Origin of the sequence: Moraxella nasovis, assembly GCF_022701215.1 — a bacterium.
Taxonomy (GTDB): domain Bacteria; phylum Pseudomonadota; class Gammaproteobacteria; order Pseudomonadales; family Moraxellaceae; genus Moraxella; species Moraxella nasovis.
Genome location: NZ_CP089976.1, coordinates 1613795 through 1729137, shown reverse-complemented (window position 1 = coordinate 1729137; position 115343 = coordinate 1613795). Strand labels below are relative to the sequence as shown.

104 protein-coding genes and 3 tRNA genes (2 of these 107 running past the window's edge) are annotated in these 115343 nt (G+C 42.2%); 47 read left to right on the top strand and 60 right to left on the bottom strand.

All coding sequences use genetic code 11. The features are described 5' to 3' along the window. A protein-coding gene (locus LU293_RS08450; protein ID WP_242747294.1) for an extracellular solute-binding protein crosses the window boundary here: on the bottom strand, nucleotides 1-238 show its beginning. It extends 755 nt beyond the left edge of the window; the window shows 238 of its 993 coding nt (coding positions 1-238); it begins with the start codon at nucleotides 236-238; its stop codon lies beyond the left edge, outside the window. A gap of 228 nt (nucleotides 239-466) precedes the next feature. On the opposite strand from LU293_RS08450, the gene LU293_RS08445 reads away from it, so the two are divergent. Continuing rightward, complete coding sequence (locus tag LU293_RS08445) at nucleotides 467-2056, top strand: ABC transporter permease (RefSeq protein WP_242747292.1); 1590 nt, start codon at nucleotides 467-469, stop codon at nucleotides 2054-2056. Beyond that, a complete protein-coding gene (locus LU293_RS08440) occupies nucleotides 2053-3048 on the top strand; it encodes an ABC transporter ATP-binding protein (protein ID WP_242747290.1) in 996 nt (331 codons plus the stop codon). Before LU293_RS08445 ends, LU293_RS08440 begins: the two co-directional genes overlap by 4 nt. Nucleotides 3049-3131: 83 nt before the next feature. Here the strand turns inward: LU293_RS08440 and LU293_RS08435 are convergent, their stop codons facing one another. From LU293_RS08435 to LU293_RS08415, 5 genes are all read right to left on the bottom strand, one after another. Then, nucleotides 3132-4475, bottom strand: a complete 1344-nt coding sequence (locus tag LU293_RS08435; protein WP_242747288.1) for a glyceraldehyde-3-phosphate dehydrogenase — start codon at nucleotides 4473-4475, stop codon at nucleotides 3132-3134. Nucleotides 4476-4554: 79 nt separating this feature from the next. After that, on the bottom strand, nucleotides 4555-5085 hold the full coding sequence (gene hpt / locus LU293_RS08430) for a hypoxanthine phosphoribosyltransferase (protein WP_242747286.1): 531 nt from the start codon (nucleotides 5083-5085) through the stop codon (nucleotides 4555-4557). A 109-nt stretch (nucleotides 5086-5194) separates the two neighbouring features. Continuing rightward, nucleotides 5195-6454 carry a serine hydrolase domain-containing protein gene (locus LU293_RS08425; RefSeq protein ID WP_242747284.1) on the bottom strand — a complete coding sequence of 420 codons (1260 nt, stop codon included), beginning with the start codon at nucleotides 6452-6454 and terminating at the stop codon, nucleotides 5195-5197. 70 nt (nucleotides 6455-6524) lie between these two features. After that, nucleotides 6525-7394 carry a MaoC family dehydratase gene (locus LU293_RS08420; RefSeq protein ID WP_242747283.1) on the bottom strand — a complete coding sequence of 290 codons (870 nt, stop codon included), beginning with the start codon at nucleotides 7392-7394 and terminating at the stop codon, nucleotides 6525-6527. Between the two features lie 61 nt (nucleotides 7395-7455). Continuing rightward, a complete protein-coding gene (locus tag LU293_RS08415; RefSeq protein WP_242747281.1) occupies nucleotides 7456-8811 on the bottom strand; it encodes a 3-oxoacyl-ACP reductase in 1356 nt (451 codons plus the stop codon). A gap of 302 nt (nucleotides 8812-9113) precedes the next feature. Between LU293_RS08415 and LU293_RS08410 the strand changes: the two genes are divergently transcribed. Both LU293_RS08410 and LU293_RS08405 read left to right on the top strand, forming a co-directional pair. Then, the gene (locus tag LU293_RS08410; RefSeq protein WP_242747279.1) at nucleotides 9114-10400 is read left to right on the top strand and encodes an acetyl-CoA C-acetyltransferase; all 1287 of its coding nucleotides are present in this window, start codon (nucleotides 9114-9116) and stop codon (nucleotides 10398-10400) included. 297 nt (nucleotides 10401-10697) lie between these two features. Next, nucleotides 10698-12305, top strand: coding sequence for a carbon starvation CstA family protein (locus tag LU293_RS08405; RefSeq protein ID WP_242747276.1), 1608 nt, complete (start codon nucleotides 10698-10700; stop codon nucleotides 12303-12305). Between the two features lie 215 nt (nucleotides 12306-12520). On the opposite strand, the gene adk is transcribed toward LU293_RS08405, so the two are convergent. The 6 genes from adk to LU293_RS08375 all read right to left on the bottom strand — a co-directional run bounded on the left by adk (nucleotide 12521) and on the right by LU293_RS08375 (nucleotide 19456). Continuing rightward, on the bottom strand, nucleotides 12521-13177 hold the full coding sequence (adk, locus tag LU293_RS08400; protein ID WP_242747274.1) for an adenylate kinase: 657 nt from the start codon (nucleotides 13175-13177) through the stop codon (nucleotides 12521-12523). Nucleotides 13178-13429: 252 nt separating this feature from the next. Then, nucleotides 13430-14692 carry a c-type cytochrome biogenesis protein CcmI gene (ccmI, locus tag LU293_RS08395; protein WP_242747272.1) on the bottom strand — a complete coding sequence of 421 codons (1263 nt, stop codon included), beginning with the start codon at nucleotides 14690-14692 and terminating at the stop codon, nucleotides 13430-13432. Then, nucleotides 14689-15207: a cytochrome c-type biogenesis protein gene (locus LU293_RS08390; RefSeq protein WP_375540331.1), complete on the bottom strand. Its 519-nt coding sequence runs from the start codon at nucleotides 15205-15207 to the stop codon at nucleotides 14689-14691. Before LU293_RS08390 ends, ccmI begins: the two co-directional genes overlap by 4 nt. After that, a complete protein-coding gene (locus LU293_RS08385; RefSeq protein WP_375540330.1) occupies nucleotides 15208-15807 on the bottom strand; it encodes a DsbE family thiol:disulfide interchange protein in 600 nt (199 codons plus the stop codon). A gap of 17 nt (nucleotides 15808-15824) precedes the next feature. Next, the gene (locus tag LU293_RS08380; RefSeq protein ID WP_242747269.1) at nucleotides 15825-17786 is read right to left on the bottom strand and encodes a heme lyase CcmF/NrfE family subunit; all 1962 of its coding nucleotides are present in this window, start codon (nucleotides 17784-17786) and stop codon (nucleotides 15825-15827) included. A gap of 356 nt (nucleotides 17787-18142) precedes the next feature. Further along, nucleotides 18143-19456 (bottom strand): DUF445 domain-containing protein, encoded by a 1314-nt coding sequence (locus LU293_RS08375; protein ID WP_242749749.1) that lies wholly within the window; start codon nucleotides 19454-19456, stop codon nucleotides 18143-18145. Between the two features lie 223 nt (nucleotides 19457-19679). Between LU293_RS08375 and rsmD the strand changes: the two genes are divergently transcribed. The 10 genes from rsmD (at nucleotide 19680) to metG (ending at nucleotide 30050) form a co-directional block, all read left to right on the top strand. Beyond that, nucleotides 19680-20303, top strand: coding sequence for a 16S rRNA (guanine(966)-N(2))-methyltransferase RsmD (gene rsmD / locus LU293_RS08370; RefSeq protein ID WP_242747267.1), 624 nt, complete (start codon nucleotides 19680-19682; stop codon nucleotides 20301-20303). Between the two features lie 166 nt (nucleotides 20304-20469). After that, entirely contained in the window at nucleotides 20470-20901 is a 432-nt protein-coding gene (gene rplM / locus LU293_RS08365; protein WP_242747266.1) for a 50S ribosomal protein L13, read from the top strand. 10 nt (nucleotides 20902-20911) lie between these two features. Further along, nucleotides 20912-21298: a 30S ribosomal protein S9 gene (gene rpsI, locus LU293_RS08360; protein ID WP_242747265.1), complete on the top strand. Its 387-nt coding sequence runs from the start codon at nucleotides 20912-20914 to the stop codon at nucleotides 21296-21298. Nucleotides 21299-21801: 503 nt separating this feature from the next. Further along, nucleotides 21802-22386 (top strand): ubiquinol-cytochrome c reductase iron-sulfur subunit, encoded by a 585-nt coding sequence (gene petA, locus LU293_RS08355; RefSeq protein ID WP_242747264.1) that lies wholly within the window; start codon nucleotides 21802-21804, stop codon nucleotides 22384-22386. A 23-nt stretch (nucleotides 22387-22409) separates the two neighbouring features. Then, entirely contained in the window at nucleotides 22410-23627 is a 1218-nt protein-coding gene (locus tag LU293_RS08350) for a cytochrome b (RefSeq protein ID WP_242749747.1), read from the top strand. After that, the gene (locus LU293_RS08345) at nucleotides 23627-24346 is read left to right on the top strand and encodes a cytochrome c1 (protein ID WP_242747263.1); all 720 of its coding nucleotides are present in this window, start codon (nucleotides 23627-23629) and stop codon (nucleotides 24344-24346) included. The genes LU293_RS08350 and LU293_RS08345 overlap by 1 nt, the downstream gene beginning before the upstream one ends. Before the next feature lie 990 nt (nucleotides 24347-25336). After that, entirely contained in the window at nucleotides 25337-26470 is a 1134-nt protein-coding gene (locus LU293_RS08340; protein WP_242747262.1) for a YadA C-terminal domain-containing protein, read from the top strand. 136 nt (nucleotides 26471-26606) lie between these two features. After that, nucleotides 26607-27254, top strand: coding sequence for a glutathione S-transferase N-terminal domain-containing protein (locus LU293_RS08335; RefSeq protein WP_242747260.1), 648 nt, complete (start codon nucleotides 26607-26609; stop codon nucleotides 27252-27254). A 92-nt stretch (nucleotides 27255-27346) separates the two neighbouring features. Then, nucleotides 27347-27745 (top strand): ClpXP protease specificity-enhancing factor SspB, encoded by a 399-nt coding sequence (locus tag LU293_RS08330; protein ID WP_242747258.1) that lies wholly within the window; start codon nucleotides 27347-27349, stop codon nucleotides 27743-27745. Nucleotides 27746-27995: 250 nt separating this feature from the next. Continuing rightward, nucleotides 27996-30050: a methionine--tRNA ligase gene (gene metG, locus LU293_RS08325; protein ID WP_242747256.1), complete on the top strand. Its 2055-nt coding sequence runs from the start codon at nucleotides 27996-27998 to the stop codon at nucleotides 30048-30050. 562 nt (nucleotides 30051-30612) lie between these two features. Here the strand turns inward: metG and LU293_RS08320 are convergent. From LU293_RS08320 to LU293_RS08305, 4 genes are all read right to left on the bottom strand, one after another. Then, nucleotides 30613-30689 (bottom strand) — tRNA-Asp (locus LU293_RS08320). Nucleotides 30690-30716: 27 nt separating this feature from the next. Beyond that, nucleotides 30717-30792: transfer RNA gene (locus LU293_RS08315), tRNA-Val, on the bottom strand. Nucleotides 30793-30941: 149 nt separating this feature from the next. Next, nucleotides 30942-31655: a nucleotidyltransferase family protein gene (locus LU293_RS08310; protein ID WP_242747254.1), complete on the bottom strand. Its 714-nt coding sequence runs from the start codon at nucleotides 31653-31655 to the stop codon at nucleotides 30942-30944. Nucleotides 31656-31663: 8 nt separating this feature from the next. After that, entirely contained in the window at nucleotides 31664-32668 is a 1005-nt protein-coding gene (locus tag LU293_RS08305; RefSeq protein WP_242747252.1) for an aminoglycoside phosphotransferase family protein, read from the bottom strand. Nucleotides 32669-32837: 169 nt separating this feature from the next. Between LU293_RS08305 and LU293_RS08300 the strand changes: the two genes are divergently transcribed. Together LU293_RS08300 and LU293_RS08295 are read left to right on the top strand one after the other, a co-directional pair. Next, nucleotides 32838-35513 (top strand): LPS-assembly protein LptD, encoded by a 2676-nt coding sequence (locus tag LU293_RS08300; protein ID WP_242747250.1) that lies wholly within the window; start codon nucleotides 32838-32840, stop codon nucleotides 35511-35513. Between the two features lie 94 nt (nucleotides 35514-35607). Continuing rightward, nucleotides 35608-36606: a peptidylprolyl isomerase gene (locus LU293_RS08295; protein WP_242747248.1), complete on the top strand. Its 999-nt coding sequence runs from the start codon at nucleotides 35608-35610 to the stop codon at nucleotides 36604-36606. Between the two features lie 120 nt (nucleotides 36607-36726). Here LU293_RS08295 and LU293_RS08290 read toward each other — a convergent pair whose 3' ends face one another. The 11 genes from LU293_RS08290 to LU293_RS08240 all read right to left on the bottom strand — a co-directional run bounded on the left by LU293_RS08290 (nucleotide 36727) and on the right by LU293_RS08240 (nucleotide 48153). Continuing rightward, on the bottom strand, nucleotides 36727-37605 hold the full coding sequence (locus tag LU293_RS08290) for a M23 family metallopeptidase (protein WP_242747246.1): 879 nt from the start codon (nucleotides 37603-37605) through the stop codon (nucleotides 36727-36729). 79 nt (nucleotides 37606-37684) lie between these two features. Next, a complete protein-coding gene (locus LU293_RS08285) occupies nucleotides 37685-38044 on the bottom strand; it encodes a SirB2 family protein (RefSeq protein ID WP_242747244.1) in 360 nt (119 codons plus the stop codon). A gap of 11 nt (nucleotides 38045-38055) precedes the next feature. Next, the gene (gene greA / locus LU293_RS08280) at nucleotides 38056-38532 is read right to left on the bottom strand and encodes a transcription elongation factor GreA (protein WP_242747243.1); all 477 of its coding nucleotides are present in this window, start codon (nucleotides 38530-38532) and stop codon (nucleotides 38056-38058) included. A 441-nt stretch (nucleotides 38533-38973) separates the two neighbouring features. After that, complete coding sequence (gene carB / locus LU293_RS08275; RefSeq protein ID WP_242747242.1) at nucleotides 38974-42201, bottom strand: carbamoyl-phosphate synthase large subunit; 3228 nt, start codon at nucleotides 42199-42201, stop codon at nucleotides 38974-38976. Nucleotides 42202-42212: 11 nt separating this feature from the next. Beyond that, nucleotides 42213-43013, bottom strand: a complete 801-nt coding sequence (locus LU293_RS08270) for a toll/interleukin-1 receptor domain-containing protein (RefSeq protein ID WP_242747241.1) — start codon at nucleotides 43011-43013, stop codon at nucleotides 42213-42215. A gap of 11 nt (nucleotides 43014-43024) precedes the next feature. Beyond that, the gene (locus tag LU293_RS08265; protein WP_242747240.1) at nucleotides 43025-43696 is read right to left on the bottom strand and encodes a Fic family protein; all 672 of its coding nucleotides are present in this window, start codon (nucleotides 43694-43696) and stop codon (nucleotides 43025-43027) included. 13 nt (nucleotides 43697-43709) lie between these two features. Further along, on the bottom strand, nucleotides 43710-44639 hold the full coding sequence (locus LU293_RS08260) for a restriction endonuclease (RefSeq protein WP_242747239.1): 930 nt from the start codon (nucleotides 44637-44639) through the stop codon (nucleotides 43710-43712). Nucleotides 44640-44675: 36 nt separating this feature from the next. Then, nucleotides 44676-45872, bottom strand: coding sequence for a glutamine-hydrolyzing carbamoyl-phosphate synthase small subunit (gene carA / locus LU293_RS08255; RefSeq protein ID WP_242747238.1), 1197 nt, complete (start codon nucleotides 45870-45872; stop codon nucleotides 44676-44678). 285 nt (nucleotides 45873-46157) lie between these two features. Beyond that, on the bottom strand, nucleotides 46158-47237 hold the full coding sequence (locus tag LU293_RS08250; protein WP_242747236.1) for a DUF475 domain-containing protein: 1080 nt from the start codon (nucleotides 47235-47237) through the stop codon (nucleotides 46158-46160). A 92-nt stretch (nucleotides 47238-47329) separates the two neighbouring features. After that, nucleotides 47330-47414 (bottom strand) — tRNA-Leu (locus LU293_RS08245). 103 nt (nucleotides 47415-47517) lie between these two features. Beyond that, a complete protein-coding gene (locus LU293_RS08240; protein ID WP_242747235.1) occupies nucleotides 47518-48153 on the bottom strand; it encodes a nicotinamidase in 636 nt (211 codons plus the stop codon). A gap of 97 nt (nucleotides 48154-48250) precedes the next feature. Between LU293_RS08240 and LU293_RS08235 the strand changes: the two genes are divergently transcribed. Then, nucleotides 48251-49852, top strand: coding sequence for a phosphoethanolamine transferase (locus tag LU293_RS08235; RefSeq protein WP_242747233.1), 1602 nt, complete (start codon nucleotides 48251-48253; stop codon nucleotides 49850-49852). Here the strand turns inward: LU293_RS08235 and LU293_RS08230 are convergent. The 17 genes from LU293_RS08230 to ndhC all read right to left on the bottom strand — a co-directional run bounded on the left by LU293_RS08230 (nucleotide 49843) and on the right by ndhC (nucleotide 69337). Then, the gene (locus LU293_RS08230) at nucleotides 49843-50625 is read right to left on the bottom strand and encodes a ferredoxin--NADP reductase (protein WP_242747231.1); all 783 of its coding nucleotides are present in this window, start codon (nucleotides 50623-50625) and stop codon (nucleotides 49843-49845) included. The genes LU293_RS08235 and LU293_RS08230 overlap by 10 nt on opposite strands. Nucleotides 50626-50746: 121 nt before the next feature. Beyond that, nucleotides 50747-52222, bottom strand: coding sequence for an NADH-quinone oxidoreductase subunit N (locus tag LU293_RS08225; RefSeq protein ID WP_375540367.1), 1476 nt, complete (start codon nucleotides 52220-52222; stop codon nucleotides 50747-50749). Nucleotides 52223-52230: 8 nt separating this feature from the next. Continuing rightward, nucleotides 52231-53880, bottom strand: a complete 1650-nt coding sequence (gene nuoM, locus LU293_RS08220; protein ID WP_242747228.1) for an NADH-quinone oxidoreductase subunit M — start codon at nucleotides 53878-53880, stop codon at nucleotides 52231-52233. 1 nt (nucleotide 53881) lies between these two features. After that, complete coding sequence (gene nuoL, locus LU293_RS08215; RefSeq protein WP_375540329.1) at nucleotides 53882-55732, bottom strand: NADH-quinone oxidoreductase subunit L; 1851 nt, start codon at nucleotides 55730-55732, stop codon at nucleotides 53882-53884. 3 nt (nucleotides 55733-55735) lie between these two features. Further along, the gene (nuoK, locus tag LU293_RS08210) at nucleotides 55736-56026 is read right to left on the bottom strand and encodes an NADH-quinone oxidoreductase subunit NuoK (RefSeq protein ID WP_242749745.1); all 291 of its coding nucleotides are present in this window, start codon (nucleotides 56024-56026) and stop codon (nucleotides 55736-55738) included. Nucleotides 56027-56097: 71 nt separating this feature from the next. Then, nucleotides 56098-56700, bottom strand: a complete 603-nt coding sequence (gene nuoJ, locus LU293_RS08205) for an NADH-quinone oxidoreductase subunit J (protein ID WP_242747226.1) — start codon at nucleotides 56698-56700, stop codon at nucleotides 56098-56100. Continuing rightward, the gene (nuoI, locus tag LU293_RS08200; RefSeq protein ID WP_242747225.1) at nucleotides 56697-57245 is read right to left on the bottom strand and encodes an NADH-quinone oxidoreductase subunit NuoI; all 549 of its coding nucleotides are present in this window, start codon (nucleotides 57243-57245) and stop codon (nucleotides 56697-56699) included. The genes nuoJ and nuoI overlap by 4 nt, the downstream gene beginning before the upstream one ends. A gap of 145 nt (nucleotides 57246-57390) precedes the next feature. Beyond that, nucleotides 57391-58419, bottom strand: a complete 1029-nt coding sequence (gene nuoH / locus LU293_RS08195) for an NADH-quinone oxidoreductase subunit NuoH (protein WP_242747224.1) — start codon at nucleotides 58417-58419, stop codon at nucleotides 57391-57393. 3 nt (nucleotides 58420-58422) lie between these two features. Further along, nucleotides 58423-61506 (bottom strand): NADH-quinone oxidoreductase subunit NuoG, encoded by a 3084-nt coding sequence (gene nuoG, locus LU293_RS08190; protein ID WP_242747223.1) that lies wholly within the window; start codon nucleotides 61504-61506, stop codon nucleotides 58423-58425. Nucleotides 61507-61508: 2 nt separating this feature from the next. Further along, nucleotides 61509-62978, bottom strand: a complete 1470-nt coding sequence (nuoF, locus tag LU293_RS08185) for an NADH-quinone oxidoreductase subunit NuoF (RefSeq protein WP_242747221.1) — start codon at nucleotides 62976-62978, stop codon at nucleotides 61509-61511. Then, complete coding sequence (nuoE, locus tag LU293_RS08180; RefSeq protein WP_242747220.1) at nucleotides 62975-63484, bottom strand: NADH-quinone oxidoreductase subunit NuoE; 510 nt, start codon at nucleotides 63482-63484, stop codon at nucleotides 62975-62977. Before nuoE ends, nuoF begins: the two co-directional genes overlap by 4 nt. Before the next feature lie 318 nt (nucleotides 63485-63802). Continuing rightward, the gene (locus LU293_RS08175) at nucleotides 63803-64576 is read right to left on the bottom strand and encodes a sulfite exporter TauE/SafE family protein (protein ID WP_242747217.1); all 774 of its coding nucleotides are present in this window, start codon (nucleotides 64574-64576) and stop codon (nucleotides 63803-63805) included. A 538-nt stretch (nucleotides 64577-65114) separates the two neighbouring features. Beyond that, nucleotides 65115-66860 carry an NADH-quinone oxidoreductase subunit C/D gene (nuoC, locus tag LU293_RS08170; protein ID WP_242747215.1) on the bottom strand — a complete coding sequence of 582 codons (1746 nt, stop codon included), beginning with the start codon at nucleotides 66858-66860 and terminating at the stop codon, nucleotides 65115-65117. 32 nt (nucleotides 66861-66892) lie between these two features. Further along, nucleotides 66893-67297, bottom strand: coding sequence for a GFA family protein (locus LU293_RS08165; RefSeq protein ID WP_242747213.1), 405 nt, complete (start codon nucleotides 67295-67297; stop codon nucleotides 66893-66895). Nucleotides 67298-67365: 68 nt separating this feature from the next. Continuing rightward, nucleotides 67366-67797, bottom strand: coding sequence for a hypothetical protein (locus LU293_RS08160; RefSeq protein ID WP_242747211.1), 432 nt, complete (start codon nucleotides 67795-67797; stop codon nucleotides 67366-67368). Then, a complete protein-coding gene (locus tag LU293_RS08155; RefSeq protein WP_242747209.1) occupies nucleotides 67784-68464 on the bottom strand; it encodes an NADH-quinone oxidoreductase subunit B in 681 nt (226 codons plus the stop codon). The genes LU293_RS08160 and LU293_RS08155 overlap by 14 nt, the downstream gene beginning before the upstream one ends. Nucleotides 68465-68713: 249 nt before the next feature. Beyond that, complete coding sequence (gene ndhC, locus LU293_RS08150; protein WP_242747207.1) at nucleotides 68714-69337, bottom strand: NADH-quinone oxidoreductase subunit A; 624 nt, start codon at nucleotides 69335-69337, stop codon at nucleotides 68714-68716. A gap of 305 nt (nucleotides 69338-69642) precedes the next feature. Between ndhC and dusA the strand changes: the two genes are divergently transcribed. The 5 genes from dusA to LU293_RS08125 all read left to right on the top strand — a co-directional run bounded on the left by dusA (nucleotide 69643) and on the right by LU293_RS08125 (nucleotide 75426). Further along, the gene (gene dusA, locus LU293_RS08145) at nucleotides 69643-70605 is read left to right on the top strand and encodes a tRNA dihydrouridine(20/20a) synthase DusA (RefSeq protein WP_242749743.1); all 963 of its coding nucleotides are present in this window, start codon (nucleotides 69643-69645) and stop codon (nucleotides 70603-70605) included. 168 nt (nucleotides 70606-70773) lie between these two features. Further along, nucleotides 70774-72135, top strand: coding sequence for a phosphoglucosamine mutase (gene glmM / locus LU293_RS08140; RefSeq protein ID WP_242747205.1), 1362 nt, complete (start codon nucleotides 70774-70776; stop codon nucleotides 72133-72135). 227 nt (nucleotides 72136-72362) lie between these two features. Continuing rightward, nucleotides 72363-73025 carry an outer membrane lipoprotein periplasmic chaperone LolA gene (lolA, locus tag LU293_RS08135; RefSeq protein ID WP_242747204.1) on the top strand — a complete coding sequence of 221 codons (663 nt, stop codon included), beginning with the start codon at nucleotides 72363-72365 and terminating at the stop codon, nucleotides 73023-73025. 189 nt (nucleotides 73026-73214) lie between these two features. Beyond that, nucleotides 73215-74699 carry a cytochrome c oxidase accessory protein CcoG gene (ccoG, locus tag LU293_RS08130; protein ID WP_375540328.1) on the top strand — a complete coding sequence of 495 codons (1485 nt, stop codon included), beginning with the start codon at nucleotides 73215-73217 and terminating at the stop codon, nucleotides 74697-74699. 94 nt (nucleotides 74700-74793) lie between these two features. After that, nucleotides 74794-75426: a FixH family protein gene (locus LU293_RS08125; RefSeq protein WP_242747202.1), complete on the top strand. Its 633-nt coding sequence runs from the start codon at nucleotides 74794-74796 to the stop codon at nucleotides 75424-75426. Here LU293_RS08125 and LU293_RS08120 read toward each other — a convergent pair. Next, nucleotides 75423-76382 carry a LysR family transcriptional regulator gene (locus LU293_RS08120; protein ID WP_242747200.1) on the bottom strand — a complete coding sequence of 320 codons (960 nt, stop codon included), beginning with the start codon at nucleotides 76380-76382 and terminating at the stop codon, nucleotides 75423-75425. The genes LU293_RS08125 and LU293_RS08120 overlap by 4 nt on opposite strands. A 46-nt stretch (nucleotides 76383-76428) precedes the next feature. Next, on the bottom strand, nucleotides 76429-76938 hold the full coding sequence (locus tag LU293_RS08115) for a L,D-transpeptidase (RefSeq protein ID WP_242747198.1): 510 nt from the start codon (nucleotides 76936-76938) through the stop codon (nucleotides 76429-76431). Between the two features lie 276 nt (nucleotides 76939-77214). On the opposite strand from LU293_RS08115, the gene argG reads away from it, so the two are divergent. Then, nucleotides 77215-78552, top strand: coding sequence for an argininosuccinate synthase (argG, locus tag LU293_RS08110; RefSeq protein WP_242747196.1), 1338 nt, complete (start codon nucleotides 77215-77217; stop codon nucleotides 78550-78552). 96 nt (nucleotides 78553-78648) lie between these two features. Here the strand turns inward: argG and LU293_RS08105 are convergent, their stop codons facing one another. Continuing rightward, nucleotides 78649-79650, bottom strand: a complete 1002-nt coding sequence (locus LU293_RS08105) for an IS110 family RNA-guided transposase (protein ID WP_242747192.1) — start codon at nucleotides 79648-79650, stop codon at nucleotides 78649-78651. A 269-nt stretch (nucleotides 79651-79919) separates the two neighbouring features. Between LU293_RS08105 and LU293_RS08100 the strand changes: the two genes are divergently transcribed. From LU293_RS08100 to LU293_RS08055, 10 genes are all read left to right on the top strand, one after another. Next, nucleotides 79920-80081: a hypothetical protein gene (locus LU293_RS08100; RefSeq protein WP_242747194.1), complete on the top strand. Its 162-nt coding sequence runs from the start codon at nucleotides 79920-79922 to the stop codon at nucleotides 80079-80081. Nucleotides 80082-80182: 101 nt separating this feature from the next. Beyond that, nucleotides 80183-81184: an IS110 family RNA-guided transposase gene (locus tag LU293_RS08095; RefSeq protein ID WP_242747192.1), complete on the top strand. Its 1002-nt coding sequence runs from the start codon at nucleotides 80183-80185 to the stop codon at nucleotides 81182-81184. A gap of 358 nt (nucleotides 81185-81542) precedes the next feature. Further along, a complete protein-coding gene (locus LU293_RS08090; RefSeq protein WP_242747189.1) occupies nucleotides 81543-81845 on the top strand; it encodes a hypothetical protein in 303 nt (100 codons plus the stop codon). Next, nucleotides 81842-81985 (top strand): hypothetical protein, encoded by a 144-nt coding sequence (locus LU293_RS08085; protein WP_242747187.1) that lies wholly within the window; start codon nucleotides 81842-81844, stop codon nucleotides 81983-81985. Before LU293_RS08090 ends, LU293_RS08085 begins: the two co-directional genes overlap by 4 nt. 16 nt (nucleotides 81986-82001) lie before the next feature. Next, nucleotides 82002-82439: a DUF6978 family protein gene (locus LU293_RS08080; protein ID WP_242747185.1), complete on the top strand. Its 438-nt coding sequence runs from the start codon at nucleotides 82002-82004 to the stop codon at nucleotides 82437-82439. After that, on the top strand, nucleotides 82430-83200 hold the full coding sequence (locus tag LU293_RS08075; RefSeq protein ID WP_242747183.1) for a DUF1829 domain-containing protein: 771 nt from the start codon (nucleotides 82430-82432) through the stop codon (nucleotides 83198-83200). Before LU293_RS08080 ends, LU293_RS08075 begins: the two co-directional genes overlap by 10 nt. Before the next feature lie 437 nt (nucleotides 83201-83637). Next, nucleotides 83638-84693: a dihydroorotase gene (gene pyrC / locus LU293_RS08070; protein WP_242747181.1), complete on the top strand. Its 1056-nt coding sequence runs from the start codon at nucleotides 83638-83640 to the stop codon at nucleotides 84691-84693. Continuing rightward, nucleotides 84690-85358: a ribonuclease T gene (rnt, locus tag LU293_RS08065; protein ID WP_242747179.1), complete on the top strand. Its 669-nt coding sequence runs from the start codon at nucleotides 84690-84692 to the stop codon at nucleotides 85356-85358. The genes pyrC and rnt overlap by 4 nt, the downstream gene beginning before the upstream one ends. A gap of 189 nt (nucleotides 85359-85547) precedes the next feature. Then, nucleotides 85548-87302 carry an L-lactate permease gene (locus LU293_RS08060; RefSeq protein ID WP_242747177.1) on the top strand — a complete coding sequence of 585 codons (1755 nt, stop codon included), beginning with the start codon at nucleotides 85548-85550 and terminating at the stop codon, nucleotides 87300-87302. 259 nt (nucleotides 87303-87561) lie between these two features. Next, nucleotides 87562-88770, top strand: coding sequence for an alpha-hydroxy acid oxidase (locus LU293_RS08055; protein WP_242747176.1), 1209 nt, complete (start codon nucleotides 87562-87564; stop codon nucleotides 88768-88770). Nucleotides 88771-88916: 146 nt separating this feature from the next. Here the strand turns inward: LU293_RS08055 and LU293_RS08050 are convergent, their stop codons facing one another. Then, nucleotides 88917-90764 (bottom strand): SurA N-terminal domain-containing protein, encoded by a 1848-nt coding sequence (locus tag LU293_RS08050; protein WP_242747174.1) that lies wholly within the window; start codon nucleotides 90762-90764, stop codon nucleotides 88917-88919. Between the two features lie 162 nt (nucleotides 90765-90926). Beyond that, nucleotides 90927-91202 carry a non-specific DNA-binding protein Hbs gene (gene hbs / locus LU293_RS08045; protein WP_242747172.1) on the bottom strand — a complete coding sequence of 92 codons (276 nt, stop codon included), beginning with the start codon at nucleotides 91200-91202 and terminating at the stop codon, nucleotides 90927-90929. A gap of 275 nt (nucleotides 91203-91477) precedes the next feature. Here hbs and LU293_RS08040 point away from each other — a divergent pair, with 275 nt between their 5' ends. The 8 genes from LU293_RS08040 (at nucleotide 91478) to fdx (ending at nucleotide 98169) form a co-directional block, all read left to right on the top strand. Continuing rightward, nucleotides 91478-92173, top strand: coding sequence for a hypothetical protein (locus tag LU293_RS08040; protein ID WP_242747170.1), 696 nt, complete (start codon nucleotides 91478-91480; stop codon nucleotides 92171-92173). A 258-nt stretch (nucleotides 92174-92431) separates the two neighbouring features. Next, nucleotides 92432-92923: an Rrf2 family transcriptional regulator gene (locus tag LU293_RS08035; protein ID WP_242747167.1), complete on the top strand. Its 492-nt coding sequence runs from the start codon at nucleotides 92432-92434 to the stop codon at nucleotides 92921-92923. Nucleotides 92924-92928: 5 nt separating this feature from the next. Continuing rightward, nucleotides 92929-94146 carry an IscS subfamily cysteine desulfurase gene (locus tag LU293_RS08030; RefSeq protein ID WP_242747165.1) on the top strand — a complete coding sequence of 406 codons (1218 nt, stop codon included), beginning with the start codon at nucleotides 92929-92931 and terminating at the stop codon, nucleotides 94144-94146. A 124-nt stretch (nucleotides 94147-94270) separates the two neighbouring features. Next, nucleotides 94271-94654, top strand: coding sequence for a Fe-S cluster assembly scaffold IscU (iscU, locus tag LU293_RS08025; protein ID WP_242747163.1), 384 nt, complete (start codon nucleotides 94271-94273; stop codon nucleotides 94652-94654). 272 nt (nucleotides 94655-94926) lie between these two features. Next, the gene (gene iscA / locus LU293_RS08020; RefSeq protein ID WP_242747161.1) at nucleotides 94927-95247 is read left to right on the top strand and encodes an iron-sulfur cluster assembly protein IscA; all 321 of its coding nucleotides are present in this window, start codon (nucleotides 94927-94929) and stop codon (nucleotides 95245-95247) included. Between the two features lie 9 nt (nucleotides 95248-95256). Next, nucleotides 95257-95775 carry a Fe-S protein assembly co-chaperone HscB gene (gene hscB, locus LU293_RS08015; RefSeq protein WP_242747160.1) on the top strand — a complete coding sequence of 173 codons (519 nt, stop codon included), beginning with the start codon at nucleotides 95257-95259 and terminating at the stop codon, nucleotides 95773-95775. A gap of 94 nt (nucleotides 95776-95869) precedes the next feature. After that, entirely contained in the window at nucleotides 95870-97798 is a 1929-nt protein-coding gene (hscA, locus tag LU293_RS08010) for a Fe-S protein assembly chaperone HscA (RefSeq protein ID WP_242747159.1), read from the top strand. Between the two features lie 32 nt (nucleotides 97799-97830). After that, the gene (gene fdx, locus LU293_RS08005; protein WP_242747158.1) at nucleotides 97831-98169 is read left to right on the top strand and encodes an ISC system 2Fe-2S type ferredoxin; all 339 of its coding nucleotides are present in this window, start codon (nucleotides 97831-97833) and stop codon (nucleotides 98167-98169) included. A gap of 52 nt (nucleotides 98170-98221) precedes the next feature. Here the strand turns inward: fdx and purN are convergent, their stop codons facing one another. Further along, a complete protein-coding gene (gene purN, locus LU293_RS08000; RefSeq protein WP_242749739.1) occupies nucleotides 98222-98890 on the bottom strand; it encodes a phosphoribosylglycinamide formyltransferase in 669 nt (222 codons plus the stop codon). Nucleotides 98891-99361: 471 nt separating this feature from the next. Next, nucleotides 99362-100399 (bottom strand): phosphoribosylformylglycinamidine cyclo-ligase, encoded by a 1038-nt coding sequence (purM, locus tag LU293_RS07995; RefSeq protein ID WP_242747157.1) that lies wholly within the window; start codon nucleotides 100397-100399, stop codon nucleotides 99362-99364. Between the two features lie 187 nt (nucleotides 100400-100586). On the opposite strand from purM, the gene LU293_RS07990 reads away from it, so the two are divergent. The 4 genes from LU293_RS07990 (at nucleotide 100587) to LU293_RS07975 (ending at nucleotide 103862) form a co-directional block, all read left to right on the top strand. Beyond that, nucleotides 100587-101696 carry an AI-2E family transporter gene (locus tag LU293_RS07990; protein ID WP_242747156.1) on the top strand — a complete coding sequence of 370 codons (1110 nt, stop codon included), beginning with the start codon at nucleotides 100587-100589 and terminating at the stop codon, nucleotides 101694-101696. 112 nt (nucleotides 101697-101808) lie between these two features. Continuing rightward, on the top strand, nucleotides 101809-102570 hold the full coding sequence (locus LU293_RS07985) for a DnaA ATPase domain-containing protein (RefSeq protein ID WP_242747155.1): 762 nt from the start codon (nucleotides 101809-101811) through the stop codon (nucleotides 102568-102570). Nucleotides 102571-102600: 30 nt separating this feature from the next. Then, entirely contained in the window at nucleotides 102601-103233 is a 633-nt protein-coding gene (locus LU293_RS07980) for a DUF2057 family protein (RefSeq protein ID WP_242747153.1), read from the top strand. A 62-nt stretch (nucleotides 103234-103295) separates the two neighbouring features. Then, nucleotides 103296-103862, top strand: coding sequence for a GNAT family N-acetyltransferase (locus tag LU293_RS07975; RefSeq protein ID WP_242747151.1), 567 nt, complete (start codon nucleotides 103296-103298; stop codon nucleotides 103860-103862). A 477-nt stretch (nucleotides 103863-104339) separates the two neighbouring features. On the opposite strand, the gene zupT is transcribed toward LU293_RS07975, so the two are convergent. From zupT to LU293_RS07945, 6 genes are all read right to left on the bottom strand, one after another. Next, nucleotides 104340-105146 (bottom strand): zinc transporter ZupT, encoded by an 807-nt coding sequence (gene zupT / locus LU293_RS07970; protein ID WP_375540366.1) that lies wholly within the window; start codon nucleotides 105144-105146, stop codon nucleotides 104340-104342. Nucleotides 105147-105300: 154 nt separating this feature from the next. Then, nucleotides 105301-105558, bottom strand: coding sequence for a 50S ribosomal protein L27 (gene rpmA, locus LU293_RS07965; RefSeq protein ID WP_003659274.1), 258 nt, complete (start codon nucleotides 105556-105558; stop codon nucleotides 105301-105303). Nucleotides 105559-105617: 59 nt separating this feature from the next. Further along, the gene (gene rplU / locus LU293_RS07960; protein WP_242747147.1) at nucleotides 105618-105929 is read right to left on the bottom strand and encodes a 50S ribosomal protein L21; all 312 of its coding nucleotides are present in this window, start codon (nucleotides 105927-105929) and stop codon (nucleotides 105618-105620) included. Between the two features lie 144 nt (nucleotides 105930-106073). Beyond that, nucleotides 106074-106592: a TPM domain-containing protein gene (locus LU293_RS07955; RefSeq protein WP_242747145.1), complete on the bottom strand. Its 519-nt coding sequence runs from the start codon at nucleotides 106590-106592 to the stop codon at nucleotides 106074-106076. Nucleotides 106593-106643: 51 nt separating this feature from the next. Then, nucleotides 106644-107759: a TPM domain-containing protein gene (locus tag LU293_RS07950; protein ID WP_242747143.1), complete on the bottom strand. Its 1116-nt coding sequence runs from the start codon at nucleotides 107757-107759 to the stop codon at nucleotides 106644-106646. A 19-nt stretch (nucleotides 107760-107778) separates the two neighbouring features. After that, the gene (locus LU293_RS07945) at nucleotides 107779-108363 is read right to left on the bottom strand and encodes a LemA family protein (RefSeq protein WP_375540365.1); all 585 of its coding nucleotides are present in this window, start codon (nucleotides 108361-108363) and stop codon (nucleotides 107779-107781) included. Between the two features lie 380 nt (nucleotides 108364-108743). Here LU293_RS07945 and LU293_RS07940 point away from each other — a divergent pair, with 380 nt between their 5' ends. Beyond that, nucleotides 108744-110261 carry an alanine/glycine:cation symporter family protein gene (locus LU293_RS07940; RefSeq protein WP_242749737.1) on the top strand — a complete coding sequence of 506 codons (1518 nt, stop codon included), beginning with the start codon at nucleotides 108744-108746 and terminating at the stop codon, nucleotides 110259-110261. Nucleotides 110262-110498: 237 nt separating this feature from the next. Here the strand turns inward: LU293_RS07940 and LU293_RS07935 are convergent, their stop codons facing one another. From LU293_RS07935 to LU293_RS07925, 3 genes are all read right to left on the bottom strand, one after another. After that, nucleotides 110499-110675 carry a hypothetical protein gene (locus LU293_RS07935; protein ID WP_242747139.1) on the bottom strand — a complete coding sequence of 59 codons (177 nt, stop codon included), beginning with the start codon at nucleotides 110673-110675 and terminating at the stop codon, nucleotides 110499-110501. Between the two features lie 70 nt (nucleotides 110676-110745). Continuing rightward, entirely contained in the window at nucleotides 110746-112809 is a 2064-nt protein-coding gene (gene dsbD, locus LU293_RS07930; protein ID WP_242747137.1) for a protein-disulfide reductase DsbD, read from the bottom strand. A 265-nt stretch (nucleotides 112810-113074) separates the two neighbouring features. Continuing rightward, entirely contained in the window at nucleotides 113075-114145 is a 1071-nt protein-coding gene (locus LU293_RS07925; RefSeq protein WP_242747132.1) for a porin, read from the bottom strand. Between the two features lie 601 nt (nucleotides 114146-114746). Between LU293_RS07925 and LU293_RS07920 the strand changes: the two genes are divergently transcribed. Continuing rightward, a protein-coding gene (locus LU293_RS07920; protein WP_242747129.1) for a MiaE family protein crosses the window boundary here: on the top strand, nucleotides 114747-115343 show its 5' portion. The gene runs 87 nt beyond the window's last position; only the first 597 of its 684 coding nucleotides appear in the window; it begins with the start codon at nucleotides 114747-114749; the stop codon falls past the right edge of the window.

Genomic DNA, 115343 nt, shown 5'->3' with positions numbered 1-115343 from the left:
CATCTACCGTAATAAATACATCTGCCTTGGTGTTTTTACCTTCGTTTTTTAGACGCTCCATCAAAGGACCCGCTTTATCGTTGATAAGCGTTACTTTAGTACCTGTTTTTTGTTCGTATTTTTGAACGATAGGCTCAAGCAAGTTAGTCGCACGAGAAGAATAAACAGTCAATTCACTTGCCATCGCAGGGGCCACAGTGCCTAGAACAGCAACTGCCAATAAAGATTTCTTTAGCATAATCATTTCCTTAGCTTTAAAATGATGAATAAAATACAGCACACTTATCGGTTTTGGGCTACTCCCAACCATCAGTACAAGGATTATTGTACACACAATTACCACATTTATCAATAGTAATAATTATCATTTTATATCAAAAAATAATTATCATTAGATTTTTTAAGCCAAAATAACTTAACTATGCTAAAATATTGTATTTGCATTTAAAAAAAATGTGGAGCGTTTGTGAAAAATCCCCTACCTACCGCATGGCTACTATTTTGTGCCTGTCTTGTGCTCATACCACTGGCGACAATCATCGCAGGCTTTAGCGAGATTGATTACGAGATTTGGCAATTTTTAATGGATTATCAGCTGCCATTACTGTTCCAAAATACATTATTTTTATTAGTCACTGTGGGATTTGGTGTGTTTATGCTTGGCTCAACGACAGCTTGGCTGACGGCGATGTATCGCTTTCCTTGCCGATGGCTGTTCTCGTGGGCGATGATGTTGCCACTTGCCATGCCTGCTTATGTTCTTGCCTTTACTCAGCTTGGTATCTTTGACTATACAGGCGTGATTAACAGCTATTTTCGGGACACTTATGGTATTGAGACTTTCTTGCCTGACGTTAATAATAAGTGGGGTCTTGCCATAGTGCTTAGCTTAACGCTTTATCCTTATGTCTATCTACTGGCAAAAAGTGCCTTTATGAGTATGGGTCGCCGATCGCTTGAAGCAGGAGCTTCGCTTGGGCTATCGCCTTGGCGTGCGTTTTTTAAGGTCGCCCTACCGATGAGCCGACCTTGGCTAATGGGTGGTGTAGTGCTTGCCCTTATGGAAGTGCTGGCAGACTTTGGGGCGGTGTCTATTTTTGGTGTAGAAACATTCACCACCGCTATTTATGAAGCGTGGTTTGGCTTTTTCTCACTTGAGACAGCCAAGCAGCTAGCGTCTTTAATGATTAGCTTTGTCTTTATTTTACTTGCTTTAGAACAATACAGCCGTGGCAACCGTAAATTCCATCGTATGGATAAATCCAACCATCACACCCTAATCAACCTTAAGGGTATCTCTAAATGGCTTGCATTTGCCTACTGTGGCAGTATTTTAGTGATAGCTATCATCATTCCTATCGTGCAGCTTATCGCATGGGCGATACAGATGTATCCTAGCCAAGATGGTGAATTTGCCATCGCAGGTTGGCATTCTTTAATAATGAGCCTTGTTGGAGCAATCGTCGTGGCGGCGGTGGCATTTTTGGTGGCATTAGCAAGACGCATACGCCCAACCATGCTATCTAATGCGTTAGTGCGTATCGCAACGCTTGGCTATGCCATTCCTGGCACAGTTTTAGCAGTGGGTGTTTTTGCTCCAATTGCGTGGATTGATAACCAGCTGATTGAATTTGGCATGTTCACAGACAGTGATATCCTAAAAGGCACGCTATGGGTTATGCTCATCGCTTACATCATTCGCTTTTTAGCGTTAGGGCTATCTTCTGTCAGTTCAGGGTTTGAGCGTATTGGGCATAATCTTACCGAAGCGGCACAATCTGTTGGCGTATCACAATTTCAAACTGCCAGACAGATTTATCTACCACTACTAAAAGGACCTATGGGTGTGGCGATGATGATGATATTTGTGGATATTATGAAAGAGATGCCACTTACGCTTATGACTCGTCCTTATGACTGGCAAACACTCTCTACTATTATATTTACTTACACCACCGAAGGTCGATTTGACCAAGCTGCCTTACCTGCCTTGCTTATTATCGCTGCAGGTCTGATACCTATTATACTGTTCTCAAAATTACAGGAAAAATCATGATTCACGTTCATCATCTTGCCCTAAGTTTTGGTAAAACCAACGTTTTTAGCGAGCTGTCTTTTAGCTTAGAACAAGGCGAAATTGCTTGTTTACTTGGACAATCTGGCTCTGGAAAAACTACAGCATTACGCTGTATCGCAGGCTTTGAACGCCCACAGATGGGTAAAATCACGATGGCAGGTAAGACGCTTGTTGATGATAGCACCAATCTACCAGCCCACGAACGTAATATCGGCATGGTGTTTCAAGATTATGCCTTGTTTCCACACCTAACCATCGCCCAAAATATCGGCTTTGGTATCAGTCATCTACCAAAAGCTGAGCAAAAACAGCGAGTTGATGAGTTATTAACATTAGTCGGTCTGCCAAACTATCATAAGCGATACATTCATGAATTATCAGGTGGTCAGCAGCAACGAGTGGCAATCGCAAGAGCCTTGGCATGTAAGCCTAAACTCATTTTATTAGATGAGCCTTTCTCAAATCTGGACAATGAGCTAAGAACTCGTCTATCACATGAGATTCGCACACTCCTAAAAAACCAAAATGTCAGTGCCATCATGGTGACGCACGATCAGCATGAAGCCTTTATGTTTGCCGATAAAATCGGACTGTTGCACGGTGGCAAGCTCCACCAATGGGCAACGCCTGAAGATTTGTATCGCACGCCTGCGTCACTTGAAGTCGCTCAATTTATCGGCGATGGTGTACTACTGCCTGCCACCATCCAAGATGGCAAGTTAGATACAGCGTTTGGTTCTTTTGACTGCCAACATACCAACGCCACTTGTGTACTAATCCGACCAGAAAATGTAAAAATTACAGATGATACGCCCATCGCCACCATCACAGATCGACAATTTTTAGGCAGTCACTACCGCTATCAGATAGGTCTTAATGGTGAATCTGTATTCGCCTACGCCCCTTTGCGTCAGCATTATGAGATTGGTCAAATGGTGGGGATTGAGATTTTTGATGGCTGGGCGGTATAGCACCCGCCACGAGCCTATCAAAACCAGCAAATGACACCAACAAAAAAGACCGATAAACATCGGTCTTTTTTATCAAAATAAGCTTATTTTGCCATAGTTTCTGCCACACGGATAACCTGTGTGCTATAGCCCATCTCGTTATCATACCATAGGTACATAACCGCACGATTGTCGGTAGCTAACGTAGATTTGGCATCAAAGATTGCTACTTTGTGCGAACCCACAAAGTCAGTAGATACCGCTTCTGGGCTATCAGAATAAGCAATCTGAGCTTGCCACTGTTCGCTTTGACTTGCTTGTCTTATAAAAGCATTGAGTTCTTCTGCTGAGCCTACCGAATGCTTAAAGTTTAGATTTAAAATCGCAAGAGACACGTTTGGCGTTGGCACACGGATTGATGAGCCTGACAGCTTACCCTTAAGCTCTGGAATCGCCTTACTCACCGCCTTAGCTGCACCTGTGCTGGTCATCACCATATTTAAAGGAGCAGCACGACCACGGCGATCTGCTTTGTGATGGTTATCAACCAGATTTTGATCGTTCGTGAAGGCGTGAATGGTTTCCATATGTCCATTATCAATGCCGTATTTATCGTTTAAGATTTTTAGGGTTGGTGTGATGGCGTTAGTTGTACAAGACGCCGCCGATACGATGGTTTCATCACCAATCATGTCGTCATTTACACCCCAAACGATGTTCTTAATATCACCAGATGCTGGAGCGGTAAGCAGTACTTTTTTGACGCCTTTAGACTGTAAGTGCTTGCCAAGCCCCGCTTCATCTTTCCATTTGCCTGTATTATCAATCACGATGGCGTTATCAATGCCATGAGCGGTGTAGTCCACTTCGCTTGGGTCAGACGCATAGATTACCTTGATGAAACGACCATTCACCACGATACCGTTATTCTCATCATCAACGACAACCGAGCCATCAAACCAGCCGTGCACACTATCACGCTCAAGCAGACTTGCTCGTTTTGCTAAATCGCCATCACCAGCTGGACGTACAACGATGGCTTTTAGTTGTAAGCCTTTATCAGATACAGGACGGCTCATTAATAGGCGTGCCAAGATGCGACCAATGCGACCAAAGCCATAAAGCACAACATCCGTACTTGGGGTTTCACGGCCGTCTGTAAAATCGTCAGCGGTTTTACCTGCCTTAATCGCTTGGACTAGATCTACGGTTGTGTTCTTTAGGTTCTTATCTGCTAGGCTTTTAACAAATATCAAAGTATCTGCTACATCTAGACCATGCTTATCATGCACAGCGATTAATTTTGTTACATCAAGACCAATGCGATCGCCTAAGAATAAAGCCGTCACATTATTTTTAACCAATGAATTTAAAGCCACGAGTAGCTCGATTGCAATACTCTCTTGGTTTGTGCGTTTTGATAAATGAGAAGTGTAGAGATTTGACATAGCTTTTCCTAGTTTGACGAAAAATAAACACCCAAATTGTAAAACAAAATGGGTGTTTTGGCAATGCCAAACGGATAAATTACAGACCTATTTCACCAATGAATGGAATGTGGCGGTATTTTTGGTCATAGTCAAGCCCATAACCTACGATGAATCTATCTTCCACTTCAAAACCAATAAATTTTACATCAACGTCCACTTTACGACGTGATGGCTTACTAACTAGCGTACAGATTTCCACTGAATTTGGATTACGGGCTTTTAAAATTTCTAAAACTTTTGACAACGTTGTTCCTGAATCAATAATATCTTCAACAATCAGCACATCTTTGCCATGAATATCGCCATCTAAATCTTTTAGGATTTGCACCTCACCAGTTGATTGGGTGCCACTGCCATAGCTAGATGCTGTCATAAAATCAAGCTCATGCGGCTTGTCAATAGCACGGCATAAATCTGCCATAAAAATCACCGAACCACGCAAAAGCCCTACCAAGATAAGCTCTTTATCGCTGTCTTGATAGTAGGCGTTAATCTTCTTGCCAAGCTTAGCAACTTTTGCAGCGATTTCATCGGCACTGATCATTACGTTTAAGGTTGGTTCTGTCATGATATTCTCATCAAATTATAAAATCAAAAATGCTGTGCCAAACCCAAGAATCAAGAATAAGGCTAGATAAATTTGCTATTTTAAAGAAAAAGCAGTTATTTGGCAAGAATTAAGCCAAAGCGATTGCCATCTCACTAAGTGCAAACTGTCGCACGTCATTTAGCATAACCGTATCAAAGTTATGAATGAACGCAAAAGCAAGTTTACTATCAGGATCACAAAACGCAACTGAGCCATTATAGCCCATATGCCCATAGGCATTTGGAACGTTATGAATGCTAAATAAGCGATGAAATCCTGTTCTCCATTTCATATTTGCAGGCATGACGGCATCTAAGCCATCTACTTGTACACGTCGCAAATCATCGAGCACTTTTGCACTAATAATCGTCTGATTTTGCCATACACCCCCGTTGGCATGCATAGCATAGATGGTTGCCAAAGCATTTGCTGTGGATACGCCATTTGCCGCAGGAATACACGCCTGCATCACTTCTTGACTGTGATAAGATACGCCATCACGCCCATTTGGCATGAGTGCGTTTTTATAGTTCATCAGATTCATCTTAGAAGTATCAAAATACAGCTTGTTAATGCTTGCAGTGGATAACGGTGTATCACCTAAAGCGTCTTGCCATAAATAACTAATGGGGAGATGATTTAACACGTCGCTGATGGCTTTTGTGTCAGGTTTTAAGGTTGGTTTTCGGCGAACTGCTGTATCGGCGTTCTTATCAAAATAATAAACAGGTTTCGCCACTTGATCAAGCTTATCGCTTGGCACGCCAAAATACAACTCGCCCTTAATCCCAAGCGGCTCTGCCAAAAATGTATCTAATGCCGCTTGCAGGGTCAGCTGAGTTACCTTTTCTACCACATGACCTAAAATCCAGCCAGAAACAAGAGCGCTATAAGCACTGGCATAATGATGATTATCTTTTGGCTTTGGTGCTGATGGCGTCATATTTGCTATTTTTTCGCCCATCAATTGCCAGTTTAACAATACTTGGGGGTCATTTGTTACATCGGCGATATTAAATAGATTAGCAGTATGCGTTAAGATATGACGCAATGTGATGTCTTGCTTACCGTTGACGGCAAATTGTCCCCAAACATGAGCGATAGGCTTGTCATAACTAAGCAAACCCTTTGAAACTAAAGCGGCGATTAATGTTGCCATCACCCCTTTGCCGATAGAAAAATTCACCGACAGCGTATGTTCGTCCCACACGACATTTGGCAAAGCTTGCCCAACAGAAGTATTTACCACCACTTGATTGTCTTTAAAAATCACAAGCGAACCACCTGCAGGTGCATCATCAAACTGTAAAGATTTCAAAACATCAGAAAAGTCGTGCCACGTTGCCATCATCGTATCCAATTAAAAAGGCGGTATTGTAAATCAAAATGACCAAAAACACAAAACCGCCCCAACACGCTTATAAATAAGTCACTTGTCCAAGCAAATGTGGTCTGTCTTCTTTATCATAGACCCCAAAGGCAGTTTCATCGGTGTTTTTATTAACAACAAGCTCCACCTTAGAAGGTAAGAATATAGGTAGCTTAAAAGACACATCAATTCGATACGCTTTTGGCAAATCCGTCAAGGCAGACAGCACTCTTGCTTTTGACCACATACCATGAGCTATCGCCTTAGGAAAGCCAAACGCTCGGGCTGATAAGGGGTGCAGATGAATGAGATTAAAATCCCCTGACACGAAAGCATAGCGTCTACCAATGTCTTCTGGCACATCAATAATTTGGATAAAACCTTGACCTTGTGATAGCTTTGGTGTGATGGTGGGTGTCGCTCTTGTGATGGACTTATCTTTTGGCTTTTTTTGGCGTGATAGATAGGTTGATACACCCTGCCAAACCAGCTCTTTGCCAATATGAACGGTGGTTATAAAATCAAACTGCTGACCCTTATCATGTGGACGCAAATTATCCAACTTCACCGACATCGCAACCGTTTCGGTATCAAAGATAGGGCGATACTGTGTTACTGAATTTTCAACATGAACCAGCCCTAACATGGCAAACGGGAAGTCTTCTTTTGCCATCATGTTCATCTGTAGGTTTTGGGAAAGTACCGCAAAATAAGTGACTGGCACTCGCCCATCATCCATAAACCCACAAATTTTACGGTATTCTTTTAGATTGTTTTGGTCAATCGCAAGCTTAAGAATGCTATAAACCGCACCAGGCAATGACTTAGCTGTACTATCGCCATGGGGAATTAAGCTTTTAATGACGTTAGCATAAGTGGTGTGCAGCTTTGGCAATTCTTGAAAGATTTGGTCTGCCATAATTTTTCCTTAAATTTAATCAATCAGCATAACAAATGAACGTGCTTTTATAAATTACCAATCACGCACCTAATACCGATAAGCCGCAGACACGCACGACATTACCATTTAGCCCAGATGCCTTAGGCGATAACAGCCAAGCAATCGTTTCTGCAACATCTACAGGCTCTCCACCCTGACTCATCGCATTCATTCGGCGACCTGCTTCACGAATGGCAAAAGGTATCGCCCCTGTCATCTTAGTCTCAATAAAGCCCGGTGCAACAGCATTAATGGTGCGTGCTGTGCCATCGAACAATTTAGCAGTAGCATTCACAAGACCGATGACACCAGCCTTACTCGTTGCATAATTAGTCTGCCCCAAATTACCCGCTATCCCAGAGATACTAGATACACAGACCACCCGAGCATCATCGCTTAACCCATCATGATCCAATAGATACTGATTAATATCAGCGATGGCTTTAAGATTAACATTTAGCACAAGATCCCACTTCTCTTCACTCATGTTTGCCAATGTTTTATCTTGGGTGACGCCTGCATTATGCACCACGCCATCTAGCACGCCACATGCCTGAATAATCTGCTGTGCTGCGGTAGGGTCTGTAATATCAAGCGGTAAAGCTTTTGCACCCAAGTTGCCTGCTACTTTTTGTAAGTCGCTTAGATTGTTTGGCACATCAAGGCAGTATAACATCGCTCCATCTCTTGTGAGCACTTCTGCAATAGATTCACCAATACCACGACTTGCTCCTGTTACTAGGATTTTTTTGCCTTTTAAAGGTTGGCTGCTGTCAAAATGATCAAGCTGTGCATCCACGCCTTTTTTAAGAATGACGGGCTGACCTGACACATAAGCAGATTTTGCCGACATAAAAAAATGCAACGCATGTGGCAGATGGCTTTCTGCACCTTCTTGCACATAGATGGCATTTGCTGTAATGCCTTTTTTGAACTCTTTACCGATGGACTTTATAAAGCCAAGCACAGAACGCTGTGCTAACGCAAAACCAATATCCGTACCCGTACAACATTCTGGGCGAGCAATGACGATAATCCGACCAGACGGTTTTATTTTACGGGCAATTTTATGAAAAAAGTCATACACTGCCTTTAACCCATCAACATTTTTGATATTGGTTACATCAAAAATCGCTACTTTAAAGCGAGCATTCTCGTCAGTTAGTCGCTCATCAAGCGTGGCTTCGGTGGTAATTTTAGCATCTAAAGCTGTCAATACACCCCCCACCGTCTGTTTTACCACCCCATCACCAGCAGAACCAAAAGCCACCTCGCCACGCAAAATCGGCTGACCTTCTTCATAGCGGTCTAGCTTGATAGGCATCGGTAGCCCTAAGTTTTTGGCGACTTTACGACCCAAGGAAGATTGTACTAATTCACCATAACGATCACTCATAATGTCATCCTTCTTATCAATAAATCAGCGAACTGGTTAGATGTGCTATTTACACTTAATAAACGCATTCTAGCATAAAAATACATGGTTGCTAAAAAATGTCTTAAAATATAAATAAAAGTTATTCTATAAAATATTTTTACAAAAAATTTATTATTATTAAGAAAAAACCTACCTCTTTTAGGTTAATGATGGTAAGCTAGCTTTCATAATATACTTAGCTTTACTAGGAATATAGCTTTCTAGGAATTCTAACAAACTCACAGAAAATAAACAATCATTCATCACTGAAGGAAAAAATTATGACTGATATCAAAAAAGTCGCCATCATCGGTGGTAATCGCATCCCTTTTGCGCGCTCAAACGGAGCTTATGCGGACGCTAGCAACATTGACATGCTAAGTGCCGCCCTAAATGGTCTGGTTGCACGTTATGATTTGGCTAATAAGCCCATCGGAGAAGTAGTTGCAGGAACCGTGCTTAAGCACAGCCGTGACCTAAACTTAACACGTGAAAGTGCACTAAACACCCCACTAAGCCCACAAACACCAAGTTATGACATCTCGCAGGCGTGTGGCACAGGGCTACAGGCTGCTTTTGCTGTCGCTAATAAAATTGCCTTAGGTATTATTGATAGTGGGATTGCAGGTGGTACAGACACCACATCAGACGCACCGATTGCGTTAGGTGATGGCATTCGTAAGCCATTACTTGAGCTTAATAACGCCAAAGACATTAAGGCTAAATTAACCGCCCTAACGCATATCAACCCAAAAGATATACTTTCTTTTCCAGCTAATGGCGAGCCACGCACTCGTCTATCTATGGGCGAACACCAAGCCATCACTGCTTTAGAGTGGAACATTAGCCGCCAAGCTCAAGATGAATTGGCAATGAATAGTCATCACAATCTAGCAAAAGCCTATGAAAGTGGTTTTTTTGATGATCTCATCACCCCTTATAAAGGTCTTAGTCAAGACAATAACCTACGCTTTGACACCAGTCTTGACAAACTTGCTAAATTAAAGCCTGTATTTGGCAAAAAAAATGCCAACCCTACCATGACAGCAGGCAACTCCACCCCCCTAACGGACGGTGCAAGCTGCGTTCTACTGGCAAGTGATGAATGGGCAGCTAAGCATGGGTATGAGCCTTTAGCCTATCTGACACATCAGCAGACAACGGCGGTTGATTTTATTGGCAAAGATGGGCTTACTGAAGGCTTACTGCTTGCACCTGCCTATGCTGTGCCAAAAATGCTAAAAAAGGCAGGTTTAACTTTACAAGACTTTGATTTTTATGAGATTCATGAAGCTTTCGCCTCTCAAGTGTTAGCTACTTTAGCTGCTTGGGAAGATGAGACTTTCTGCAAGCACCGTCTAGGGCTTGACGCACCACTTGGCTCAATAGACCGTAGCAAGCTCAATGTCAATGGCTCAAGTCTTGCTGCAGGACACCCTTTTGCTGCCACAGGTGGGCGTATCTTAGCAACTGCTGCTAAGCTGCTTGCCCAAAAAAGCAAAGGTCGTGCCTTAATCTCTATTTGTGCAGCAGGTGGTCAAGGTGTTACTTGTATCTTAGAACGCTAACGCCATTGATTTATATTACATTTAATCGCACAGTTTTATGCTGTGCGATTTTTATGGTAAAGCGTAATCATAACGGTCACAAGCGATCTTGAGCAATGACACAAAAGTTACACAAGTTAAATACCACTTTACAATCAAGCAAAATTTTTATATCCTAACATCACCGTTTAGCACCATTTTTGCATTCACTTTAGTGAATGGCAGAACCCACCTTTATATTCATTGGAGCTGATTTGGCTAAGTTGTTTGTAAGCCCACATCATTGAACGGTGTACATCTATCTATGGGAATCTAACTATGTTGTGGTTTTTCTTTTGTATCGCCATTCTTATTATTGGCTACTTTGTATATGGCAAGGTTATCGAAAAAATCTTTGTCATAAACCCAAATAAAAATACGCCTGCCTATGCCATGACTGATGGCGTGGACTATGTCCCAATGTCTAAAGGGCGTATTTGGCTAATTCAGCTACTAAACATCGCAGGAACAGGTCCAATCTTTGGTCCAATTTTAGGGGCATTATATGGTCCTGTCGCCATGCTATGGATTGTCATCGGCTGTATTTTTGCTGGTGCTGTGCATGACTATATGTGTGGTATGCTATCGGTGCGTAACGGTGGTGCGTCTATGCCGTACCTGACTGGTAAATACCTAGGTCAACCAGTCAAGCACTTTATTAACTTGCTTGCTGTCGTGCTTTTATTACTGGTCGGAGTTGTATTCGTCGCCAGCCCAGCCCAGCTCATGAGTGCCATCACGATGGACGCCTTTGGCTCAAATGCTACAGGAGCGATCTCAGTTGATAACGCTGAAAGTGTAGCAGCTGCTGCCAGCTCATCAGTAAACACCTTCTTTGGCATGACCAAAGAAACCGTGCTGATTGCTTGGACGGCGATTATCTTTATCTACTACATCATAGCGACTTTGCTACCGATTGATAAGATTATTGGTAAGGTTTATCCATTTTTCGGTGGTTTATTGCTGTTCATGTCACTTGGTATGACTTATGGACTTCTTAAAAATGAGCTTGGCAGTTCTGATACCTATTTCTTTCATTCTATGGGCGGCTTAACAGTTGAAAGCTTCTTTCAAAACTTCCAACCAAAAAACGACCTACCAATCTGGCCTTTGTTATTCCTAACCATCACCTGTGGTGCATTGTCAGGATTTCACGCTACCCAAACCCCACTGATGGCTCGCTGTGCTGAACGCGAAGACGAAGGTCGTTTCATTTTTTATGGTGCGATGATTGCCGAAGGTGTGATTGCTCTGATTTGGTGCGTGGTCGGCATGTCGTTTTATCCTGATTTATCAGCACTTCAAGAAGCGATTGCTGCAGGCTCACCCTCTAAAGTGGTGTATGACAGCTCTATCTCTTATCTTGGCTTGATTGGTGGCATATTCGCTGTCCTTGGTGTGGTTATACTACCGATTACTTCTGGAGATACTGCGTTTCGTGCAGCTCGTCTCATCATTGCTGAGTTCTTAAATATGGAACAACGCACCCTAACCAAACGTCTACTCATTGCTATCCCGCTATTTGTGATAGGCTTTATCGTCTCTAAAGTGGACTTTCAAATCTTATGGCGTTACTTTAGCTGGGCAAACCAAACTGTCGCTGTGGTTATGCTTTGGACAGCGGCAGGTTATCTGTATCGCTATCGTAAGTTTCATTGGGTTTGTAGTATTCCTGCCATCTTTATGAGTGCAGCGTGCTATACATTCTTAGCGTATAATAAAATCGGCTTTGAGCTTGATTATCAGCTGTCAGTCTATATCGGCATTGGTTTGACTATCCTAACAACAGGGGCATTCTTCTTATTTGTCAAACGTGAACAAATCGCAGGCGATCCTGACGCTCTTATTGTAGAAGAAAAAATCACATCGACCGCTATTAAAGTTTAATAAGCTTAGGTCTATAGCACCTTCTAGGTTTAGGCTTAGAAGGTGTTTTTACTGTCCGCCCACACCACCTAAAGCACGCTTAAGCACATTGTCAATTTTTATGCCAAGCTTTAACAAATAGGTGACAAATAGCCCCATAAAGGTAGTCGCCATGTATCATACGCCCATAAAAAACCACCCAGTCGTTTTGGGTGGTTTTGTCAAGTAAGACAAACTTAGCCTTTTAATACTGTAAAAATCTCATCTTTTACTGTATTAATGTCTTTAGTACCATCAAACTGATGATAGCTTGGGGCATTGCCGCCTGCCTTAGCAAGGTTTTGGTAATAGTCCACTAAAGCAGATGTCTGACCATGATACACCGCCAAGCGATCGCGGATAACGTCTTCTTTATCATCATCACGCTGAACCAGTGGCTCGCCTGTCTCATCATCTATATTATCCACTTTAGGCGGATTATATACCATATGATACACACGTCCTGAAGCTGGGTGACTGCGTCTGCCTGATAAGCGATTAACAATCTCATCATCAGCAACACTAATTTCGATCACATAGTCAATATCAACATCTGCATTCTTAAGAGCTTCAGCTTGGGCAATCGTGCGTGGAAAACCATCAAAAATACAGCCATTAGCACAATCTGGCTGACTAATGCGTTCTTTAACCAGATTGATAATTAGCTCATCAGACACCAGCTGACCTTTATCCATCACTTCTTTGGCAGTCTTACCAAGTTGTGTGCCTGCCTTGATTGCCGAACGCAGCATATCACCTGTAGAGATCTGTGGAATGTTAAATTCTTTTGAAATAAACTGGGCTTGGGTACCCTTGCCCGCTCCTGGTGGTCCAAGTAAAATAATGCGTAACATGATATGATCTCCAAAGTGATAAAGTTAAAATGGCTTAATGCTAGAAAAGGAACGGTCTTAAAACCCATTCAATCACGCCAAATAATTAAGCCAACAAGCCAAAAAGACGCTTTTTGCTAAAATTGGGGTATCCCACCTATGACAAAAAATTAAATCATGAATAGGTTTGTAACGTTATAAAACCGATTTCTCACTATAAACCACAAGCCAAAAATGTTCAAGCATTTTATGCAATCTAATCGCTTACCTCACTTAAGGCACGATGCGTGCGATATGAATCTTAGCAGACTTTTGAGCTATTGTTAAAATGACAGGATTAGCAGATAAATCCCCAGATTTAGTGACCGCATCGCCACTGCTACTGATGTGGGCAGTCAGCTTAAGCTTAGCACCGTTTTGGCGAGCCAAGCTTAAGGTGCGTTCTGGCATCACCGCATCTAGATCACTTAGCGTAACCTGAGTCTCACCTTGCTGAAGTTCTGATATAGGCAATCGCTTTGCAGCATAGGGCGGACCTCCTGCCACTTCACTGATGGCAATAAACAGCACTGAGCCACTATTAAGCTTTGGCATCAGCTGCTCATCGACAGTAATAGACACTTCCACGCCTTGCTGGTCTTGGTGTTCTTGCTGATCAATATGAGCGAGCAAGCTGTCTAAGCTACTTAAAGCCTCACTTCTATCGCCTGATTTGGTGGCGATATTTTCACGCAACCGACCAATCCACTGCCTAGCGGCATCAAAATTTCTAGCGCGTGCCTCACCCATCGCCATCATCATCATCGCACCTTCATGAGCTGGCTGTTTTGCCAATACGCCTTGAACAGCATCAAAACCTTGGGCATCAAGCACACCATTTGCTGCAAAAAACCGTGTCTGAACATAACGCATGGCGATATCAATATTATCTGGCTGTAAACGATAAGCCCGTGAAACCGCCTCAACTGCTTGCGACTTGGCGTCAATCATACCAAATAGCTCTGACAGTCGTATCCAACGATCTGCGTCATAGGCATGGCGATGAACATTTGTCTGCATTGCACTAATCAATGCCATGCTATCTTTTGCCGCCCATTCAGGTGGCGTACTAATCTTACCTGTTAATAAATCATCAGCCACTTGCCCAACTGTGTCTTGAGCCTCCCATAACTTAAAAACACTCGTACGGTCAGCCACGAGCAAATAAGCCATAGCCGATAAAATCAGCACCCAAATAATCACGATAAGCCTGCCTTTTCTGCCGACAGGAGTGCTTATTTCGCTCTTAGTCTGTGCCTCTAATAGCTGGCGTTTTAGTTCAATGATCTGGGCTTGGTGCGTCTCATCGTTGATAAGCCCTGTCGCCTTATCGTCATTCAGCTCTGCAATACGCTGCTCAAATACAGCGACATTTACCGACATTAAGCGATTATCTGATGGTGCTCGAGTTCTCATCCATGGCAAAATGACAATGATTGAGATCACAAGACACAGCAGTACCGCTGCACTAAAAAATAATAACAAACTTGGGCTCATGGTCGCTCCCTATCTGCATTCTGATAGCTGTTATGATTATGCTGATGATGCTCTAAAATCTGAGCAATACGCATCTCTTCGTCAGCAGATAGTGCATTTACATCATCTGCCATGACTTGGCGAATGCCTTTGGCTTTATAAAACCAACCCAAAAGCAACATAATCAACAAAATCGGCGGAAAAAACCATAAAATCCAAGTCGAAGGTCTAATAGGTGGCTTATAGCTGATAAAATCGCCATACCGCTCAAACATAAAATCACGAATCTCACGATCACTACGACCATCTTTGATCATTTCGTAGGTTTTTTGTTTAAGGTCTTGGGCGATGGGAGCATCCGAACCTGCTAGATTCTGATTTTGGCAAGTCGGACATCGAAAATCTTCAATCAAAGCATTATAGCGTGCTTCTTGGACACTGTTGTCAAACTCTCGAATCTCAATCGCCCCAAGAGCAGGTAGCGTTAAAAAAGCCATCATGCTAAGGCTCATCAGTAGCTGTTTTATCGGTTTCATCTAACCTCCACATGCTTGGTTTTTGGCAGCTTCGTCTAGGCTATCATCTGCTAGAGCTATCATACAAGGCTTAATTTTATTGGCATAATTGTCAGCATGAATCTCACCCACGATGTGCAGTCTCACCACGCCATCTTGATCCACGATGAAACTTTCAGGTGCTCCTGTTAAGCCAAGATCTAAAGCCAAATCACCTGTATAATCTTGCACTGAGTATAAAAATGGGTCGCTATGCTCATTTAGGTATGTGAGTGCATCTTCTGGCTCATCTTTATAGTTTACGCCAATCATTAGCACGCCTTGGTCGTGCAGCTCCATTAAAAATGGGTGTTCCACTCGGCAAGTTAGACACCATGAACCCCATATATTTAGGATAAATGGCGTCTTAGGTAGATCGTTATTGGTCATCGTGCGTGATGGGTCAGACAGTAGTGGCAAACTAAAGCTTGGTAACTGACGATATGTAGATTTGGTATTGACGATATCACTTGTTCCTGCCTTTTGGACATTATCTTGGCGTAAGGACAGCATAGCGATTAGCCCTGCAAACACCACAAGCGGAATAATAAACAGCCATTTTTGAGTAGATTTTTTCATCACAATTTTCCTACTTATTGTCATTTGCCAATGCGATAACGCTTATCCATCATCGCTACAAACGCACCAATCGCCATCAGTATCGCACCAAGCCACACCCAACGAACCAAGGGCTTAACGTAGATACGCACTGCCCACTGTTCGTGACCTATTTGCGTATCTATAGGCTCGCCTAAGGCGACATAGACTTCATTTAATAGACTTGGGCGAATACCCACTTCAGTCATCGGCATCATTGAGACGACATAATCACGCTTTTGGGGGTATAAAGTCGCTAGTAGACTGCCATTATCTTTTACGGTGATAGTCGCTTGAGTGGCATCGTAGTTTGCCCCTTTAAGAGTACTAAATTCTGACAAGTAAAAGTCATAACCTTGCACATTAACACTATCGCCCACGCCCATAGCGACATCTTTTTCAACATCAAAAGTAGTTACACCACCCACGCCAAGAGCCGCCACCAAGACGCCAATATGAGCAATCTGCATACCATGATAGCTTGGAGCTAGCTTTGTAAACCCAATCCAAAACGAAGACGCATGACGTGTCTTATCCTTAATATCTAATACGATAAATCCAAGCACCCACACAGACAACACTGCCGTCAGCACCACGTGCCAATGAATGCCATGCGTCTTACCCAGATAGCCTAAAGCATATGCCAACGCTCCACCTAGTATGCATGATGCCATCGCTGTCATCACACTTATCTTCATAAAGGAGCGACTGTCTTTTTTATATCGTAAAGTTACACCGATACCCATAAAACCCATTAAAATCCAAGTCAAAGGCACAAACAGCTGATTAAAATAAGGAGTTCCTACCGATACTTGACCAAGCTTAAAGGCATCAGCAATCATAGGATACAGCGTTCCTATAGCCACCACAAGTGTCGCCACTAAGATGATAATATTATTAATCACCAAGAAAGTCTCACGAGATTTTAGCGTGTAATGACTCTCTGCAGTTAGTCGCCAGCCACGCAAGGCAAACAAGATAAGCCCCACGCCAATCACCACTCCTAGAATAATTAAGATTGCCACGCCACGAGTTGGGTCAGCGGCGAACGAATGCACAGACGTAATCGCACCTGATCGCACTAAGAACGTGCCTAGCAGTGATAACGCAAAAGAGAAAATCGCCAGCATAATTGTCCATGCCTTAAACACGCCCCGCTTTTCTGTTACTGCTAATGAGTGTAATAAAGCTGTCGCTGCCAGCCAAGGCATGAGTGATGCATTCTCAACAGGATCCCAAAACCACCAGCCACCCCAGCCAAGCTCATAATACGCCCACCACGAGCCAAGAGCGATACCGAGCGTTAAAAATGCCCACGCCGTCAGCGTCCACGGACGACTCCAGCGAGTCCACACTGCATCTAGTCTACCTGCCCATAAAGCCGCAATACAAAAAGCAAAAGGCACAGCCATACCGACATAGCCCATGTATAGCATTGGCGGATGAAATATTAAACCAGGGTCTTGAAGTAGTGGATTTAGGTCTGTCCCATCCACAGGAATATTTGGTAAGGTGCGATCAAACGGACTAGATGTAAAAATCAGCATCGCCATCATCATCACCTGCACACCACCTAGCACCGACAGCACTCGAGCTTTAATATCTAAAGGCAGTCCACGACTTAGCAGTGCCACTAAGGCACACCATGCTGATAAGATCATAAGCCATAGCAGTAGCGACCCTTCATGACCGCCCCACACTGCTGACATCTTATAGTACCATGGCAACAGCGAATTAGAATGCGATGTAACATAGCTTAGGCTAAAGTCATTTAGTAAAAAGCCTGCCATTAGACCACCGAACGATACCGTCATCGCCAAAAACTGAGCCATTGCAAGGCTTGGGGCGAGCCGCTGCCACTGCACTTGTCGCCTGATAACCCCAAGTGCAGGTAAGATAGCTTGGAGCATAGCTAAGATAAAAGCAATCAGTAATGTAAAATATCCAAGTTCTGTAATCAGCATAAAACCCACCTTACTCGTGTGCCATTCTTATCATCGCCACGCCTAAGATCTAAGCGGTGGCATACAGTTAATCATCTATCTACTTTAGGGTTTAGTAGGCGTCATAGCCATCTTGATAGCCATTATCGCACGCCTAACAAGCCACTCTTTGGCAGCTGTTTAGCGGACGCCTTCTTCCCTTAGCATACACCACCCTAAGATTGTTTGAGTTTTTATCGCCTTATGCCGCTTACCGATAAGTGACATTAATGCTGCTTACGTCATCACAGACGTGCTAGCACACTGCCAGCAGCATGGCTTTATATGATATTCACCACACCCCCTTTCCTTAAAGATGTGTTAAAGCTTAAGATATATTAAAAAAACACCACCACTAAATGTAGCCACCCAGCAAATAGACCTGTAATCGCCCCTAGCACTACCAGCGTCATCTCATCTTCTTTAAAGGCAGGTCTTAATAGGTTCTGAAACTCCTGTGGCGACAGCTCACGAATGCGACTTTCAAATAGCCCAAAGATTTTACTAGCACGAGATGTATTAAGCAGTGGATCACGAATAGGCATCATAGTTGCATCGATCGACTTATCAATAATCGTCTCCTCAAAGCGATCTATCTCGCCTGTATCCATGCTCATTCTTAGAGTTGTCGCTACCACAGGCGACTCCAGTAAGCTGTGCATGTGCGACTTAATCAGTCTGCGTGTCTGCACTTGTCTTGTGCCATACATCATCTCATGCATGATATTTTCAAGCGTCACTAGTTCATTAACGACGATCTGGGCAAATACGCTAGATACCTCATCTTGGCGTTTCATAAAGCCGCCTTGCCATTCATAGCGGTGAAAATGTGGCACGCACAGACGCAGCTTGCCATTTGGCTGTTTAACGAACAATCTAATAAATGAAATCTTCACAGGCTCAACAGGATTAAACACCATCCAAATGGCAATCCAGTTGGTCAACGCCCCCCAAACGGCAGCAAAAAAAGGAACAGTCCAATGCTGTGGCACAAAATAAAAAATCGCCATCTGCACGATACCAAAGCCAAAGCCAATAACCGCACTGATTTTCCAGATGAAATTAATCTCTTTTTTGCCGACACGCAAGAACATATCCACCATCAGCTTGCGATCTTTTTCCATCTTGCGAACAATCATCGCACGCATATCCACAAGATCTTCAACATTATAGGTCAGATCCAGCACGAGATTTTTCATAACACTTGGCAGTTCGTGGTGAGCGTGCGCATAGATACGGCGTTTAATCGCATAAGGTGTATGGCTCCAGATGGCATAAGAGCGTTCCATCATGATCTCATCAATCATGCTTTCTAAATTCTCATCTACCGCATTGGTTACAAAATCCGCCATCTCGCTTGGTTCCATCGCCTCCAAAAACTCTTTGATATTACCAAGCTTGGCTAATGTCTGATCGACAATAACCCCAGAAATCTTACCCGCCTTGGCAGGCACGATACCTTGCCAGCCGATACCCTTTAGCCCAAAAGGCATATTAGCAATGCGAATACCCCAAAACTTAATGGGGTAAAATAGCATTTCTAACGCCATCCATACATGCGCCCATGTTACGAATGCTGTAACAGGGGGTATGGTCAGCATGGCGATAAATTCAGGGTGTTCTTTTAGTAATTGCCAAAGCGTAGAAAACATGACAGGATAATCAATCAATAAAAATCCACCCATTTTATCATAAAAGCTGGATAAAAAACGCATTTATGAACGCTTTTTACATTAAATTAGCCAAATAATCCAGCAAGCACCCCGCCACACGATACACTAGGCAATTAATGGGTTGTAGTAAGGTACTAAAGCTGTGCTTTTTTAACAAAAATCATGCTAAAATAACGCCAACTGATTAAATTTAATCTCCACCATGTCAAAAACAACAATAAGACCCAAATCAAGACCCAAATCCAATTTAGCTTTATGCAGCAGTGTTCGCATTATCGGAGGGCAGTTTAAACGCCGTCAAATCAGCTTTATTGATGCAGATGGCTTACGCCCCACGCCTGATCGACTCAGAGAAACGCTATTTAATTGGCTGATGGCAGATATACACGATGCTGTTGTCTTAGATGTTTGTGCAGGCTCTGGCGTGCTTGGCTTTGAGAGCCTATCTCGTGGAGCTTCCTTTGTTACCTTTATTGAGCCAAACATCGCCCAAGCCAGTCAACTTAAACGCACAAGCGACACCCTAAAACTCACCAAAACCCAAGTCAGCATTTTTAATGCCACCGCCCAAGACACCTTGGCTAAGCTAAATACCGCCTTTGATGTGATATTTATCGATCCACCTTATGCTCTTAATCTATGGCAGACGATTCTTCAGATGATTGACACTCACCAGCTGTATCATGCCGATACTCTACTATATATAGAAAGCGACACACCGCTGGACGCACTTTTAAGCGATTTAAAAATTACCGCCCTAAAGTCGGTTAAAGTCGGACAAGTCTTCGCCTATTTAGCCCAATTTAGCCCAATTAGTACAATTTAATCCAAAACCACCAAAATAACTTGCATAACCAAGCCAACTCGTGTAAAATTACAATGTTTTTTGAGAGCCCTCGTTTCCCCAACTCATAAAGCTAAAGACAGTCAGGCTTTTTGCTTGGTGTTTTTTGTTTTTTAACTCTCAAACTCAACTTAATTATAGGTTTTTTATGACTACTACTATCAGTGCCAAACCCGCTGAAGTTGTACATGACTGGTATGTCGTGGACGCTGAAGGTAAAACATTGGGTCGCCTAGCGAGCGAAATCGCTTCTCGTCTACGTGGCAAACACAAGCCATCGTACACTCCGCACGTTGATACCGGCGATTACATCGTGGTAATCAATGCTGATAAAGTTGCCGTTACTGGTAAAAAAGCGTTAGATAAAAAGTACTATCGTCACACAGGTTACCCTGGTGGTATCAAAGAGACTAACTTCACTAAGTTAATCGCTCATAAGCCTGAAGACGTATTGCATAAAGCTGTTAAAGGTATGCTTCCAAAAGGTCCTTTGGGCTATGCAATGATCAAAAAGCTAAAACTGTATGCGGGTACTGAACACCCACACGCAGCACAGCAGCCACAAGTACTAGACATCTAAGGAGAATTACATGGAACGCAATTATGGTACAGGTCGCCGTAAGACTTCTACTGCTCGTGTTTTCTTGTCTAAAGGCACTGGCAACATCGTTATTAACGGTAAAACACTTGACGAATACTTCGGTCGTGAGACTTCTCGCATGGTCGTGCGTCAGCCACTAGAGCTACTAGATTCAGCATCAAGCTACGACCTATTCATCACCGTAACTGGTGGTGGTGCAAGCGGTCAAGCAGGTGCGATTCGTCACGGTATTACTCGTGCGTTAATAGAATCTGACGAAACTCTAAAACCAGCTCTTAAAGCAGCAGGTTTTGTAACTCGTGATGCTCGTGAAGTTGAACGTAAGAAATTGGGTCTACGTAAAGCACGTCGTCGTCCACAATTCTCAAAACGTTAATCTTATACGTTATCAAAAAAAAACTCTCAGATTATTCTGGGAGTTTTTTGTTTTAGATTTCCATCTAAAACAACGCATTCATTAATGTTTTTGGGTTTACATATACCCATTAAAATCAGTATAATATCAGCCCATCAAAAGATATCATCTACTTAAGAAAACAACCCAAAACCAAAGATGATGAATAATCGCCAGCACCACCAAAATATCTAAAAAATACCCAAAAATCCTTAGTGATTTACTAGGGTATGTTAAAATTTTGCTTAAAATTGCTATTTTTTTATCATTTTATTAAAATTTTTGCACTTTTTTTCACATCTTAGCAACAGAGTAATTTATTTTATTGCAAAAATAGCTTAAAATAGACATGTTTAGCAAAGTAAGATTTTGTTTAATTTTTTGTAATGTAATAGGCACAGCAAATGTGGCATATGCCAAAATGTTTTGGTATAGCCACACACCCAGTATGGGATAGCCCCATTCATTTTCTGGAGGAAGTTTTAATGAGCCATGCCGAAGGCGTGAATATTAAACGCCGTAGAGTTCTGATTGCGTCCACCGCTGCCATTGGTGCAGTTGGCGTGGGTGCGATTGCCACCCCATTTGTTCGTTCATGGTACCCAAGTGCCAAGGCGGAAGCTGCAGGTGCAGCCGTTGTCCAAGACATTGGCGGCGTTGAAAATGGGCAAATGATCACCCTAAAATACCGTGGAAAACCAATCTTTGTCGTCAAACGTACTGATGAGATGGTCGCAAATTTAAGTAAGCTTACCGAGAAATTGAGTGACCCTACCTCTGATGCTTCCGTACAGCCTGAAAGCTGTAAAAACGAGACACGCTCAATAGTACCTGAAATCCTCGTGGTTGAAGGCGTCTGTACGCATCTAGGCTGTGCACCGATGTTCCGCCCAGAAGTTGGTGCGGCTGACTTAGGTGGTGCTGACTGGCTAGGCGGTTTCTTCTGCCCGTGTCACGGATCGATGTATGATTTGGCAGGACGTGTGTTTAAGAGCATGCCTGCACCGCTAAACCTACCTGTACCGATTTATAAGGTTGAAGGTACTGTCTTGACTGTTGGGGAGGCATAATCATGAGCGTTGCTAAGAAATTTATGAACTGGGTTGATGCTCGCTTTCCTGCGACAGAGACTTATGAATATCACATGTCAAAGTACTATGCACCAAAAAACTTTAACTTTTGGTACTTCTTTGGCGTGCTATCTATGGTCGTGCTGGTAAACCAATTGGTTACTGGTATTTGGCTAACCATGATGTTTAACCCAAGTGCTGAAGGTGCTTTTGCTTCGCTTGAATACATCATGCGTGATGTCAAAGGCGGCTGGCTGATTCGCTATATGCACTCAACAGGTGCCTCAGCGTTCTTTGTGGTCGTATATCTACATATGTTCCGTGGATTTATGTATGGTTCTTACCGCAAGCCGCGTGAGCTTGTTTGGATTATCGGTATGGGTATCTACCTGTGCTTAATGGCAGAAGGATTCTTTGGTTATCTACTACCATGGGGGAATATGTCATTTTGGGGTGCTCAGGTTATCCTAAACTTGCCATCAGCCATTCCATTTATTGGTGATGCACTTGGCGAATGGGTTAAGGGTGACTATATCATCTCTGGCATTACCCTAAACCGTTTCTTCGCTCTGCACGTTGTTGCTATCCCGCTGGTGTTGGTTGGTCTAGTATTCATGCATTTGGTTGCCTTGCACCATGTCGGTTCAAACAACCCAGACGGTATTGAAATCAAAAAACTAAAAGACAAGAACGGCATTCCACTAGATGGCGTACCATTTCACCCTTACTACACTGTGCATGACTTAGTAGGTATCGTGGTATTTTTCATCTGCTTTTTTGCTGTGGTATTCTTCTTCCCAGAAGGTGGTGGTTACTTCCTAGAAAAACCAAACTTTGAAGTGGCAAACGCACTAAAAACACCAGCACACATTGCACCTGTTTGGTACTATATGCCATTTTATGCTATGCTTCGTGCTACGCCATCTATGTTTGGCTCTGCTCTTCCTGGCGTGATTGTTATGGGTGGTGCGATTGCGATTATGTTTGTACTACCTTGGCTTGATCGTTCACCTGTGAAGTCAATTCGTTATAAAGGCGTACTATCAAAAATCGCCTTAGCAATCTTTGTGGTAAGCTTCCTAATTCTAGGTTACTTAGGCGGTGTTGCCTCATCACCAACAGCGACTTTAGTTGCTCGTGTTTGCACCATCTTGTACTTCTTGTATTTCCTACTGATGCCGTTTTATACATCGATTGAGAAATGCAAACAACCACCAGAACGTGTAACAGGAGGCCACTAATGAAAGCATTTAATCTAAAAGCACTAGGTGCAGGTCTTCTGCTTGCAACCGCTGGCATGATCTCTGCCCCTGCTATGGCGTCAGGCGGTCATGGCTGTGGTGAATACACCGAAGCTGATGGCACTAAGACCACGTTGGCTTGTAGTACAGCACCGATTGATCTCACTAACAAAGGCTCACTACAACGTGGTGCTGCTATGTTCATGAACTACTGTGTCGGCTGTCACTCAGCTCAATATGTACGTCACTCACGCATCGCAAAAGACCTAGATATTCCACCAGAATTGATGGAAAAATACTTAATGGTAACGAGCGATCAAATTGGCGATCACATTACCGCTAAAATCGATCCTGAAGTCCAAGGCAAATGGTTCGGTGCAGCACCGCCAGATTTATCGCTAGAGACTCGCTTACGTGGGGATGACTGGGTATATACTTACCTATTAAGTTTCTATGAAGATCCAAGCCGTCCATGGGGTGCTAATAACCTAGTACTACATAACGCTGCTATGCCACATGTGCTGCATAATATGCAAAAAGAACTTGGCGAACAAGAGTACAAAGACAGAGTTGGCGACCTAGTCAATTTCATGGCGTGGATGGCTGAGCCTGTGCGTCATGAACGTAAGATCTATGGCGTATTCGTGATTTTATTCCTTCTTATCCTGTTAGTTCCTGTTTATCTACTAAATAAAGAATTCTGGAAAGATGTGAAATAATGCACTGATTAATCCAAAATACAAATAGGCGGTGATTAAGTCACCGCCTATTTTTTTTGCTCAATATCACAGCACAAAATTACAGTATGAATGTTTTAATAAATTAAATCCAATGCGAAACTTATGATAAAAACACGCCCATCTCACTAATACTATTTTTCATGATATGAGTGTTTTTATTTAGTCATTCATTTTGTACGGCCAGTCACAGCTTTACTGACTGTGCTACGACATAAGGACGAACGAATAATTCAAGCTCAAAATGATGAGCAAGGCACAACACACCGATAAATTAGTTAGGGGTGGCAGGTTCGTTTAAAATCGCTGCATTCAGGGTAAGTGGTTAATTGTATAATTTCAATTTTATTTAGCGAATTTTAGCATAAATTGATTATATTTTTGTCAAAATCACTATAAATGACATGGATTTGTGGATTTTGATTATAATGGTTTGTTAGATATGAACTAATCATTACCCTACTCCAAATTATCTTAGCTTGGCTCAAGCGACAGCAAGACCCAACCTTTACTCTTAAAGCTAATAACACCAAAATTTTTATGGGGTATTATCATAGATTTTGGCTATTAAGTCTCATTTATCAAAAACCACTCTCATCATTAACAAAACATCACATACACCACAAACAAAGTAACAAATAATCCCTTGAAATCACTTGACCTAAGTTAAATTATTGGTATAATTAATTTATATCTTAAATGTATGTGTTTGGTTTCATTTATCTAACAAATAAGATGACAGTTACTATACTACTATGCAGTATGCAATTGAAGTACAGCCAGCAGTCGCCTAATCGCTTGATAAACCCAATAAACAAAACACAAGCTTTTAGGATAGAGTGCTAAAATGCCAATACTAGCATAGTAATTGGGTGGATAATTTTTGAATGTATCATTCATTAGATTGACCATAGTTACCTCCCCCCATTAATTTGGCTTTAACCTTAAACTCAATCTCAATGGAGACTCTTCATGAAAAAACTTCAAAAAACCCTACTAGCAACCAGCTTACTTGCCATTGCTGGTGTAGCTTTCGCTCAAGAAAGCCCTCAAGCTACTGATCCACAAGCAGATCAATCTGCAGATACTGCTCCTGCTAAATGGCACACAGCAGAATATTCACCAGCGTGGTATGAGTATTTTGATTCATGGGCATCATATATTGATCAAGAAGGCGGTGATCCAAGCCTATATGATTACCTAACAGATACAGTTGAACGCTTTGATGAAAACGAAGCTGCAATCGAAAATAACTTTAACGCCATCAAAGCAAATGAATTAGGCATTCAACAAAACCGTGCAGCGGTAGAAGGTCTGGCTGGGCTGACTGCTAGAGGTTTTGCTCGTGCTGATGAGAATTTTGAACTACAAGCAGAGCAAATCAAAAATCTAGAAGAAGCACAAGATGACTTGATTGAAACAGTTAGCGAACACGCTGAAGAAATCCAAACAAACAGAGATGCGATCACAATAAACCACGATCACATCAATAGCTTGGCAAAAGAGATAAACCAAGATCGTGAAGGTATTTTAAATAACGCCATCAATATTGAACTTCTCAATATCAGAAAAGCTGAAGCTACCAATGTGTATAGCAAAGCTGAAGCAGACAAAAAATTTGCTCTAAAAAGTGAGCTTACCCCAGCAGGTACAATTGATACTAGCGAGTTTGCCAAAGCCAAAGACCTTGCTAACAAAGCTGATAAATCAGAATTAGCTGGTAAAGCTGATAAGACTGAGCTTACGAAAAAAGCTGACAAAGGTGAAGCATACACCAAAGCAGAGGCAGATGCTAAATTTGCTCTAATAAATGCCGCTCCAGCAGCTGCTATTAACACCAGCAATCTTGCTACCAAAGCAGACGTTGCTAAATTGGAAAAATCAACCAAGCAAGGCATGGCGACCCAAGCTGCCCTTGCTGGTCTATTCCAACCATATAACATCGGCAAGGTAAACCTATCTGCTGCATTAGGTGGTTATAAATCAGAATCTGCTATCGCCATCGGTGCAGGCTATCGTTATAACGAACAGCTTGCTGGTAAAATTGGTGTAGCAACCAACAGTGGTGGTACTGCTTATAACATCGGTGTAAACTACGAGTTCTAATTTTAAGAACCTACAAAAAAAATCCGCTCTATTGGGCGGGTTTTTTTTGTATGGTAATCAAACAAAATCATTCAAATTGATTGCACTTTTTTATCAAAATTTGCTAAACTAAGTGATATTTTGAACAGTCCCAAAAATGGCAGATTTTTCGCACCTTTTACCCACCCAATTTGTACTGTATGGCGATGATGGCTATGACAGTCATGTGGTACGCCTATTATTAGAGCATAAAAATCTGCCCTATGAGCTTGCCTTAGTAACCGATGACCGCCCAGAAGAGATTGCTGAATTAAACCCCTATGGCACAGTACCGATATTGGTCGGACGTGATTTAACCCTGTATGAAATCAATACCATTTTTGAATACCTAGAAGATAGGCACGGTGCGGACAAATTACTCCCCGCCACCCCAAAAGAGCGCGCCTATGTGCGACAATTAGCGTGGCGATTACAGCATGACTGGCTAATCCTAGCTCGCACGCTACTGACTCACCCAGACAGCTTTGATGAGCCATCGGCACAGCAAGCCAAAAAGACGCTGTCAGACTCTCTTGTCACACTCTCGCCATTATTTGGGCAATATGAGTTTTTCTTATCTGATAGCTTTGGTTGGTGCGATGTACTGCTCACCCCCCTGCTTTGGCGACTGCCACAGATGGGCATTGAGCTACCTGCTACATTATGCAGACCACTTATAGAATATCAAAAACGCCTTTTTTGTCGTAAAAGTTTTATTAATAGCACCAAACTCAAGCCCAATTATCTTGATAATACAGACCATTAGCCAATCATAAATGTAACAACGCCCATCACATATCAACTAACACACAGATGATAAACCTATTAACCCATTAACAAACCCAAAAGGATAGCCCCATGAGCCAACCAAAACGCCCCTATATGATTCGTGCCATGCATGAGTGGCTTGAAGATAACGAGTTTACCGCTTATCTACTTGTTGATGCCACCCACCCTGATGTGGTCGCACCGCTTGATTATGCCCAAGATTCTCGCTTGGTGCTTGCGATTAGCTATCAGGCAACCAATAACTTGCAGATTGATAATGACGCCATTTCATTTGCAGGGCGATTTGGTGGCGTGTCGCAAAATGTCTGGATTCCGATGGCAGCAGCGATGGGGATTTATGCCAAAGAAGACCCAAACGAAGGCTTTTTCTTTGACCCAAGCGAATATGACGCACATGACAGCACGCCACCAGATAGCCCAAAAAATAGCCCAACAGATAAAAAGCCAACCCTAAGATTTGTGGATTAAGCATGTATCTTAATTAAAGCACATTGATAGATGTACTTTATTAATACAACCATGCCTTACGACAGTAAAAGCTGACTGGCGTTTAACACAAGAACACAGTAGAAAAATAGCGATCCGTTACTTAGCGTGATAAGAATGTATCGGTAAAAGCATCAATTATGCAATTTAGTTACATTTATGCTATTTTGCGTGATTTTCCCCCTATTTTAAGTTAAAATTAGGGGATTTTTATAACTTTAGAGCAAAACCCATGACAGTCTCAACCCAACGTAAAATTCTAGTCACTTCCGCCCTGCCTTATGCCAACGGACCAATTCACCTTGGGCATTTGGTTGAATACATCCAAACAGATATCTGGGTGCGTGCCATGAAGTCCCTAGGACATCACGTCACCTATGTATGTGCTGATGACGCACACGGCACGGCAATCATGCTAAAAGCTCAAGACAACGGCGTTACGCCAGAAGAGCAGATTGCCACTGTCAAGGCAAGCCATGAGAAGGATTTTGCAGGCTTTCACATAGACTTTGATAACTATTATTCTACGCACAGCCCAGAAAATAAAGCCCTATCTCAAGATATCTACACCAAGCTAGAACAAGGCGGCTACATTTTTACCAAAGATGTCGAACAGTTGTTTGATACCGAAAAAGGGCTTTTTTTGGCGGATCGCTTCGTTAAAGGCGAATGCCCAGAATGTGCAGCAAAGGATCAGTACGGCGATAACTGTGAAGTGTGTAGCACTACCTATAACGCCACCGAGCTAAAGAACCCCTACTCAACTCTAAGTAAATCCAAGCCTGTCATTAAGTCAAGCAAGCATTACTTCTTTGACTTACCAAAATTTAGTGAATTTTTAAAATCATGGACACGCACCGATAACCGCCTACAATCATCAATTGCCAACAAATTAGACGAATGGTTCACAGCAGGACTTGCTCCATGGGATATTAGCCGAGACGCTCCTTATTTTGGCTTTAAGATTCCAAATACCCCAGCTGATGAACCTGATAAATACTTCTATGTGTGGCTAGACGCTCCTGTTGGCTACATGGCAAGCTTTAAAAACTTATGCGATAAGACAGGGCTTGATTTTGACGAATATTGGAAACAAGACAGCACAGCAGAACTATACCACTTCATTGGTAAGGATATCGTGTATTTTCACGCACTATTTTGGCCAGCCATGCTAAAAGGGGCAAACTTACGCACGCCAACAGCAGTGAATGCTCATGGATTTTTGATGGTGAATGGTGAGAAAATGAGTAAATCTCGTGGCACATTCATCAAAGCACAAACTTATCTTGAGCATCTAAATCCTGAATATCTACGCTATTATTTTGCAAGCAAATTATCTGATACGGTTGAAGATATTAATCTTGATTTAGATGATTTTATGACTAAAGTCAATTCAGACTTGGTCGGTAAAGTGGTTAATATCGCTTCTCGCTCAGCAGGATTCATTCATAAAAATCATGATGGCAAGCTCTCAGATAACATCACTGAACCACAGTTATTACAAGACATTATTGACGCTGGCGATGAGATTGCACTCGCCTACGAAAACCGTGAATTTAGCCGTGCGATGCGTCTTATTATGGCGTGTGCAGATAAGGCGAACGCATACATTGACGATAAAAAACCGTGGGCATTAAACAAAATAGATGGTAAAGCCCAAGAAGTGCAAGACATCTGTACAGTGGCGATTAATATTTTTCGCCAATTAGCTGTGTATCTAGCTCCTGTTTTGCCAGTCTTAACCAAAAATGCTTGTGAGTTTTTAAACGTGGATAGCCTTAATTTTGCCAGTCGCAAGCAGGTTTTAACCAGTCATACCATCAACGCCTTTAAACCGCTGATGGCACGCATTGAAAAAGATAAAATCAATGCCATGGTAGACAGCTCTAAAGACAGCCTAGCCCAAGATAAACCTAAAGATAAAACAGCCAACAAAGCAGTGGATACACAAATGAATAACGAATTTATCAGCATTGACGACTTTGCTAAAGTTGAAATGACAGTCGCTCACGTCCTAGAATGTAATCATGTAGAAGGAGCAGACAAGCTGCTGCAGTTTACCTTAGATGTTGGCGATGAAAGCACTCGTAACGTCTTTAGCGGTATCGCCAAATTCTATAAACCAGAAGAGCTAAGCGGTAAAAAAGTCGTCTGCGTTACCAATCTTGCTCCGCGCAAAATGAAATTTGGCGTATCTGAAGGCATGATCTTATCAGCAGAAAAAGACGGCAAATTACAGGTAGTTATTTTACCTGACGATATGGTCGTTGGGGCAAAGCTTGCCTAAATCAGCCAATATCTAAACCCTATCACCCATAAATAATGGTGAACTTGCAATAAAAGACAAGTTCACCAAAACCACTCACTGATGCGTAGACAATCAATCAAACAGCTACTCTACTTAATGCATGGTGCTTATCTTACCCATCACTTAAAAAAGCTGGGCAAGCTTTTTAGGACTTCACAAGTAGCAAGTGCTTACAATGAGTCGCCTAACATCGCTCTTATATTACGTTCACGGTAGATAGCCTATCCATAAAAACTACAAACCATTTATACATGATACAAATCACAAATGGCAACATCATTTTTATATAGTTTTATACATAAAACAAATCAAAGCCTTAGGCTAGCTTTTGCCAAATAAGCCTTTTGCTAACTGGCATTTTTATCGCCAATCTCTACTAATTTTAACGCATTGACGCCCTAGCTGACGATAATTAGCCAGTAAAAGCCCTTTATTTAAGCAAAAGCACTTGTTTAAAAGATGGCGTGAATTAGGCTATTTTGGCATAAAAAAATCCCCAAGCCCGGGGAGACTTGGGGTTAAACTGGAAAACCCAGTAAAATGGCGCAGCGGACGGGACTCGAACCCGCGACCCCCGGCGTGACAGGCCGGTATTCTAACCAACTGAACTACCGCTGCTAAAGTTAGAATTCTTTCAATCCAATATGGTGGGCGGTAACGGACTTGAACCGCTGACCCTCTGCTTGTAAGGCAGACGCTCTACCAACTGAGCTAACCGCCCAATCTACACCGTATCATGTATCGGCATATCTTGGTATACTTACGAAGTATCCTTCGTTGTGGTGCGTATTATACGTGATTTTAAAATGATGTCAAACAATTTTTTGATTGAATTTAAAAAAAATAGATAAGCGTTTGATTTTATTAGTTTTATTTTATTTGCTTGATGTGGCTTTCAACTTGATTTAGACGCTCTATCGTACCGACATCTATCCAAGTGGTATCATCATCCATTTTCTTACCACCAACCAAACCTTTATCCATAGCAGCTTTAAGGATAGGAGCAAGTGGCATGGCGGTGTTTTGTGGCACATCGGCCACAAGTTTTGGGGATATAAGGCTAATACCGCTAAAGGTAAGAGTCTCGCCAAAATCTTGCTCTGCTGTCTTTTGGTAAACTCGATGATGAGCTAAATTAAAATCACCATTAGGGTTATGGCTAGGATTCTTAGTTAGCACAAGGTATGCCATATCATCTTTTAAATCGTGGTGAAGTAATGAGCTAAGATTAAAGTCTGTCCACACATCACCATTAATTAACAAAAATGGCAAATCAGATAAAACCTTACCATCAAGTGCATAGCGAATACCGCCAGCCGTCTCTAACGCACCATCAAACATCGTCTCATCAGAAATTTTAATGCACGCTTTAAAGGTATGCGTATCAAAATAATCATAAATCTGCTCCCCCAAATAGCCGATATTAATAACAATCTCTTGCACGCCTGCACGGATTAATCTTTCTATATGCCAAACAATCAGCGGCTTATCACCTACCATAATCAAAGGTTTTGGCGTGGTCAGCGTCAAAGGCTGCATGCGAGTACCTTTGCCTGCCGCCAAAATCATTGCCTGCTTAATCATATTAACCCTTATGCTGTCTTATTGCCAAACTTTCGCTGATAAGCGGGTAAAACTTCTGCCTGTAGCCAATCATAAAATGCCTTGATGGCTGTATTTTCATCGCTTAGTCGCATGGCAGTATGCATAAGGTCGCTAAAGACTTTAGGAATATCTTGTAAATACCTGTCTTTACCATCACGCTTGGATAAACGAATAAAAATTCCCAGCACCTTTAGATGTCTTTGCATACTCATGACATTGACATTTTTGGTGAACTCATCAAGCGATATATTGGGGTTTTTAAGGTGATAAAACTGCTTAATTTGCTCATACACCCAATCGTCGCTTTCACGGATATAAGCGTCACGAATTAAGCTTGCCAAGTCATAGACATCGCTTCCAATCACCGCATCTTGAAAGTCAATCACGCCTAAATTTTTACTACCCTTATCCACCATCAGATTACGGCTGTGATAATCACGATGAACGATAACTTTAGGGTGGGTAGAAATCTGAGCGATTAAGACAGATTTTAGATCGTACCACTGACTTTCTTGAGCTGTAGATAACCTAACACCGACATAAGGTAAAAACCATTCGCTAAATAAATTCATCTCTTGATTAAGCTTATCGGCATGATAGTCAGGCAGCCCTACTTGAGTGGGTATAGATTGCAAGCTGATTAGCACCGTTAAGGCATCTTGATACAAATCATCTTTACGCCCATCTTCTAAAATGGCTTGGGCAAACTCAACACTTCCAAAATCCTGCAGTAGCAAAAACCCCTGCTCTATGTCTTTAGCAATGATGTCAGGCACGTTGATTTTTTGGCTCATGATGTCAGCAACTTGGATAAACTCAGCCACGCTTTCTTTATCTGGCGGTGCATCCATCAATAAATAAGTAACATCATCTGCATAAATGCGATGATAACGGCGAAAACTTGCATCTCCTGCCAAGCTTTCTACCCGATAGCCCTGCGGTAATTGGGCGGATAAAAAAGCGTGCATTATCTTTTCACGGTTTAGACTCATAAAAAACCTTTGATATCATTACAATAATTAGCATTAGTGTAGCTGATTTTGGGTTTTTTCTCTAGTAGCATATGGCAATTTAATTAACCCAAAGCCAAAATGTTTATGCCAAATGCACTGTTTTCATGTAAAATAAGCAGGTTATTTGCTTGATACAAGGCTATTTGCTGTGAATTCTATCTCCACTACCAAGAAAAACGCTCCAAAATGTTTAGCTGTCGGTATACGCATGGCTTTATTTGGCATAAGCTTAACGCCCTTTATCAGCTTTGCAGCACAAGAAGACCTTTCTAAGATAGCCTTGACTGATGGCGTCAGCACCCCTACTGTTAATACAGATACAGATACAGATACAGATACAGATACAGATACAGATACAGATACAGATACAGATACAGATACAGATACAGATACAGATACAGATACAGACATTAGCACGAATGAAAGCCTAGGCAAGGAAATACCCAAAAGCCAAGCAAACAGCCTACTTAAGCTTACAAGACACTATAAAGACAGCAACCAAGATGCCCAAGCAGACCAAGCACGTTGCCAAGGTCAATGGATTACTCCAAAAACCCAAAGTCTAACCCAAAAACTAGGTGCTACAACAGATACCAAGCCCCACAACTATTATGCCACCGCTGACTATGGTTATTATCACGAGACGCATGCCAAGCTGTCAGGCAATGTCGTGCTTGAACAAGATGGTCGGCAAATTTTTGCAGATAAAATCACCCTAAATCCCAAAACGGGCGAATCAAAGGCTGTAGGCAATGTCACATTTTATAATGCAGATGAAAAAAATACCTCCAATAAAACAGATGGCATAATAGGCGTAGCAGACTCATTAGAACGCACTTCTGATGGCAAAACCACCGCCGAAGATGTCGCCTTTGCCAGTACAGCAATCAATGCTCACGGCTATGCCAAAACGCTCAAGCAAAACGATAACCATCACTACCAAATGCAAGAAGTGATGTTTAGCACCTGCCCGCCAACCAACCGTAAATGGCAACTAGACGCCAGTAGCATTGACATCAATACAGATACTGGGCGTGGCATTGCCAAACACAGCACCCTAAAAATTGGCAAAGTCCCTGTATTTTATCTGCCTTATTTTAATTTTCCAATTGACGATCGTCGCTCTAGTGGTTTTTTATTACCGACTGCTGGGCTTAGCTCAAAAGACAGCCTTGAAGTTAGTACACCTTATTATCTTAATCTTGCCCCAAACTTTGATGCGACAATTACGCCTACCGTCTTTAGTAATCGTAACCCTAAGATTGCAGCTGAATTTCGCTATTTGACAGCCAAATATGGCTCAGGCACACTTGATACCGCCTATCTCCCAAAAGACAAAAAAAGAAACGATCAAGATCGTAGCCACGTCTTTTTTGATCACACATGGCACTCAAATAGCATTAAAAACTTATCAGTAAATGCAAATTACCGCTATGTCTCAGACGCTGATTATCTAAACGATTTTGATACCTTAGGCTTACAAAAAAACCAGCTAAACCTATCTCGACGTATTGGCGTTAATTATTATAACGATGCCATTCAAGCCTCGCTTAGAGTAGAAGATTTTCAAACCCTCTTTGCAACAACCAACGATGGCACGCCAATCTTAGATAAAGACCGTCCTTATGCACGCCTGCCACAGCTGTCAGCAACCTATCATCTGCCTAAATTTAACACGGACTTACTAAAGCCACTAAACGCACTGACCATCTTTGGGGTTCATGACTCAGCTTATTTTAAAAAGTCAATCAGAGATGGCTCAGAAGCTGAAAAAAGCGGTGTGCGTGCATATAACCAAATATCGGCAAGCTATCCTGTGCTAAAACCATGGGGCTATTTCACCCCAAAGCTTAGCCTAACTCATCTATACGCCTCTTACGACGAAGACAGTTTGGCTAACCGCAATCTCACCAAAAAACAAGGCACGAACAGTATTTTTGCTCCAACGCTAAGTATTGATAGTGGCTTATTCTTTGAAAAATCAGGCTCACCTTTTGGAGTGTTTGATAAAAAATTAGGCGGCTATCAAGTACTAAGCCCACGCATTAAATACACCCGGACACCTTACAAAGCACAAGACAACATCCCAAACTTCGATACTTCTATCGCATCAATCAGCTATGATCAGCTATTATCTGACACTTGGTTCTTAGGATATGATCGCATCGCCGATACGCACGCTATCACGCCTGCCATCAGTTATCGCTATATCGATAACCAAGGTAAGACTCGATTTGATGGGGGTATTGCAGAGCAATTCTACCTTGATGATATGAAAGTCAATATTGACACCCAATCACGATTTAACGCTAAAAGCTCAGGCACAGCCTTTAGGGCGAATGCTCAGCCTTATAATAACTTATGGCTAGATACTGCAGGCGTATTCACAAGACAATATACACTAAATAATATCACAACCCAAGTACGCTATCAGCCAAATGAAAAAAGTCTATTTAGCCTAGGTGTGGTACATCGTAAAGAAAATCCAGCTTTTAATCAGCGCAGCTTATCTACCTACACTGGATCTGCCATTTTCCCAATCAATAATAATTGGCGAGTGCTTAGCCAAGCTCAGTATGATTACAAGCATAATCGCCTAATGGACGCCCTGCTTGGATTAAACTATGAAGATTGTTGTTATGGCATGTCTGTCTATGCACGTCGTTATCGCAATAACCTAAACCCAAAAACAAGTCTAGATACTGCTATCATGGTCGAACTTCGCCTTAATGGTATCACGAGCAGTGGTAAATTAAACCGCCTACTAAGCAGTAAGGTGATGGGATATGACGATGCCCAAAAAGCATGGCAACGTGCTTATTAGCCACTTTCGTAAACACCATGATTGACGGCATACAGTGCAAATGCTAAACTTAACCCAGTTTGAATGGCAACTTGCCAACCACTAAGGAATTCGCATGAATCATAAAAAAACCCTATTAATCGCAGCAATCGTTAGCCTTGGCAGTATCGCCTTGCCTTCAGTAGCCATTGCTAAAGACACCCCAAATACCAACACACTGACCCAGTATGGCAGTAATGACGGCATTATTGCTAAAGTAAACGATCAAATTATCCTAAAAAGTGAACTAAATGATGCCACTTATGACATCATTAATCAGTATCAAGCACACGACCTAAGCATTACGCCAGCTCAAGCCCAGCGACAAGCCTTAGATGAGCTAATCGTTCGCAAAGTTCAGCTTGGCATGATTAATCGTGCAGGTTTTACAGTGAGCGATGAAGCCATAAATCACCAACTCATGCAAATCGCCCAATCTCAAGGGTTAAATTCTATCGCCCAGCTCCAGCAGTCTATGGAAACCCAACAAAAAGGCAGCTATAACGCCCTAAGACAACGCATTAATGAAGATGCTGGTATTAGTGCTTTATGGCAACACCAAGCTTCTAGCCGTATCAAAATCAGCGATGATGCTGTCACTTCTTTTCTAAAATCGCCAGAAGCAGCCAAAATCCCCAAGCAGGTTATCGCACCTGAATGGAAGACATCGCACATCCTTGTGCAAGGCGATACCGCCGCTGCCAAACAAAAAATTGATGCTTTATATGACGAACTACGCAAGGGAGCTGACTTTAAGACACTTGCCGCTTATCACTCAGATGATTTAGGGTCGGCTGTAAATCATGGCAATCTAGGCTGGGTCAAAGAAGGTCAAATGGTACCTGAATTTGAGGCGATGATGAAAAGAACAGAAGCTGGCGACTACTCAGCACCGTTTCGTTCACAGTTTGGTTGGCACATCCTAAAAGTCGATCAGACACGTGAACAAGACATCAGCAAGCAGTACCGTGATAATGCGGCACGTGAAATTTTATTTAGTCGCCTTGCACCACAAGTCCAAGAAGACTGGCTAAACGAGCTGCGTTCTGATGCTTATGTCGAAATTATAAATTGATTTTAAGCACTGACTGTAGCATTTGTAGCACTAAAAACCACGCCTAATTAAGCGTGGTTTTTAGTTTGGTTATATTAATGCAAAGGCTATATTAATCAACGATTTTATCTAAAAACAAATCTACTTAAGAACCATCAAAGGATCAACATATACGCCATTTTTAGCGACACGAAACTCAAGCAATGCTGCAGAACCTTGTTCACGCATTTTAGCAATTTGTTGCCCTGCTATAACAGACTGACCCACCCTGACACCTGCATCCTTGATATGGATATAACTGCTTGTAAAGCCATCATCATGACGAATCATCACCATAGCACCTGCCACACCATTACCATCTACATGCGTTACCACCCCTGAGCGACTGGCAAAAACCAAATCACCGCCATTGCCTGCAAACCACATACCATCACTGGTTACTGATTTATTACCAATGGTGTTGGTTCCAAAACGGCGTACCACAGGATTATTCTTTGATACTGGGTATGTGAACTGCATTAGTCCTGCACTGCCCACGATTGGTGCTACACCTGTTGATGATACAGGTGTATTAACAATAACAGGTTTTGGCTTATTTTGAGAGATTTGCGGCTTAGGCGTATTAACCACAATGGGGGCTACTTGATTTGGTCTTGGGGTATAAATCGGTTGTTGCGGTATTGCTTTGACTTGAGATTGAACAGGTGGCGGTGTACGCTTAGTAGGTGCCAACTCAGCTTTCTCCCATAAAGTAAGCCATTGCCCAACATAAATGGTATAATCACTATCTAAGTTATTTAGTCGTGCAATTTGACGCCACTCCACGCCATAACGCTCAGCAATCTTACTAACTGTATCGCCTTGACGCACAAGGTATCGGTTAGGTCCGCTGTAATTTTTGGTTGATTTAGAATTTGGGTGGTAGGTGGGCTTACTAGCACACCCTGTCAATGCCACAATAGCTGCCACGCTTGACACTATCATGACACGATTGAAAGCCTTTTGTTTTAATACATTCATCAGATACCACCTTATTTTTAACGCTTGACCATGCTTTAGCTTATAGCTTTAAGCATAGCGATTCCCATAGTCATCTGGCTTAAAATAATAACAAAATTGGTTTTTTGACCGCCAGTACTAAGATTGCACCATAAGCAATCAGTGCAATGAACATGCCAAATTTTGCCTGAGCTTTTGTCGCAGTCGCTCTCATTGCTTTCATGCTGGCAGATACTGCAACAATCAATAAAATCAGCTTGGCAATCGCCCACATTGCAGTGAATTGATACCATACCGCCAACATATAAAGACCACTCACCACAAGCAATAACAATGAAATGTGTGTCATGATGGTCAGATAACGAGATACTGCTACCTTCTTACCCATCAAAACTACAATCGCATGGTACAAAAAAAGCCCAAGCGTTATCACGACCATCAATAAATGCAGATGTTTCATAATCAATCAACTTATTCGTAGATAACTTCTAGAATTTCAAATTCCACCAAACCACTTGGCGTTTGGATTTTAGCTTCATCACCTTCTGACTTACCGATCAAGCCACGAGCAATCGGAGAGTTAACTGAGATTTTATTAATTTTAAAATCTGCTTCATCATCACCAACAATCTTATAACGGCACTGCTCATCAGTATCCAGATTCTCAAGCACGACTGTTACCCCAAACACCACTCGCCCATCTTGGGGAAGTGTCTTAGGGTTGATGATTTGGGCACCGCCAAGTTTTGCCTCGATATCACGGATGCGTGCCTCACACAGTCCTTGTTGTTCACGTGCAGCATGGTATTCAGCATTTTCCTTAAGATCACCATGCTCACGTGCCTCAGCAATAGCAGTCGTAATTCTTGGACGATCGACGGTCTTTAGTTGCTTAAGTTCTGCCTCAAGATCGGCATGACCTTGTGGTGTCATTGGATAGCGTTGCATAAATATCCTTTTTTAAACGTATAAAAAAACTCGCCAAAGCGACTCTGGCAAGGGTCAAAAAATAAAAACTTATCAAGCTATTGTAAGTCTTTTTAATAAAAAAGCAAGAGTGATTTATCGATTAAATATAATTTTCCAATGTGTTAAGACAGCAAAAGCCTTAAAAAATCTACTCTTGCACATCGCAAGCCTCATATGGTTTGTTTAAAATACAAACAGACAAGGCGAGAACTTTCCAAATGCAAGTCGTGCATAAAATTGCTTAACACAATATCATTGCAAGTTTCATCGGCTGGTAATTAGGCACTCACTAAAGCTTGGGTAATTATAAAGCTTGGGTAATTACCGAGCAATCGCCAAATACATCGGTAGATAGTCCATATTAAAAAAAATAAAAACAAGGGCTATCACCCTTGTTTTTATCGTTTGATTGATTAATGGTTAATCTTGTAGCTTATACACATCAAAGGGCAGCTCGATTTCATAAGCATCACATACTGCCTTAGCAGCGTTCAATGTAGCAGCATTAAACACCTTATGTTGCAATGCAGAGCGGCGAATAGAGAAAGAGTCTTTTAAAGCCTGCTTGCCTTCAGTGGTGTTAATGATAAGATGGATTTCACCATTTTTAATGGCATCTACAATGTGTGGACGACCCTCGTTTACTTTATTGACACGCTCGCATGGAATGCCAGCTTCATTGATAACCGTGTACGTCCCGCCTGTTGCCACAACCTTAAATCCAAACTCCACTAAGCGTCTTGCGACATCCACCACCCCACGCTTATCGCTATCACGCACCGAGATGAATACGGTTTTGGTCTCTCCATCTTTTGGCAAGCCAGTTAGTCTATCACCACTACCAACAATGGCTTTATAAAAGGCCTCACCAAAGGTCTGCCCCACACCCATCACCTCGCCTGTGGATTTCATCTCAGGACCCAAGATAGGGTCTACGCCTTGGAATTTAGCAAATGGGAATACCGCTTCTTTAACCGAATAATGGCTTGGGATAATCTCTTTGGTAAAGCCTTGCTCATCAAGACTTTTGCCTGCCATACAGCGAGCTGCCACTTTCGCCAAAGAAACACCGATGCACTTAGAAACAAACGGCACAGTACGAGAAGCACGGGGGTTTACTTCTAAAATATAAACCGTATTATCTTTAATGGCATACTGAACATTCATAAGACCCACAACGTGCAATTCTTTTGCCATTGCGATGGTTTGAGTTCGGATTTGATCTTGGATTTCTTTACTCAATGAATACGGTGGCAAAGAACATGCTGAGTCACCAGAGTGCACGCCTGCTTGTTCAATGTGCTGCATGATACCGCCAATCACGACATTATGCCCATCAGACACACAGTCCACATCTACCTCAATGGCATCATCAAGGAAACGATCTAGCAACACTGGGGCTTCGTTCGATGCTTGTACAGCAGTCTTAAGATAATGGCGAAGCTCATCTTCATTATAGACGATTTCCATCGCTCGTCCGCCAAGCACATAAGATGGACGCACCACGAGCGGATAACCTACACCATTTGCCTTAATGATACCATCATCTGTGCTGGTAGCGAGTGCATTTGGCGGTTGATTTAGACCTAGCTTATCAATCATCTGACAAAAACGCTCACGGTCTTCGGCACGGTCAATCGCATCAGGGCTTGTACCAATGATTGGTACACCTGCCTCTTCTAGGCTACGAGCAAGTTTAAGTGGTGTCTGTCCGCCATATTGCACAATCACGCCTTTGGGCTGCTCTGTACGCACAATTTCTAACACATCTTCAAGCGTTACAGGCTCAAAATACAAGCGGTCAGACGTATCATAATCGGTTGAGACGGTCTCAGGGTTGCAGTTTACCATGATGGTCTCGTATCCGTCCTCACGCATGGCAAGGGCAGCGTGTACACAGCAATAATCAAACTCAATACCTTGACCGATACGGTTTGGACCACCACCAATCACCATGATTTTATCTTTATCAGACGGATTTGCTTCGCATTCTTCATCATAGGTGGAATACATATAAGCGGTGCTGGTCTCAAACTCAGCAGCACAGGTATCCACACGCTTATACACAGGATACACGCCTAATGCCCAGCGACGTTTGCGAAATTGCTTTTGGCTAATTCCCATCAAATTAGCAATACGTAAATCGCTCATGCCTTTACGTTTAAAAAGTCTTATATTTTCTACGGTCAAATCACCAAAGCCAAGCGATTTAATGGTATGTTCAGTTTGAACAATATCTTCAATCTGAACCAAAAACCAAGGATCGATTTTAGTTAAAGCAAACACATCATCTACGCTAAGACCACGGCGAAACGCTTCAGCGATATAAAAAATTCGCTCAGGTGTAGGAATGCTTAGACGGTTTTTAATATCGCTTACAATCACATCACTTGGCTTGTCATTTAGCTCAGTAACATCGTCAAAGCCTGTCGCACCTGTCTCAAGACCACGCAAGGCTTTTTGCATACTTTCTTGGAAATTACGTCCAATTGCCATCACTTCACCCACAGACTTCATCTGAGTGGTGAGCGTATCTTCTGCTTGGGGGAATTTTTCAAAGTTAAAACGTGGAATTTTAGTAACCACATAATCAATGGCAGGCTCAAAGCTTGCTGGCGTTTTGCCACCTGTAATGTCGTTTTTGAGTTCATCTAGTGTGAAACCCACTGCTAATTTAGCGGCGATTTTGGCAATCGGAAAACCTGTCGCCTTTGATGCCAATGCCGATGAACGACTCACTCGTGGGTTCATCTCAATCACCACCATACGCCCATTATCAGGGTTGATGCCAAATTGTACGTTTGAGCCACCTGTCTCCACGCCAATCTCACGCAGCACCGCAATAGACGCATTACGCATAAGCTGATATTCTTTATCCGTCAAAGTTTGAGCAGGGGCAACGGTAATGCTATCGCCTGTATGCACGCCCATCGGATCAAAGTTCTCAATAGAACACACGATGATGCAGTTGTCTTTTTTATCACGCACCACCTCCATCTCATATTCTTTCCAACCGATGAGACTTTCATCAATGAGTAGCTGATGTGTGGGGGACAAGTCAAAGCCACGCTCACAAATCTCGATAAATTCATCACGATTATAAGCAATACCACCGCCTGATCCACCCATCGTAAAGCTTGGGCGAATAATCACAGGAAAACCAAAACGTGCTTGAATTTCTAAGGCTTCTTCCATCGTCTCAGCAATGTCAGCCTTAGGACATTCTAGCCCAATTTTTTTCATGGCTTTATCAAAAAGCTCACGATCTTCTGCTTTTTCGATGGCGTCTTTGGTCGCACCGATTAACTCACAGCCATACTTGGCAAGCACGCCATGCTTGTCTAAATCCAAAGCACAATTAAGAGCCGTCTGCCCACCCATCGTTGGTAAAATCGCATCAGGGCGTTCTTTGGCGATGATTCGCTCCACCGTTTGCCAAGTGATCGGCTCAATGTAGGTTGCATCCGCCATAGATGGGTCAGTCATGATGGTGGCAGGGTTTGAGTTCACCAAAATCACACGGTAGCCTTCTTCACGCAAGGCTTTACAAGCTTGGGCTCCTGAATAGTCAAATTCGCAGGCTTGTCCGATGACAATAGGGCCTGCTCCGATGATAAGAATGGAGTTGATGTCGGTACGTTTTGGCATAAGTTTCTCGCTTATAAGTTAAGTTTTCTTTTTAAAACATTTGCAATTTCAAGTAGGCAATCTCCATTATTCCACTCCATGAATTTTCTAGCCATTATCATGGGTGGAATATTTGATTTATCAGATATATTTAAAATTACAAGACATTTATCATTAAATATTAAGTTTACAAATGAAGACAATTCTTCATTTGCCCATTTGCTATTTAAAAAATTTTCAGTAATTACAAATATTGCAAATTCTGAATTTTTAATACCTTCATTGATTTTGAAATAAATATTATCACCATAATCAATTTCATATTTATCAAGCCATACGTGAATTTCACGACTTTGCAAATATCTAAACATTGGCTCAACAACACTTTCTTTATCCAAAGACGAATGACTTAAAAAAATTCTTGGTTGATTTCTGTTTACAAATGCGAATTGTGGGTGATGATTTTCTAGAAAATCTTTTTCTGGAAAAATAAACATATGATTAGAATGGCTTGTAATAGCCAAATCAATACCATTTTCATCACAAATACCGCAAACATTGGCATGAAAAACTAAATCAAGAAATTTCATATTAGATTTAATTATTCTATCAGGATGATTTTGTTTCAACCAAATATCAAATCTATCTCTTACTTGGTCATTATCAAAAAATATACCCAAATGAAATTGTTTATTATAAGGGTTATTGTTAATATATAAGTTAAAACCCACAATTTCATCTTTTGTAAAATTATTCAATATATCTTTTAAGAATGGTTTTTCTTTCGTGCGGTTTGCATAATCACATTCAAAACAATAAAATATATTACTCATCTAAAACTATCCTATTCAATTCCATACAAACAGTGTTCATAAGTCCAAGCTATGATTTTGTCATCATCATTCGTTTCATAAAACTCAGACAATAGATTATTCCAAATTTCAAGCTGGTTTTCATTGATATTTAGAATGCCAAGCCCTGATAAAATCAGCTGATAATTCGCACAAATAATCGCCGTGCGCTTATTGCCGTCCCAAAAAATCTGCTGTCTCATCATATAATACATCGTTTTGATGATAAGCACGGTTTTGGATAAAGGCAAATTGTGGATTTTATTAAGGGTGTTTTCAATATCTGATTTTATCGGAATGCTCGGCACATAGCCAACACCACTAATACCGACATTGCCAGTCCGCAAAACACCCCAAGCTAAACTTTCATTATAGGCAACAAAAGCATTAACCCTGCAAGCAAAATCCAAATCAAAAGGCGTGTCTGACTTTAAAATAAACTGCCACGCATTTTTAAGATTTAACACCACTTGAATATCATGAGTAGAAATTCCGCCCACGCTCATGCCATCAATGATGGTTTTGGTTTGGGGAAATGTTGTATTTACCTTTTCTAACCGTGAAATACTGTGAATGACTTCTACGATATTTTTGCGAGCCAAAAAGCGGTTTTGGTCTAGGGTGAGATTAAATTTGTCAGATAACTCTACTTTCGTTGCACTCACAATTGCTACTCACCTACTCAAAGAAATCGTCATCAATTTCACAGATTTCAAGCACTTCTTTTATTTGAATACCAACTTTGTATTTAATCATTAAGGTAACCAGTTCTTGACCATCAATTAAGACAATTTTACCTAATAATTTTTGTGCATATTCTTTGGCAGATTTGGTAAAAGATGACGTGGTAATAAAAACGCCTCTTTCCACCCCATTGCCCTGCAAAGCACCTAAAAAAGATTGCAACTCTTTTGAACCGACCGTATTGTTACTGGCATATCTTTTGGCTTGAATATAGATATTTTGAATGCCTAGCGGGTCTTGCTTAATCACACCATCAATACCGCCATCATGCGATTTACCCGTATGCTCAAATAAATTTTCTTTACCACCATATCCCATCGCAAGTAACAGCTTTAAGACTGCCTTTTCAAAAAATAAAGGCGTACTTTGTTGCAATTTATTTAGTAATTCAACAGCAATTTCTGTTTCAATTTCTTTAATGGCATTTTTGGCTTGGATTTTAAAATCCAATTCTTGACCGTCAAGATTTTCAGAGTATTTCACATGCTTATAAGATTGTGATTTTTTACGTTCTAAAAGATTTTTTTGATAATTATCCCAATCATTTAATCCGATAAAATCTTTTTCGGTAATCTCAGCTTTGCCTTTCCACTGTTTCGCCATTTTTAAACCCAAAGGCGTAACTTGATATATAGACCGGCTAATGCGATTTAAAACCCCCGCCTTAACAAAACTAGAAATTGCCCAACCTAAAGAATTTAATAAACGGCTTTGCCCTGATGAGATCTGATCGCCGATCTCATCATCACTAATCTTTGCCAAATCAATCACGCCTTGATAGATGTCTTGGCGTGTGCGAACTTGGTTGTCCATCATTAAACAAAGCACCCAGACTCGTGATTGATTATGATTATTTATTATCATTAAGCTCACTCTTTAAATTTGATACTATCAAATTTATTAAGCCTTCGCTTGTTCCATCTCCCCCACAAACCGATCAAACAACACCCCACAATCATGCGGACCGGGGCTTGCCTCTGGGTGTCCTTGAAAGCTAAATGCTGGGTGGTCGGTCAGCTCAATACCTTGGTTTGAGCCATCAAACAATGAGCGATGTGTTACACGCACATTATCAGGCAGGCTACTTTCATCAACGCAAAACCCGTGGTTTTGTGACGTAATCATCACCGTGCCATCGATGATATTTTGTACAGGGTGGTTAGCACCATGATGACCAAACTTCATCTTAATGGTTCTAGCACCACTTGCTAAAGCAAGCAGCTGATGCCCCAGACAAATCCCAAATACAGGAATTTTGGTGTCATTTAAGATAGTCTTGATGGCGTCGATGGCATAATCACACGCTGATGGGTCACCAGGACCGTTGGATAAGAAAATACCATCTGGATTGTGCTTTAACACGTCAGATACTGGCGTCTGAGCAGGAACGACAGTCACCTTACAGCCTCTATCCACAAGCATTCTTAAAATATTGGTCTTCACACCAAAGTCATATGCCACGATGTGAAAGCGTTTTTGGATATCTGTGCCAAGCTGCTTAAAGCGTCCGCCTGTCTGGCTTAACTTACCATTTTTACCATCGTGATTTAGCAGCCAAGAGCCTTCACTCCAAGTATAGCCTTGTGAATCACAGCAGACTTTCGCTAAATCTTGACCTGCCATATTTGGGGCGGATTTCGCAAGCTCGATGGCTTTTGCTTCATCAAGATGACCATTTTCGTCAGCGGTTAGGATACAGCCATTTTGAGCACCTGTTGTGCGTAGTAGATTAGTCAGCTTGCGAGTGTCAATCTCACCAATCGCCACGATATTATGGGCTTTTAGATAATTACTTAAAGATTGCTCAGCACGAAAACTACTGTGAGTCAATGGCAAATCACGAATGATTAGACCATTTGCCCATACTTTATGAATGCGTCCAGACTCACCATCTTCACGATTACAGCCAGTATTGCCGATGTGCGGATAAGTCAGTGTAACCATTTGACCTGCATAACTTGGGTCGGTCAATATCTCTTGATAACCTGTCATGGCGGTATTAAATACCACTTCGCCACTTGCTTGACCGCTCGCCCCAATCGCTACGCCACGAAAAATCGTACCATCTGCCAATGCTAATATTGCTTTTGTTGTCATGATGCTCACCGCTATTGTCTTTGTTCGTTATCTTTAAGTCAAATTTTAGACAAAATTTTTTGGCGAATTTACCGCCAAAAAATGTCAATTTAATCAATCGTTACTAAATTTTGCCCACAAAAAAGCGACTGATTAAAAATACAACTTAATTCTTTAATGATTAAAAAATTTAAGCTTGTTATTTTCATAATCACTCGCTTGTGTTTGATTTTGGCTATTATATATAAAAACTGAACAATTTACCAGTAATTTTATTACAATTTTTATACTCAGCAATCATAACTTTTAGTTTTGATGGCGTTTATTATACTCAATAGAATTATAGAGCGATAAGCCAATAAATGCCACGCCAATCAGCCCTGTCACCACCTCAGGCACATGAAAATGGGTTGATAATAGCATAATCACCGCCAACGCTCCGATGGCATAATGAGCCCCATGCTCTAAATACACAAATTCACTCAATGTGCCTTTTTTGACCAAAAAAATCGTCATAGAACGCACAAACATCGCACCAATGGCAAGCCCCAACATGATGATGATCACATCATTAGTGATGGCAAAAGCACCAATCACCCCATCAAAACTAAATGAAGCATCTAGCACTTCTAAATACACAAAACCTGCAACACCGCCTTTTAAAATAGTCGCAGAGACCCCTGCTGTGTTTGTGATGGGCTGACCGTTGGCATCTAACACCTCGTCTGCTTCATCTTCATGGCTTTGACCTTCAAGCAGTGCTGAGATAACACTCACACCCAAATACACCAAAACTCCCCAAATTCCTGCCACCAGCACTACGCCTTGCTTGGCTTCATCCACCCAAGACATAGATAGCATGAGTACCGCCAATGCCACAAATACGCTCATCGCATCAACTTTACTAAACCGCATTAGTCTATCTTCTAGCCAAGTAAACCAATGAATGTCTTTGTCGCCAAACATGAAATTTAAAAATACCAACAACAAAAACATACCACCAAAAGCAGAAATCTCGGCATGGTGAGCATTTAGATGTTCGGCATATTGAGCAGGATTATGTAGGGCAAGATTCACAACTTCTATCACGCCAATCTTTGCGGTAACTGCCACAATGACAATCGGAAAAATAAGACGCATACCAAACACGGCAATCAGCATACCAACCGTCAAGAATATCTTTTTCCAAAAATCATTCCAACCTTTTAAAATAGAAGCATTGACCACCGCATTATCAAAGGATAACGACACTTCCATAATCGCCAAAATCGCTGTAACCCCTAGTGCTACAAACATAGCAGACATACCGCCATGCGAATAGCCCCACCATGCTGCGATGGCTAAACATACAGCAGTAAAAATAATGTCAAATAAAAAATGTCGCATACAGTTCCCAAGATATTCGCCCAAACAGGCGTGCTCATTGATAAATCATGTAAAAAAAACCAACAACCCCATGGTTATTGGTTTTTTAAATATGGTGGGGTCGGAGAGACTCGAACTCTCACAGGTCGCCCCGCTGGAACCTAAATCCAGTGCGTCTACCAATTTCGCCACGACCCCGTGACTTGTCAAGCTTTGCTTGCCTACTAGATGGAGTGCATTATAACCTAAATTCATCATTTGGCAAGCGATTTTAGTCATAAAATAATAAAAAATATTGTAACTAATTGATTTTATTTAAAATATCTGACGATTGACTAAACGCCACACCTTTTTCTTTCATCGCCTTAATCGCTTGATTAAGCGAACCATTTATATTAATACTGGCTGTGGCATCCATCACTACCGTGCAATCAAAGCCAAAGGTTCTAGCATCCATCGCCGTCCACGCCACACAAAAATCGGTGGCAATCCCCACAACGTACACATGGCTAATATCTCGTTCTTGTAGATAGCCTGCAAGCCCTGTCTTCGTCCGTCTATCTGCCTCTAAAAATGCCGAATAACTGTCAATCTGACGATGAAAACCTTTACGGACAATCAATTGAGCCTTATCCACCAAAAGGTTTTGATGAAAATTAACATCATCTGTGCCAATAACGCAGTGTGCATTCCACAGTATCTGCTTGCCATAAGGCAGGTTAATGACATCAAAAACATTTTTATTAGCATGATTTTGATAAAAACAAATATGATCAGCTGGATGATAATCTTGGGTTAAAATGACATTGTCAAACGCATCAATCAGCTCATTAACCGTATCAATTATAAGCTCACTACCTAATACCGCCAAATTACCCCCAATAAAGCTGTTTTGCATATCCACAGCAATTAAAGCGGATGTACGTTGATCAACCATAAACCACCATACCATCATAAATAAAGTTCTATCATAACTAAATATTTGATATACTGCTACATTCATTTAACAATTCAACTATAATATCGTGCCAGTTATGAAAAAAGTGCTATCCACATTAACCACTCCAATCTTCAGCGTTCAACTTAGCATAATCATCATTGCTTATATATTTTTACTCAATCAGTTACATCATTGGTCTTTTTCTTCTGCCTTGCACTCGCTTTGGGTTAGTTTGGCACTTTTGATATTAACGCTAAGCTTAGGAATATTTCATCGTTTTATCTTAAAATCCTTACTTATCGTACATGTAGCACTCGGCTCTATTGCCATCTTTGCTAAGCAAAATTACGGCACTATCATCACTGAAGATTTAATGCTTAGTGCGTTGATCAGTGAACAAGATCTTACCGCTGAGATGATTTCTCCTTTGTTTATATTTTGGTTTATACTGACTGCTGTGTTGCCAAGTATTTGGATAATTTTAGTAAATATTCGATCGCAGCCTTTATCGGTGCTACTTAAGCAATACGCCTTTACTGTGTTCATTTGCCTATCTATGATAGCTGCATTTTTTTGGCAGCAAGGCTACCACTTTCGTAGTGCAGGACACATTCGTGATGAACGCTTTACCCAAGATTTAGGTTATTTTTCACCTGTTGATGCTGAGTATAACTTGCATCGTGCAGTGCGTGCCTCAAAAAAGATTCAGCAGACTTACGCTAATGCTAAATCTTTAGCATCACAATACCATTACCAATCCCAAGTTGATGATTTACTCGTGGTCTTCGTGTTGGGTGAAAGCACACGTGGCGATCATTTTGCCATTAATGGCTATAATAAGCCAACTAATCCACTGTTGTCTAAAGTGCCTCATCTGATCAGCTTTTCTCATGCGACATCGTGCGACACCTTAACGATTAATTCCATTCACTGCTTAGCATCGCCCATGCTTAAGACCCAAGGCGATCGCAACATTACGCACGCTTCATTTGGTGAAGTCATGGCTAAGATGGGTTATGATACCGAGATTTATGCACTACAAACATTGACGGGATTTTATCGCTATTTGCACGCAGACACGCTAAAAACTAAGTATGCCATCGTCAATGAGCAATCAACAGGGTCAAAGGACATTTCACTTATCCCGTATGCCAAAAAGACAATTGAAAATTACCATCAAGGCAAAAAACTGCTGATATTACACACGCTAGGCTCTCATCAGACTTATGTTGATCGCTTTACTAATGAGCAAGCAGTATTTACGCCCTACTGCACCAACCCTGATGTGGCACAATGCCAACACCAAGAGCTGATTAATGCTTATGATAATTCTGTGGTGGCAGTAGACCAACTGCTTGGTACGCTGATTGACGCATTATCCACCAAAAAAGCAGTATTAATTTATGTGTCAGATCATGGCGAAAGCTTGGGAGAGCATGGTTATTATTTTCATGGTCAGCCTGTGAATACCGCTCCAAAAGAACAATTTAACATTCCATTTGTGGTTTGGCTATCAGACAGCTATCGTCAAACGCCGCACGGTAGAGCATTTCACCACAACCTACAACAAGCCTTAGCCAGCCAAACAGAGGTATCGCACGATCATGTCTTTCATAGCTTATTAGGGTGTGCAGGCATTTGGTCTGACGATGGCGGTATTGATAAAACGCTAAACCTATGTGGCGATTACCAGTAATTTTCTACTGCAATATTACCCACACCACGGCGATTCATGGTGAGACCCTGTGCTTTTAGCGCTTCTTTGGTGTCATCGACCATCTGTGGATTACCGCATAGCATAACGTGAGATGAATTAGGGTTAAGTGAGCATCCTGCTTGCTTTTCAAGTTTACCTGACGTAATTAAAGTCGGTAAACGTTCACTTAAACACCCATCAGCAGTTTCACGAGTTACAATGGGGATAAAACTAAGCCTTGCAGGACTTTCCACCAGACTGCCAAATTTATCAGACAAATGAGCAATTTTATCTAAATAAGCCAGTTCTGCATGCGTGCGTACACTATACGCTAAGATAATGTGCGAATAATTCTCCCATGCAGTGAGTTCTTGCAAGATTGATAAAAACGGAGCAAGCCCTGTGCCTGTGGCAAGTAGCCACAAATCTTGCGGGGTAGGCTCTTGATAGCGAGCAAGTGTCAAAAAGCCAAAAGATTCTGGATTAAGATACAGCGTATCACCCACAGCCAAATGTTGTAATTGACTGGTGAACGCACCATCAGGCACTACCACCGAAAAGAATTCTAAGAACTCATCATAAGGCGATGATACCACTGAATAGGCACGAAAAATCCGCTCGCCCGACTGGTGGGAGTCATCAATGCCTAAACGAACAAATTGACCTGCCTGAAAACGAAAGCCATCAGGCCGGCTTGTTTTAAAGCGAAACAGTGTGGGTGTAATCGTTGATTTCTCCAATACGGTCACATTAACCGCGCGATCATCGCTCATAAAACTCTCCCCAAATTATTTTTAACTTAAACTTATCATTTATAAAAGACAATATTTTATGCCATTTAAAGTCAAAGGGTGTATGACATACACCCTTTTTTGGTTGATTTTCCAATCAGCATTACACACCGATAATCGATAAGCTTGCTAAGGTGAATAATGGGTTAGGAAGCACACCTAATACAAAAATCAGCAAGGTGATTATGATAACAATAATACCGCCCACTTTAACCGACCAATCATGACTAGCCTCAAACGGACTATCAGTCAATGGACGCTTAAACATCACAAGCAATACTCTTAAATAGTAGTACAGTCCAATAGCACTGCCCACAACCAACATAATCGCAAGATCAAAACGACCACCTTGCACCGCAGCAAACATGACTTGAAACTTAGTGATAAATCCTGCTGTTAAAGGAATACCTGCCATAGATAAAATCATCACCACCATGACTGCTGTCAAGATAGGGCGATGCCAAAAAATACCTTGATAGTCGCTGATTTTTTCAGCTTCATCAGGTTTAGCATGAATGCGATAATTATTTGTCATCACTGTCATAACACCAAAAGCTGCTAAGCTTGTCAATCCATAGACTGCCATGTACATAGTGATTAGCCCAACAGCAGCATGACCCAAACTGACTAAGGTGATCAGTGCATAACCCATATGGGCAATCGATGAATAAGCAAAAAGACGCTTTAGATTGTCTTGTTTTAATGCCAATAGGTTGCCAATAATCACTGACAATACAATCAGCCAAGTTAATATCACATCGCTTGAAGGCAAAGCAGGCAATGCTGTCTCAATAAGCAGACGAGTTGCTAATGCCATCGCCGCTACTTTTGCTACGCTTGCCAAAAATGCCGAAATTGGTGCAGGTGCTCCTTGGTACACATCGCCCGCCCATGCATGAAACGGTGCTAATGATAACTTAAAGGCTATTGCCACCAGCATAAGACTACCGCCTAATATCACAAGTGGCGTAACGCCTTGTGTAAGTATCGCTTCTTTGATAAAGACAAAGTGCAGCTGACCTACATCTGCAAGAATAAACGCCATACCCATTAGTAATGTCGCAGAAGCAGCAGCTGATAGCACCAGATATTTCAAGCCAGATTCTAGCGATTTTTGCTTTAAGAAAGTATAAGCAAGCATACCATACATTGGTACCGATAAAAGCTCAAGCGATACAAAAAATGATGCTAAATGCTGTGCACCTGTCATCAGCATCGCACCAAGCGTACTGATAAGCATGAGTAAATATAGCTCTTCTTTATTATCGTTAAATGTACCAAAAAACCCATAACTTAAGCTACAACACGCCAACGCCATAATCAGCACAAGCGTGCCATTCACCATAGCAAAACCATCAAAGCTAAATAACATACTTGTGGCTGTGCCGACACTTAGCATCCCTGTTAGCATGCCAATCTGAGCAAGCAAGGCGATATTTAAGCCCACCACAGAAAGTGTACCCACTAAATAATGGCTGCGTTTAATTGCGATAGCACACATCACAACCAACGCTGTTATTGCCACAATCACCGCAGGAAGCATACCGCCCAACTGCTGCCAAAAACTTGGCAAAGTCATTACTTCGTTCATTGACTTGCCTCCTGTACATCTGTTTTATTTGTCATTGGTGTTGTTGCTGCATTTAGGTTGTTTAGCATATTTTTTAGTGGTGCATGGTGATAACTGTTCGAGATATATGTCATTGAACTTTCAGAGACGTCCATGATAGGCTTAGGATACAATCCTGTATAAATCAATCCAATCGCCAAAATACCAAGCAAACTTAGCTCTCTTTTGCCCAAATCTTTTATGATGCGTTTATGACCACCCAAGTCAAGCTGACTTGTCGCATCCTGACCAAATAACGCCTTATGGATTAAAATTAGCGAATACAAGCCTGCCCATACAAAACTGACGGCTGTGATCATAACAAATGCAGGATAATGTGAAAATGAACCCAGCAGTATCACAATCTCACCAATAAAGTTACCTGTCCCGGGTATGCCAAGCAAAGCAGCACAAAAGAACATGAGTAGCGGTGCAAAATACCGAAAATGTCCCCACATACCACCCATCAAGGTCAAATCACGAGTGTGCAGTCTTTCATATAGCTGACCTGCCATAATAAACAATGCTGCACTTGATAGTCCGTGAGCAATCATTTGTACCATCAAACCTTGCAGTGATAAAATCGTACCAGCATAGATGGCAAGCACCACAAAGCCCATATGAGATACGGACGTATAAGCAAGCAATCGCTTAATATCAGTCTGTGCAAAGGCAAGCCACGCACCATAAAAGATACCGATTAAGCCAAGGGTAATAGCAATCGGTGCAAAATCCGCTGACGCATTAGGAAATAATGGCAACACAAAACGCAATAAGCCAAAAGCTGCCGTCTTAATCAAAATCCCTGCCAAATCCACCGAGCCTGCCGTAGGTGCTTGGGCGTGAGCATCAGGTAGCCAGCCATGTAGTGGGAATACAGGTAATTTGACCGCAAAACCGATAAAAAAGCACAGCATAATGATGTATTCATACGGACCCATCGAGGTGCCAAGCAGTTTTTCATAATGGAAAGTTAATACGCCAGTTTGTAAATAATTTAAAATCACCAGCATACAGATACCGATCAGCATCACAAGACCGCTAGCTTGAGTATAAATAAAAAACTTAGTGGCTGCTGCCGACTTTGGCTTGATAATGTTGCCTGCTTTATCCTTAACGTCATGACCCCAAAGTGCGATTAAAAAATAAATTGGGGTTAGCATCATCTCCCAAAAGAAAAAGAATAAAAACAGATCGATTGCTAAAAATACACCAATCACACCGCCAAGACTTGCCAAGAGGTTTAGATGGAAAAACCCAACACGATGTCCGATTTCATTCCAAGAACACCCTACCGCTAGCACGCCAAGAAGTGCTGTTAAGCCAATCATCAAAAGTGACAAGCCATCCATCGCCAATGAAAAACGAATGCCAAAATTCTCAATCCAAGGCACATCAAATGTCGCAAGCCAAGGCAAAGTATCGCCTACATGGCCAGATGCGTTAAACGCTGCAATGTCTGCATTGAGATATAACCCCACTGACAGTAATAAAGTAGTCAGCATACCAAATAAAGCAATCCATCTTGGCAACTGTGGCGTTTTCTTTTCTACCAGCCAGCAAAAAAAACCTGCAATGATTGGAATGGCGATTAACGCTGGTAAAGCCCAAGTTTGTTGTAAATCCATGTTAATTCACCACCTTTATCATGACAAGCACTAATACTAAAACTAGTCCCAAACCAAAACTAATAGCTTGTGTGCGAAGCTGACCTGTTTGCGTACCACTCATCACACAGCCCATCATACCTGTTAGTTTTGGTAGTACATTCCACACCCCATCAACAGGGTCTTTTTTAAATAATCGTGCAATCATTAAGAACGGCTTAACAAACACGATATCATATAACGCATCAAAACCTAAGCCATGATAGCACCAGTGGTAAACTGCACCGCCAAAACTACTTTCTTTAAATTTTTGTAATGCTCGTCCGCCATTAACGACATATAAAAGATAAGCAAGAATCAAGCCTGCTGTCGTCATACCAATCGCAATATATTCAGCGGTGTGCTTACCTTCGGTTAAGGTAGCACCGACACTTTTGGGCAGAACATTTGCCAAAGGTGGGTGGATTAGAGCACCCAATCCTGTCGATAATACCATCAGCACAATGAGTGGCAAGGCATAAGATATGCCTTTTAAAGCGTGAGCATGGGTTTTTTCTTGTCCAAAAAACGTCAGCCAAATTAAACGGAAGGTGTAAATCGCTGTTAAAAACGCACCAAATACGCCAGCATAAAAAAGCCCCATATGACCTGTGGCATATGTCTCCCAAAGAATGGCTTCTTTGGAATAAAAGCCTACAGTCACAAAAGGCAAGGCGACCAATGCCCCGCCGCCAACCACGAACGACCAAAATACCAAAGGGATTTTTTTACGCAATCCACCCATCTTAAAGATGTTTTGTTCGTGATGGGTACTGATAATCACCGCCCCACTTGCCAAAAATAGCAACGCCTTAAAAAACGCATGCGTCATCAAGTGAAAAATTGCCACTTGCCACGCACCCACACCTAACGCCATAAACATATAGCCAAGCTGGCTCATGGTAGAGTAAGCAAGCACACGCTTAATATCAGTCTGTGCCAAGGCACAAAAACTAGCGACAAGCATAGATAAAGCACCAACACCACCAACTGCATACACCAACATATCTGGCGTTAAAACAAAAAGTGGGTGCATACGTGCGATTAAATACACGCCTGCGGTTACCATCGTGGCAGCGTGAATGAGTGCGGACACAGGTGTCGGACCTGCCATCGCATCAGCAAGCCAAGTATGCAATGGGATTTGGGCAGATTTACCAAACGCACCGCCAATAATCATCAGTACAGATAAGACAAGCATCGGATCATTAGTTGTAAATACTTGAGAAGCTTGCTGTAAAATCGTAGAAAAATCCAGCGTACCAAATTTATAAAACAGCAAAAACAAACCAATCGCTAAAAATACGTCGCCCACACGAGTTACCGTAAACGCCTTCATCGCTGCCTTACCATTATCACGGTTATCAAAATAATAACCAATTAACAGATAAGAGCAAATACCCACGCCTTCCCAGCCTAAGTACATCAGCAATAAATTATCTGACAAGACTAAGATAAGCATGCTTGCAACGAATAGGTTTAGGTAGCTAAAAAATCTAGCAAAATGCTTCTCGCCTGTCATATACCAAGATGCAAACAGGTGGATTAAAAAACCGACGCCTGTAATAACACCCATCATGGTAACCGACAGCCCATCAAGCGTTAAAGCAAATTGTGGGGCAAAATCACCAACTGCAAACCACGTCCATAATGAGATGGTTTGAGCAGCCCTGTCGCCAGACAAGAATCCAAAAATAGACATAAAGGCACAAACAGCAGACAAGCCCATCATGCCAACACCAATCCAAGTTGCTAATGTCTCACTTAAGCGATCTCGGCCTATGGCAAGCAATAAAAAGCCAATCACAGGGAAAATAAAAGTCATCGCAAGCATCATCTACCCCTTCATGCTATTAGCTTTGGTTAAATCAAGACTTCTAAAGCGATGATAAAACTGTAATAAAATCGCAAGTCCAATCGCCGCTTCTGCTGCCGCTAAAGTCAACACAAAAATAAACATTACTTGACCATCAGCAGAACCATGTAAATTACCCGCCATGACAAATGCCAGTGCTGCAGCGTTCATCATAATCTCAAGGCTCATCAATACAAATAATAGATTGCGTCGCACCATTACGCCAGTTAGACCAATGGTAAATAATATACCTGCTAAGATTAGACCATGCATAGCATTAATACCAAAGCCTGCTACAGCTGTTGCGACATCATGGACGTATGGGGTACTTCCCGTCGTATGTATCATAAATTATCCCCTTTGATCTCATCCATGCGTTCTTGGGTGTGGCTGACATTCTCATCATCTAGGGCTTTTTTACCAAGATGATATGCCGCCACTAATGCTCCAAGCAATAAAAACGCTGCTGCTTGTACAAGTAGCACATATTGTGTAAATAGACTGATACCCACTTCTTTAGCTGTGATATTTACATCTGAAAAATACACATTGCCACCAATAAATGCAGGGGTTGCATTTAAAATCAATCCACAAAGCACAGCAAAGACAATGACTCCTAATGCCATTGGCATTGCCCACGCATTGGCGGTAAGCCAAGATTTTTCTTCTAGGGTGTCTGTACCCAAATTAAGCATCATGATGACAAACACAAACAGCACCAAAATCGCCCCTGCATACACGATGATTTCAAGCACGCCTGCAAAACTTGCCCCCAAGATAAAGAAAATCCCTGCCACCGCAAGCAAAGAGACAATCATGGATAAAATGGCATGAACAGGATTGGCATGGGTAACCACACGCAAACTTGCCCAAATCGCCACCAAGCCCAAGACATAAAAGCCCACCACACTGCCATCAGACAGTAACGCATTCAACCAAGCTATCATGGCAACAAACTCCTTACATCAATCGGTGTCGCTTCTTTATCATGCGAGCCTTTGGGTCTATTTTGTGTCGCCATGCCCGTAACACGGTAATAGTTGTAGTCTGGGTATTTGCCCACACCGCTGATCAGCAAATGCTCTTTTTCATACAACAGATTTTGGCGGTTGTATTCACCGATTTCAAAATCAGGGGTCAGCTGAATGGCGGTGGTTGGGCAAGCCTCTTCGCACATGCCACAAAACACACAACGACTAAAATTGATCTGAAAATCCGTGGCATACCAACGCCCATCTTCACGTTCGCCTTTTTGTAGGCTAATACAGCCCACAGGACACGCCACCGCACACAAATTACACGCCACACAGCGTTCATCGCCGTCTGGGTCTCGGGTCAGCACAATACGCCCACGAAAGCGTGGCGGTACAGGCACAGGCTGTTCTGGGTATAAGATGGTGTCTCTTTTTCGTAGGGCGTGCGTATTTACCATCCACATAGAACGCACAATGGTAAAAATGCCCACCGCCGTATTTTTTAAGGTTGCAAACATAATTTATCCTTGATAATGCTCGTTCAAGTGTACAGGTTTTTTTGGTTTAGCACAGCTACCCAAACATGATAAAAAATCGTATCCACAGGCAAATTGACGAACAATTCTTTGATTGGCGATTTGCTTATTGTCATTCAAAACCATCTTAGTTCACCATCAAAATCACCAATGCTGTCATCAGCAGGTTCACCAAAGTAACAGGCAAACACACTTTCCAGCCAAAATTCATCACTTGGTCATAGCGTGGACGCATGAGCGAGCCACGAGCAAGCACAAACATCGTCATAAAAAATAAGGTCTTTATCAAAAACCAAAACACAGGTGGTATAAAGGGAATATTAAGATTAAAAGGAGCAAGCCAACCCCCAAAAAACAAACAAGTCATCAAGGCAGAAATCACCACCACATTGACATATTCGCCAATAAAAAACATACCAAATTTCATGCCAGAATATTCCACATGATAACCTTCGGCAAGCTCTTGCTCGGCTTCTGGCTGGTCAAAGGGGTGTCTGTGCGTTACCGCAACACCTGCCACCACAAAGGTCAAAAAACCAAAAAACTGCGGTATCACATTCCACACAACCGCTTGGGCTTCTACAATCTCACGCAGGTTGAATGAGCCTGCCATCGCCACCACACCCATCAAAGACAAGCCCAAAAACACTTCATAACTGATGGTTTGGGCAGCAGAACGCAGACCACCCAACAGCGAAAACTTATTGGCAGATGCCCAGCCGCCAAACATCACCGCATAGACTGCCAAGCCTGCCATCGCAAAAAAGAACAAAATACCAATGTCCCAATCTGCCACAAAGGCGGTCGGCGACAATGGAATGATGGCAAAACTTGCCAAAGCAGTAAACATCGCAATGGCAGGGGCTAATACAAATATTTTTTTGTCGGCAAAATTGGGGGTCCAGTCTTCTTTAAAGAAGATTTTGAGCATATCAGCCACCAGTTGCAAACTGCCTTGCCAGCCCACACGGTTTGGACCATAGCGGTCTTGCCACAAAGCAAGCATACGCCGTTCATAGACAATCATCAAGGCTGCCGTCATCACAAGACCCAAAAAAATCACCAACGCCTGCACGCTTAAATAGGCCAACGACCACCAGTCAAACGACAATCCACTCAACAACGAAGGCACATCAGGGATTATACGCACGCTCATTTATTACACCTCCATTGCGTTTGGTTGGAACAAGCTATTGGGCTGTTTGGTCAATCCTGCCAAACTTGCCAAATAAGCAGGCACATAGATGTTATCAAAGTCGGTGGTTTTTTTGACCACCGCTGGCAAATGGCTATGAAGTGGCACTTGTCCAGCAGGATAGCCAATGCACCCTTCTGCCAAATAATCGGTCGTCATCACAGGTAGGATAATGTCATGACCGTTTTGGCTGATGGCAAGCAAATCGCCATCTTTGATTTGCCACAGCAAGGCATCGTCTTTGCCAACCGTCCAGACGGCAGGCTTAATCTGCTCTGCCACCACAGGACTGCGACTGACGATGGCAGAACTTGAATACAGCTGATAAATTGGCACAAGTTTGGCACGATTTTCAAAGACACTGCTTGTGGGCGTGTCATGCACCGTTTGGGTGCCAAAATTCATCTTGGTCGTTGGCAATGAATCAAACAATCGTACGCCAACATCACCGCCATTAAGCTGTCCGCCGACCTTATGTTGATATTTATTCCACGCCTGCGGTGAATTCCACCCTGCACTCCACGCAAACGGAATCAAACTGGCGTGTGTCTTTTCACCCACATAACCCTCCATTGAGAAGGTCAATGGCGAATCGGTATCCTTAGGTTGCATCGGCTCATGAATGGATATTTTTGCACGCATGGACGTTCGCCCAGAATAACGGCGTGGCTCACGGGCAACTTTTAGCCCTGTGATTCGGTAATTAGCCTGTGGGGCAACGTCTTTGACTGGGGCAAGCTCGCCATATTCATGGATAAGCTCATCAATCACATCATCTAAATGATACCAAGTCGGCTCGCTGATTGTCTTTGATTGCCAGTCGTTTAGGGTGTTGTGCAATGCGTGTAGCCATCGCCAGCTGTCTTTGATGTCGCTCGTTGGCTCATAGTATTTTTTGTCATAAACAGCAAAAAACCGCCCTGCCCGACCCTCTGCCGATACCAGCGTGCCATCACTTTCAGCGAATGAACCTGCTGATAACACAAAGCCGGCTTTGGTGTGCCAATCATGGCTTTGGTGGTCAAGTACGATGAGCGTTTTGTCGGTGAACTGCTCAAATTGGCTGGGTGTTAGGTTTGCCAAATCATGCTCTAATACCACCACCGCCTCAAAATCACTCGCCAAAATCTCCTCGATAGATTGCCCACCGAGCAAATGCACGCCGACACTATTAGCGTCAGGCATGGCGACATATACGCCTGTTTTGTCGGTGTATTCATGATTGGCTTTCAGCAGGCGTGCGTTGAGCTCTTTTTCAAAATCGCTCAAATCTCGCTCGGTTTCATGCACGCCATCAGTGCGAGCGGTTTTTTCAGGGTCAATGAATTGGCGTTCAACGTCATCACGGATTTTGGCGTTTTGAACCTCCACAGATTCACGCTCCACATGGGCAATTTGGGTGCGTTTTTTGGTCAGCATCTGGGCGATGTAGCCTGCCGCCTCCAAAATCGCCTTTGATGATAGGCTTGTGCCACTGATGATGAGCGGACGATTTGCCATAATCAAATCATAAGCGATATGACGTGCCAAAACCGCCATGCCGTCTACACCTGCCACCTCGCCATCTGCCACCGTAGTACTAGCTTCTTTTGCCAAAAACTCATCATAAGCGGTAGCAATCTCGCTAAGTCTATCGCCAAACTCTTTGATGGCATCACCGACCATAAAGCCTAAGCGTGCGATGTCGTTTGGTGTGGCGACCGCCGACACTTTGGCGATGTCATCAAGTTTGGTTTCATTGACACAAGCGACATAAATGGGGCTGTATGCGTCTTGACCGATACGCTTTAATGGCTCGGCAAGCCAATGCTCGGTTTTTAGGGCAGCTGCCATTTGGCGTGCTTTATTTTTGGCGGCTTGGCGAACAGACAAAGCGACACGGCTGGCGGTTTGGGTCAAATCTTCCCCCAAAATAAACACGCTGTCGGCAGTTTCTAATTCAGCCAAAGAGACATTGTGCGTATCTTCGTGCCGTAGAATTTGCACACCAAGCGACACCAAATCTTTTAAATAAGCTCGCTCGCCTGTGCTGTAATTGTCATTGCCCACCAGTTTTTTTAGGGCAAAATTACTCTCCAAACTGGCTTTGGGCGAGCCAATGCCAATCACTTTTTTGTCTTTTAATAAATCTGCCACGCCATCAACAGCAAAGTTGGCAGTCGTTTTGACCAATTGACCACCCACATTATGCAAAGGCTGAGTCGGACGGTCTGCACGATTCACATAACCGTAGCCAAAACGCCCACGGTCGCACAAAAAATAGCCATTGACATCAGGATTGTAGCGGTTTTCTATTCTGCGAAGTTCGCCATATCGCTCACCTGCCGAGATACTACACCCTGTGCTACACCCATGGCACACGCTTGGGGCATATTGCATATCCCATTTGCGGTTGTAGCGGTCAGAATGCGTTTTGTCGGTGAACACCCCTGTTGGGCAAATTTCGGTCAAATTACCACTAAATTCGCTTTGTAGCTGACCGTCAGTTTCACGTCCAAAATATACACGGTTATTACTGGCATATACCCCAAAATCGCTACCGCCTGCATAATCCTTATAAAACCGCACACAGCGATAACACGCAATACAGCGGTTCATCTCATGATTGATGAACGAGCCTAGCTCTTGGTTGTGGTGCGTGCGTTTGGTGAAGCGATAACGTCTGCTCCTATGTCCTGACATATAAGTCATGTCTTGTAGATGGCAATGTCCACCCTCTTCACAAGTGGGGCAATCGTGGGGGTGGTTGGTCATGAGATATTCCACGATACGCTTACGAAAATCACGAGCCTCAGCATCGTCCACCGAGATGTACATATTATCCGTGGGGGCGACCATACAGCTCATCACAAGCCGTCCACGCCCTGCTTTGTAGTCATCTTCTGTCATGTACTGCTTCACAGCACATTGACGGCATGAGCCTACCGACCCTAAGGCAGGGTGATAACAAAAATATGGCACGTCAATGCCCAGCGACAGACAAGCAGCAAGCAGATTGTCGCTACCGTCCACTTCTACGGTCTTGCCATCAATATGAATCACTGCCATGTTTATGCTCCTACATTCTTGCTACTATCAGGCGTTGCTACTACTTGCTGTACGCCCACTTTGGCTTCAAATTCATGGCGAAAATATTTTAACGCACTCATTAAAGGCTCCATCGCCCCTGGGGCATGGGCACAAAAGGTCTTGCCAAGCCACAAATCACGAGTCAGCTCAGACAGTTTATCAATGTCTTGTGCTTGCCCTTGTCCGTTTTGCATCGCATCTAAGATTTTTACCCCCCACGGCAAGCCATCACGGCATGGCGTACAAAAGCCACAAGACTCTCTTTGGAAGAACTGTTGCAGATTTCTTGATAACGCCACCATGTCTTGGGTCTCATCAACAACCATCATCAGACACGTCCCAAGCCGTGAACCTGCTTTCATGACGGGGTCAAAATCCATCACCAAGTCCAGATGCTCATCACTGGCGGTCAAAAAGTCGGTACTCGCTCCCCCCGGTAGCCATGCTTTGAGCGTTAAACCGTCCTGCATACCGCCTGCCAGCTCTATCAGCTCTCGTGCGGTATAGCCAAACGGCACTTCCCACAGTCCTGCATCTTTGACACGACCGCTACACCCCATGATTTTGGTACCAGGGGTATCAGATTTGCCTTTGGCTTTGGGCAGATTTAAATACCAATCCACGCCATTTAATAAGATGGCAGGCATATTATTCAAGGTCTCTACATTATTGACCACAGTCGGTCTGCCCCACGCCCCTGATACTTGCGGAAATGGCGGTTTGGTGCGTGGGTTGGCACGTCTTCCTTCTAGGCAGTTGATGAGTGCTGTCTCTTCACCGCAAATATACCGCCCTGCCCCTGTATGCACGTGCAACTCAAATTTAAAATCACTGTCCAAAATATCATCACCGAGCAAGCCATTAGCCAAACACTCATCAATGGCGTTTTGTAATCTTTGGGCTGCTAAAATATACTCGCCACGAATAAAAATATAGCCGACACTCGCTCCGATGGCATAGGCGGTAATGAGCATACCTTCAATCAACTGAAATGGTATCCGCTCCATGAGCAAACGGTCTTTGAATGTCCCTGGTTCCATCTCATCGGCATTACAAATCAAATACCGCACACCGCCATCAGGGGGTGTCATGAATGTCCATTTGAGTCCTGCATTAAAGCCTGCACCGCCACGCCCACGCACATTGGCAAGTTTTATCATCTCGCCCACTTCTTTTGGCGTTTTGGCAAGGGCGTTTTTAAGACCTTTAAAGCCGTCCAAATTTTCATAATCCGCTAAATTTAGCACCGCATCATGATGATACAGTCGCCACGTCAAGGGGTGGGTCAGGCTTGTCGGTGCTTGCCCTTCTGCCAAACCTACGCCATAAATGGGCGTGCGTTGGCGGTTTAATTGGCTTGGGGCAAGTCCATTTTGGCGTGCTTGAATTTGCTCAGCGATGTTTGGCTTGGCGGTATGGGCGGTTGATAGGGTTGATACCACAGTATTCATGCGTATTGCTCCAACAAAAAGCTCACCTCAGACGGCTCAACAGGTCCATAAGTATCTTCATCAATCAGCACGCTTGCCCCCTTATCGCAGTTGCCAAGACAACAAATCGGTAATAGCGTAAATCTGCCGTCCGCTGTCGTCTGACCATAGTCAATACCAAGCTCACGGCGAAATGCGTCCGCCAAGCTCTCATAGCCATTCAAATAACAAGCGATACTATCACAAATCAAAATCACATGGCGACCGACAGGCAGACGATAAATGCGATTAAAAAATGTCGCCACACCTTCTACATCGGACGGCGGTATGTCTAGCAGATTGGCGATGGCGTGTAGCTGTGCATCATCTATCCAGCCGTTTCGTTTTTGTACAAGTTTTAACGCATCAAGCACCGCTGCACGAGCTTGTGGATAATGATGGACATATTCATGTATGCCATCAATTTCTTGGGGCGTTAAAATGGCGTTCACGTCCACTTTGGGGATTTTGTCGGTTACTATTTTCATGACACTACCTATATTTGCTTGGACAATCCTAGCTTGTTTGCTTTTATCTTCATCTTATCTTGGTTTTTTGTCTTATCTTGTGCAGGCAAGCTGACGGCTCATGCGTTTTGCCCTGCTGTTCTGATGCTTTAATTCATGGTACTTTAATGGCACGATTTTGCCCACTACTCTTTATATTCACCACTCTTATGCTCACCGTCTACTCTTGATGCTCACCGTCTTTCATGTTTACTGCCTTTTATGTTCACTGTCGCCACACTTTGTCAAAGTACAGCTTGATTACCATAAAATCAGCGATTTTAACCCAAAACATAAGCTTTAAGCCAAAACACCAGCAACGCCTGAGTAGCCAAGTTTGACAGACAATATCAACAGCACAAAAAACACCAATGTTTTAAAAAAATTGGCACTGATTTTATTTCTCAGCCAAATGCCCACATACAGCCCAGCCACCGAGCATATCGTCAGCACGATGATCAGGGTGTATTCATGCGACTCTAGCAATAGATACTCATTTCTTAGCATATAAATTTGAACAATTTTTGCCAATAAATAGCACAAATTACTTGCTTTGACGATGCGGTTTTTGTCATCGGTTTCGCTAAACAAAAACATCAGTAATAATGGCGACATGACATTGGTCGCACCGCCAATCACGCCTGCCAATAAGCCAAACAACAGCATATTTTTTTGATTGGCGACAACGTTTATTTGTTCTACCTTTTTGTATAGTCCAAACAGTCCGCTGACAGAATAATACAACGTAACGCCTGCCATGAGCAAATACAGCAAAGACACTGGCAATATAAGCAGCAGCTCAACCCCCACCACACTACCAATCACACTCCCCACAGCAAGCAGTTTATAGGCGTTAAAATAATCAATAATCTCTTGATAAAATTTCTTCTTGCTATTGCTACACAGCACAAGCCAGCTCATCAGTAGCGTAGGCAGTGCAACCAACGCCACCACCTTAGGCAATGGCATGATGAACGCCAAGGCTGTTGTGCCAAGCATCGGAAAGCCCATACCTGTGATGCCATGAAGCACAGCAGCGGCAACAAAAATAATGGACTGTATTATTTCTTGCACAAAAAATCCTTTTAGTGAGCCGTTATTTTAGTAAACCGTGTTTTGATTGGACTAGCTCCCAATACAACTGCCATCAAGCCTAGGTTTGCTCTGCCATTGTTTTTGCTATATTAGTCTAAGTTTTTTTTTGTATTTTAACGCACCTATTAAATAAATTAAGAGTGTTTACTAGAAGTCGGCTGACTGCTTTTATTTTTAATTTGTTGAAGTGTAGGGGCGAATAACATTCGCCCTTTTATGCAATCCATCTATATTAGCGACCAAAAGTTAGGCATAAAATATCCAAATTAAAGCAGTTTTAAATTTTAAAACTAAAACATAGCCTAATATACCTCATTGCAAAAACTCTTCTTTGTACAACAAAAAGGTGATAAGTCCAGATACAAAAATTATTGGCACTAAAATATATTGAATATAGACACCAACATATTGTAATCCAAAAATTAAAAATCCAAGTAGCAATGCTGATAATAAAAAAATACTACCAAAAAACTTAAATAACATTTTCCTTAATTTAGACAACATTAATCAATCCTCATCAACGATCACAATCTGCCATCACAATGTCAATACTCGCCAAATAAATGATGGCATCGGACACCAAAGAGCCGTTAATCACACTTGGCATTTGTTGTAGATGAGCAAAGGTTGGCGTACGAATGCGAGTGCGGTAGCTCATGGTGGCGTTGTCAGACGTTACATAGTAGCTGTTTAGCCCCTTGACCCCTTCTACCATGCAAGCACTCTCGCCGATAGGCATGACAGGACCCCATGAGACGGACACAAAGTGGTTGATGAGCGTTTCAATGTCGTGTAGTGTCTTATCCTTAGGCGGTGGCACGGCAAGCGGATGTTCGGCTTTATATGCCCCACTTGGCATATTGTTTAGGCACTGCTCAATGATACGCAAAGACTGGCGAATCTCTTCAATCTTGACCAGACATCTGTCATAGGCATCGCCATTGTAGAACACAGGCACATCAAATTCAAAATTCTCATACCCCAAATAAGGGCGTGCTTTACGCAGGTCAAAATCAATGCCAGTTGCACGAAGTCCTGCCCCTGTTACGCCCCACGCTAGGGCTTGTTTTGCGTTGTATTGGGCGACATTTTGGGTACGACCTTTTAGCACGGTGTTGGTCATGGTTGCCTTGTAGTATTCATCAATGCGTTTTGGCATCCAGTCCAAGAACTCACGCACAAGACGCTCCCAGCCATTGGGCAAATCGTGAGCTGTGCCACCGATTCTAAACCACGCAGGGTGCATACGATAGCCTGTTACCGCTTCTATGACATCATACGCCTTTTGACGGTCGGCAAACATATAAAACACAGGGGTCATACCACCAGCGTCTTGGATAAACGTCCCCCAATAAAGCAGATTATTGGTGATGCGGAAAAACTCACTCATCATAATGCGAATGGTGTTCGCTCTATCAGGCGTGGTAATGCCTGCCAATTTCTCCACCGCCATGATATAGGGTAGCTCATTCATCACCCCACCTAAGTAGTCAATGCGGTCGGTATAAGGAATGAACGAATGCCACGTTTGGCGTTCTGCCATCTTCTCTGCACCTCGGTGGTGATAGCCGATGTCAGGGATACAATCAATAATCTCTTCACCATCAAGCTGTAACACCAAACGAAACGCCCCATGTGCCGATGGGTGGTTGGGACCGATGTTCAAAAACATAAAATCTTCATCACGCCCACTTCGTTTCATGCCCCACTCTTCTGGGATAAAGCGTAGATTTTCTTGTTCAAACTGCTGCTTGGCGGTATTTAGAAAATACGGCGTAAACTCGGTGGCACGAGCGTGGTATTCTTTGCGAAGTGGGTGTCCTTCCCAGTACTTTGGCAAAAGTATGCGTGTCAGGTGGGGGTGTCCGTCAAAGACCACGCCAAACATATCCCACACTTCACGCTCATACCAGTTGGCATTAGGATAAATCCTAGTCGCAGATGGTATCGTCTCGCCTTCGGCTAGGGCAACTTTGATGCGAATATCAGAATTTCGCTCAATGCTCATCAGATGATAAAACACGGTAAAATCGCTATCAGGCAAGCCGTGGCGATGTTTACGCAGTCGCTCATCAATGGCGGACAAATCCACAAGCATGACAAAAGGCTGTGGTACTGTCCGCAACGTCAAAAGCACGTCCAAAACGTCCGCTTTGTCCACCCAAATGGTCGGAATGCCGTCTGCGGTTTTTTGTTCGGTAAAGGTGTGTTTTTGTGTTAAAAGTTCTAAAACGCTAAAATCGTGCTGATGATGAATGCTCATGTTAATTCCAATTTTATGTAACTATAAAGCGATTACTTGCCGTCATTTTCATACATGGCGATAATTTGGGCTTCGGTCAATTTGGGCGTATCATTGGCAAGCTCATAATAAGACGCTTTTTTATCTATAAAAAATTGTGTTGCCAATTTAAATGCTTGTTGGTCAAACAGTCCAGCTGATACAAAATAATTATCCGTACCTGTCTGATGAAAGAATAAATTTGTGCCACAATTTTGACAAAAATTGCGTGTACCCCACTCTACCAGCTGATAGCTTTTGATGTGTTCTTTACCTATGATGTCAATGCCTTGGGCTTGAAATGAAAAAGCCGAACCACCGCCATTCCATTTACGGCAATTATTACAATGGCAAGCGTGTAATTCTTGGGTTTCTGCCGTTTCAATGGTAACGGCTTGACATAAACATTGACCTTTCATATTTTTTGCCTTTTCAAGTTGGAACATTCACTATTGTATTTAGGATAATTCAAATCACAAACAGATGATTATCCCATACAATCCATAAGCTTTTTTCCATAATAAATTTGATTACCATTCACACAAAAATCAAATCCAGAAAACTGCTGACCGCCTAAATCATAATGATACAGCATAAAATGATATATCTTTTTATCATCAAGAACGTCTTGATAATCATCTATACTTACTGCCGATATTGGATAACCAAAATCCTTACTATAAACCGTTTTGCTATCGTATCCAATATCTAAACCACTAGCATAGTCTTTTTCAATGGTGAAAATTAAGTCATCGTTCTTGATGGCTACATTTTTTACCAATCCTTTTTTAACAAGGTCTTTGGAATTGGCATTATTAAAAATAAACACAACGCCAATCAATAAAACAGCCACCAAAACCAAAATAATGGATAAAAATTTAACAAATTTCTCTATTTTATCGCCATTAAAACGCATCATCTTGACTTCTTAAATTCTTAACCGCAATCCGCTCGGCATTTTTTCTGTCCCTTTCAGGGGTCATTATCGGCTGATAAATGTCTTGGTCAAGATGAATGCCAAGCGGACGGCGTTCGTGCGTGATACTGTCTTGTAGGAGCATGAGTGCCTGAATGAGTGCCTCTGGCCTGGGCGGACAGCCGGGGATATACACGTCCACAGGCAAAATTTTATCCACGCCCTGCACCACCGAATAAATGTCATACATACCGCCAGAATTGGCACACGCCCCCATGCTAATCACCCATTTAGGCTCAAGCATTTGCTCATACAGACGCAAGATGACAGGTGCCATTTTCATAAAACAGGTGCCTGCAACTATCATCACGTCTGCTTGTCTAGGAGACGCACGAATCACCTCCGCCCCAAAACGAGACAAGTCATGCACACCTGTCAAGGTCGTGGCGTATTCTACATAACAGCAACTTGTGCCAAAGTTGAACGGCCACAAGGAATTTTTACGCCCCCAGTTGGCAAGATTGTGAGTTAGGTCAGTCAATCTGCCCATAAAGACGTTTTTGTCTATCTCATCTTGGCTGACACCATGAACGTTGGGAGCGTCCACAATTTGGCGTGATTGGTGGGGATATTGAGCCTGCCCATCGGCTTTTGTGAGTGTGTATTTCATAAGGAGCTACTTTAATTTTGGCGATTTGCTGATTTAACTTAAAAAATCATTCGCTGATTTAAATTTTTTAAAAATAACTAAACACGAAAACTAACTAAACTAGATAACTGATATTTTTTAACCAATACAATCGCTTGCAACTAACCATTTTTAACTAACATTTTAATTTTAACTGGCGATTTTCATTGGCAATTCACCAAAAAATCACTGATGAATTGACCGACAAAAAGGTAAAATACTTTTTGCATTTTACCTTTTATGATTTGGCTTTTGGGTGGTTTTATCCATAAAGTCCTGCGTGGTAATACGTCCTGTGGTGTTGATGTGGTCAAGGTTTGCCATGTGGGCTTGGTTGGTTTTGATGTCATTAGAGACGTTGATACGTCCTGATGATTGGGCAGGGACTTTGCCTGTGGGGTCGGTGTGCAGTTCATCAATCCCGCCCCAAGCGGTAATACTCGCCAAATCAAAATTGGCAGGGCGTGCATTTAAGCGTGGGCGTTTGTGGCGTTTGTCAGCAGGAGCCCAGTTCATCGCCCCCAAACGCATTTCATAAATCAAGCCCACCACCAAAATACCAATAAAAATGGCAGCCGCCCCAAAGCCTAGCCAGCTTACCTCTCTGACGCTCACCGAATAAGCATACAAATACAAGGCTTCTAGGTCAAAAATCACAAAAAAAATCGCCACCAAATAAAATTTGGCAGATAAGCGAATGCGTGCTGAACCTGCTGGCACAACCCCTGCTTCAAAGTTTTCTTGTTTTTGAGAGCCTGACGAGCGACCACCCAAAAGGCGTGGCACGAACAACATAAAAAGCACAAGCCCTAAGCTTGCAAGTAAATAGACAATGGCTGACCATTCGGCTGGCATAATCACCCCTGTGACTTTATATGAAAGCACATTCCTAGTGTTTATTTGAAATGTTAAAACCGCGTAATTATACCATAAAATAGTAAAATGTCTTACACAAAAAATGCTTTATTGAAAAGATTTTATGACAAAATGTGTCAAACCGCTGTCATTCCTCATCAAGCTATGACTACTTGTCACACCTTTATTAAAATTACCACCCGCTCCACATAAATATCGTATAATACCCCAAATTTTAGCTTTTTTGCTCACTAGGCAGCCAAACGAGCGATAACTAACATAAAAAAAGTACACCCATGATACATCTGATGAATGATAAACGCATATCACTTGCACCAATGATTGACTATACCACTTCTGATTTTAGGTATTTTGCTCGTCTGTTCAACCCAAAGATTTACTTATACACAGAGATGATTAGCACCAGTGCTATCTTAAAGGGCGATACTGATTATGTCTTAAGGTTTAATGACACCGAACACCCAGTCGTACTTCAGCTTGGTGGGTCAGACCCAAGCAAGATGGCACAATGCACAAAAATTGCCGACGAATATGGCTATGACGAGATTAACATCAATGTCGGCTGCCCATCTGACAAAGTTCAGCACAATAAAATCGGTGCCTGCCTAATGAAAGAGCCAGCTTTAGTAGCAAAGATGGTGCAAGCCATGCAAAATGAGACGGACAAGCCCATTACTGTTAAGCACCGTATCGGCATTGACGACATGGATAGCTATGAATTTATGCGTGATTTTGTGGCGTGTGTCTCACAGGCAGGTTGCACGCATTTTATCGCTCATGCTCGCACCGCTTGGCTTCAAGGTCTTAGCCCAAAGCAAAACCGTGAAATCCCGCCATTGCGTTATGAAGACGTTTACCGCCTAAAGCAAGAATTTCCACACTTATTTATTGAAATAAACGGTGGTATTGACAGCTTAGACGCCATAAAAACCCATTTACAATACGTTGATGGCGTCATGGTTGGGCGTGCCTTTTATCACAATCCTATGCTAATGAGTGAATGTAATAAATTATGGGGGCTTAATACACCCAGCCAAAGACAAATCCTAGAACAGTTATACCCTTATCTACAACAAAGAGTAAGCCAAGGGGCTAATCTTGGTACGCTTACTAGGCATTTTTTGGGGATTTTTCAGGGGCTGACTGGTGCAAGAAAATGGCGACAAGACTTAAGCGGTAAGAAAAACCTAACCGTTGCCGAGATTCAAAAATCTGCCAACCACATCTTAGAGCAAAATAATTTATAAATATCACAATTAGTATTTGGCTGTATAACACTTTGTTTGTATTATGTAAAAAGCAAATTTTGGCAGTTGTCGCTGTCTAACTAATAGTGTAAGATGAGAATATTGGTCATTTTATTGGCAAATTTATTGTAAAGAGTTTCCCGTTTGGCTGACAAAAAAGGATTAAAAATGAGTTATTTTGGCACTGATGGTATTCGTGGTCAGTTTGGCGTATTTCCCATCACGCCTGATTTTTTATTGCGATTAGGCTTTGGGGCAGGACGAGTATTAACTGCCACTAATGCCCATAAGCATAAGCGTCCTAGCGTTATCATCGGTAAGGATACACGCCTGTCAGGTTATGTTATTGAAGCGGCCTTACAAGCTGGCTTTAATGCTGCAGGTGTAGATGTCTATATGCTAGGACCACTGCCCACGCCTGCCATTGCTCATTTGGTAAAAAGTTTCCATGCGGATATGGGCGTTGTTATCTCAGCTTCCCATAATCCTTACCAAGACAATGGGGTGAAATTCTTCTCCCACGAAGGCAAGAAAATCTCCGATGAAGTACAAAATGCCATTAATATTGAGTTAGACGCTTTAGTAGGCGATGCAGATGCTCATCTTTCACGCCTAGCGGGTATTCAGCCTGATAGCATTGGGAAAAGTTATCGTGTGGAAGACGCCAAAGGACGCTACATTGAGTACTGCAAAGGCAGCTTTCCTTACCACCTAAGCTTAAATGGCTTAAAAGTTGTCGTAGACTGTGCTAATGGTGCAGGTTATAGCGTTGCACCTCGAGTTTTGCGTGAACTTGGGGCGGATGTTATCGCCATTCATAACACGCCAAATGGCATTAATATTAATGACAACTGCGGCTCCACCCACCCAAGCTCATTACAAGCTGCTGTACTAGAGCATAGTGCCGATGTCGGCATTGCCTTAGATGGTGATGGCGATCGTATCATTATGGTGGATGAGCTTGGTCATATCGTTGATGGCGATGCGATTTTATACATATTAGCAAAATGCTTAAAGCCTGTCGGTGTGGTTGGCACACTGATGAGTAACGTCGCTTTGGAGTTGGCACTAGCCAAGCACTCCATCTATTTTCATCGCTCAAAAGTAGGCGATAGATATGTCATGCAAGACCTAGAACAAAGGGGCTGGCTAATTGGTGGAGAGCCATCAGGACATATCTTATGCCTAGATAAGAGTCGCACAGGTGATGCTATCGTAGCAGGCTTGCAGGTTTTGACATGCCTTGCACAAGAAAACAGTACACTATCTCAGCTTACAGCAGGTTATACCCCCTACCCTCAGACACTGATTAATGTTCGCTTAAGTCAGATGAGTGATCCACACGAGAATGATGAGCTTGTTGCAGTGTTTCAAAATGCCAAAAAACAATTAGAAGGTGAAGGCAGATTACTAATAAGAAAGTCAGGGACAGAGCCTGTGATTCGTGTCATGGTTGAATGCAAAGATGAAGCTCTTTGCCAATCGCTTGCCAAGGATATTGCAGCAAACATAGAACGCATCTTAGCTTAGGAATGATTTATCATTAAAGCTTTATCATTAAAAAACTGGTTTAGGACGAAAGCCTTGTGTGTCGTTTAATAAGATTTGCTTAATAAGTCTTTTGCCTAACCTTTAATATCAGTGAGTGTTTTGCAATATCTGCAACAGTTGCGTGGTTTTATTTGCAATTTTATCCTAGATTGTAAGATAAAAATCTGTCACAATATTATTATTATTTCTCATCTCAAGGAGATACCATGTCTTTTATGACATCTAAGAGTACAAAAATAGCACTTGGCATGACTGCCATCTTAATGACACCGCTTATGCTGGTAAATACGTCACATGCTGCAGCTGCTAGTCCTGCAGTTGCAGCCAAAAACCTAAATGAGCTACTGTCTGGCGTAAATTCCATGACTGCCAATTTTAGCCAAACCATCCAAACCAATAAAGGCAAAGATAGTAAATTTAGTGGCACAATGGCTGTACAACGCCCCAACCTATTTCGATGGCACACCACGTCCCCTGCCGATCAGCTGATCGTCGCTGATGCTAAAACCATGTGGATTTACGATAAAGACTTATTCCAAGCAGTCAAGCAATCTACTGGTTCTCAAATTGGCGATACGCCTGCAATACTACTGTCTGGCAGTGCCGAAGAAATTGCTAAAAACTTTAAAATTAGCCAGCCAGATGCAGCAAAAAACTATTATGTCCTAAAGCCAAAATCAGCCCAAAGCAAGTTTAACAAACTATCGATCAGCTTTAACGGTGGCAAACCTGTTATGATGGTGCTAAATGACAGTGTTGTTGGCAAGGTCACCAGCATTCGCTTTAGCAATGTAAAATTAAATCAAAAACTACCAAACAGCCAATTTACATTCACACCACCAAGTAATGTTGAAGTCATCGAGCAGTAATCTTATTTACTAAAATAAACGGGCATCAATGCCCGTTTATTTTTTACAGTGAAGGCCAAATTTGCTATTTTTATGGATTTGATAAATTTTTCGCCCCACGCCATGATAAAAATGCTACAATAGTAAATGCATCTTATATTTTACAAATATCCCAGCCATACCGTTTACGGTGCAAGCTAAGGTGATTTTATGTCCGAACAAGAAAACAAAAATCCAATCAGTACCTCCACTGATCAAGAACCACCAAAACCCAAAAAAAAGCAACGCCCCGCCCCAGAAAAAATCATTCCACATTCTAAAGACATGGATGCCACAAAGCATCGTGTTCACCCACGTTTCGTTACTGGAAAATATCAAAATATCCGTGTTTTTTCAATGTATGCGATCATGGTGTTTTTTTTAATTTTGCCATGGATTCGATGGGACGGTCGTCAGGCTATCTTATTTAATGTGATTGAGCCTAAGTTTTATATTTTTGGGGCTACCTTCATGCCTCAAGATTTTTACTTCTTCGCTTTCGTCTTTATCATTGCTGCAATGACCCTATTTATGGTTACTGTTTATGCAGGGCGTGTGTGGTGTGGTTATGCCTGCCCTCAGACTATCTATGTGCATTTGTACCAGCATATTGAGAAGTGGATTATTGGTGAGCGTAATAAACGCATTAAATTTGATAAAGAACCTTGGAGTGTTAGTAAAGCTGCTAAACTGCTTGCAGTTCATGCTATTTGGCTGCTTATTTCTGCCATCACCGCCTTAACCTTTATCGCCTTAATTACAGGTACAGATTATCTGTTCTTTAACGGTGCGACCCCATTTTTTATGGGTTGGGGTAAGATGACATGGATTTTTTTCTTACTGATTACATTTGTCACCCAGACCAATGCTGGCTATATGCGTGAGCATATGTGCGTGCATATATGCCCTTATGGACGTTTCCAAAGCGTCATGTTCGATAAGGATACACTAATCGTATCTTATGATTATGAGCGTGGTGAGCCTCGTGGGGCTCGCAAAAAAGGCACTCACCCCGAAGGTTATGGTGATTGCGTTGATTGCAGTATGTGCGTGCAGGTCTGCCCAACAGGCATTGATATTCGTGATGGGCTACAAGTAGAATGTATCCAGTGTGCTGCCTGTATTGACGCTTGTAATGAGATTATGGATAAAGTCGGCTATCCACGTGGGCTAATTCGCTATACCACAGAACGTCAGCTCGTCGAAAAACAAAAAACCAAAGTCATAAGCCCTCGTATCTTTGCTTATATATTTGTGCTTGGTGCGTGTATTACTGCTGCAACACTAGTTGCCGTGGGACGATCGCCACTTGAGATGGAGATTCGCCACGATCGCAAGCAGCTTAGCACCGTTGGTCGTGATGGCTTAATTGAGAACAGCTATGTGCTTAAAATCGTCAATAAAACAAATGAAAAACAAATCTATAAAGTAAAATTAGAACCAGTAGAAGGGCTAACTTTACGCTCACGATTTAAGCAGTTGCCTTTACAAGCAAACGAGCCATATGATTTGCCAGTAAGTATTTTTGGCGATGCTAGTAAAATTACCGCCAGTAGCACGCCAATTACCATTACTGTATATACCGAAGATGGTCAATACTCCGCCAGTAGAGAAGACGTGTTTCTTTATGAACAAAAGTCAAAAAATAAGCCCTAACAACAAAAGACCAAGCTCTCCTTGGTCTTTTTTTTCATTCTTATAAAAATCATTTTATGCTACAATATCTCAAATTTTGATTATCATCTGCATTATGAACTCTTTTAGTCACCAAAACAGCACATCTCAGCAAAAGCAAGCTTGGTACAAAAATCCCTACATGACAATTTTTGTCGTCGGGCTACCTGTTTTGGTGGTGGTGGTCTGTATATTTTTCATCATTTACTCAATCAATATCCAAGATAGCACTGTGCGTGACGACTGGTACATGGATGGTAAAACACTATATCAAGACGCCTCTCGAGATAAGCTTGCACATGACTTGGGCATAACTGGCGTCATGCGGTTTGATGGTCAATCGGTACTGTTTGAATTAAACTTCCCTAAGTCAGCTAAAAACAGCCACAATGATAACTCACCTTATACCTATCCACACACCTTATCTGCAAAATTCTCGCACGCCACCGACAGTAGCAAAGACCGTGATTTTACGCTAACGCATACCACAGCTAATCGCTACACAGGCACAGTCAAGCTTGATGATATACCATCTAAATACTACATGCACATCAGCAATGATGGTAAATACAACTGGCGTCTTATTCACGCCCAAAAACTGCCTGCTAAAAATGCCGTTTTTATGCCGTTATCTGCCTTTGACGAAACAAAGATGACTTTGCCAGATCAACGCAACAAACGCCCTACTGCTGACGCAAACACCCCTTAAGTCTGCTCTTCTTCAAGCTGGATTTGGCGTGCAACATGAATAATCAGCTGCCTTAACCATTTATGGGCTGGGTGGTGTTGCAAAAGTGGTGACCATGCCATCGTCAGTTCAAATTCAGGAATGAAAAACGGCGGTTCTTTTACGACAATCTGTGAATTATTATGTGCTTGTAGCTTTGCTACACGAGTAGGTAAAGTGGCTATCAAGTCCTTATTTGCTGCAAGCATGGCTGGCATTTGGTAGTGGCGAGTAAAAACGCTGATATGACGTTTCGTACCCAACCGTAATAAGGCTTGGTCAATAGAACCAAGTCCGCCAGATTTTTCAGGATTAACCCCAAAACCTACGCCCATACCTGTCTTTGACACCCAGACATGCTGTGCCTTTAGGTAGTTTTTTAGGTTAAAGCGATTAACATAAGGACTTTGGGCAGATAACAGGCAACTAAACGTATCACGCCACACGAGTACTTGGTGGAAACTTTGGGGGATTTCATTAAAGCGATTAATCGCCAAATCCACCCTTCCTTGCTCCATATCTCGATATGACACATCAGACGGTGTCAAAAAATCCAAAATCACATTCGGTGCTTCGCTTCTTAATGCCTTTACAAGACGTGGTACAAGAGTCGCTTCAGCATAGTCGCTCGTCATAATACGAAAGACACGAGACGTGCTATAAGGGCGAAATTCGGTGCGTGGCTCAAGTAATGTTGTGACATCTGAAAGCAGCTCACGAATGCGTGGTTGAAGTTCGCAAGCACGTTCGGTTGGCGTCATGCCCTCGGACGAACGAACCAGCAAAGGATCGTTAAATAATGACCGCAATCGCCGTAAAATATTACTCATCGCAGGCTGGGTAATCCCTAACTGCTCGGCGGCTCTTGTGACGTTTTTTTCACGCAGTAGCACATCTAGGTGGATCAATAAATTTAAATCAACTTTTTGTAAGTTCATCTTATCACCTGCTTTTAATAAGTTGTATGATACACCAAGCACACATCTATACAATCAAAACCTTCGTGCCGACAGCTACCTTATCATACAGCCACACCACATCAACATTTCTCATGCGTATGCAGCCATGTGATAGTGGCACACCCATCGGCTCAGTATCAGGCGTACCATGGATATAAATATAGCGTTCACGCGTATCACATAAGATGCCTTCAAGCGTCTTTCCACGATTCACGCCCACCTCTAGACCCTCAAGCCATAATATCCGACTTAAAATCCAATCTCGTTCTAAAAAAGCTTGTCCTAAGCACTCATCATAAATCTCGCCTGTAAACTGTCGCCCAACAAAGACCGAACCTAGCGGATAACTACCACCAATTTTATCGCTAATCTGATGCCAGCCAAGTGGCGTACAGCCTGAACCCTCAAGCTGACCTGTGCCATTTTTGGCGGTGGAAATACGCAAAGTTCTGACAGCCATACCATCTTGGTAAAGCGTGAGTGTCTGAGTGGTCGTGTCTATCACAATCTGAGAAATGGAGTTGGTAACTGACATCATGCTGGCAAATAGATATTATTTTTAAAAATGATAGTTTAACAAATTTCCCAGCAAGATGGGGCTTTTTTCATAATGGAATTGAAATTTTTCCATACGACTGCTTATAATTTCCATGCGACTGCTTATAAAAAGTGCTATAATTTTACGATTATGCTAAGGTCATTTGTAAGCTTATAAAGCCTGCTTAAATCATTTACATTTGAAATTCTAACGAAGATAGCAATAAAAGTCGTCATTAATTTTGTTCACCATCAACCAATATAAGGAAATCGTATGAGTAACGCCACTATTTTACAAAAATTACCCGAAGGTCAAAAAGTAGGCATCGCTTTTTCTGGCGGTCTTGATACTTCTGCTGCCTTATTATGGATGAAGCAAAAAGGTGCCATGCCCTATGCCTACACCGCCAACCTAGGTCAGCCTGACGAAGACGATTATCACGCCATTCCTGCCAAAGCCGAGCAATACGGAGCAATCAAAGCACGCCTTATCGACTGCCGATTGCAACTTGCCCAAGAAGGCATCGCTGCCATTCAATGTGGTGCGTTTCACGTTATCACAGGTGGCATGCCGTATTTTAATACTACGCCACTGGGTCGTGCGGTTACTGGCACAATGCTCGTTAGTGCTATGAAAGAAGATGACGTGAATATCTGGGGCGATGGCTCAACCTACAAGGGTAACGACATTGAGCGTTTTTATCGTTATGGGCTACTGACCAATCCAGAGCTTAAAATCTACAAGCCTTGGCTTGATATGGATTTTATTGATGAACTTGGCGGACGTGCCGAGATGAGCCAGTTTTTGATTGACAATGGCTTTGATTATAAAATGAGTAAAGAAAAAGCCTATTCTACTGACTCAAATATGCTTGGGGCAACTCACGAAGCCAAGGACTTGGAATTTTTAGATGTTAGCCATAAGATTGTAGAGCCAATCATGGGAGTTGCATTTTGGGATGAGAGCGTTGAAATTAAGCCTGAAACTGTTACGGTAGAATTTACCGAAGGTGTGCCGACAGCCCTAAATGGTGAGCGTTTTGATAACTTAGTTGATTTAATGCTAAAAGCCAACGAAATTGGCGGTCGCCATGGGCTTGGCATGACTGACCAGATAGAAAACCGCATCATTGAAGCCAAATCTCGTGGTATCTATGAAGCCCCCGGTATGGCATTACTGCACATCGCTTATGAGCGTTTGGTAACAGGCATTCACAACGAAGATACCATCGAACAGTATCGCATTAACGGTCTGCGTCTAGGTCGTCTGCTATATCAAGGTCGCTGGTTTGACAGCCAAGCACTCATGCTAAGAGAGACGGCACAGCGTTGGGTTGCCAAAGCCATCACAGGTACGGTTACGCTAGAATTACGCCGTGGTAACGATTATAGCATTCTTAATACCGAGTCTGCCAATCTAACCTACCATGCCGACCGCCTATCTATGGAGAAGGTTGAAGATGCAATGTTTACAGCAACCGACCGTATCGGACAACTGACCATGCGTAACCTAGACATTGCTGACACCAGAGATAAGCTTGGGCTGTATGCTGGTGCTGGGCTGCTCGGTCTTAGCAGTAATAACGCTGTGCCACAGCTTGATCACAAATAAGACCACAAGCACAAATCAAAAACCAACCACCAAAACACGCTCAGATGGGCGTGTTTTTGGTATGAACTCGTAGATACCATCTCTCCTCACCCCTTGTCAAGCCATATTTTCTATCCTAACTTGTGGGGTGTAGGGAGTTTGGTGTTTGATCACACCAAAGCAGATTTGTACCAATTTACGCATACAAGCACATAAAGCTTGCATTTTGCATTTGCCATTTTGTTGTAAGCGTTCGTATTGGTCTTTAATGTCTGGATTGTACTTGGTGGCAACAACTGCTGCCATATATAGCTTAGCTCTTAATTGAGCATTGCCTGTTTTGGCAAGTCTTGATCTGCCTTTAAACAATCCTGATTCTTGTTGTTTGGGAATTAACCCTAAAAAGGCAGAGACTTGTTTGGCATTGTTAAATTGCTTGGTATTAAACAGAGTTAGCATTTGTCTTGAAATGACTTGTCCTACTCCTTTGATGCTTTGTAAGAGTGTTTGCTCTTCTTTAAGTTTGGGGTGGTTGTTGATATGAGTGTCAATGTCTTGGTTTAATTTGCTGATTGCCAATTTTAATGCCACAATCATCTCATCAATGGATTGTTTAACAATGGGGGTTGTGTCTGCCACTTCTGCTTTTTCTTTGCGGTTTTCTTCTCGTTGTAAGTCTTCATTTAGAGCATCAAGACGAGAAAGCAAAGACTTTAAATGACGAGCTTCAATACTTGGGGCAATCCAAGCATCAGGGTGGGTGGCTCTGCCGTATCTGGCAAGGACAATACTGTCTTTTTTATCTGTCTTTTGTCTTACGCCTAAACTGTCTGCATAGTGCTTGACAAAGGCAGGATTGATGATAGAGACTTTAAAACCCAAATCGTGTAAATAATACGCCAAAGGTTCATGATACACCCCTGTGGCTTCCATAATAAGATGAATGTCATTGAAGCTGACATCTGTACCAAGATTGGTTTTAAGCCAATGAATGATGTGTTCAAAATCATCAAAGTGATTATTAAAGACTTTGGTTTTGACTTTCATTGTACTTAACTCTTTAAGCCAAGCCACATCCAGCTTGTGCTTACTAACATCAATACCAACATAATAAGTCATTGTCATCTAGCCTTGTTCATTCAGCGTCATGATTGAAAATCAATCAAGCGCTTGGATACCATTCAGATTGTACGATGATTAAAAAGTTACTCGGGTTTAATCTACGAGACAGCATCAAAGTACTCAGGTTGGGTAGAAACTGCCAAGTAACTTAGGGTGATGGTATAATCTACCATGCCATCACCAAGATAGCTAGTCTTGGTGGTGAGATACAAGGTTGGGCTTGGGAACGAAATCCAACAAATGATGGGGGGAAAACCCAATAAAATTTGAATGATACACTTAAAAAACGTTGGGGCCGCAAGCTTGACCCAGCCTTGTATCTCACCACCAAGACTAGCTATCTTGGTGATGGCATGGTAGATTATACCATCACCCTAAGTTACTTGGCAGTTTCTACCCAACCTGAGTACTTTGATGCTGTCTCGTAGATTAAACCCGAGTAACTTTTTAATCATCGTACAATCTGAATGGTATCCAAGCGCTTGATTGATTTTCAATCATGACGCTGAATGAACAAGGCTAGATGACAATGACTTATTATGTTGGTATTGATGTTAGTAAGCACAAGCTGGATGTGGCTTGGCTTAAAGAGTTAAGTACAATGAAAGTCAAAACCAAAGTCTTTAATAATCACTTTGATGATTTTGAACACATCATTCATTGGCTTAAAACCAATCTTGGTACAGATGTCAGCTTCAATGACATTCATCTTATTATGGAAGCCACAGGGGTGTATCATGAACCTTTGGCGTATTATTTACACGATTTGGGTTTTAAAGTCTCTATCATCAATCCTGCCTTTGTCAAGCACTATGCAGACAGTTTAGGCGTAAGACAAAAGACAGATAAAAAAGACAGTATTGTCCTTGCCAGATACGGCAGAGCCACCCACCCTGATGCTTGGATTGCCCCAAGTATTGAAGCTCGTCATTTAAAGTCTTTGCTTTCTCGTCTTGATGCTCTAAATGAAGACTTACAACGAGAAGAAAACCGCAAAGAAAAAGCAGAAGTGGCAGACACAACCCCCATTGTTAAACAATCCATTGATGAGATGATTGTGGCATTAAAATTGGCAATCAGCAAATTAAACCAAGACATTGACACTCATATCAACAACCACCCCAAACTTAAAGAAGAGCAAACACTCTTACAAAGCATCAAAGGAGTAGGACAAGTCATTTCAAGACAAATGCTAACTCTGTTTAATACCAAGCAATTTAACAATGCCAAACAAGTCTCTGCCTTTTTAGGGTTAATTCCCAAACAACAAGAATCAGGATTGTTTAAAGGCAGATCAAGACTTGCCAAAACAGGCAATGCTCAATTAAGAGCTAAGCTATATATGGCAGCAGTTGTTGCCACCAAGTACAATCCAGACATTAAAGACCAATACGAACGCTTACAACAAAATGGCAAATGCAAAATGCAAGCTTTATGTGCTTGTATGCGTAAATTGGTACAAATCTGCTTTGGTGTGATCAAACACCAAACTCCCTACACCCCACAAGTTAGGATAGAAAATATGGCTTGACAAGGGGTGAGGAGAGATGGTATCTACGATTACTCATGATTTTTGGCGTTGTCCGTGTTTTGGTATGACCTCGTAGGTTGAGCTCCGGCACGAAACCCAACAAATAAACGAAATCCAGCCCATGAACACACAAGTTGGATTTGACAAGCAAGGCCCAATCGACAATGAAGCCAACCCACCTTTGCAATTTGAGAGCTTTTTAAGCTTGGCGTAGGGTAACCAATAGCTATTTTTATTTGATTTATGTATAGTTTTAGCTATATAATAACAGAGTTATAATTATTCAATCCTATTGGGACTTGTCATGACAACACCATCTAAAAGACCAAACCCAGAAAAAATGTAAAATTAAGTCAAAGTGCGACAGCAAAACTTGGTTGGCATTAGCCAGCTAACTTGTCAAGCACTAGAATCTGACAAAGTTCAAAAAACAGCGTATTTGGCAAAAATAGCCCACACTTTAAAAGTCAGTCCTGATTGGCTGTTCACAGGTAAGACAAGGTGTCTACCAAGCCAAGCATTGTCGATTTACAAACACAGACAAATGGCATCACAAAGCCCAAGGGTGAATGAGAAAAAAGTAGTTTTTTGCCCACAGTTAATCCTGAATCAATCATCAGCTGGGTGGTGGCAGACTTTTGGAGTAATTGCAAACCTATGAAATATATTACAAAAGATATCGAATTTTTGCCACGTCCTGCCAATCTGTCGGTGAAAGGATTTTGCCTGAGAGCGCTTGGCATATCCATAAAGAACGAGTGGGCGATGATTGGTAAGCTAGTGGGTAAATGGGCAGTATGAATGGGTGGGTGGTGAGATGATAACAGACGAGCAGGCGAGAGCCTTTATTGAGATTTTAAAGCATATTTTAGGCAAACCAATTGATTTTGACTTTACCAAAAAAGTAATCAACATCAAAGACGATATTGGTAGAGAAGAGTACTTGCTAGACATTATCCCTAATCGCATTAAGCCTAGCAAAATCAGCACCACCTTACGAGTGCGTAAAAATGTGCTGTTAGTTCGCCTAGATGTTAATGGTCCACCCCATAGAAACCCAGATGATACTGAAATACCCTGCCCACATTTACACGTTTATAAGCAAGGATATGAATTAAAATGGGCTTATCCTGTACCGCCCATCTTTGGTGATTGCACTAGCTTAGCTAATTATCTTGATAGCTTTTGCCAACATTGCAACATTCGTGGTAAAATATTTCTCCAAATCCCCATTGAGTATCACCCATGTTCATAGATGATATCAAACAATATCATGACAGCTACATAGCGTGGCTTATGGATAAGACTTGTCTAAAAAATATGGACGATGATACGGTAGAAATTACCACACCCCATTTAGACCGTCACAATGATTATTTACAGTTTTATATTCAAAAGATGCCAGACGGTTTGTTATTTAGTGATGGCGGTTATATTTTAGATGATTTGGCAACTAGTGGTGTACTATTTAACACACCTAAACGTACCGCTTTATTGCAACAAATCCTAAATGGCTTTGGGGTCAAGATACAAGATGATTGCCTAGTTACAATGGCAAATGCTCAAAATTTTCCAGTACGCAAAAATAGCTTTATCCAAGCCATGTTGGCTGTGAACGATATGTTTGCCATGTCTAATAGCAATGTTGCCAATTTCTTTTTTGAAGATGTGGAGTATTGGCTTGATGAAATTGGTGCAAGATATACCCAAAACGTCAATTTAACAGGTCAATCAGGGTTTAATTTTAACTTTGATTTTCTAATACCGCACTCAAAACAAGAGCCAGAGCGACTACTGCACACCATCAACAATCCAACCAAAAGTAATATTGAACATATCTTATTTGGTTGGTCAGACACCAAAGAAACAAGACGAGCTGACACCCTGCTGTATGTGGTATTAAATGATACAGACCATGCCATCAGCGGTAGCTCCATACAGTCTTTGGTTAATTACAATATAAACCCCATTAAGTGGTCGGATAGACAACAGGCAATACCACAACTTGTCAATTAAGCACCGCTTGATATTTTTATTCAAATTTCACCAATCCTTACATTCAGTGAAGCGTTAAATTTCAAGCATCAACGCACAACTTAGCAAAACTATACCAAAAGTCAAGAGATTTACACACTTTTTATGATGTGTTTATTACTTGGTTTTTGTCTTTTTTGATATTCATCTAAAACCCCGTTCATCCAAAACATTCATCAAAAAACACCGCCCATCAAGACTGAGCGGTGTTTTTAACAATTCATCAGTCATTGTAGGTAGGCTTTGGTACGAAACCCAACAAATAATAAGGAGTAAAATCCAACCTACGACACCAAATTACCAAATGACCAAAACCCACCTCCCTCTGTCAGCCGTCCTATACCACTCATAGACAAATCAATTTTGGCAAATGCTCATTTCATGCTAAAATAAGCCAATCTTAGACAATTGAGCGACCTATGCAGACCTTGACCCTAATTCAGCCAGATGATTGGCACATTCATTTGCGTGATGGACAAGCCCTAGCCACCACCGTACCGCACGCAGCGACCAGCTTCAACCGTGTCATCTGTATGCCAAACCTTGTGCCACCCATCAAGACGACCGCACAAGCAATAGCCTACCGTGAGCGGATTTTGACTGCCTTGGCAAATGCCGACATCAGCGACACTCGCAAATCTGCCTTTGACCCACGCATGGTATTATACTTAACCGACCACACCACCGCCGATGACATCGCCACCGCCAAATCATCAGGCATCGTGCAAGCCGTCAAGCTCTACCCTGCTGGGGCAACCACCAATTCAGCCGATGGCGTAACAGACATTCTAGGACGTGGAGCAGTCTTTGAAAGTATGCAAAAACACGGCATTCCCCTGCTCGTGCATGGCGAAGTTACGCATAACGATGTAGATATTTTTGACCGTGAAAAAAGATTTCTTGATGAGATTTTATCCGTCATCATCAAAAACTTCCCAAACCTAAACATCGTCATGGAGCATATCACCACAAGCGATGCGGCTGATTTTTGTCTTGCCCAAGATGAGCATATAGCAGCGACCATCACACCACAGCACCTACTATTTAACCGCAATCATCTGCTTGTGGGCGGGGTCAAACCACACTTTTATTGCCTACCCATCTTAAAGCGTGAAAGCCACCAAAAACGCCTACTAGAAGTCGCAACTTCTGGCAATCCCAAATTTTTCTTAGGCACAGATTCTGCCCCACACGCCACACACACCAAAGAAAATGCCTGTGGCTGTGCAGGGTGCTATTCAGCCGTCCACGCCCTACCGCTATATGCTGCCGCCTTTGATGGCGTAGGTGCGTTAGACAAACTAGAAAATTTCGCCAGCGTCTTTGGGGCAAAGTTTTATGGCTTACCTGTCAATACCAGCACCATCACGCTCATCAAACAAGAACAAACTATCCCACAAAGCTATTCTTATTTAGACGGCAAAACACTTACTCCCCTACTTGCAGGGCAGACGCTTGCGTGGTCAATCCAATGAATGACACTGTAGCCAAGCACGCCCAAAAAGCTGAAGAAACCCCACTTGCCAAACGCTTTCGTGGCTTTATGCCTGTGGTGGTGGATGTTGAGACAGCAGGCTTTAACGCCCAAACAGATGCCTTGCTTGAAATTGCCTGCATTCCCATCTTAATGAATGATGAAGGACTATTGTATCAAGGTGAGCCATTAAATGCCCACATTGAGCCATTTGCTGGGGCAAATTTAGAAAAGTCAGCCCTAGAATTTACAGGCATCAACCCTGAAAGCCCTTTTCGTAAAGCCATTAGCGAAGATGAAAAGGTGGCGATTCGTCGGATTTTTAAGGCATTAAAAACCATTAAAAAAGAACATGGTTGTCGTCAGTGTATCTTAGTGGGGCATAATGCACATTTTGATTTAGGCTTTTTAAATGCTGCTATTGCACGCACGAACAGCAAGAACCAATCCCCTTTTCATGCCTTTAGCGTACTAGACACCGCAAGCCTGTCTGCCTTAGCCTTTGGGCATACCGTACTGGCTCGCACTTGCAAAATAGCAGGGATTGATTTTGATAACAGTCATGCCCATTCAGCACTTTATGACACCCAAAAAACCGCAGAACTGTTTTGCAAAATTTTTAACCAAACACCAATGATAACAATAACAGACAGCCAGTCTAAATAATAAGCTAAGCCGCTTTATATGGCGACTTTTACGGTCATGGTCACAAGCATACTGATAACCTTAAGATGTTCTGTTTTAAATTTCAATTATTATATTGTAAATAAATCTTATTTATTTTTAAGATAAAACCGAGTAAAATACTCAACCACTTACAATCCATCAATCAAAACATTCAGTCAAGGAGTGATCATGCTTACCCTTTTGGCATTATTGCCTATTTTAATCGTGTTTATTTTGCTTGTAGTCATGCGACTGCCTGCTAAAATTGCCATGCCTGTGGCTTATGTCGCAACTGCTCTTTTATCGTTATTCGTCTGGCAAACGTCATCAGCCCAAGTTGCTGCTGCAAGCGTGCATGGGGTTTTGACAGCAGTTAATGTCTTATTTATCGTCTTTTCTGCCATTTTACTGCTAAATACACTAAAAGAAAGTGGAGCGATTGTCGCCATTCGTCAAGGGTTTATGGGCATTTCTCCTGACCGCCGTGTACAGATGATTATTGTGGCATGGCTTTTTGGGTCACTTATTGAAGGCTCAACAGGCTGGGGTACGCCATCTGCTGTTGGTGCACCGCTACTATTAGCACTTGGCTTTCCTGCGATGGCGTGTGTTATGGCGATTCTTATTATCCAATCAACACCTGTATCTTATGGTGCTGTCGGAACGCCAATCTTAATTGGGGTAAATTCAGGACTACAAAATAAAGAAGATGTAGCTTCTGAGATTGCTAAATATGGGATGGACTTGCCACAATACTTATTGCTTATTACCGAGCGTGTCGGCTTTATTCATGCAACCGTTGGCATGCTAATTCCACTTATTCTATGTTGCTTTTTGACCAAGTTTTTTGGTGCAAATCGTTCATTCCGTGAAGGTTTTAAGGCAGCACCTTTTGCAATTTTTGCAGGTCTTGCGTTTACCATTCCTTATTATCTAACCGCTCGCTTTGTAGGTCCTGAGCTGCCATCGCTACTAGGCTCTGTCGTGGGTCTTACCATCGTAATCACTGCTGCTAAATACAACTTTTTAACCCCAAAAGACACGTTTGATTTTGAAAGTCGTGACAAGTGGGATGAGAGCTGGAAAGGCTCGTTAGCACCGACCGAGATCGATGTAAACGAAAAAGCTAAATTCTCTACAGTAAAAGCATTCTCGCCTTATTTACTAGTCATTGGAATTTTGGTTGCAACTCGTACCATCAAGCCACTAAAAGACTGGCTTAGTAATCACGCTGTTATTACATTTAGCGATATTTTTGGCACAACTATTACCAATAAGACACAGCTGCTATACTCGCCTGCTGCCGTACTGCTTATCGTCTCTATCATCAGTATTTTTATTTTTAGCATGAAAGGCGATGTCGTCAAAAAAAGCTGGCGTGATTCTGGTGTAACCATGCTTGCTGCAGCACCTGCTCTACTATTTTCTATCCCCATGGTGCAAGTATTCATCAACTCTGGCACATCGCCTGATGCTGCTGTACAGATTCTTGCCATGCCAAAAGTACTGGCGGCAGGTGCTGCTAGTGCCTTTGAAGGGGCGTGGCCGCTATTTGCACCTTGGATTGGTGCATTAGGAGCGTTTATTGCTGGCTCTAACACCGTGTCTAATATGATGTTTAGCCACTTCCAATGGAGTACCGCCGCTCAGATTGGGCTAGACGGCACCCTAGCAGGAAGTGTGGTCGCACTACAAGCGATTGGTGGGGCAGCAGGTAATATGATCAGCGTTCATAACGTCGTCGCTGCCTGTGCGGTCGTTGGCATGATTAATAAAGAAGGTCTAATCATTCGTAAAACCTTAGTAGCTATGACCTATTACTGTATCCAAGGCGGATTAATCGGCATGGCGATTATCTTTAATCCACTGTGGTGGGTAGGAGCTGTTATTTGGCCAATTATTTTCTTTGGTACAATGAGCTCACTTGATAAGAAAAAAGCGTAATGCTTTAAAGCAAAATGGGTTTATCCTTGGATAGACCCATTTTTTTTGTATAAGTATGCTGTCATGATTTTTAGTCATACTATTATGCTTTAATATGCAGATTTTTAACTTAATTTTTTATCCACTTATCATTTACACTTTTAAAGCGTATAAACATTTTAATATATTTATAAAATCCATTCTATTTTGAGCTAAAAAACGGTAAAATAGTACTAATTTTTATAAAAATTCTCACAACCAACCAAAGGCGTGTTATCTTATGGCAGATTTAAGCAAAATTACCGAAATTGAAGACCTTCGCCGTGTCGCTGAGCGTAAAGTTCCTAGAATGTTCTATGATTATGTAGATAGCGGTTCATGGACTCAGACGACTTATCGCAATAACGAAACCGACTTTGACCGCATCAAGTTGCGCCAACGTGTGCTAGTAGATATGGAAGGCCGCTCGCTTGCCACCAAAATGATCGGACAAGATGTACATATGCCTGTCGCCATTGCACCGACTGGCTTTACAGGCATGATGTGGGCAGATGGCGAAATTCATGCCGCCCGTGCCGCAGAGAAATTTGGCATTCCGTTTTCATTATCCACGATGAGCATTTGCTCTATTGAAGATGTGGCAGAAAATACCACCAAGCCATTTTGGTTTCAGTTATATGTCATGCGTGATAAAAAATTCATGCAAAATTTAATTCGCCGTGCCAGAGAAGCCAAATGTTCAGCACTGATTTTGACGGCAGATTTACAAGTACTAGGTCAGCGTCATAAAGACATCAAAAACGGTCTTTCTGCCCCACCAAAGCCAACCTTAAAAAATATCCTAAACTTAATGACCAAGCCTGAATGGTGCTTTAATATGCTTGGCACAAAACGCCACACCTTCCGCAACATCGTCGGTCATGCCGAAGGGGTAGGCGACTTATCTAGCTTGTCATCTTGGACAGCGGAGCAATTTGACCCACGTCTAAATTGGGACGATGTCGCTCGCATTAAAGAGCTATGGGGCGGACCTCTTATCATCAAAGGCATCATGGAGCCAGAAGATGCGATTTTGGCGGCTCGTTCTGGTGCTGATGCCATGGTCATCTCCAATCACGGTGGTCGCCAATTAGATGGTGCACCAAGCTCTATTGCAAGCCTCGCTGACTGCGTGCAAGCGGTACAAGCTGAAAACTCAAATTGCGAGATTTGGCTAGACAGTGGCATTCGCTCAGGTCAAGATGTCCTAAAAGCCATCGCTATGGGAGCAAAAGGCACAATGATTGGTCGCTCATTTCTTTATGGCTTGGGTGCTTATGGTGAAGATGGCGTACGCCGTGCCTTAGAAATCATCTACAAAGAATGCGACATCACGATGGCGTTTTGTGGTCATACCAACATCAACACCGTCAATGAAAATATCTTTGTCAAAGGCACTTACGAAAACCTAAAAGCAAGCGACCCACATATTTTACCTATTAGATGGTAATAATATTATACATTACTGCTAAATGTGCGTTTTAGTTGTAAATTAGCTTGGCTATAAATTAGTTTACTAACTAAATAGAGTAGTGCATACACAAATAAAAAAGGCTTAACCCCATCGTTAAGCCTTTTTATATTAGGGTTGGTTTTTTAGTGAGTTTGACCTGTTAAGGCATCTTGATTAATTGTCACTTCATTGGTAGTGCGAAGATACTGCAGATAATCTGACAGTTGATCTTGTCCAACATTGCTACGAATCATAGCTGCCGCTTGTAGTCTTTCAGTAAGGCTTAGCTGCTCATGTGTCTGTGACAGCACAGGACCCCCAACCATAATACTAGCACCATCTTCAGTTTTCACCGTCCACACATCATGCCCTGACGCTGATTTTTTTGAAAACAAGCTGGCACGCTCTTGGGTATTTAAGGTAGGTGTGCTACGAGTGACGATGCCAAGATTAGCCTGCGGCACCATTAATGCTTTAATAGCGTTCTCATTATTCGCATCATTTACTGCTTCATGTGCTGCTGCCAAAGCCTTCTCCACCGCCTTTTGTTTAACCAAAGCATGTTTAATTTGGTCATGTGCCTGAGCAAGTGTTAAAGGTGCTGATGCTTGATAGTTGCCTGGTTGCACCCATACTGTTTTATCGCCCAAGCTAATGTTTGCACTTACAGCCTGATCTTCGATGGCAAATTCATCAAATGCTGCTGCAATCACCGCAGGCTGTGGCAATGCTGTTTGATTCTGGGTTTTTGGATAATCTGTAATGCGTTTTAATTTTAAGCCTAGCTCAGCAGCGATGTCAGCTACGCCAACACCTGTCGCTGCCATCTCATTGATTTTAGCAATTTTTTCATTAAGCTCAACTTGACGCTTATAGTTAATGGCACGATTTTGGAGTTCGGCACGCATACTTTCCATAGATGGTGCATTGCCAAGCTTAACCACTTTAAAGATTTGGTAGCCATATTTTGTCTTGACAGGCTGGCTAAAATCACCCAACGACAGCCCTGATAATGCTTGAGTAACTGCTGCTGCATCATCGCCAAATACTGCAGGATTATAAGCACCTATTAGCCCGCCTGTCTTACCACTTGGATCGTCAGAATATTGCTTAGCAAGTTTCTCAAATGACTGCCCTGCTTTTAGTTTAGCAGCAATGTCTTTTGCACGTTTTTCGCTGTCTGCGCCTGTCAGCAGAATCTGTGCAAGCTCACGTCCATCGCCAAGTCCGTTTTCTTGAAGGTAAGCATCGTACTGAACAGCGATTTCGTCTTGGGTTGGCTCTGCAGTTTTAATATCTTGAGCAGACAGTTCAATATATGATAAATCCACTGTCTCAGGACGAATCAGACTTGCTTGATTTGCATCAAAGTACGCTTTAATCTCGCTGTCAGACACGTTAATACCGTCAGCATAATCTTCCCAAGCAAACCGATGCACCCACACTTCTCGAGATTCTAGCTGTAAATCTAATAAACGACCAACCTGACTCTTTGGATAAATCGCTGTACCCAATACCCCAGAGCTTAACTGACGTAAGGCAAGTTCTTGGCGAAAATTTGCAAACAGCATGTCTTTGGTGAGACCATTTTGAGTCAAGTATTGGGCAAATCGTTCGTTAGAAAATTGCCCATCTTGCCAAAATGTCTGCTCTTGCTGAAGCAGCTGCGTAATCATCTCATCTGATACTGTCATACCCAAAACTTGTGCTTGGTTTTGGAGTAAGGCTGAATTAACCAAACTTTTTAGCACCTGATCAGACAATGCCGCCTCATCAATCATGCTAGCATCGACTGAGTTTAATAGCTCACTGCGATAATTATTCAACTGATTTTGGTAGGTTGACACATCAACAGTCTGATTACCCACCTTAATCAGCTGATTTGGGCTAATTGACGTACCAAGTGTTCCTTGCACACCTAAAAAAGCCATAGGTACCAATACCGCAATCAATGTGATACGTCCTGGCCAGCTTTGTAAAAAATTACGCATTTTATCCATAAGATTTCACTTCTTTTATCTTTATTACAAACCTTATATCATACGCTAGTTTTTAAATTTTCTCAAAGATTTTTATCTACCAAGCAATATCTGTCAAAACTGAGTCAAAAAAAACACCATTTAAACAAATGGTGTTTTGATGGTAAATAAAAATTACTTATTTACTGCGTCTTTTAGACCTTTACCCGCTCTAAAGCCTGGCACTTTGCTTGCAGCGATTTCCAGGGTTTCGCCAGTTTGTGGGTTACGACCAGTGCGAGCAGCACGCTCTTTTACACTAAAAGTACCAAAACCAACTAGCACAACATCGTCGCCACGCTCTAGGGCACCTTGCACGCTTGAAATGAATGCATTAACCGCTTTTGTAGCGTCGTCTTTGCTTAGACCTGTTTCAGCCTTGATACTATCGATTAATTCTGACTTATTCATGATAAATCCTCAGTGGTTTAAAAAATGTATAAAACTCTAGGCTAATACGCCCGTGTGTTGTACATTTTAAGGTTATCGCCATACTTTGGCAAGCATAAAATCAAAAAAAATACATAATTTTTTCAAAAAATGCTGTTTTCTTACTCAAATCTAACAGGCATTCACGAAAAATTACCAATTATTCATGAAAAATGTAGCAACCCCCTTGAAAGTCTTTTGTTTTTTGTGCTAATTTGCGTTACAATTTCACCCTAACAACATTTTAGGAATTTACAATGACACGATTATCACCAAACGAACAGCCAAATGATATACCAAATCAGAATAACACGTTATCCCGTGGCATTTTGAACGTTTTATTGGTGTTTATCGAATCGGCTTTAACACTGGTATTACGCTTTGACCCAAAATTGCGTCGTTTCGCCTATCCGCTGGCACAGGCAGATAAAGTTGTCTGCATTCGTACCTATTTGCCACATACCCAAGTTTATGCGACGTTCGGCTACCGTGGTATTTTATTAGACAATGAATTGCCAGCTGGTCGCACTGCTGCTGATATCACTATTAATGCTTACAGCTTTCAAATCATCAATGCACTGCTAAATCACTCTGAAGATAGTGTTGAAGCTTTACAGATTCGTGGAGAGGCTGAAGATGTTGACAATCTAAAAGCATTCTTAGTACAGCTTGGCTTAGGTGGTGTGGTTCATAATATCTTATCAAAATTCACTGGTAAGTCTAAAGATGATAGCGAAACTGCCACCGAAAGCAAAACTGATAAATTAACAGAATACAAGAACACCATAAGCGAACAAAACGACAAAATCAGTGCTCTAGAGACTGCCAACCGCAGGCTTAACACCCAAGTGGTCGAACTACAAAACAAACAGCGAGCAACTTTGATCGGCTTAGTCATTGTAGTAGTGTTGGCAATAATCCTTGCGATTACTTGTGGTGTCATGTTTTTTTAATACTCCATTGGTATAATAGCACCTTACAACCAATAAATTTGCAACCAACAAAAAGGCGTATCATCGCCTTTTTGTTATAATTTTTGTCACAAGTTGTTAAAGATTGCCTTATTAAGTACCGCAAAATGGATGTGATTATTTAAATTTCACCAAAAAAAGACTTAAAATAATCTTGACTGATTTACTAGGAATTACTATAATATCGAATTGATACATTCATCACCTTCGATGACTAACAAAATTTTTTGGATGACGATTATGCGATTAACCACACGTGGACGCTATGCTGTTACCGCCCTGCTTGACTTGGCGGTACAAGAAAGCCGTCATCAAGGTGCAGTGTCACTGTCTGACATCGCCAAACGTCAGTCTATTTCTATCTCGTATTTAGAGCAACTGTTTTCTAAATTACGCAAAAAAGGATTGGTTAGCAGTACTCGTGGGGCTTCTGGTGGCTATCATCTAGCAAAGCCTTTATCTGAAATTGATGTCATGACCATTATCACTGCCGTTGACGAAAGTGTGAATGCCATGCAGTGTGGCGGAAAAGGCGATTGTCATGATGGCTCTATGTGTCTTACGCATGATCTTTGGCGTCATCTGTCAGAACATATTGAAGCTTACTTGAAAAATGTCACACTTGCCCAACTATTAGAATCAAGAAATACCCAAACCATCGCTGATCGCCAAGAGCGTGTCAGCATCAAAAAAGACAACAACATTAACACCATAAATTTATTTGGAGCCTAGCCACTATGAGCCAGCTTATTTATCTAGATTACGCCGCCACCACGCCCATCGCCCAAGAAGTGGCTGACAAGATGGTCGAGTACATGACCTTTAATGGCATCTTTGGTAATCCCGCCTCTCGATCGCATGGCTTTGGCTGGCAAGCAGAAGAAGCGGTAGAAAACGCTCGCTTGCAGATTGCTGAGACGTTAGGTGCAGACCCAAGAGAGATCGTCTTTACCAGTGGTGCTACAGAATCTGACAACCTTGCCCTAAAAGGCGTAGCACATTTTTATCACACCAAAGGCAAGCATATCATCACAAGCCAAATTGAACACAAAGCCATTCTTGATACTTGTCGTCAGCTTGAGCAAGAAGGCTTTGATATTACTTATCTTGAGCCAGAACATGGCACGGGTAAAATCAGCCTTGATCAAGTCAAAGATGCAGTGCGTGAAGACACCATCTTAGTCAGCCTAATGGCAGTAAATAACGAGCTTGGCACAGTAACCGATATCGCAGCCATTGGTGAGTTTTTACGCGAAAAAGGCATCTTATTCCACGTTGATGCAGCTCAAGCTGTCGGTAAAATCAAGATTGACTTAAGCGAGCTAAAAGTGGACTTGATGAGCGTAAGTGGTCATAAAATTTATGGTCCTAAAGGTATTGGAGCACTATATGTGGGGCGTAAACCTCGTGTTCGCCTAAAAGCAGAACAACACGGCGGTGGTCATGAGCGTGGTATGCGTTCTGGTACTCTAGCTACTCACCAAATCGTCGGCATGGGCGAGGCTTTTGCCCTATCTGTTGAACGCTTTGACGAAGATCATGCCCACGTTAAAGCCTTGCGTGATAAGCTATGGAATGGATTACAAGACATCGAAGAAGTCTATCTAAATGGCTCGCTTGAAGATGGCATTCCTAATATTTTAAATGTCAGCTTTAACTTCGTAGAAGGTGAAAGCTTAATGATGAGTCTAAAAGACTTGGCAGTATCTAGTGGCTCAGCTTGTACATCTGCAACTCTTGAGCCATCTTATGTATTGCGTGCCATCGGTCGCCCTGATGAGCTGGCACATTCATCGATTCGCTTTAGCTTTGGGCGTTATACCACCGAAGAAGATATCAATCACGTGCTTGCCCAAATCCATGAAGCAGTAGATAAGCTGCGTGAACTATCGCCTTTGTGGGATATGTTTAAAGAAGGCGTGGATTTATCAAAAGTACAATGGCAAGAGCATTAATTTAGTTTTTTAATCATATTTTAGTACACATTGGGCATATCTTATATGCCCAACATTTAAAACCCATTTAAAAATATTTAACAAAACAGCAAGCGATAAAATCGCAAGCAAACGGAGTAAAAACATGGCATATTCAGACCAAGTCATTGACCATTACGAAAACCCCCGCAATGTCGGCAACCTTGACAAAGACGCTAAGAACGTCGGCACAGGCATGGTAGGCGCTCCTGCGTGTGGCGATGTTATGCGACTACAAATTCAGGTCGGTGATAATGGCATCATCGAAGATGCTAAATTTAAAACTTACGGCTGCGGCTCAGCGATTGCGTCAAGCTCACTTGTTACCGAATGGCTAAAAGGCAAAACACTTGATGAAGCCAGCCAAATCAAAAACAAAGACATCGCAGAAGAGCTGGCTTTACCCCCTGTTAAGGTACATTGCTCGGTACTTGCTGAAGATGCAATTAAAGCAGCAATTAACGACTACCAAGCTAAAATTAAGGCTTAAAGTTAGAGCGATTAACAAAATCATTTTTTTAACTTTATTTAAGCCAAGCGTGCTTATTGTTATTTTAGTAAAGCCAAGAATTTGGTGCATATATCATGCACCAACCGTTAATAATAAATCGTGTTTGTGCCGATTTTTTTAACTCAAAATCCCTCTGCTAAAGTCAGATTGGTGTTTCTGATTTAATAAAAAACTAGGGCATAACAATGAATGCGTTGATAATTGCACATAATCAACAAAAGACTATTAGCCAAAAATAATTTGGAGTAAAAATGATTGAACTGACCAAAAGTGCAGGCACACACGTTCGTAATTTTCTAGATAACCGTGGTCACGGTGAAGGTATTCGTGTGGGTGTGCGTACCGCAGGTTGTTCTGGTTTGCAGTATGTACTTGAATTTGTTGATGATATTGATCCCAATGATGAACACTACGAGTCAGAAGGCGTATCCATTTTTATTGACCCAAAAAGCAAAGTGTATTTGCAAGGCTTAAAAATGGACTATGTCAAAGAAGGCTTGAACGAAGGCTTTAAATTTACCAATCCCAACCAAAAAGGCGAGTGTGGTTGTGGTGAGTCATTTACTGTATAAGGCATTGTTATGAATTTTTTTGATGTGTTTGGGCTACCGACAAGTTTTATTATTGATAAAGAAAAATTACATGCACAATTTTTACAGTTGCAGAGCCAGCATCATCCAGACACACACAGCAGCAAAACTACCAAACAAAATGCCGATCAACAGTCTGCTGTTATTAACATCGCCTATAATACCCTAAACTATGCCGATAGTCGTGCCAGCCATTTACTTGAGCTTGTCGATCAGGCAGACCAACTACAAAACTCCATTACAGACTTAGACTTTTTAGAGCTTGCCATGGATTTTCGTACCGAGCTTGATGAAGCAACTAATGAGCAACTGCCCACTCTAAAGGCACGCTTAGATGAATGGCTTGATAAGCTTGGTCAAAAGTTTCATCAAGCTTATAACAATCAGCAATGGGAAACTTGTATCCTTATCGCCCAAAAACTAAAATTTTTGGTGAAAATTGATAAAGATCTCAGTAAGCAATACGATAAGCTTGCAACTGTCTTTGATGACGATGATTTATATGTCTAACCTTATTGATGCGTGATATAATTTTAACCTTATCTATCATTACACCATAACCATTACATTAATTTGATTTATCATTCTTATCTTGGCAAAAAATATGTCGTTATTACAAATCGCTGAACCCAATCAAAGCAAAAAACCCCACACTCATCGCTATGCACTTGGTATTGATCTAGGCACAACTCGCTCGCTTGTGGCAGTCGTTCGCTCAAGCAAGCCACAGGTCATCGGTGATAAAGCAAGCGAATGCCAATCGGGTGAAGCAAATACTGCCAAGCTTGGGGCTGATTGCCAAAAACTACTGCCATCGGTCGTATATTTTGGCAAAGATAATCAAGGCAATGATATTACGCTTGTAGGTTCGCCTGCCGAGAAGATGGCAGATAGCGATCCCCAGCATACCATACGCTCAGTAAAACGCTTTATGGGAAGAAGCCTTGCTGATATTAAGTTTAATCACCCTTATGAGCTAATAGATAATGGCGAATACATGCCAAGTATCGTCACGCCACAAGGCAATAAAAACCCTGTGGAAATTTCATCTATCATCTTACACCATCTGTACGAACGTGCCAAAAGTGCTTTGCCTGCCGACAGTATCGCAGGAGCGGTCATTACAGTGCCAGCTTATTTTGACGAAGCCCAACGCCAAGCCACCAAAGACTGTGCCACCATGATTGGGCTAAATGTTATCCGCCTTTTAAATGAACCGACAGCTGCAGCGATGGCGTACGGTCTTGATAAGGACGAAAAAAGTGCCTACCATTTAATTTATGACTTAGGCGGCGGCACTTTTGATGTGTCTTTACTTAAGCTAAATCACGGTGTTTATGAGGTGCTTGCAACAGGAGGAAATAGTGCTTTAGGTGGTGATGACATTGATCGCCTCATTGCTCATTTCTTAATTAAGTCTGTAGGCGTTGATCCTAAAACTGTAGATAACCACCAAAAACAAGCCATCAATCTCATCGCCAAACAAGCCAAACAGCAGCTGACAACAGACGATGCGATAACCGTAAACTTTCAGATTAATCAACAAGACTACCAAGTATCGCTAGACGGTATAAAGCTTGGTGAGATTATCAAACCCGTTACCGACAGAACTTTAGCCGCCTGCGAGCAAGTCTTAAGAGATGCAAATATTGATAAAAGCCAGCTAAATGATGTAATTTTGGTTGGTGGTTCAACACGCATGCCAACAATTCAATCAGTGGTAGAAAACGCATTTCACAAAAAGCCACTATGTCGCATCAATCCAGATGAAGTAGTAGCACTTGGGGCAAGTCTATACGCCGATCAGCTAATTAACGAACAAACCAATGGCGTTTTACTGCTTGATGTCACCCCTTTATCTCTTGGCCTTGAGACAATGGGCGGACTGACCGAGATTATTATTCCTCGTAACACCCCCATCCCTGTCAAGCGTAAGCAGGTGTTTACCACCTATCAAGACTACCAAAACGCCATGATCATCCATGTGGTGCAAGGAGAGCGCGATACAGTGGCGGATAATCGCTCTCTTGGGCAGTTCAAACTGACTGATATTCCTGCCATGAAAGCAGGTATTGCACGTATTGAAGTGACTTTTGCCATTGATGCAGATGGTCAATTAACGGTTAGTGCCCAAGAACTGACCACAAAAAAGCAAAGCGAAATTTTAGTTAAGCCATCTTATGGGCTGTCAGAAAGCGAACAAGAAAAGCTACTACAAGCAGGGTTTGATTACGCCAAAACAGATAAAGAGAATCGCAGCCTTATAGAAGCGAAAGTAGAAGCTCAAAGAGAGCTGCTCGCCATTGAGTCCGCTTTGCTTGAGTTTTCTCATCTGTTAGATGATGATCAGCAAAACAACTTAAAGATAAGCATCAACGCTGTGCAACAAGCGATTGATAACAATGACAAATCTGCTCTTAAAGATGCTGAAAAGTCACTGAAAATTCATAGCGACGCATTTGCTAGTCTAATTATGAATCAAGCGGTCCATACCAGCATGACTGGAACAACTACCGCCGACTGGACAAAATAACCTAATAGCCAAACGCCAACATAGGAATTATCATGCCAAAAGTTACCCTACTACCCCATCATGAGATTTGCCCAAATGGAGCAACCCTTGAACTAAACGAAGGTGAAAATCTTTGCGAAGGCTTATTAGAGCGTGGCATTAAAATTGAACACGCTTGCGATATGTCAAAAGCCTGCACAACTTGCCATGTCATCGTTCGTAAAGGCTTTGATAGCCTAGAAGAGATGGATGATATTGAAGGCGATTTACTTGACCGTGCTTGGGGGCTTGAGCCAGATTCTCGCTTGTCGTGCCAATGTATTATTGCAAACGATGATTTAACCATTGAAATTCCAAAATACACCCTAAACCACGCTAAAGAAAATCACTGATTTTTCGCCCTATTACATAAAAGCCAATGTGCGTTTACATTGGCTTTTATTATTAGTTGGGGTAAAAGCGATAAGGCAAAGCCATAAGCTGATGTGCATGGTCAAGATTTTTTAGATCAAAGATATTTTGTTCAATCAGATGAATGGTAAATGGTAATAACTGATGCTCAAGCGTATGTACCCGCTGAGCTAAACTATCAGACGTATCACCTACCGCCACATCAAGCACCGCTTGGGTCAGCACTTGCCCTGCATCAAGCTCACTCGTTACCAAATGCACGCTACACCCATGCTGCTTATCGCCTGTTTTTAGCACTCGCTCATGAGTGTCAAGCCCCTTATAATTAGGCAATAATGATGGGTGTAGATTTATCATTGGAACATTTAATTTATCATTCACGCCATCAATAAACAAAGGTGTTAAAATTCGCATAAACCCTGCCAATACCACCAAATCAGGTTGCCATGCCTGTAGTACGTCTAACGCCTTTTGCTCAAAGCCAACACGAGTGTATTTTTTACCATTATCATCTTTATCAATGACAGCGGTGTTTATACCTGATTTTTTGGCACGTTCTAAGGCAAATGCGTCCGCACGGTTACTAATCACACCGACAATATCAATGTTTAAGTCTTGGCTTAATTGCTTGTCAATTAAGACTTGCAGATTGCTACCACTGCCTGAGACGAGAACGGCAATTTTTAGGGGATTTTTTTGCATCATTTTCTTGCTTTCGTTAGTAAAATTAATGAGATATTTAACGATATATCCATTAATAGTTAAAAGGGTTAAGTTTTAGGCTTGCAAGATAAGCAAACGGTCAAAAATCTTTATGGGTAAATCTTAACTACTTCAAATTTATCATAAGCACGCCCAGCAAATAGCCAGCCATATCACTTTTTAGCATTTATACAAAATCTCATTTTTTCAAATCAAAAACCATCGCCCAAATGCTCATCAAAATCATAAATATTGTCATGATACTTTTATGGCACTAAGGGCGGTATTTCAAAACAAATCACTCTTGTTTTTTTGTTTTGCAGCTTTTAGTTTGCAAATCACTAAAAAATGTATGATAAAAACTTTTATTCCATGCTTAATTTGGCAAGCGTTGGCAAAATTTGCCAAAAAGCTTACGCTGGCAAATTTAAGTCGTTACATTTACATAATTTTGCCACTGATCGCAATCACTTAGCAATAAACCACCGCTTGATTTTCTCTTTTAACAATGCTACCGATTTGCCAAGCAGTTTCGCCTTGTTCTTTTAGGAAGTCTAAGGCAGTTTGAGCCTTATCCTGCGGCAGTACAATCACAAAACCTACGCCACAGTTAAAGGTACGTACCATCTCAGATTCCGCGATATTACCGCCCCTTTGTAGCCATTTAAACACGCTTGGCATATCCCATGAAGTCAAATCAATGCTTGCTGATAAGTCATCAGGCAGCACTCGTGGCAGGTTTTCGGTTAAACCGCCGCCTGTAATGTGTGCCATAGCGTGAATGTTGGTATTACCAAGCTGTTTTTGCAAGGCGTTGACCGATTTGACATAAATGCGTGTGGGCTTCATTAAAGCATCTGCTAGATTTTCACCATTATCAAGAGTAGTGTTGGCAACGTTCGTTTGAGTAACTTCAATGACTTTTCGCACAAGCGAGTAACCGTTTGAATGCACGCCAGAACTTGCCAAAGCAATTAGCACATCACCTGCTTGCACGTTTTGCCCTGTAATAACTTCACTTTCTTCCACCACGCCTACACAAAAACCTGCCAAATCATAATCTTCAGCCTGATACATACCCGGCATTTCGGCAGTTTCACCACCGATTAAGGCACAATTTGAGAGTTTACACCCTTCGCCAATGCCACGAATAACCGCTTCGGCAGTATCTACGTCAAGCTTACCTGTGGCGTAATAGTCTAAAAAGAATAAAGGCTCTGCTCCGCATACAAGCAAATCATTAACACACATCGCCACTAAATCTTGACCAATGGTGTCATGACGATTTAGGTCAAGAGCAAGTTTAAGTTTTGTGCCAACACCGTCAGTGCCTGATACAAGCAAAGGTGATTTATAACCTTGTGGAATGCGACATAATGCCCCAAACCCGCCTAATCCGCCCACCACTTCAGAGCGTGCGGTGGCTTTGGCGACCGATTTGATACGAGAAACAAGAGCTTCACCTGCGTCAATATCTACGCCTGCGTCTTTATAACTAAGAGATGTCATAGCAATACCTTAAAATAGCAAAAAATTAATCTAATTATAACAAAAAAATAAAGCGTAAGGTCTCACTTTACCCCCATCTTTCATCAATTTTTTAATTTTTTACAAATTTTATCTGAACGCCTTAACACAAAACATAAAAATTTTTGTAAAATAGCCGATATTTTCACTCATAAGCAGAAAAGCTACCATGTCATCTTATCGTATTGACCCATTTTTTAAACGGTTATTCATCTTAGCCCTTATGGCGATCATGCTGTACGCACTATTTTTAATGCGTTCAATCATCGCACCATTTGTTGCAGCGTTTGCTTTGGCATATTTTTTAAACCCCTTAGTTGGCTTTTTGTCACGCTTTATGCCAAGGATTATTGCCATCATCGCTGTATATCTTAGCTGTATTGCAGTTGTAAGTGCTTTGCTTGTTTGGCTAATTCCTATGTTATGGGCTCAGTTACAGTTGGCTTGGGAGTCACTACCATCGCTTGTGGCTTGGTATAACGAAACAGGACGACTTTGGATTGGGCGTTATACCAATAAAAATCCACCAGCACTACATCTAAATGTCATCTCTAATTCTGCGATTGATTTTTTTCAAAATAATTATCAAGTCTCTGATGCTCAGTCATTAATCAAGCAAGCCCTGTCATCTGGGGCAAGCGTTGCTAATAACTTTGGGCTTGCAGTCATGGTGCCTATCTTGACATTTTATTTTCTTATTGGCTGGCGTTCTCGACTAAAAACATGGCAAAATGCCATTCCCAAGCCTTATGAGAATAAAATCGTTCAAATCGCCAAAGACTGTGACGATGCTCTGATGAATTTTGCCAAAGGTCAGCTGCTTGTTATGCTTTTACTCGGTGCAATCTATGCTGTTCAGCTAGAACTCATCGGATTAAAACTAGGACTCATCATCGGTATCAGTTCAGGCATTGCAAGCTTTGTACCTTACTTAGGCTTTGGCATTGGTATTATTGCTGCTATTATCGCAGGCTTATTTCAATTTGGCTTTGATTGGCTACACCTAGGCATGATTATCGGTGCTTTTATGATTGGTCAAATTGCTGAAGGTTATATCTTGCAGCCGCTTTTGTTGGGGGATAAAATTGGTCTATCGCCACTTTGGGTTATCTTTTCGGTATTGGCGGGGGCAAGTTTATTTGGCTTTATAGGTATGTTAGTCGCTTTGCCTGTTTCTGCTGTACTAAATGTCATATTTAACCACGCTTATAATGCATATTTAGCCAGCAGATGGTATAAAGGCAAGCCACAGCTTGACCTTTGGAGAGATGTGGATTAGCACCAAATGCAAGCACATTGTTAAATTTAGCTTGCCTAATTTTCTAAAAGTGTGCTATATATAGACAAACCTACGCAACATAACGATACATCATACTTAGGATATTCCCTTAATGAGCGATTTTTTTCAGACTGCCCTTAATCTTGAGTTAAAACAAGATGTCAGTTTGGACGACTTTAATGCGGCAGGCTTCTCACCCATTCGCCATGCCATCGATGAGCTTGCCGCAGGTAGTATGCGTGAGCTTTATATCGTAGGTGGCGAAGGCTTTGGCAAGTCCCATTTGGCAGCTGCCATTTATCGCCACTTTAATGATCTTGGCAAGAGCGTTATTAGTCTCACCCTAAAAGAGATGGTTGGCAGTAATTATGATGCATTTGATGCCCTCATGGGGCTTGAAATATTCAATCTTATTATCATTGATGATTTACAGCTATTGAGCCGTTCTAGAGCATGGCAAGAAAGCGTATTTGACTTAATTAATCGTGTTCGCAAGCAAAATAAACAACTAATTTTTCTATCAACTGAGTCTGCACGTGAGCTTGATGTTGGCTTACTCGATCTTGTCACTCGCCTATCGCTTGCACCGACCTTTCACTTGCCTGATAATGATGATGTGGCAGACAGGCAGGCATTAATTGAGACCATCTTACACCGCCGCAACTGGCGATTACCTGAGCAGATTCGGCAATACTTACTCGATGAAGGCCCTAGAAATGCAGGCGATATCATGCGAGTTCTTGATAAAATATCACCTTTGCTAACACACCTAACTCGTGTGCAAGTACCCAAAAAAACCATCGAGGAAGCTAAACAAATCATAGAAACACAGACGTTACTGCTTGAGGTCAGTGATAAAAGCTCACTTGACTAACCAAGCCTTTCATTAATTTAAGGAACTATCATGAAAAATGTCATAAAAATCACCGCAATAACAGCCATAGCACTAAGCCAAATCACTTTTGCAAAAAGCGAGTTAACTGTTGATGAGTATATTAAAGTAACTGCCATTAATGGCAAAGAGATTCATCACGGCATATTGCAGCCACTACAAAAAACTTTCAACCTAGATGCAGGTCGCCACATCATCACTGCACGTTATGATCGCTTGTTTGACTTGCCACGTGGCGAGCATGATTACCTAAAATCAAACAACATTTCTCTAAGTGTTAATCTAGCAGATAACCAACACTATCAGCTTATCATGCCAAACCAACCAAACAGCTATAGCACTGCTAAGGAATATGCCAAAAAACCCACCTTGGCAATCGCCCAAAATGGCAAAATCATCGCATCAGAATCTACCACCGAGAAACGCTCTGGGCTACTAAGCTCCATCTCAGGGAAAATTGGCGGATTATTTAATCAAGATGACGCCCTATTATCAAACCAAAAAGCCATCGCTGCATTAAATCAGCCTGAGTCACAAGCCTCAACCAACCAAGATACAGCCAATAATCTAGATGGCTTTATGCAGTTATGGCTCAATGCAAGCGAAGAAGAGCGTGAAAAAATCCGTCAATGGATACGAAAATAATCTATCTAAAAAAAAACCTTGGGGAGTACTCAAGGTTTTTATTAATCTAACCCAAACCTCTCATGAAAATCAGCCATCTCACCAAAGATCAAATCCGCCTGCGTATCGCCACCCAAGATGACACGCCCAAACTCGTTACCCTGCTCAACCGCTGTTATCGCAGTGATGAAGGCTGGACCAATGAAGCTAATCTTATCGGTGGCATTCGCACTACCGATGATGAAATCTATCGCTTTATTCAAAATGACACTGCTTATTTATTTGTCTTTGAGCACCCCAATGACAAAGGCGTAATTTTAGCGTGCATTGGTGTTGAATTTATCACTATGTATGAGAAAAAGGTAGCCTATATTGGCACATTTGCCGTGATTCCAGAGCTGCAAGGCAAAGGGGTTGGTGACACGCTGCTGTCGGCAGTAGAGACCTTTGCCACACGTCATGCTGATAAATACAACTTAGATGGTTATGCCATGTCCATACTGTCACACCGCCCAGAATTACTCAAATTTTATCAACGTCGTGGCTATCAGATGAGTGAGTACGCCATACCATTTCCCACTGATGGTAATAATGGAGAACCCAAGCAAGAAGGCTTACTATTGCACTGGTTATTTAAGCAGATAGACTAAAAACATAGCAAAATAAAACTAAGCTGTTTTAGATAAAATTACTAGAGCTTACTAGAGCTTACTAGAGCTTACTAGAGCTTACTAGAGCTTACTAGAGCTAATGTGGATTAAGCTTCAATCTACACTATTTTTTTAATATTTTAAGCTGATTACAGGCAGCTCATATTAAATATAAATTTTCGTCTTTAATAAAAAGATAAGTTTAATAAAAAGATGGGTTTAATAAAAAGATGGGATTTTTTTTATCAATGCCACTATATTTACAAAGAACACTTTTAACTTACAACCAAAAATCTTCTTGTGCCTTGATTTTATTTTGATGATTATTTGTCTATAAACACTTTTTAGTTATTGACACAAGATAAGCCTTGAATGGTCATTTAGTGCGAAAAATTATGGATAGCTCATCACCAATCACTGCTAACGCACTTACAGGACCAATAAAGCACTTAACAGATAACCAACTTTCTTATCCATTCACCCATTAAATAACACTAAGCTTATCGCCATCACCACCATGCCACCCACCATGCCATATACCGCTTCATGGCCTTTGGAATATTGCTTGGCAGCAGGCAGCAACTCATCTAATGCCAAAAATACCATAATCCCTGCAATTAGCCCAAACACCATGCCAAACACTGCATCAGAAAGCACTGATTTTAGTACAAAGTAGCCAATCATCGCTCCCATCGGCTCGGCAAGCCCTGAAATAAGACAAGCGATAACGGTTAATTTTTTATCCTTAGTGGCAAAATAAATGGGGGCGGCAATAGAAATACCCTCAGGAATGTTATGCACTGCAATCGCTAAAGCAAGGGGTAAGCCCACTGTTGGCGATTCAAGCGTAGCAAAAAAAGTTGCCAAACCTTCAGGAAAGTTATGAGCAGTAATGGCAAAAGCAGACAGTATGCCGATACGCTTGATGTATGCTTCGCTTTCATCATGAAACTTAGGATCATCGGTGTCAAGTGTGGCGTGTGGATTAGGAATAAGACGATCAATCATCATCACGGCTATCAGACCTGCCAAAAACGCAAACGTAGCATAGTTATAACCCACATTACCAAATACCTGACCAAAGCTCTCTACCGACTTACCAAGAATCTCCGTCAATGACACAAATACCATCGCTCCGCCTGCAAAAGCAAGCCCAAAAGCAAGCACTCTGGGGCTTGGCGTCTTTTGAAAAAACACAAGTGCACTGCCAAGTACGGTGGCAAGCCCTGCAGCAAAGGTGATGGCAAAAGCGATAAGTACGTTTGATAAAGCGATGTCCATAATATGACTGTCTTATAGATATTTGATTTTAAGGGATTTAGGCTGTTTTATAACACGAAAGTGATGCACGTGCTAACACCCATTGGCATAATAAAAATCAAAAGCCCATTGAATAAACAATGAGCTTTTAGCGAATTATGTAACGCTGCACTAACGCTTATTTAGCAAGTACAGATACATAACGGCGGTTAAATTGACCTTTGGTCTCAAACTTAACAACACCTTCAGTCAAAGCAAATAGGGTGTGATCACGACCCATGCCTACGCCTTCACCTGCGTGGAATTCTGTGCCACGCTGACGTACGATGATGTTACCTGCAACAACGTCTTGACCACCAAATACTTTTACACCAAGCATTTTTGGGTTAGAATCACGACCGTTACGAGTAGAACCTGCGGCTTTTTTATGTGCCATGAGAAAATCTCCTGTGTGAATGCTTAAAAAGCATCAAAACTAATGGGTAAATGAAGCAATTAAGCGTTGATTGCAGTAATCTTAAGCTCAGTGAACCATTGACGGTGACCTTGCTCTTTATGGTAGTGCTTACGACGACGATGCTTAACAATACGCACTTTCTTGCCACGACCATGACTTACTACTTCAGCTTCTACGCTTGCACCTTCAACAACTGGCTGACCGATTTTAATATCAGAATCATTGACAACCATTAGCACATCTTCAATCTTTAGCGCGGCACCAACTTCTTCTTTTAGAAGTTCAACTTTTAGTGTTTCGCCAACGCTAACACGGTGCTGTTTACCGCCACTTTTGATAACTGCGTACATCTAAGTTCTCCAGATAAACCTGTGTGCCGTGGTTGCCGACTTGACAACGCTTGATAACGAACACGACAAGGCAAAATAAAAGGGCATTTTACAAAATTTTTACCTTAATAGCAAGAAAAATCTGATAAATTTAGCCATCATGATTTATTTTAACACGATTACTTCATCAGGCAGTTCATTCCCCATCACATCATCGCTAGGAAAATGCTGTCTTAAAACATCACCGACCTGAATTAATAATCGCTCAAGCCCCTCTTGCATCTTACCCTGTCTAAACAGTACTATGGTATCTGCTGCCAACTGCTGCCAAATCGTCTCGGTAGCACAGCGATCAATACCACGATCAGCGATAATCTCCAGACTATGTTCACAGATATTTACATAAATCAGCACGCCTGTATTTTGTTCTGTATCCCATACATGGTGGCTTGCAAATAACGATAATGCTCTTTCACGACAGTTAGTCGCGTACGCCATCGCAATGGGTAAATGCTCTTCAATAATCAGACGAATCTCACCATCATGCCCCTGCTCTGCACGAGAAACGACCCCTGCTAAGTCTTGGGCGTAGTGCTTAGAAAAATCGTGCCGATGTAATAGTGGAATAAAACAAAGCTGGCGAATCAGACGTCTTAAGCTTTTAGTTGATTTTATGGTTTGCATGGTTATTTCTTATTAAAGTGAGTGTTTATACCAACAGTACTTGCATTGCTATTACCAAGAGCCGCCTGCACCGCCACCGCCAAAGCTGCCGCCCCCACCGCCAAAGCTGCCTGAGCCAAAACCTCCACCGCCAAATCCGCCACCTAGCCCACCCATAGAGCCACCGATGAAACCGCCGCCACCTCTGCCACTGCGTCCACCGCCACTACCCCCCTTAAATAGTAAGAATAGCCAAACGATAATCGCCGCCACAACAGATAAGAAAAATCCTGAGCCTAAAGTTAGACCCGCCAATCCCACACCACCTGCCGTTAAAGTAGCACCGATAAACCTACCAAAAATGGCTATTAATATCGATCCAAAAACGATACCAAAAATCAGTAACGCAATCATCGGCACACCCTGTGCCACGCCAACCGACTCATCTTCTGGTGAAAGTGTGGATGGATCTGCGTGCAGTCGCTCACTAATGCGAGCGATACCCATCGATAGACCTTGGGCATAGTTACCTGTCTTAAAAGCAGGGGTGATGTCATTACGAATGATACGCTTTAGTACGACATCAGGCAGCACACCTTCTAGGCCATAACCTGTCAGAATGTGCATGTTGCGATCATTAACAGACACTAAGATCAAAAGTCCGTTATCCACGTCTTTATTACCCAGCTGCCAGCGATCTGCCACCGCCATCGCATAATCAAATACTGGGATACCATCAGTGGTCGGCACGATAACAAGAGCAGCTTGAGCCAAGCGATCTTGGTGGATCTGCCTTAGCTGGTCAGATAGCTGCGCCTTGTCAGTAGGGCTTAGAATGTGGGCGACATCGATAACAGGCTCGTTTAAGATAAGCTTATCATGAGACACAGCATCTGCTGTTGATGATGTAGGATTGACAGGCTGAGACTTTGCCACTGCCACATCATCATCTTGCATCTGCGAGACAATCTCACCCATAGGCGACATTGCCTCCCCCATGCTCTCAAAGGAAGTGTGATCGTCAGACTTGGCCTTTGTCATCGTGCTGATGACTGCCAAATCTGTCAAATCTTGGTCAGCATCTGTATGCTGGGTGATCGTGGCATGAGTTGTCTGCGTCAGCATGGTCATGCTTAAAAGCACCAAGCCAAGACTTCGCCCCATACCACTTAGCCGACTTTTTGTCATATGATTGACTTGCATTAGCTTAGTTGGTAGATGATGATGTGTTATTAAAGTTCACGCTTGGAGCACTTGATACTTCAGCTTCATTTTGGACGGTGAAGTTGGCTTTTTTATCCATGCCAAAAACCATCGCCGTAAGGTTCGTTGGGAATTGGCGTACGGTTGTATTATAGCCTTGAACATCTTGAATGTATCTTTGACGAGCGACAGTGATGCGGTTTTCTGTGCCTTCAAGCTGTGCTTGCAAGTCTTGGAACATGGCATCTGCTTTTAGCTCTGGATAACGCTCAGAGACTGCCATCAGACGTGATAACGCGCCTGTCATTTGGGCTTGGGCTTCTTGGTACTGCTGCAGTGCTTGCGGATTGTTTAGTACTTCTGGGGTAATCTGGACACTGCCTGCGGCTGCACGAGCTTTGGCGACATCAGTAAACACCGCTTGCTCATGCTCAGCATAACGCTGCACTACTGTTACAAGATTTGGAACAAGGTCAGCACGGCGTTGGTATTGATTCACCACTTCTGACCATGATGCTGTTACTTGCTCATCTTGGGCTTGCAATTGGTTATAGCCACAGCCTGTTAATGATAGCGAACCTGCCAACATTAGTGCGATGGTGGTTTTTTTTGCAAAAGCTTGGGTGCGTTTTACATGTGTCATCATATTTCACCTTAATAAATAAATCTTACTTAATTATAACTTAATGGGATAATCAATCACTCTTTTCAAGCATTTTACTAGATTGGTGCTTGCTCAAATCATTATTTTTGTAAAATTTCGTAAAATTCTTACAAAATTTACTAGTATTTGTTAAAAAAATATGGCAAATTATGCAATTAAAACCAGCTTTTAGCAGGTTGTTTATCATTTTCTTATTTTGTTTATTTATTTGGCTTTTTTGAGTTTGGCATGCTGATGTCATTTTTAAGATAAATTATTTGCCAAATACAAAACAATTCCTACTCTCGGAGAGTATATTCATGGATATGAATGCATTAGTAGATTGGCTGAACGGGATCATCTGGAGCCCTGCTCTGATCTACCTGTGCTTAGGTGCAGGTTTATTTTATTCAATTATGACTCGCTTCGTGCAGGTACGCCTGTTCGGTGAAATGGTGCGTTTAATGTTTAGCAACGTTAAAAGTGCTGACGGTATCTCATCATTTCAAGCGTTCGTGGTCGCCCTTGCTAACCGTGTTGGTGTGGGTAACATTGCAGGTGTAGCAGCAGCTATCGGTTTTGGTGGTCCATCTGCTGTCTTTTGGATGTGGGTTGTGGCATTCTTAGGTGCTTCCACCGCTTATGCTGAGTCTACCTTATCTCAAGTCTATAAAGAGCGTGATCCGCTAACAGGTCAGTACCGTGGCGGTCCTGCTTATTATTTTGAAAAAGGCTTAGGTCAAAAATGGTTTGCTGTATTATTCGCTATCGCCGCCATTATCTCTTGTGGCGTATTTTTGCCAGGTGTACAGGCAAACGGTGTTGTTAGTGCCATCACCCATATCACAGGCGAAGGCAATCCGATGAACTTTGCAGGTATGGAAGTGGGTAGCTTGCGTGTCGGCATTATGGCAATCATCGTCATCGGTCTAGGTATCATCATCATCGGTGGTATTAAGCGTATCGCAGCCTTTGCTGAATTGGTCGTGCCTTTTATGGCGGTCGGCTACATCTTACTTGCACTGCTTGTGATGATTATGAACCTTGATAAAGTGCCACAAGTATTTAGCTTAATTATGAGCGACATCTTTAACCCAATGGCAGGCTTTGGTGCAGCGATTGGCTGGGGTGTCAAGCGTGGTGTCTATTCTAACGAAGCAGGTCAGGGTACTGGCCCTCACCACTCAGGCGCTGCTGAAGTTGACCACCCTGCTCAGCAAGGCTTAGTGCAAGCCTTCTCTGTTTATGTAGATACCTTGCTTGTTTGCTCGGCAACTGCCTTTATGATTCTTACGATGGGTACTTATAACATCCAAGGCGGCCTGCCTGAAGGTCAGTTCCTAGTGCAAAACATCGATGCAACAGTAGAGATTGGCACACCTGCCTTTACACAGATGGCACTTGAAGCTACCTTTGGACCGTTTGGCACATACTTTATCGCCATCGCTGTCGTATTTTTTGCCTTTACCACTATGATGGCGTATTATCACATTGCTGAGATTAACGTCGTGTACCTGTCTCGCTTCATTGGCAAAGATGCTCAAAGACTTGGGTTGTGGCTTGCCAAAATCGTCATTTTATTCATGGCAGGCTACGGTGCTTTAAACAGTGCAGGGGCTATCTGGGCATGGGGTGATGTGGGTGTTGGCATGACTGCATGGTTGAACATTATCGGCATCTTAATCATGTTCTTTATGGGTTCTCGTGCTACCATACGCCTACTGAACGACTATGAACACCAGCGTAAGCTTGGCGTTGATAAAATCACCTTTGACCCTAGCAAATTTGGTATCAAAAACGCCACTTTCTGGGAAGAGCGTCTTAAAAATCAAGCTCACAAATAATCTTCTCATTTAACAAAATAGACCCAAAGTTTGGGTCTATTTTTATGCGATGATTTATCATAAAGTTATCCAATTATACAATCTTTATCAAAACTACCAAAAGCTTACATATAATAATCACACAGCTTTTTAAGCTCAATTTAAACCTAATAGGTCGCTTAATCTCAAAATAAGACAAGACAACCACGTCTAAAAGTACACATGTATAAGAAACTACAACATAATATCCTTGCAAGTTTAATCAATCATGCTTATTATCACGTCATAGGATTTTTGATGGCTACATAGATGGTAAGTAGATGATACATAGATGGCTAGATACCAACTTAATAATAACAGCTTAGTAACAGTTTGACATACGATGGCTATCACTTTACCACAACCATCGCCAAAACTCATCACAGCCCAAGCCATGGACAGTTCATTAAAAGACAGCCATAAAAAAACACCCCAAAGCATGCTTGTTTGGGGTGTCTACATCTAGCTAGTATTTTGTCAGCTCTTGCTCAAAATCACTTCGGCTAACTTCACCGAGTAGAACATTGACCAACGTGCCATCTTTATAAAACAGCAGTGCAGGCGGTCCAAATAACTGATAACGAGCTAAAACCGCACGGCTATCATCGGTAGTCTGCGTGATATCAAGCTTCACCAGCTGATAATCAGCAAGGGCTTTTGGTCTATTCGTGAACAGTGTTCTTTCCATAATACGGCATTCTACGCACCAATCTGCGGTAATATCTACCACCACCTTATCATGCTGTGCTAATATCGTATCTAGTTCGGCTAGGGTTGTGATGTGTAGATCTGCTGGTGCATTTTGAGTATCTACAGTAGTGTGCGATGACAGCCCTGCCAGTGGTCGCCATGGATCACTTTGACCACTTGCCACGCCTATCATAAGACAAGCCGTCCAGAGCATACTGACAAGTGCCACAGCATAAGTTAGCCAGCGACCCACTTTCCATCCCCACACCGCCACGAGTGCAAACCATAACGCCCACAGTACGAGCATAACAGGTGAGAATAACAGCCGTTCGATCAAAGATAATGACACCGCAAGCAGTAACAGTCCGCAGAATGTCTTCACATGGTTCATCCATTCGCCCGCCTTTGGCATAATCTTACCTTGGGCAGCACCGATAATCATCAGCGGAATCGATAAACCAAGCCCAAGTGCAAATAATGCCACAAATCCGAACACCACGCTATCACTGACCGATACAGCAGCTAACGCCCCTGCCATCGGTGCAGACACGCATGGCGAGACGACCAAGGCGGACAGCACACCTGCCACAAAACTACCGCCTACACTACCAAGCTTATCATCAGCGGCTTGAGACTTACTTTGTAAGCGGTCTTTTAGACGGCTTGGTAAGCCCACTTTCACCAAATCAAACATATATAAAGCAAGCAAGGCGAAAATGATAGCAAAGACAATGAGAACAACAGGATTTTGTAGCCACCCCAAGATATTCACTGCACGTCCAAGCCACGCTATCAAGGCACCGAGCAAGCCATAAGCTGTCGCCACGCCCACGCCATAAGCTGCCGATAACGCCAAGCCTTTTTTACCACTGACATTGCCCTGACGTGCAACGATATTTGCCACAATCGGAATCATCGGATAGACGCATGGCGTAAATGACAGCAAAAGCCCTGCCAAAAACAGCAGACCGATTGCTAATATGGGGTTTTCTTGGATGCCAAATGGATCAGATGCTGCCCCATCATGACGAAGCTTATCCACGCCTTCTGCGGTCGTGGTAGATGGCGTGGCTAACGCACCATCATTGATACTCTCAGAACCATCAGAACTATCAACGACTGCCGACCGGATATCTGCACTGTCCGTATCGGTATCATCTAATATAGGCGTTACTACCGTCGCTGATGGTAAATTAGCAGATGGCTTGGCGTCTGCGGTATTAGCTGTCTGAGCATCTGCGTCTTTTTTATCAGTTTTTGTGTCTGTCTGCTTGGCAGCTTGGGCATTGGTATTCTTAGGCTTAGATATGGCTGACGCATTAGGCGACTGATCACTGTCAAGCTTATCAGCACTTGAGCTTAGCTTGATGGTAAACTGACTGTCTTCTGGTGGATAACATAGCCCTGCTTTGGCACAGCCTTGCCATCTTAATGCAGCTGTACTCTCTATACTCTGCGATGATGTGAGCGTCGCTGTGGCTGTAAAGCTTTCTTCAAAGACTGCCACTTTTCCAAAGCTTGGATCGTCGATCATGCTTGGCTTAGCGTCAAACTTCCAATCGCTCGCTACCACACCATCTGGCAACTTTAACTTTAGCTTATCACGATAGATATAATGCTTAGGGGTAACGTTAAACGTCGCCACGACCTGATTACCATTAGTCTGCACACTCACCTTAAATGCCTGTGTGACAGGTAAGAATCGCTCAGATTTTTGGCTAAATAATGACGCAAGTTCGTCTGCGGCATGACTTGGTAAGGTCACTGTCGCTGCACTAATACCCATCAGAGCAGCAGCAAAGACACAAAGGCTTGATCGCTTCATGTTTGATTGTTTCATGATAATCATCCTCGTCTTAAGGCATCCATTTCTTAGAGCTTATGTTGTCGCCATATAAGTCCTGTCATGGCAAAAGATTGGGTTAAAATGCGATGTAACATACAAAAGTGATCTACAAAATGCAGCTCATCGGCTAAAAATCGCAGTATTCTATCACATTAACCTATCATTGTGTCATTTATTCTAATCAATAAAAGCTGACCCAAACACTCCCAATAAAAAACCCACCTAAAAAGGTGGGTTTTTATGCAGACTTTAAATCAAATTAGAATTTGTACTCAAGACCTGCACCGATGCCATAAGAGTTGTCTTTAGCAGTAACGTTCGCTGCTTTTAGCTCATCTCTTTTATAAGCACCATAAACGTGGCCAGTGGTATTTTTGTTGATGGCGTATTCACCGCCAACGACTAAACGCTGTGCCTCAGCATCTTGAACACCTTCAGCATTATCTACTAGATCAACTTGACCATAAGCAGTCCAAGGTGTTGCTGTTTTTAGCTTGGCAGATACAGTAATTAGCTTTTCAGTTCCTGCAGTTTGACCAAACTTAACTGCATTGCCTTTGTCAGTTTGCACTAAAGCACCAACCGTTAGGTCTTTATTAAGTGCGTAAGCACCGCTTACACGAGCAATCTTACGATCGCCAGCTTGGGTGTAGGCTGCACCAGCTTTGATTTGACCCACTTCGTATTTGGCACCGATTTGGAATGCGTCACGACCTAGGCTGTCTTGACCTTTGTTTGGAACAGATTTAGTATCTCGAACTAAAGTACTTGTCCCATCAGCATTAACAACAGTTCTGAAAGTATCTAGATTTTCTTTAACCGAACCTTTAGTTTCATCCATTACATACGCACCAAATACTTGTACGCCGTTACGCTCTGGAGAAAAATAAGCGATGGTGTTGTTTACACGAGGGCTATCAAATGCTGCTAGAACGTTATCACCACCGATAACACCGCCTTTGGTTACGTTTGCATAGTCAACAGTACCATCAACCGCTGATAGACGACCTGCTACCACAGTACCGTATTGTTTGTTTGCAAGACCTAGGTAGGTATCACGAGCTTTAAAAGTATCTGTATTATCATCAACTCTTACGCCGTACTCCAACTGATAAACAAGATCAGTGTTTGTAGTTAGAGCTTCTGAGCCTTTAAGACCGATACGTGAACCGTTTGATTTAAGTTGGGTACGAGAGTCTTTAGCAAGGCTGTGCTCACTACCGTCTTGAAGGTCAAGAGTTAAGAAAGCTTTACCGTAAAGAGTAGGCGCAGCTTGAGCAGCTGATACAGATAGAGCAGCGATTGCTGTTGCTAAAAGTACTTTTTTCATGGGTTTTCTCCACATTACATCTTTTAGTTTTTGGGCCGCAAAATGCTTACGCCCATGCAGACATATCAGATATGCCTGCGATCGAGTTGCCTAACACTCCCTGTAAATATCAAATCTAGCACATCAGGTGATGGCTAGGTCTGTTATAGCGTATTCTTGCCATATTTGTACGTTTTTGAGTATTTTTGTAAACTTTTATACAAAGTTTGTCAAAAACAACAAATACCGCTAAAACCATCTACGCTCACACAATAGGATACCAACTTTGACATATTTTGCAACACCTTTACCCAAAAAATAAATAAATTTTTTTAGGGTTAATTTTATTTATATAATAAAAACAATAAGTTATATTTTATTTATCCATTTATTTTTTTGTTAATAATAAGAATAATTCTTAATTTTTACCAGTTTGTAACACATTTTTATGGTGATTTTCACTTAGATGAGTCATCTTTTGTGATGGATTTTAGCGTAATTAATGATTATGATGTAATTTATAGGGGATAAACCTATCATTTAAGCAAGGCAAGCCAAAACGTGTTTGTAAAAATATGAACGATCTTGTAAAATTACTGCCATCATATTAAGGTGAATCATCATGAACCAAGAAGACGACTTAAAGCAGATCACCGCCAAGGCAAGAGCTACCACAGACATTAGTCATATTCATGCTTTTTTAGGCACAAAAACGAGCGAAAGCTGGCTAAAGCTTGCCAAGGCAAACCTACCGCTACTCATGCAAGATCATGCCAACTGCGAGAAAAAAGCAGCAGGCACAGCGATGAATTTAATTTTCCGTTATGAATCTCACAGACAGCTCCAAGAACGATTGGCACAGCTGGTGCGTGAAGAAATGCTCCATTATGAACAGGTGCTATCCTTGATGAAAGAGCGTGGTATCAAGTGGTCGTATTTGCCTGCAGGGCGTTATGCTAAGGGGCTGCTAAAGCATAAGCGGACGTGGGAGAGTGCTGCCATGGTGGACGTGCTGATTATCGGAGCGTTCATTGAAGCTCGTTCGTGCGAACGATTTAAAGCATTGGCAGATGTCATTGATGATGAAAAATTAGCACGCTATTATAGGTATCTGTTAAAATCTGAGAGCCGTCATTATGAAGATTATCTTATGCTAGCTCAGTCGGTCAGCAAAGAGCCTATCGATGAGCGGGTGGCGTTTTTTCGTGATGTGGAAGCG

Coding starts and splice junctions, on each gene's coding strand:
- LU293_RS08335 (WP_242747260.1), top strand. CDS start 26,607: ATGGCAGATTTTTCGCACCTTTTACCCACCCAATTTGTACTGTATGGC.
- nuoH (WP_242747224.1), bottom strand. CDS start 58,419: ATGAGCGTGCGTATAATCCCTGATGTGCCTTCGTTGTTGAGTGGATTG.
- LU293_RS08165 (WP_242747213.1), bottom strand. CDS start 67,297: ATGAAAGGTCAATGTTTATGTCAAGCCGTTACCATTGAAACGGCAGAA.
- LU293_RS08425 (WP_242747284.1), bottom strand. CDS start 6,454: ATGGCAACGTGGCACGACTTTTCTGATGTTTTGAAATCTTTACAGTTT.
- LU293_RS08035 (WP_242747167.1), top strand. CDS start 92,432: ATGCGATTAACCACACGTGGACGCTATGCTGTTACCGCCCTGCTTGAC.
- LU293_RS08350 (WP_242749747.1), top strand. CDS start 22,410: ATGAACTGGGTTGATGCTCGCTTTCCTGCGACAGAGACTTATGAATAT.
- hscB (WP_242747160.1), top strand. CDS start 95,257: ATGAATTTTTTTGATGTGTTTGGGCTACCGACAAGTTTTATTATTGAT.
- LU293_RS07980 (WP_242747153.1), top strand. CDS start 102,601: ATGAAAAATGTCATAAAAATCACCGCAATAACAGCCATAGCACTAAGC.
- LU293_RS08260 (WP_242747239.1), bottom strand. CDS start 44,639: ATGATAATAAATAATCATAATCAATCACGAGTCTGGGTGCTTTGTTTA.
- LU293_RS08405 (WP_242747276.1), top strand. CDS start 10,698: ATGTTGTGGTTTTTCTTTTGTATCGCCATTCTTATTATTGGCTACTTT.
- LU293_RS07935 (WP_242747139.1), bottom strand. CDS start 110,675: ATGGCTTGGGCTGTGATGAGTTTTGGCGATGGTTGTGGTAAAGTGATA.
- LU293_RS08160 (WP_242747211.1), bottom strand. CDS start 67,797: ATGATGCGTTTTAATGGCGATAAAATAGAGAAATTTGTTAAATTTTTA.
- metG (WP_242747256.1), top strand. CDS start 27,996: ATGACAGTCTCAACCCAACGTAAAATTCTAGTCACTTCCGCCCTGCCT.
- LU293_RS08345 (WP_242747263.1), top strand. CDS start 23,627: ATGAAAGCATTTAATCTAAAAGCACTAGGTGCAGGTCTTCTGCTTGCA.
- carA (WP_242747238.1), bottom strand. CDS start 45,872: ATGACAACAAAAGCAATATTAGCATTGGCAGATGGTACGATTTTTCGT.
- LU293_RS08240 (WP_242747235.1), bottom strand. CDS start 48,153: ATGGTTGATCAACGTACATCCGCTTTAATTGCTGTGGATATGCAAAAC.
- rpmA (WP_003659274.1), bottom strand. CDS start 105,558: ATGGCACATAAAAAAGCCGCAGGTTCTACTCGTAACGGTCGTGATTCT.
- nuoJ (WP_242747226.1), bottom strand. CDS start 56,700: ATGATAGCTTGGTTGAATGCGTTACTGTCTGATGGCAGTGTGGTGGGC.
- LU293_RS08310 (WP_242747254.1), bottom strand. CDS start 31,655: ATGATTAAGCAGGCAATGATTTTGGCGGCAGGCAAAGGTACTCGCATG.
- LU293_RS08250 (WP_242747236.1), bottom strand. CDS start 47,237: ATGCGACATTTTTTATTTGACATTATTTTTACTGCTGTATGTTTAGCC.
- LU293_RS08410 (WP_242747279.1), top strand. CDS start 9,114: ATGACTGATATCAAAAAAGTCGCCATCATCGGTGGTAATCGCATCCCT.
- LU293_RS08440 (WP_242747290.1), top strand. CDS start 2,053: ATGATTCACGTTCATCATCTTGCCCTAAGTTTTGGTAAAACCAACGTT.
- LU293_RS08435 (WP_242747288.1), bottom strand. CDS start 4,475: ATGTCAAATCTCTACACTTCTCATTTATCAAAACGCACAAACCAAGAG.
- nuoE (WP_242747220.1), bottom strand. CDS start 63,484: ATGAAAATAGTAACCGACAAAATCCCCAAAGTGGACGTGAACGCCATT.
- LU293_RS08030 (WP_242747165.1), top strand. CDS start 92,929: ATGAGCCAGCTTATTTATCTAGATTACGCCGCCACCACGCCCATCGCC.
- LU293_RS08060 (WP_242747177.1), top strand. CDS start 85,548: ATGCTTACCCTTTTGGCATTATTGCCTATTTTAATCGTGTTTATTTTG.
- LU293_RS08225 (WP_375540367.1), bottom strand. CDS start 52,222: ATGACTTTGCCAAGTTTTTGGCAGCAGTTGGGCGGTATGCTTCCTGCG.
- purM (WP_242747157.1), bottom strand. CDS start 100,399: ATGACATCTCTTAGTTATAAAGACGCAGGCGTAGATATTGACGCAGGT.
- greA (WP_242747243.1), bottom strand. CDS start 38,532: ATGCAACGCTATCCAATGACACCACAAGGTCATGCCGATCTTGAGGCA.
- LU293_RS08050 (WP_242747174.1), bottom strand. CDS start 90,764: ATGCGTAATTTTTTACAAAGCTGGCCAGGACGTATCACATTGATTGCG.
- LU293_RS08380 (WP_242747269.1), bottom strand. CDS start 17,786: ATGCTGATTACAGAACTTGGATATTTTACATTACTGATTGCTTTTATC.
- LU293_RS07925 (WP_242747132.1), bottom strand. CDS start 114,145: ATGAAAAAAGTACTTTTAGCAACAGCAATCGCTGCTCTATCTGTATCA.
- LU293_RS08075 (WP_242747183.1), top strand. CDS start 82,430: ATGTTCATAGATGATATCAAACAATATCATGACAGCTACATAGCGTGG.
- LU293_RS08420 (WP_242747283.1), bottom strand. CDS start 7,394: ATGGCAGACCAAATCTTTCAAGAATTGCCAAAGCTGCACACCACTTAT.
- purN (WP_242749739.1), bottom strand. CDS start 98,890: ATGCAAAAAAATCCCCTAAAAATTGCCGTTCTCGTCTCAGGCAGTGGT.
- rsmD (WP_242747267.1), top strand. CDS start 19,680: ATGTCAAAAACAACAATAAGACCCAAATCAAGACCCAAATCCAATTTA.
- rplM (WP_242747266.1), top strand. CDS start 20,470: ATGACTACTACTATCAGTGCCAAACCCGCTGAAGTTGTACATGACTGG.
- LU293_RS08305 (WP_242747252.1), bottom strand. CDS start 32,668: ATGAGTCTAAACCGTGAAAAGATAATGCACGCTTTTTTATCCGCCCAA.
- iscU (WP_242747163.1), top strand. CDS start 94,271: ATGGCATATTCAGACCAAGTCATTGACCATTACGAAAACCCCCGCAAT.
- argG (WP_242747196.1), top strand. CDS start 77,215: ATGAGTAACGCCACTATTTTACAAAAATTACCCGAAGGTCAAAAAGTA.
- LU293_RS08080 (WP_242747185.1), top strand. CDS start 82,002: ATGATAACAGACGAGCAGGCGAGAGCCTTTATTGAGATTTTAAAGCAT.
- LU293_RS08295 (WP_242747248.1), top strand. CDS start 35,608: ATGAATCATAAAAAAACCCTATTAATCGCAGCAATCGTTAGCCTTGGC.
- LU293_RS08235 (WP_242747233.1), top strand. CDS start 48,251: ATGAAAAAAGTGCTATCCACATTAACCACTCCAATCTTCAGCGTTCAA.
- LU293_RS07990 (WP_242747156.1), top strand. CDS start 100,587: ATGTCATCTTATCGTATTGACCCATTTTTTAAACGGTTATTCATCTTA.
- LU293_RS08390 (WP_375540331.1), bottom strand. CDS start 15,207: ATGAAACCGATAAAACAGCTACTGATGAGCCTTAGCATGATGGCTTTT.
- LU293_RS08125 (WP_242747202.1), top strand. CDS start 74,794: ATGAACTCTTTTAGTCACCAAAACAGCACATCTCAGCAAAAGCAAGCT.
- LU293_RS08085 (WP_242747187.1), top strand. CDS start 81,842: ATGAAATATATTACAAAAGATATCGAATTTTTGCCACGTCCTGCCAAT.
- LU293_RS08375 (WP_242749749.1), bottom strand. CDS start 19,456: ATGTTTTCTACGCTTTGGCAATTACTAAAAGAACACCCTGAATTTATC.
- nuoM (WP_242747228.1), bottom strand. CDS start 53,880: ATGGATTTACAACAAACTTGGGCTTTACCAGCGTTAATCGCCATTCCA.
- ndhC (WP_242747207.1), bottom strand. CDS start 69,337: ATGCCAGCCGAATGGTCAGCCATTGTCTATTTACTTGCAAGCTTAGGG.
- LU293_RS07940 (WP_242749737.1), top strand. CDS start 108,744: ATGAATGCATTAGTAGATTGGCTGAACGGGATCATCTGGAGCCCTGCT.
- petA (WP_242747264.1), top strand. CDS start 21,802: ATGAGCCATGCCGAAGGCGTGAATATTAAACGCCGTAGAGTTCTGATT.
- LU293_RS08120 (WP_242747200.1), bottom strand. CDS start 76,382: ATGAACTTACAAAAAGTTGATTTAAATTTATTGATCCACCTAGATGTG.
- rnt (WP_242747179.1), top strand. CDS start 84,690: ATGAATGACACTGTAGCCAAGCACGCCCAAAAAGCTGAAGAAACCCCA.
- LU293_RS08155 (WP_242747209.1), bottom strand. CDS start 68,464: ATGAAATACACACTCACAAAAGCCGATGGGCAGGCTCAATATCCCCAC.
- nuoL (WP_375540329.1), bottom strand. CDS start 55,732: ATGCTTGCGATGACTTTTATTTTCCCTGTGATTGGCTTTTTATTGCTT.
- carB (WP_242747242.1), bottom strand. CDS start 42,201: ATGCCAAAACGTACCGACATCAACTCCATTCTTATCATCGGAGCAGGC.
- LU293_RS07950 (WP_242747143.1), bottom strand. CDS start 107,759: ATGACAAAAAGTCGGCTAAGTGGTATGGGGCGAAGTCTTGGCTTGGTG.
- nuoF (WP_242747221.1), bottom strand. CDS start 62,978: ATGAATACTGTGGTATCAACCCTATCAACCGCCCATACCGCCAAGCCA.
- LU293_RS08115 (WP_242747198.1), bottom strand. CDS start 76,938: ATGTCAGTTACCAACTCCATTTCTCAGATTGTGATAGACACGACCACT.
- ccmI (WP_242747272.1), bottom strand. CDS start 14,692: ATGAGCCCAAGTTTGTTATTATTTTTTAGTGCAGCGGTACTGCTGTGT.
- LU293_RS08330 (WP_242747258.1), top strand. CDS start 27,347: ATGAGCCAACCAAAACGCCCCTATATGATTCGTGCCATGCATGAGTGG.
- LU293_RS07975 (WP_242747151.1), top strand. CDS start 103,296: ATGAAAATCAGCCATCTCACCAAAGATCAAATCCGCCTGCGTATCGCC.
- LU293_RS08095 (WP_242747192.1), top strand. CDS start 80,183: ATGACTTATTATGTTGGTATTGATGTTAGTAAGCACAAGCTGGATGTG.
- ccoG (WP_375540328.1), top strand. CDS start 73,215: ATGTCCGAACAAGAAAACAAAAATCCAATCAGTACCTCCACTGATCAA.
- lolA (WP_242747204.1), top strand. CDS start 72,363: ATGTCTTTTATGACATCTAAGAGTACAAAAATAGCACTTGGCATGACT.
- nuoI (WP_242747225.1), bottom strand. CDS start 57,245: ATGTTTGCAACCTTAAAAAATACGGCGGTGGGCATTTTTACCATTGTG.
- hscA (WP_242747159.1), top strand. CDS start 95,870: ATGTCGTTATTACAAATCGCTGAACCCAATCAAAGCAAAAAACCCCAC.
- nuoG (WP_242747223.1), bottom strand. CDS start 61,506: ATGGCAGTGATTCATATTGATGGCAAGACCGTAGAAGTGGACGGTAGC.
- LU293_RS08290 (WP_242747246.1), bottom strand. CDS start 37,605: ATGAATGTATTAAAACAAAAGGCTTTCAATCGTGTCATGATAGTGTCA.
- iscA (WP_242747161.1), top strand. CDS start 94,927: ATGATTGAACTGACCAAAAGTGCAGGCACACACGTTCGTAATTTTCTA.
- LU293_RS08415 (WP_242747281.1), bottom strand. CDS start 8,811: ATGAGTGATCGTTATGGTGAATTAGTACAATCTTCCTTGGGTCGTAAA.
- nuoK (WP_242749745.1), bottom strand. CDS start 56,026: ATGCATGGTCTAATCTTAGCAGGTATATTATTTACCATTGGTCTAACT.
- hpt (WP_242747286.1), bottom strand. CDS start 5,085: ATGACAGAACCAACCTTAAACGTAATGATCAGTGCCGATGAAATCGCT.
- LU293_RS08340 (WP_242747262.1), top strand. CDS start 25,337: ATGAAAAAACTTCAAAAAACCCTACTAGCAACCAGCTTACTTGCCATT.
- LU293_RS08230 (WP_242747231.1), bottom strand. CDS start 50,625: ATGAGCGATGATCGCGCGGTTAATGTGACCGTATTGGAGAAATCAACG.
- rplU (WP_242747147.1), bottom strand. CDS start 105,929: ATGTACGCAGTTATCAAAAGTGGCGGTAAACAGCACCGTGTTAGCGTT.
- hbs (WP_242747172.1), bottom strand. CDS start 91,202: ATGAATAAGTCAGAATTAATCGATAGTATCAAGGCTGAAACAGGTCTA.
- nuoC (WP_242747215.1), bottom strand. CDS start 66,860: ATGAGCATTCATCATCAGCACGATTTTAGCGTTTTAGAACTTTTAACA.
- LU293_RS08285 (WP_242747244.1), bottom strand. CDS start 38,044: ATGAAACATCTGCATTTATTGATGGTCGTGATAACGCTTGGGCTTTTT.
- LU293_RS08270 (WP_242747241.1), bottom strand. CDS start 43,013: ATGAGTAATATATTTTATTGTTTTGAATGTGATTATGCAAACCGCACG.
- fdx (WP_242747158.1), top strand. CDS start 97,831: ATGCCAAAAGTTACCCTACTACCCCATCATGAGATTTGCCCAAATGGA.
- LU293_RS07985 (WP_242747155.1), top strand. CDS start 101,809: ATGAGCGATTTTTTTCAGACTGCCCTTAATCTTGAGTTAAAACAAGAT.
- dsbD (WP_242747137.1), bottom strand. CDS start 112,809: ATGAAACAATCAAACATGAAGCGATCAAGCCTTTGTGTCTTTGCTGCT.
- LU293_RS07945 (WP_375540365.1), bottom strand. CDS start 108,363: ATGTTGGCAGGTTCGCTATCATTAACAGGCTGTGGCTATAACCAATTG.
- LU293_RS08105 (WP_242747192.1), bottom strand. CDS start 79,650: ATGACTTATTATGTTGGTATTGATGTTAGTAAGCACAAGCTGGATGTG.
- adk (WP_242747274.1), bottom strand. CDS start 13,177: ATGTTACGCATTATTTTACTTGGACCACCAGGAGCGGGCAAGGGTACC.
- pyrC (WP_242747181.1), top strand. CDS start 83,638: ATGCAGACCTTGACCCTAATTCAGCCAGATGATTGGCACATTCATTTG.
- LU293_RS08040 (WP_242747170.1), top strand. CDS start 91,478: ATGACACGATTATCACCAAACGAACAGCCAAATGATATACCAAATCAG.
- rpsI (WP_242747265.1), top strand. CDS start 20,912: ATGGAACGCAATTATGGTACAGGTCGCCGTAAGACTTCTACTGCTCGT.
- LU293_RS07955 (WP_242747145.1), bottom strand. CDS start 106,592: ATGCAAACCATAAAATCAACTAAAAGCTTAAGACGTCTGATTCGCCAG.
- glmM (WP_242747205.1), top strand. CDS start 70,774: ATGAGTTATTTTGGCACTGATGGTATTCGTGGTCAGTTTGGCGTATTT.
- LU293_RS08055 (WP_242747176.1), top strand. CDS start 87,562: ATGGCAGATTTAAGCAAAATTACCGAAATTGAAGACCTTCGCCGTGTC.